Source organism: Methylobacterium sp. Leaf456 (genome assembly GCF_001425465.1).
Taxonomy (GTDB): domain Bacteria; phylum Pseudomonadota; class Alphaproteobacteria; order Rhizobiales; family Beijerinckiaceae; genus Methylobacterium.
Map to the genome: position 1 here is coordinate 112,612 of NZ_LMQV01000003.1, position 95,651 is coordinate 208,262.

Genomic DNA, 95,651 nt, shown 5'->3' on the forward strand with positions numbered 1-95,651 from the left:
CGCGCGCTCGGCATGGCCGTGCGCGCCCCAGGCGATCAGCCCCGCGGCGACGAACGCGGCCAGCAGGAAGCCGCGCTTGCGCGGGGGCGGCGGGATCTCGCCGGAGTGTTTGTCTTCGGTCGCGCTCACCGGACGATCCTGTCGTCGTGTCTGCCGTGGGACGCCCGCATCATGCCGCTTCCGAATGAATCGTCGGTCCTCAGCCGGGATTCCTCCTCTCCCCGCGTGCGGGGCGAGAGGATGCGCGGGCAGTCGATGCGTTCAACCCTTGAGCGCATCATACATAATCCTGAAGCGGCTTGACCTCGCCGCGGCGCAGCAAGGTGTAGAGGAGCGGCACGAACAGCAGCGTCGAGGGCGTGCCGAGCGCGATGCCGCCCATGACGGCCCGCGCGAGCGCCGCGTTCTGCTCGCCGCCCTCGCCGGTGCCGAGCGCCATCGGGATGAGCCCCAGGAACATCGCGCCCGCCGTCATCAGCACCGGGCGCAGGCGCGTCTCGCCCGCGGCAATCGCCGCCTCGAACGCCGAACAGCCGGTGGCCTCGCGGTGTTCCTTGGCGAAGGTGACGAGCAGGATCGAGTTCGCCGACGCGATGCCGACCGACATGATCGCGCCGAACAGCGAGGGGATCGAGAAGGCGGTGTTGGTGATGAACAGGGCCGCGACGATGCCGCAGAAGGCGATGGGCAGCGCGGCCAGCACCACCAGAGGATCGCCCCAGCTCTGATAGTTCACCGCCATCAGGAGGTAGACGGCGACGAGCGCGATGCCGAGCCCGATGCCGAGGCGGAAGAAGGCCGAGCGCATGTTCTCGATCTGGCCGCGCACGGTGATCTTGTCCGGCGCCGGCAGCGCCTTCTGCTCCTCGGCGACGATCCTGTCGATCTCGCGGGCGACCGAGCCGAGGTCACGGTCCTGCACCGCGGCGTAGACGTTGAAGGTCGGCTGGGTGTTGACGTGGTTGATCACCGTCTGGGTCGGCTGGCGGGTGATGGTGGCGACACTCGACAGCAGCGTCAGCGCGCCCGGCCCGAATCCGCCGGTCGCCGAGGCGCGGGCGAAGAGCGGGGTGTTCTGCAGGTCGGTGAGCGAGTCGTTGCGGTATTCGGGCGTCTGCACCCAGAGCTGATACGGGATGCCGGTCCTCGGGTCGGTCCAGAAGTTCGGCGTCACCTGGAAAGAGCCCGACAGCGAGACGTTGAGGTTCTGGGCCACCTGCTGCTGCGTCAGCCCGAGTTCGGAGGCCAGGCGCCGGTCCACGTCGATGTAGAATTGCGGCACGTCGACGATCTGGTGGAGATGGACGTCGACGAGGCCGGGCATCGCCTTCAGCCGGGCCTCGATCCGGCGGGCGGCGGCCAAGTCCTTCTCGGTGTTGCGGCCGGAGACCTGCACGTCGATCTGCGCGATCACCCCGAAATTGAGGATCTGGGTGATGATGTCCGAGGGCTGGAAGTAGACCGTCAGGTCGGGGAAGCGCTCGTGCAGCACTTCGCGCAGGCGGCGCGTGTACTCCGCCACGGGGCCGTGGCCCTCCTTCAGGTCGATCAGCATCTGCCCGTCGTTGTAGGAGACGAACGAACCGTCGGAGAAGGCGAAGTTGTAGTTGTTCGACGGCAGGCCGATATTGTCGAGGATCTGCCCGATTTCACCTTCGGGGATCACCTCGCGCACGACCTTCTGGACCTCGGCGAAGACCTGCTCGGCGGTCTCGATGCGCATGCCGGGGCGCGTGCGCAGGTGGAGCGTCATCTGACTCGATTCGACTTGCGGGAAGTAGTCCTGGCCGGTGTGGACGAACAGCACGCCGGTGCCGGCCAACAGCAGGCCGACCAGCGTCAGCGTCGCCAACCGGCGGCGCAGGACCACGTGCAGGAGCCCGACATAGCCGCGGTGGAAGCCCGCGAACCACGCCTCGAACCGGCGGCGGAAGCCGCCCGCGAGCCAGAACACCGGCCGCGTCAGCCACGTCGCGGCGCGCACGATGCGGCCCCGGCGCGGCGCCTCGTCGTCGCGCCCGTGATGCTGGAGGTATTCGCGCGCCACCAGCACGTCGATCATCACCGGGACCAGCGTGCGCGACAGCAGGTAGGAGGTCAGCATCGCGAACACGACCGCCAGCGCCTGGGGCGTGAACAGGTACTTCGGCGTGTCGGTGAGCGCGAAGACCGAGACGAAGGCGGCGCAGATCGACAGCGTCGAGATCAACGCCGGCTTGGCGATGCCGGCCGCGCCCTCGACCACGGCGTTGCGGAACGGGCGCCCCTCCTCGAACAGCCGGTAGGTGTTCTCGATCGCGACCGTCGCGTCGTCGACGAGGATGCCGACCGCGAGCGCCAGCCCGCCGAGCGTCATCACGTTGATGGTCTGGCCCAGCGCCGCCAGGATCGCCAGCGAGGTCATGATGCACAAGGGGATCGAGACCAGCACGATCAGCGTCGAGCGCCACGAGCCGAGGAACAGCAGGATCGTCAGGCCGGTGAGCGCCGCGGCGATGGCGGCTTCGTGCAGCACGCCCTCGATCGCCGCCGAGACGAAGACCGACTGGTCGAACAGCGGCTTGATCTCCATCCCCTCGGGGGCCGCCGCGCGGATGTCGGGGAGCGCCGCCTTGAGGTTGTTGACGACGTCGAGCGTCGAGGCGGTGCCGTTCTTGAGCACGCGCATCAGCACCGAGGCCTGCCCGTCGGCGCGCACGATGTTGACCTGCGGCGGGCCGCCGTCGCGGACATAGGCCACGTCGCGCACCAGCACCGGCTGGCCGCCGACGACCCGGATCGGCATCTCGTTGAGGCTCGCGATCGCGTCGGGCGTCGCGTTCATCTGCACCGGGTATTGCTGCTCGCCGATCTTGGTCAGCCCCGAGGGGATCGTTAGGTTCTGCTGGGTGACGGCGTTGGTCACGTCGAGCGGCGTCAGGCCGAGCGCGCGGAGCGCATGCAGGTCGAGATCGACCATGATCTGGCGCGGCGCGCCGCCGAACGGGGAAGGCAGCGTCGAGCCCGGCACCTGCGTGAGGCGCTGGCGGATGCGGTACTGCGCGTAGTCGTAGACCTTGTTGAGGCTGTCCTTGGTCGAGGTCAGCGCGAGCTGGATCACCGGCACCGAGGAGGCGGAGAAGCGCACGATCACCGGCGGCTGCACTCCGGGCGGCATCAAGGCGCGGATCGAGTTCGTGGACGAGACGATCTGGGCGATGGCGAGATCGATGCTGACCGAGGGGTCGAAGTAGATCTTCATGATCGACGTGCCTTGGAGGCTGGTCGATTCCATCCGGGCGATGTTGTTGACGTTGTTGGAGATTCCGAACTCGGAATAGGTCGTGATCCGCTTTTCCATCTCGGGCGCGGACAGGCCCGTATAGGTCCAGACCACGACGACGACGGGGATGTCGACGGTGGGCAGCACATCCTTCGGCGTGACGACGACCGCGCCCACGCCGCCGAGCATCATCAGCACGGCGAGCACGTAGGTCGTGATGCGGAACTTGAGCGCGTACTGAACGAGACCCATGCCGAACCTTGGGCCGATCCTTGCGAGCGGGCGAAGCCGGGCGGCACACAGAGCCCGGCGATGTTTCCGTTCTATGTCCGGATACGGAACGGAATAGCAGCGCGCCGCGATGCCGCAGCGGGGTTAAGCCTTCCGGTGTAGGCTGCCAAGCTCCGAGACGCATCCCAAGACTGTAGAGCGTCCGGCCTGTCACCGTCCGCATACCCCATTCGGGGTATTTTTATTGATTCCCCAAAACGTTGCCGAAATCCCACGCCGGCCGATTTCGTGCCGAAAACTTCGCCGTGCATGGACGGTGCGGCCGGGTCGGCCTATAGCGGTCAAGCTTCGCTCATCGGATTCGCCTCGATGGCTCTCTCACGCCCGGCACTGATCGTCCTGCTGGGTCTGGGCTCGGTCGCGCTTGTTTCTCCTTGCCCCGCGCAGACGCTGCCGCGGGCCGGCCTGTCGGGCTCCGAGGTCGGCATGGACTTTTCCGCCCGGCCCCTGCGCGGGGGCGGAGCCGGGCGCCCGGAGGCCGACGCGGTGATCCGCGCGCCCAAGGGCATCGGGCGCAGCCGCACCCTCGTCCTCGGCACGCCGGAAGACATCGAACGCCCGGTGGCGGAGACCGGAGAGGGCGGCTGGCCGGTCGATCTGCGCCGCTTCGCCCCGCCGCGCTCCGCCGCGGCCGAGCCCTGAGGCGGGAACCGCAATGCGCGCCGCCTCCCATCGCTCGCCCCGCGCACAGGCCGGCTTCACCCTGTTGGAGATGGTGCTGGCGCTGGCGCTGATCGGGCTCGTGGCGACGCTGGCGCTGCCCCGCTCGCCGCGCGACAGCGGCACCTCGCTGCGGATCAAGGCCTACGAGGTGATGGCGCTGCTGCGGGCCGACCGGGACGCGGCGCGCGCCGGCGGGGCTCCGGTGACCGCCCGGGTCGATCTCGTCGAGCGAACCTTACGCTCCGGCGCCTCGGAGCGCGCCGTGGCGCTGCCGCCGCGGATTTCCGTCCGCTTGTCGGAGGGGTTGGCCGGCGGCGTGCGCTTCTTCCCCGACGGCACCGCCACCGGCGGCGAGATCTTCTTGGCGCGTCCCGGCCTCGGCAGCCTGCTTGCCGTGCGGATCGACGGCCTGACCGCGGCGGTCGATCTCGACGAGGGCCGCTCGTGACGGCCGCCCGCATCCGGCGCGACCGGCGCGGCGGCTTCCTCATGGTCGAGGCGCTGGCGGTGCTGGCGATCAGTGCGGCGATCCTTCTGGCCCTCGGCTCGCTCACCCGGCTGATGCTGCACCAAGCCGATGCGGTGGCCGAGCGCACTACCCGGCTGGAGCGGGCCGAGCAGGGGCTGTCGGCGCTGTCGCGCGACATCGGCCGGATGGCGCGGGCCCGCTGGGACGGGCCGGAGCGGGAGCGCTTCGTCTTCGCGGGCGAGCCCTGGCGGATGCTCTTCGCCCTCGACCGGCCCGCCGCCGACGGCAGCGCGCTCGGCGAGACCGTGGCGGTGCTGCTGCGCAGCGATCGCAACGGGGCGGGCGGACGCCTGATCCGCGCCGAGGCGCCGCTCGTCCCAGGCCTCACCGGCGCGGACGCGCTGGCCTTCGGCCCGGAGCGGGTGCTGTACGAGGGCCCGGCCCGCATCCGCTTCGCCTACGTGGCGCCGCGCACCGACACCACGCCGGAGCTGATCGTCGATGCCTGGCCCCCGGTCGGCCCGCCGCCGGTCGCGGTGCGGGTGGGGCTGGCCGATCCCGCCGGCGGCGACGTCGCCTCCGCCCTGCGGGTGCCGGTGCGGGCCGAGGGTGAGCCCGGCTGCGTGCGGGCGCGCACGCATTACTGCAGCCGCACCGAGGAGGGCGGGGCCGACGACGACGCGGCGCTCGGCGCCATCCTCAACGCGGTGACTCAGGACCGCGCCGCCTCGCAGAGGCGCAATGGGCCATGAGGAGAACCGGAGGCACGCGCGACGGCTTCATCCTCGTGGCGGTGCTCGGCGTCATGGCCCTGCTGGCGAGCCTGCTCGGCGGCACAACCGTGCTGGTGCGGGCCGCGTTCGAGGGGGTGCAGGCGAAGTCCGACGACCTCGCGCTGGACGGGCTGGTGCGGGCCGGGCTCGATCTCGCGGCCTACGAACTCTACGGGTTGAAACTGCCCCCGGTCCTGATCGACGGCCAGGAAATCCGGTTGGACGCCGGCACGGTCACCCTCTCGGTCACCGACGAGGCCGGGCGGATCGACCTCAACGGCGCCGCCCCGGCGCTCCTCGCCGCCGCCTATCGCGCCGTCGGCGGCCGCAGCCTCCAACCGGAGGTTTTTGCCGCGCGGGTCGTGGCATGGCGCGACCGCTACGAACCGAAGGACGGGCAGGCCAACCTCGGCGCCGCGCTCCGCCAGCCCGACGGCAACGCCCGCCCGCATCGCCGCGAAGGGTTCCGCAGTATCGGTGAATTGCGCTGGCTCCCCGGCCTCACCGCCGCCGAGGCCGAGGCCCTGGCCGGGCTCGTCACCGTCAACAATCCCGGCGGCAAGGTCGATGTGACGAGCGCGCCGCTTCCCGTCCTGCTGGCGCTGCCCGGCATGCAGGCACCGCTCGCCCAACAGATCCTCGCCCTGCGCCGCCGCCCCGACGGGCCGGACCGCATCCTGCCGCTCCTGAAGGCGCAGGGGGATTTCGTCGCGACCAAGGGCGGGGCCGCCCACCGCATCCGCCTGGAGGCGCGCCGCGGTGCAGGCGCTTTGCGCCGGGCCGAGGCGGTGATCACCCGCGCGCCGTCCAAGCTCGCGCCGTACTTCGTGGTGGAGTGGTCGGGATAAGAGGCAAGGGCACGGCGACACGTTGAGCGACCCCAGCCGGCCCCTGATGGGGTCCGGACGAAGACGACGCATGTCCTGTCGCAACATCAATAATACCAAGAACTAGTCAGCGCAAGGCCGGTCATAAATCCGATGCGAACTCGAATTTTTAATCCTTTCTTGAGATGTATTATTTGCGAAACCACCTCGCCATGGTAGCCAATACATACTCCGCCTGATTCGATTCGCGGGGCCGGCTCCTCGGAGCCCAACAGAGGGTTGGGAAATGTCGTATTCGAAGCACATGCTCAGGGCCGCGGCCGTCCTGGGAGGCACGCTCCTGTCCGGAATGCTGACGTCGGGCGCAGCCCTTGCGGCGTCCGAAGGTCCCCCGGTCTGCCCGGCGACCTACGATCAGCTCAAGGCGGCGGTGACCCAGGCGGCGGCCGCCGATTCCACGGGGCTCAACAACGATTACTGGGCCGTGCTCGTCGGCCGCTCGGGCCGGGTCTGCGCCGTGGCGTATTCCGGCGCGAACGTCTACTCGCAGTGGCTCCTGAGCCGCCAGATCGCCGCCGCCAAGGCCTTCACGGCCAACGGCCTCAGCCTCGACGCGCCGAAGGGCCCGCTCTCGACCGCGCAGCTCTACGGCTTCGTCCAGCCGAGCCCGAGCGGCGGCAACCCGCTGTTCGGCCTCGACGCCGGCAACGTGATGAACTCCAGCGACATCTACGAGGGCGACATCTCGACCTTCGGCACGGCGCAGGACCCGATGATCGGCAAGCGCCTCGGCGGCACGATCACCTTCGGCGGCGGCCTCTCGGTCTATGTCGGGCGGCGGATGATCGGCGGCCTCGGCGTGTCGGGCGACACGGCCTGCGCCGACCACTCGGTGGCGTGGCGCATCCGCACCATCCTGAACCTCGTGCCCCCGTCCCAGACCGACACCATCACCCTGACCTCGGGCGCCACCCCGACCACCGGCGGCCATCCGCGCTGCCCGAACGATTCGGGCACCCAGGGCCAGACCGCGACGAACTAAGTTCGGCTCAAGCCCTCTCCCCGGTCCGCCGGGGGGAGGGCCTCCTCCTGCCGCGCGACCTGCGCCCGGCCGAGCCAGAGCGCGTTGGCGAGCCACGCCGCCGAGAGCGGCACGGCGACGATTGCCGCCGCATGGCCGCCGTAGCCGAGCGCCGAGAGGCCGGCATAGGACCACGCGCCGACCTGATCGCCGAGCCGGTAGACCACGGTGTCGATGAAGCTCTTGGCCTTGTAGCGGTCCTCCCGCGGGACCACGGTGAACAGCACCTCGCGGATCGGCCGGGCGATGGCGAAGTTGCCGGCCCGGCGCAGCACGTAGATCACGACGACCACGCCCACCGTCGGCGAGAGCGCGAGCGCCGCGAACCCGACGATGCTCGCGAAGGGCAGCAGCGCCAGGGTAACGCCGACGCCGAGCCGCTTCACGATGCGGCCGGTGAAGAACAGCTGCACCCCGAGCGTCAGGGCGTTCACCGCGAGATCGACGGTGGCGAAGAAGGAGGTCTGCGCGCCCTTGTCGGCGAAGCTCCGCTTGGCCACCGCCGCCTGCTCGAAATACAGGAACGTCGCGGTGATCGAGAACAGCATCAGGAACAGCGCGATGTTGAGGAGGTAGGGCGAGGCGACCGTCCGCCGGACGCCGGCCCACACGTCACCGCCAATGGTCTCGCCGGCCCGCGCCTCCTCCGGCACCGCGTGCAGCCGCCCGATGATGCCAGACAAGCCCCGCATGGCGAAGACCGCGGCCTCCAGCAGCACGGCCGCCGCGACCAGCAGCGCCCAGGTCGGCACGTCGCGGGCGAGCGTCGCCGTCACCGCCGAGCCGCAGATCGCGCCGAGCGTGGCGCCGGCGGCGATGAAGCCGAACAGTCTTTTGCCCTGTTCGGTGGTGAACACGTCGACGATCGTGGCCCAGAAGATCGACACCACGAACAGGTTGAAGATCGACAGCCAGACGAAGAAGGCCCGCCCCACCCACAGAGCCGCCTCGCCCTCGGTGAGCGCGATCAGGCCGGCGAAGATCAGGATGTTGAGGATGAAGAAGCGGTAGGTCAGCGGCACGAAGCGGGCACGCGGCAGGCGCTTGACCAGCCACGCGAAGGGCAGGTTGAGCGCCAGCATCCCGAGAAGCGTCGCCAGGAACAGCCAGGGCAGGTTCTCGAGCCCGCCCGCCACGCCCATCTGGTCGCGGATCGGGCGCAGCACGTAGTAGCTCGCCAGCAGCGCGAAGATGTAGGCCCAGGACCAAGCGAGCGCCGGCCCCTCGCCCGGCCGCACATCGACGAGGCGCGCGAGCCGGGCGGACAGGCTCAAGGCGCGACCCCGAGCTTCGCCTTCAGCTCCGGCGCCGACAGCTCATGGCCGAATCCGGGCGAGCCCATCGCGAACTTTCTGGCCGCATCCAGCTCGCCGACCACGACGGGATCGAAGCCCGCATCCGTCACCAGCGTCCGGGCTGTTTCCAGCGCCGTCAGATCGTCGCCCGCGATCGGCACCGCCATGCGCGGCTCGGGGCGCCCGGCATTCTTGAGGAAGAGCTTGTAGTTGGCCGCGTTGAAGGCCCGCACGATCCGCGCGCCGGGCAGGTACTTGGCCGAGACCGCGCCGATCCCGTTCTTCTCCACCTCGTCGTAGATCTCGCCGTCGCGCGCCTTCACGGCGTTGCCGGCATCGATCACCACCTTGCCCTTCAGCGCGGCGGCGTTCTCCTTCCCGAGTTCCGGATAGGCCTTGTAGGGCACAGCGATCAGCACGGCGTTGCCGAAGGCGATCGCTTCCGCCGGCGTCCCGGCCCGCGCCTTGGGGCCGAGCTCCTCGATCAGCGGCTTCAATTCCTCCGGATGGCGCGAAGAGAAGAACACCTCGTAGCCCGCCTTGAGCCACAACCGCCCGAGCGTGCTGCCGATGTTGCCCGCCCCGACGATCCCGATTTTTTTGGGATTTTCCGATTGTGCCAGAGCCGGATAGGCGAGAGTGCTCACCAGGAGCGCGAGCACCGCGCGGCGAACAAAAGAATCAAACCGCATCGATGAAGGCCTCCATCTTGCGCCGCTCGGCGGCGTCCGGCAGGCGCCCGCGGGCGGCCCCCATGTTGTCCTCGACGTATTGCGCCTTGGCCATGCCGGGGATCGGGCAGGTCACGGCCTCGTTGGCCAGCACGTATTTAAGAAAGAACTGCGCCCAGCTCGCGCAGCCGAATTCCTTGGCGAAGTCCGGCACCGGCTTGCCCTTCACGGCGGTGAACAGCCGGTCGCGGCCGAACGGCACGTTGACCATCACGGCCACACCCCGCTCTTGCGCCAGCGGCAGGACCCGCTCGGCGGCCTTGCGGCTGTCGAGCGCGTAATTGACCTGCAGGAAGTCGAGTTTCTCGCGCTTCAGGACCGTTTCCAGTTCCAAAAACTGGTCGTCGCGCCAGACCGTGACGCCCACGTACCGGATGCGGTCTTTCTCCTTGAGCCCGCGCAGGATCGCGAGGTTGCTCTCGGTGTCGATCAGGTTGTGGACCGCGATCAGGTCGATCCTGTCGGTGCGCAGGCGCTTGAACGAGCGCTCGGTCTCGGCTTCAGCCGCCGCACGCCCCGTCGCCGCGACCTTGGTGGCGAGAAAGATCTTGTCGCGTAAGCCTTCGAGGATCAGGCCGAGCACGTCCTCAGCGGTGCCGTAGCTCGGCGCGGTGTCGATGACTTTGCCGCCGAGCGCGACGAAGCGCTCCACCGCCTCGCGCAACGGTGCTGTGGCCTCAGACAACACCGCGACCTCGTAGCGGCGCGAGGTGCCGATCCCCATCGCCGGCAGCCGCTCGCCGGTGGACGGAATCGGCCGGACGATCAGCGGCTCCTCGGCGGCGCGGGCGGCGCCCGGCCCCTTGAGCGTAGCACCGGCGGCGGCGAGCGCCGCCCCATGCAGAAGCGTTCGGCGGGAGATCGACATGGGGCCTCCTTCGCGGGCGTGCCGGACGGAGATAGGGCGGCGAGCCGGGAAGGGGCACTCCGCAGGGCATCACGGGCCGGGGGGCCGATGTCGCGGGTGCCTTCGAGGATTGGAGGCGCGGCGCCTATCCCTCGAACCGCGCGAACGTCACCGCGGTCTCGCCGTAGGCCCGCCGCTCCAACTCACGGAAGGAACCTTCGGGCAGGACCGGGCCGGCGCTCGCCACCTCCTCGACGAGGACGAGGGCGCTCATGGCGAGCCAGCCGCCCCGGGCGGCGGCCGTGAGCGCGGCGGGGGCGAGACCCTTTCCGTAGGGCGGGTCGCAAAAGACCAGGGTCGCGGGCGGGTCGGCACTGGGGCCGAGGCGGGTCGCGTCGCGGCAGATCAGGCGGGCGCGGGCCCCGCCATCGAGCGCCGCGAGATTGTCGCGGATCAGGCCGCCGGCCTCGCGGCCGTCATCGACGAGGAGGGCCGAGGCCGCACCGCGCGACAGGGCCTCGAAGGCGAGCGCCCCGGTGCCCGCGAACAGGTCGAGCACCGCCGCGCCCTCGACCGCATCGTCGTAGGCGTGGGTCAGGACGTTGAACACGGCCTCGCGCAGGCGGTCGGAGGTCGGGCGGATGCCCCCGCGAATACCCTCGCCCCTGGGCCCGGCGAGCCGGCGCCCGCGCCACTGCCCGCCGACGATCCTCACGCCGTCTCAGCCGCGCCGCACATCAGGCGCCGCCGCGCGGCGGACGCCCACCACCCCGCGAGCCACCGGGCTTGCCGCCGGGACGACCGCCGCCGCCCGCGCCGCCGGGACGCGAGCCGCCGGGCCGCGCCCCGCCCCCCTTGAACCCACCGCCCGGACGGCCACCGCCGCCGCCGGCCTTGAATCCGCCACCCTTGAACCCGCCACCCTTGGCGCCGTCGCGCGCCTCGCCCTGGCGCGCGCCGCCCTTGAAGCCGGGCTTGCCGCCGCCGCCCGCGGGACGGCCGGCACCCTTGAAGCCGCCACCGCTGCGCTCGGGCCGACCCTCGGATCGGCTGTCCGGACGCCCCTCGCCGCGCGGGGCGCGGGTCGGGCGCTCGCCGTCGCCCGAGCGCTCGGGCCGGGGCCGGTCGCGCGGGGGACCACGGCGCTCGGGTGAGGCCCCATCGAACGACCGCTCGCGGCGGGGTGCAGCCTCGCTGCGCTCCCGGAACGGACGTCCCTCGCTCGGGCGCTCGCGCGGCGGGCCGCGGCGCTCGGCGCCCCCCTCGTCGTCGCGGCGGCGGGGGCGGGCATCGCCCGCGGGCGCCCGGCGCGGTCCGGCCGAGCGGGCGTCGCCTTGCTCCTGTCCCCGCGCCTGACCGTAGCCCTGGCCACGCTCCGGACGATCCTCGCGCGGCCGCCGCTCCTGCCGCTCGGCGCCCTCTTCGTTGGCGTTGCGGAAGCGGACGCGGCGATGCGGCTCGGGGGCCGGGGCCTCGGGGGTGGCCTGGAGCCGCTCGACCAGGACGCGACGCTCGCCGACCGCCGTGATGGCGCCGACGCGCTCGCGACCGCGCTCGGCCGCCGCCGCGCGGGCGGCCTTAGGGTCGCCGCCGCGGCGCGGCACTTTCGCGGCACGGGGCCGATCCTCGTCGTCCGCCCGCCAGACGGTGGGCGAGGCGGCGCGCTGGGGCTTGGCCGGGGCACCCGCGCCCCGCCCCGAGGCGGCGGGCCGGGCTGGATCGCGCGGCGGACGGGCGCCGGCGCTGCGCGGACGCGGGGCGGGGCGCTCGGAGTCCTGGGCGCGGGCGGCGGCCTGCCCCTGCCCCTTGGCGGCTTTCTTGGGGCTGCCGAACGGGGCGATCGCCTCGCGCACCGGGCTCTCGAAATCGACGCCGGCTTCCTCGGCGAGCGACTTGCCGAGTTGCTCCTTGAGCACCTTGGTACGGATTTCCTCGACAAGCCCGACTTCGAGGTCGCCGAGCTGGAACGGCCCGAACGAGAGCCGGATCAGCCGGTTCACCGACAGACCGAGATGTTCGAGGATGCGCTTGACCTCGCGGTTCTTGCCCTCGCGCAGGCCCAGCGTCAGCCAGACGTTGTCGCCCTGGGCCCGGTCCAGCGTCGCCTCGACGGGGCCGTACTCCATCCCCTCGATGGTCACGCCCTTCTTCAGCTTGTCGAGGTCGGCCTGGTTCACGTCGCCGAAGGCGCGCACGCGGTAGCGGCGCAGCCAGCCGGTGTCGGGATGGGCGATCACCTTGGCGAGCCCGCCGTCGTTGGTGAGCAGCAGCAGGCCTTCGGTGTTGATGTCGAGCCGGCCGATGGCGACGACGCGGGGCAGGTCGTCGGGCAGGCCGTCGAACACCGTGGCGCGCCCCTCCGGATCGCGGGCGGTGGTGACGACGCCGCGGGGCTTGTGCAGGATCCAGAGCCGGGTGCGCTCGCGCGCCGGCAGCGGCTCGCCATCGACGGTGATGCGGTCGGAATCCGTCACGTTCATCGCGGGCGAGGTCAGCACCTGCCCGTTCAGGGTAACGCGGCCGGCCTCGATCAGGGCCTCCGCATCACGGCGCGAGGCGATGCCAGCGCGGGCGATGGCCTTGGCGATGCGCTCGCCTTCCGGCGTGGCGGCGACTTCCGTGGGCTTGGCCTCCGCGGGCTTGGCGGCGGCTTGCGCGGGCGCGACGGCATCTTCCGCGGGCGCGGCCTGGGTGGGGTCGTTGTTGTCGGTCATCTCGGCCCCTTAGCAGAGCGAGGGGCCGGGCAAAAGGAAAAGGCGGCCCGAAGGCCGCCTCTCCTTACCGGGCGCTCAAGCCCGAACGTCCGTCGTGTTCGTCACAGCCGCGGCGAGCGACCGCGCACGGCGCCCATCACCGCCGAGATCAGGAACAGCGCGATGGCGACGAAGAAGACGATCTTGGCCGCTTCCATCGCGGTGCCGGCGATGCCGCCGAAGCCGAGCAGAGCGGCGACCAGAGCGACGACGAGGAAGGTAACTGCCCAACCGATCATGGTGTCCTCCTAGAGGGGTCCGTATCTGGCTTGGAGAATTGCCAAGCTGCCCGGTTCGTTCCGTCGATGGACCATAAAACGTGTTCGGGGCGAAACGGTTCGCCGGGCGGCGGGCCCGAAGGCCCCGCCCGGCGTCGAATTAAATCTTGCTCTTCACCTTATCGGCAGCGTCGCCCGCGGCCTGCTTGGCGTCGCCCTTGAGCTGCTGGCCCTCGCCCTTGACCTCCTGGGCCTTGCCGTCGGCCTGGAGCCGCTCGTTGTCGGTGGCCTTGCCGATGCCCTGCTTGACGTTGCCCGCAGCCTCGTTGGCGAGGCCCTTGATCTTGTCGGCGGTGCTGCTCATGGCGCGTCTCCCGGTCCGGGCCCGTCCCGACGGTGGCGTCGGGCTCGGTCGGACGGGGATTCCAACGAAAGCCGCGGCCGTCATGTTCCGCCGATTAACATTGGGGCTTGCGGGCGAATCACCCGAGGGCCGGTGATGGCACCGGCACCTCCGCCGTCATTGCGAGGCGAAACCGACGCGATCCGGAGCGCGACGCCTCCAGGGGAGGCGCGCGTGGGACCGCTTCATTCAGCGGCTCGCCCTCTTCGGGGAATGCGGAGCGCTGGATCGCTTCGGCTTCGCCGCGCGATGACGGGATGGGGCGGAAGCCGGTGCGCTCGACTTGAAGCCGCGCCAGGCCGGCCCCGGCCCGCTCACGCCGCGATCGTGGCGGCCTGCTCGTCCTGCGCGGCGAGCAGGGCCGCGGCCTCGGCGGCCGGGCGGGGTGGGCTGAATAGGAAGCCCTGGACCTCGCGGGCGCCCTCGGCGCGGACCGCGGCGAGTTGCGGCTCGGTCTCGACGCCCTCGACCAGAGTGGTGATGCCGAGGCTCGCCCCCAGCCCCACGATGGCGCGGATGATCGCGCCCGCATCGGGGCTCGCCGCGCAGTCGCGCACGAAGGAGCGGTCGATCTTGATCTTGTCGAAGGGGAAGCGGCGCAGGTAGCTGATCGAGGAGTAGCCGGTGCCGAAATCGTCCATGGAGATGCGCACGCCCAAGCCCCGCAGGCCGTGCAGGGTCTCCAGGTTAGCCTCAGTGTCGTCGAGCAGCACGCTCTCGGTGATCTCCAGTTCCAGCCGGGCCGCGGCGAGGCCGGTGGCGGCGAGCGCCGCGACCACGGTCTGGGCAAAGCCCCTGTGACGCAGTTGCAGCGGCGAGACGTTGACGGCGACGCTGGTGTCGCCGGGCCAGCCCGCGGCGTCGCGGCAGGCCTGGCGCAGCACCCACTCGCCGAGCGGCACGATCAGGCCGGTCTCCTCGGCCAGCGGAATGAACACCGCCGGGCTGACGAGGCCGCGCTCGGGATGGCGCCAGCGCACCAGCGCCTCCATGCCGGTGATGCGGTCGTCGGAGAGATCGACCAGCGGCTGGTAATGCACCTCGAACCGGCCGACCTGCAGCGCCTCGCGCAGCTCGCGTTCGAGGGCGATGCGCTCGCGCACGGTCTCGTCCATCTTCGGCTCGAACAGGCGGAAGGTGCCGCGGCCCGCGGCCTTGGCCTCGTAGAGGGCCATGTCGGCCTCCTTCAGCAGGCGCTCGATGTCGCCCGTCCCGCCGGCTTCGGGGAGGGCCAGCGCGATGCCGACGCTCATGCCGATCTCGGCGGTGACGCCGTCGAGCCGGTAGGGCGCGCTGACGGCCCCGATCAGGCGCTCGGCCACCGCCGTCGCGTCGTCGGCGTCGGCCACGGCGTAGAGCACGGCGAACTCGTCGCCGCCGAGCCGGGCGACCACGTCGCGCCCGCGCACCTGCGCGCGCAGCCGCGCCGACACCGCCTTGAGCAGGCCGTCGCCGACGGCGTGACCGAAGCTGTCGTTGACCGGCTTGAACCGGTCGAGGTCGAGGCAGAGCACGGCGAGCCCGGCGCCGGCCTCGCGCGCCTGGCCCAGCCGCTCGATGCCGATCTCGCGGAGCGCCGTGCGGTTGGGCAGGTCGGTCAGCCCGTCGTGGCGGGCCATGTGGACGATCCGGGCCTCGTTGCGGCGCCGCTCGGTCACGTCCTCGAAGGTCGAGACCCAGCCGCCGCCCGGCATCGCCCGGTGGGTCACGGCGATCACCCGCCCGTCGGCGAGTTCGCGCATCAGCGCCTTCGGGCCGTCGGCGGTGAGCGAGGTGCGGGTGCCCTCGCTGACGGAATCGACCGTCATCCCGGCGCGATAGCGCCCCAGCGCAACCAGTTGCTCGATGATCGCCTGCTGGCTCATGCCGACCTGCAGGGCGTCGGGCTCCAGCCCGAACATGTCGAGGTAGCGCCGGTTCCACACCTGCAAGCGATGCCGAGCGTCGAACAGGCACAGGCCCTGGCTCATGTTCTCCAGGGCGGCGTCGAAGCGCCGGTTCTGCTCGGTGAGTTCGGCATGAGCCTCCACCAGGGCGTCGCGGGTGCGACGCTGCTCGCTCACGTCGCAGCCGACGCCGCGATAGCCGGCGAAGGCGCCGTCGGCGGAGAAGCACGGGCGACCGCTGATCTCGAACCAGCGTGGGGCGCCGTCGGGATGGCTGTAGATGTAGGTCAGATCGCGGAACGCCCGCCGCGCGGCCAGCGCCGCGCGGTAGAGATGCAGGCCCCCCGCCTCGAACTCCCAGGCGAAGGCCGAGCGATCGACGCCGAGCAGCTCCGCGACCGGGCGGCCCAGAAAGGTCTCGGCCTCCGGCGAGAGCCGGGTGAAGCGGCCCGCTTCATCCGTCTCCCAGATCCAGTCGGAGGCGATATGGGTGAAGTCCTCGATCTGCGTATGGTTCATGGCGGGAGGCCCGTTGTCGTCCCGCGGCCTCACCGCGGTCTCAAGGCGCCGAGTCTTGCCGACAATTGTTAATTTTCGGCGTGCCCGCCGTTTGGGCATTTTGCTTAAGCCTTGACCGGACAATGGAATCCCGACGAGCGGGCCGGCCGGCCCCGGCGGGAGCCATCGCGGGCCGTCGCCGTTGTCCAGAACCTTTTTGGGACTTTGACAAGGAATCCTGCCGATGGCGGAGGGCGACGACCTGTTTCCGGGCTTCGACCCGCTCTGGATCGAGGGCCCGGCCGGGCGCTGGTTCGCCCGCGTCGGCGGTCGCGCGGACGCCCCCCCGCTGCTGCTGCTGCACGGCTTCCCCCAGAGCCATGCGATGTGGCACCGGCTGGCGCCCGGCTTGGCCCAGACGCACCGGGTGATCGCCCTCGATCTCAAGGGCTACGGCTGGTCGGCCGCACCCGATTCGGATCACGGCGAGGCCTACGCCAAACGGCGGGTCGCGGAGGAGATCGTCGCGGCGATGGAGCGGATCGGCCATATCCGCTTTCGGCTGGCCGGGCACGACCGCGGCGCGCGGGTCGCCTACCGGCTGGCGCTCGACACGCCGGGCCGGGTCGAGCGGCTCGCGCTGCTCGACATCGTGCCGACCCATGTCCAGTGGGAGCGGATCGAGGCGCAGCCGGGCATGAACGCGCATTGGCCGTCGCAGGCGCGGCCCGCGCCGGAGCCGGAGCGCGAGATCGCCCGCGACCCGGACGGCTATTTCGAGGGGTTGCTGCGCCGGTGGAGCAACCGGGACGACCTCTCGGCCTTCGACGCCCGAGCCCTGACCCTCTACCGGCAGGCCTGGAACGTGCCCGAGCGCATCCACGCGATGTGCGAGGATTACCGCGCGGGCGGCCCCGACGGGCCCGACCGCGCCGCCGACCGGGCCGACCTCGCGGAGGGGCGCACCCTGCCGATGCCGGTCTTGGTGCTCGCGAGCCGGCACTACCTCGATAAGGACAAGCCGGAGACGGCGCTCGACGCGTGGCGCCGGACCTTCGCGCCGAAGGCCGAGGAAGTCTCGATCGACAGCGGCCACTTCATGGCCGAGGAGGCACCGGAGGCGACGGGGGCGGCGCTGACGAAGTTCTTCGCGGGGTCATAAAAACCCTCACCGTCATCGCGAGGCGGAGCCGAAGCGATCCATGACGCCGCATCAACAGGAGGGGGCGCGTTCTTCGATGAAGCGCCCGCGACCGACTCGCCCCTCCTCGCACCGTCGCGCGCTGTTATTGTGGACGGCCCCTGACGGCATCGGTGTGCCATGATGAGGTTGTCGAAGACTTCATCGAGCGGGATCGTCCATGGAGCGGTGTATCCGCATCGGGGTGGACATTTCGAAGCAGTCGTTTCGGCTGCGCGCGGTGAACGCGGCCGAGCAGCCGGTGCTGTGGCGCCGGTTGCGGCGTGGCTGGGGATGATCACCCGGGGGGCGACCCCATGCTGCGCGGACTGCTCGTGGTGGGGCGGTCGCCGTCGTCTGGCGGGTGCAGGGTTCGAAGGCGAAGACCGGGCCGAAGACCGCGCAGAAGACCGGTGATGCGAGCGTGGGCGGGGACGAGCTGCGGCTGCAGGCCTGGATGCGGGCGCTGCTGACGCGCAAGCCGCCCAAGCTGGTGGCGCCGGCCAACAAGTTCGACCGCATCGCCTGGAGGCTGATGCAGAGCGGCTTCCCCTCTACCCGCGTGCTGGGAGAGGGGAAGCCGCGGCGCCGACGTGATCCATCCGAACGGGACTTTCGGCCGGTTGCGCTTGCGCCCGGTCTCGGCTCACATCCGGCCGGAAACGCCCGCCCAAGAAAGACGCGCCATGACCGATCTCAAAACGCTCCGCAGCCTGTCCGGCCTGCCGCCGGAGCCCGCCGCGCTCAAAGGTTCGGCCCTGCTGATGATCGATCTGCAGAACACCTATCGCGAAGGCGTCATGCAGCTCGAAGGTGTCGAGCCGGCGATCCGCGAGGCGGCGACGCTCTTGGAGCGGGCCCGCGCCGCCGGCATTCCGGTGATCCACGTCCGCCACGATGCCGGGCCGGGCTCGCCCTACGACGTCACCGCGCCGATTGGCCGGATCAGCGACGAGGTCGCCCCGCGGGACGGCGAGGCCGTCGTCACCAAGGCCTATCCGAGCGCCTTCGTCGGCACCGATCTCGAAGCGCAGTTGAAGGCGGCCGGCGTCGAGGACGTGATCGTGGCGGGCTTCATGACCCATATGTGCGTGAACTCGACCGCGCGCAGCGCCTTCAGCCTCGGCTTCCGCCCCACCGTCGTGGCGTCGGCCACCGCCACCCGCGCCTTGCCGGGGCCGGATGGGAGCACCGTCCCGGCCGCAGCGCTGCAGGCGGCGAGCCTTGCGGCGCTCGCCGACCTGTTTGCGGTCGTGGCTCCGGACGCGAACGCGATCCGGTAGGTTTTCCAGGGCTCTGCCCTGGACCCGCGAAAGGACTTGTCCTTTCGAAACCCTGACTAGGTGCGGCGCTGGGCTGGGCTGTCCCAGCCGTCGAGCACCTTGTCGAGGGTCAGCGGGTATTCGCGGATGCGCACGCCGGTGGCGTTGTAGACTGCGTTCGCCAGCGCCGCGCCCGCGCCGCAGATGCTGACCTCGCCGAGCCCCTTGCTCTTCAAGGGGTTCGCCTTGTCGTCGAGCTCGGGCAGGAACACCGCGTCGATCGCCGGCACGTCGGCATGCGCCGGCACGTGGTACTCGGCCAGATCGTGGTTCACGAAATGGCCGTACCGGGTGTCCACCTCGGCGGCTTCCATCAAGGCCGCGCCGATGCCGAAGATCATGCCGCCGAGGGCCTGCGAACGCGCGGTCTTCTGGTTGAGGATGCGCCCGCCGGTGAACACCCCGAGCATCCGCCGCAGCCGGATTTCGCCGGTGTCGGCATCGACCCCGACCTCGGCGAAATGCGCGCCGAAGGAATGCTGCGAGAATTTTTCCTTCATCGCGCCGGGCTTGATCTCGCCCTTGGCCTCGACGCCCTGCGCACCGGCCAAGTCCGTCAGCGCCTGCGAGCGGTCGCCCGAGACGACGCGCCCGTCGGCGAACGTCGCGCCCTCCGGATTCATGCCTGCTTGCGTCAGCAGCGCCTGACGGAGGTTGTCGCAGGCCACGTAGAGCGCCGAACCCGCCGAGCCGGCGCCGAACGAGCCGCCGGAGCCCGCGGCCTTCGGATAGGCCGTGTCGCCGATCTCGACGCGGATGCGCTCCACCGGGAGGCCCATCATCTCGCCCGCGATCTGCGCCAGGATCGTGTAGGTGCCGGTGCCGATATCGGTCATCGCCATCCGCACCGTCAGCGTGCCGTCGGGGTTGAGCCGCACGCTCGCCTGCGACGGCATCAGAGGGTTGAGACGCGCGGCCGCCGCCATGCCCATGCCGACGAGCCATTGCCCGTCCCGGCTCGCGCCGACGGCGCCGCGCTTGTCCCAGCCGAAGCGCTGGGCGCCTTCGCGCATGCAGGCGACGAGTTGGCGGGTCGAGAACGGGACCTTCTTCTCCGGGTCCTGCTCCGGCTCGTTGCGGATGCGCAGCTCGACGGGATCGAGCTTCAACTGCTCGGCCAGCTCGTCCATGGCGCACTCGAAGGCGAGTTGCCCCACGGCCTCGCCGGGCGCCCGCATCGCCGAGGCGACGGGCTTGTTGAGGTTGGCCAGCCGATGCCGGGTGACCCGGTTCTCCGCCGCGTAGAGCGCGCGGGTGACGTTGGCGGAGGTCTCGTAGAACCCGTCGCCGGGCGTGGCCGCCGACCACGATTCGTGGGCGATGGCCGTCAGCCGCCCGCTCGGATCGGCGCCCAGCCGGATGCGCTGGATCGTGTCCGAGCGGTGCGTCGCGACGTGGAATTCCTGCTGGCGCGTCAGCGCCACCTTCACCGGGCGCTTGAGGCTCTTGGAGGCGAGCGCGGCGAGCGTCGCCTCGGGCTGCGGCTGCAGCTTCGAACCGAAGCCGCCGCCGATGTAATGCGAGATCAGCCGCACGTTCTCAGGCTTGAGCTTCAACACCTGCGCGAGCGAGACTTGGCCGCGGTTGAGCATCTGGTTGGCGGTGTAGAGCGTCACCCGCTCGCCGTCCGGCCCGGTCTCCCAGTTCGCGAGGGTGGCGTGCGGCTCCATCTGCGCGTGGATCTGCACGGGCGTCGTGTATTCCACGTCGAGCTTCACTGGCGCGGCGGCAAAAGCCCCGTCGAAATCGCCGAGTTTCGAGTCCGGCGGCGTCTGCATCGCCTTCGGCTCGAACGCCGTCGGCTTGGCCTCCCGCAGCGACGCTTGGGGCTTTTCGACCGCGTAATCCGCCTTCACCAGGGCGGCGGCCGCGCGGGCCTGCTCGAAGGTCTCGGCCACCACGAAGGCGATCGGCTGGCCGTTGAAGCGGATGTCGGTGCCCTGCAATTGCGGGAACACCTGCTCCTTCTTCTCCCCCTGCTCCGGCACGGTCTCGTGGGTCATCACGAGGATCACACCCGGCGCGCGCTTGGCCGCGTCGATGTCGAGCCGCCGGATCGTGCCCTTGGCGATCGTCGCCTCGACGACGAAGCCGTAGGCCGGATTCTTGAGATCGCGCACTTCGTAGGCATAGGGCGCGCGGCCGGTCACCTTGAGGCGGCCGTCGATGCGGTCGATCGGGCGACCGACGAGGCCGTCGGCCCGGTCCAGCGGCGTCGTGCCGATCGGCTGGTTCATGTCCATGGTTCAGCCCCTTAGACGCGAAGAGCTTCGGCGACGGTCGCGCGCAGCGTCCGGCGGGTGAGCGGGATCTTGAAGTCGTTGGAGCCGTAGCCGCGGGCGCCCTCCAGCACTTGGCTAGACGCGGCATCCGCCGAGCCGGTCTCGACCAGCGCGGCCTCCGCCGCCTCGACTCGCCAGGGCTTGTGGGCGAGCCCGCCGAAGGCGAGTTTGGCGGACTTCACCCTACCACCTTCCCCTTTGGCGATGATCGCCGCGACCGACACCGTGGCGAAGGCGTAGGACACGCGGTCGCGGACCTTGCGGTAGAGGTGGACGCCCTCGACGGGCTTCGGCAGCGTCACCGCGGTGATGAGTTCGCCGAGCTTCAAGCTCGTCTCGATCTGCGGCGTGTCGCCGGGCAGGCGGTGAAACTCGGCCATCGGGATTTTTCGCGAGCCGCCTTGCGCATCCATCGTCTCGACGGTGGCGTCGAGCACCCGCATGGCGACGTTCATGTCGGACGGGTTCGTCGCGATGCAGGCCTCGCTCGTGCCCAGCACCGCCATGATGCGGTTGAACCCGCCGATGGCGGCGCAGCCCGAGCCGGGCTCGCGCTTGTTGCAGGGTTTTGACGTATCGTAGAAGTAGTAGCAGCGGGTGCGCTGCAACAGGTTGCCGGCGGTGGTGGCCTTGTTGCGCAACTGGCCCGAGGCGCCCGCGAGCAGGGCCTTGCCGAGCACCGCGTAGTCCTGGCGCACCCGCGGATGCGCCGCGAGGTCGGAATTGCGCACCAGTGCGCCGATCCGCAGGCCGCCGTCGGGCGTGTCGGCGACATCGGTGAGCGGCAGGCGGTTCACGTCGATCAGGGTGGCCGGCGTCTCGATCTGGAGCTTCATCAGGTCGAGCAGGTTGGTGCCCCCGGCGATGAAGCGGGCATTGGGGCGCTCGGATGCGAGGCGCGCCGCTTCCTGGACGGTGGCGGGGCGCTCGTAGGCGAAGGCTTTCATGTGCGTCGCCCTCAGATCTTGGTCGAGGCGTCGCGGATCGCCGCAACGATGTTGGGATAGGCCGAGCAGCGGCAGATATTACCGCTCATCCGCTCGCGGATTTCCGCGTCGGTGAGGGAGGCCTTCTGCGTCAGGTCGTCGGTGACGTGGCTCGGCCAGCCGGCCTCGATCTCCGAGAGCATGCCGGCGGCGGAGCAGATCTGGCCCGGCGTGCAGTAGCCGCACTGGAAGCCGTCGTGGTGCAGGAAGGCGGCTTGCAGCGGGTGCAGGGTCTCGCCTTGGGCCAGCCCCTCGATCGTTGTCACCTCGTCGCCCTCGTGCATGGCGGCGAGCGAGAGGCAGGCATTGATCCGCCGCCCGTTCACCAGCACGGTGCAGGCGCCGCACTGGCCGTGGTCGCAGCCCTTCTTCGAGCCGGTGAGGTCGAGGTGTTCGCGCAGCGCGTCGAGCAGGGTCGTGCGGGTGTCGAGCGTCAGGTCGTGGCGCTGGCCGTTGATCGTCAGCGAGACCGGCATGGTCTGCGGCTGCGGATCGCCCATTGCGGGGGCGGCGACCGCCTTGCCGCGCAGCGTCGCCCCGAGGGTCGCGAGCACGGCGCAGCCCTCCATGATCCCGCGGCGGGTCGGATCGAAGCGCGTGTCTCGCGTCGAGCGTTCTGTCATGCCTGCCGTCCCGCTCATCCGCTGGGCGGCACAGGCCCAGTCTGGAATGGATCGAAATCTGCAGGCGGAACGCGGCAAGCCGCCGGGTCGATCCGGCGACCCCCCGCGCCCCTATGGCGCAGTCGTCACCCGAGCCCGGTCAGGCGTTCGAGGAAGCGGCCCTTGGCGGCGTGCCGCTGGCGGATGTCGGCGAGGCGTGCGGCGAACTCGGTCGCGGTGCCGCGTTCGTCCGCGATCGCCTTGAGGTCGCCCAGCAGTTCCGCGGCGCGGTCGTAGCTCTTGGGTTTGCGCTGCTCGATCTCCTCCTCGACCGCGTGCCATGCCTTCTCGCCTTGCCGCGCCACGGCGGTGAGCCGGGCGCGGCGTGCCGTCTCGGCCTCCTCCGCCTTGCGCCGCCGCTCCGCCTCGCGCCGCTCGGCCGCTTCGTGCGCGCGGGCTTCGCGCAGTGCCGCAGCCCGCGCCCTCAGGGCGCCGACCGTCCGCAACGCGTCCGTGGACCGGTCCCGGCCTTCCGTCCGTCCGAGGCGGCGCAGCTCGGCTCCGATATGCGGGTCGCAGTCGAGAACCCGCAGCAGCAGGGCGGTCTTTTCCGCCGCGGGGAGGTGCTCCACCGCCGCCCGCGCCGCCTCGGACGAAGAACCCGGCCGCGCCGGCTTGGCCTCGGCCGCGGCGTCGACGAGGTCGGGATCGAGGCCGAAGAACTCGGCGAAGGCGGCGAGCGGGCCGGTCAGCGGACCGAGGCCGGGCAGCGGCTCGGGCTCGTCGTCGGGAAGCGTCCCGGCCTGCACGCCCAGCAGCCAGACGAGATAGAGCGCCCGCAGATCGCCCGCGAGGATGTCGGCCCGCAGGGGGCTGAGCTCCTCGATGCGGCCGGAGCCGTCGTCGAGCCATTCGTCGTCCGGCTCCTCGGGATCCACCGTGATGTCGAGGACGAGGTTGTCGCCCGAATCCCTGAGCCTCGCCTCCTCCACGTCGGCGACGATGCCCGCGATCGTCGTCCGCTCGACCAGCCGCGTCGGGAGCCGCAGCATCAGCCGCCGCGTCCCCCAGTTGGTGAGGTAGACGTGCACGTCGAACCAGCGATCCATGAAGTTGCCGGGATCGCCTTTGAGGTCGCCCCACTCGTAGTGATTCGTGAAACTGGTCGCGGTGATCTCGGCGCGGCTCGAAATCGCCCGGAGCGCCTTCCGGTCGGCCCCCGAGAGGGGGCGGTCGATCGCCAGGAAGGCGTAGAGTTGGAACTCGCTCATCCGGTATCCCCATCAACAATGGGGATACGGTGTCCCCATCGACAGTGGGGATACGGTATCCCCGTCAGCCATGGGGGTGCAGGACGCCATCGGTCTCGATGATGTGCAAGGCCTGCTCTAAGCTCAGGCTCTCGTAGACCGGCCACCATTGGCCCGTATGTCGCATCCAGTCGATGTCGAACCGGTCGTGGCCCGTCCGGACGAGGCGGGCGAAGGGCGCGTCGAACTCTTCCCCCGCATTCTCGCCCGACCCGACGCGGTAGCGCTGCATGAAGCGGTAGCGGCCCCCGGCCCAGGCGCCGCGGATGTCGATGACGTAATTCCATTCGCTCGGTCGGATCTCGGGCAGGAAGCGGGGCTTGAACACGTCGCGGACGAACGCGTCACAGGCCGCGACGATCTTCTGCTTCTCCCCCTCGTCGGGCAGGGCCGGCTTCGCCTTGGCCATCCTGCCCGGTATCCAGGTTCTCTCCGCCGCATCGTCCCGGCTCCGCGTGTTGGGCGGTCCCAGGATCGGGCGGGCGGCCCGCTTCGGCAACCCGCCCGCCGCGTCGACTCAGCTCCAGGCGTGGAAGGGCGGGTTCACGCCGTTGAGGGCGTGGTTGCCGACGATCGCCACCTTCCAGCGCACCGGATCGTGCAGCGTGTGGGTGCGGGCGTTGCGCCAATGTCGGTCGAGGTTGTGCTCGGCCAGCGTCGAGCGGGTGCCCGACAACTCGAACAGGGTGTTCGAGGCCGTGAGCGCGACTTCGGTGGTGAGCACCTTGGCCTCTGCGGTCGCGATCTGCGCCGCCGCGACGCTCTCCGCGGTCGGGTTCGCCACCGCCGCGTCGATGGCGAGGCCGGCACGGTCCAGCAGCGCCTCGGCGGCGTGCTGGCGGATCGTCAGGTCGCCCACGGCGCGGATGGTATAGGGGTCGTCGGAGGCGCGCTCCTGGCCGCTGTCGATCCAGGGGCGGGCCTTCTCGCGCACGAAGGCAATCGTCTCGTCGAGCGCCTCCCGGCCGATGCCGGCATCGACCGCCGCCTGGATGATCTGGAAGATCGCGCCGTCCGCGCTCGGATGCTCGTAGCCGCGCCAGGCCGGAACCAGGCGGTGCTTCTCCACGCGCACGTCGTCGATGATCACCGTGCCGCTCGCGGTGCCGCGCTGGCCGAAGCTCGACCAGTCGTCGATCACGGTGAGCCCCGGCGCGTCACGATCCGCGATGGCGTACCACGCGCGGCCCTCTTCATCGAGGGCGACGATCGGCACGAGATGGGCGAGTAGCGCCCCCGACGCATAGAATTTTTTCCCCCGCACGATGACATGGTCGCCGTGATCGGTGAAGCGGGTCTCGAACTCGGCGGCGCGCTTCGTGCCCTTCTCGGAGAAGGCGTTGCCGAAGCGGGTGCCGGCCAGCACCTCGGCGAACAGCTCGGCTTGCTGCGCCTCATCGGACACCGTGCGGATCGCCGCGACGATGCCGAGATGGTTCTGGGCGATCTGGGCGATGGACGGATCGGCCGCGGCGAGGATGGCGATGACCTGCGCCAACGTCCGGTAAGAGACTTCCGGCCCGCCATGGGCCTTGGGCACGTTGATCGACCACAGGCCGCTTTGCGAGAAGGCGTCGAGCTCGGCGAGCGGGCGGGCGTTGGTGCGGTCGCGCTCGGACGCGCCCTCGCGGAATTGTTTGGCGAGTTCGTGCGCGACCCGGATCGCCTCGGCGTCGTCGCGGATGACGTGGGCGGGGGCTTGCGGGCGGGCGGGGCCGGGCACGCCCTGCGGCCGGCTGCCGGCTTCGGCGGTGGTGGGGCTGACGGCGATGGTCATGAGGGGTCTCCGGCGTTGGGCAGAGGCTGCGATGTCCCACCCATCTCCTCATCCTGAGGTGCCCGCGTCAGCGGGCCTCGAAGGAGGGCTCCAGCGAAGCGCGCGATCCCTAGAGCCCTCCTTCGAGGCCTCCGCTGCGCTCCGGCACCTCAGGATGAGGGGGAATGGATGGGGGATGGGTTGGCTCAGGCGGCTTCCGCGCGCTCGGCCCGCGCCGCCTCCAGCGCCCGCACCCGCGGGATCACCTCGTCGCCGAAGTATTTCACCTCCTCCTGGAAGTGCAGGAACGCCAGCAGCGCGAGATCGACGCCCACTTCCTTCAGCGCGACGATGCGCTCGGCGATCTGGTCCGGCGTGCCGATCAGGTTGGTCTTGAAGCCGTCGTTGTACTGGACGAGGTCCTCGAAGGTGGATTTCGCCCAATTGCCCTCACCTTCCGGGCTCGCCTTGCCGGCGTTCTTCACCTCGTGGCCGAAGGCCTTCACGGCGTCCGGGTCGGCGTGGTCGACGATCTCTTGCAGGACGGCGCGGGCCTCCGCTTCCGTCTCGCGGGCGATGACAAAGGCGTTGACGCCGACCTTGACCGTGTGGCCGTTCTCGCGCGCCTTGGCCTGGAGGTCGGCGACCTGGGCCTTGATGCCCTCGGGCGTGTTGCCGTTGGTGAAGTACCAGTCGGAGACCCGGGCCGCCATGTCGCGCGCCGCCCGCGAGGAGCCGCCCTGGAAGATTTCCGGCAACCGGCCAGGCTTCGGCTTCAGGGTGTAGTCGCTGTAGCGGTAGAAATCGCCGCGGAAGGTGAAGTTGTCCTGGGTCCAGATTCCGCGAAGGGAACGGAGGAATTCCTCCGAGCGGCGGTAGCGCTCGTCGTGGTCGAGCCAGGGCTCGCCGATGGCGCGGAACTCGCCGGAGAACCAGCCCGAGACGAGGTTGATGGCGATGCGTCCCTCGGTTAGCTCGGAGATCGTGGCGATCTGCTTGGCGGCCAGCGTCGGGTTCCAGGGCCCTGGCAGGATCGCGGCGATGACGGTGAGCCGGGTGGTCGCGGCGGCGAGCGCGTGGCTGAAGGCGACCGATTCGTGCTGGTACTCGGCGCCGTAGCCCGCGGTGAAGCGAATCTGCGTCAGGGCGTAGTCGAAGCCGGCTTCCTCGGCGATCTGCGCAAGCTTGCGGTTGTAGGCGGCGTCCCAGCTGGTGCGTTGAGGGATCTTGCTGATGACGAGGCCGCCCGAGACGTTCGGCACCCAGTAGGCGAAGCGGATCGGCTCGGAAGGTGTACGGATGGACATGGGCGACTTCGCTCGGGTTCGGTGATTGTCGGAAGCATCGGAGCGCGGGATCGTGAGCTTTGCTCGATCACGTCTCGATCTTTCCAAATCATCGTCCTGCGATGTGGCTTCGTCAAAGGAAGGATCGGGCCTTTTTCGGCGACGATGGGAAAGGTCGTTCTTCGGAAATTCGTGCCGATGCGACAAACGTTTTCCTGAATACGATATGCCGCTCCGCTGCCGGCGAACGGTCGCCGAAACGAAAAAAGCCGCCCCGGCGGGGCGGCTCCTTCATCGCGAAAAAATCGCTCGGTTCAGTACACCCCGCCGGCCTGGGCGGCGGCGCCGGCGTCCGGCGGGACCGTGGCGGGTGGGCCGGACGGCGCGGCGACGTAGGCGTCGGGCGGGGCAGTGCCGGGCTTGAACGCCTCCAGGATGGTGCCGCCGCCCTCGCCCGAGCCGGCGCGGGTGCCGGACGACGCGTTGACGCGGATCAGCTTGATGCCCGGCGGCACGCGGAACGGCGTCGGCGGCTTGTCCTTGAGCGCGACCTTCAGGAAGTCGAGCACGATCGGGGCAGCCAGCCCGCCGCCGGTCGCCCGGTCGCCGAGCGAACGTGGCTTGTCGAAGCCGAGATAGACGCCCACCGCGAGATCGGGGGAGAAGCCGACGAACCACGCGTCCTTGGCGTCGTTGGTGGTGCCGGTCTTGCCGGCGAGCGGCTTGCCGATCTGCTTGAGCAGGGTGGCGGTGCCGCGCTGGACCACGCCCTCCATGATTGAGACCATCTGGTAGGCGGTCAGCGGGTCGAGCACCTGCTCGGACTCGTCCACGAGCTTAGGCTCGTCCTGACCCGACCACTTCTCCGCCTCGCAGCCGATGCACTTGCGGTTGTCGTGGCGGTAGATCGTCTCGCCGGTGCGGTCCTGGATGCGGTCGATCAGCGTCGGGCGGATGCGCCGCCCGCCATTGGCCAGCATCGAGTAGGCGGTGACCATGCGCATCACCGTGGTCTCGCCCGCGCCCAGCGACATCGGCAGCACGGGCAGCAGATCGTCGTAGACGCCGAAGCGGCGGGCGTATTCGGCGATGAGCGGCATGCCGATGTCCTTGGCGAGGCGCACCGTCATCAGGTTCTTCGAGTGCTCGATGCCGTAGCGGAGCGTGTGCGGGCCGCCGGACTTGCCGTCGTAGTTCGACGGCGACCACGCCTCCTGGCCGGGGCCGGCCTCGATGGTGATCGGCGAATCCTGCACCACCGAGGACGGGGTGTAGCCGTTGTCGAGCGCCGCCGAATAGACGAGCGGCTTGAACGAGGAGCCGGGCTGGCGCATCGCCTGGGTCGCGCGGTTGAACTCGGACTCGTCGTAGGAGAAGCCGCCGACCATGGCGTGGACGCGGCCCGTGTACGGGTCCATCGCCACGATGGCGCCGGACACCTCGGGCTTCTGCCGCAGGCGGTAGAGGGCGCGGCCGGTATCCAGCGGCTCGACGTAGACCACGTCGCCGACCTTCAGCGCGGTAGCGACGGCGCGGCCGGTCCACTTCACGCCTTCCGCAGTGATCGAGCCGGTCTCGCGGTCCTTTGAGACGGTACCGGAGGCCTCGCGCCGCGGCTGGAGGCCGATCTGTGCCACGCCGCCGGACGTGCTCAGCACCACGGCGAGCCGCCAGGGGGCGATATCCCCGAGCGACGGCATCTCGGAGACGGCGAGACCCCAGTCGCGGCCGACGAGATCGACCTGCCGCTCGGCCCCGCGCCAGCCGCGGCCCTGGTCGTAGCGCACGAGGCCGTCCACCAGCGCCTTGCGGGCCCAGGACTGCATCTTCGGGTCCAAGGTGGCGCGCACCGACAGGCCGCCCTCGTAGAGCTTGGTCTCGCCGTAGCGCTCGGAGATCTCGCGGCGCACTTCCTCGGTGAAGTAGTTGGCGTTGGCGGCATTGGGGAAGGCGACGCGCGGGTTGACGCCGAGTGTCTGCTTCTTGGCCTCCACCGCCTCGTCCTGGGTGATGTAGCCGTTCTGGGCCATCAGGCCGATGATTTCGTTGCGGCGCGAGAGCGCGGCCTGCGTCTTGCGGTAGGGGTGGTAGTTGTTGGGGCCCTTCGGGAGCGCGGCGAGATAGGCCGCCTCGTTGATGGTCAGCTCGTGGACCGATTTGCCGAAGTAATCCAGCGCGGCCGCGGCCACGCCGTGCAGGTTGCGGCCGGGCACGATGGTGCCCAAAAAGATTTCGTTCAGGTACAGCTCGAGGATCTTGTCTTTCGAGTACGTCGATTCGATCCGCAGCGCGATGAGCGCTTCCTTGATCTTGCGGTCGTAGGTCTGCTCGCTGGAGAGCAGGAAGTTCTTGGCGACCTGCTGGGTGATGGTCGAGGCGCCCTGCTTCTTGCCCGACTGGGCGTTGGTCAGGATCGCGCGGACGATGCCCTCGGGGTCGATGCCGCCGTGCTTGTAGAAATTCTTGTCTTCCGCCGAGAGGAAGGCGGCGACGATGATCTTGGGCATCGCCTGGATCGGCAGGTAGAGCCGCCGCTCGTGGGCGTATTCGGCCAAGAGCGAGCCGTCCGCGGCGTGGACGCGGGTCATCACCGGCGGCTCGTAGTTGGCGAGCGCGGCGTGGTCGGGCAGGTCCTGGCTGTACTTCCAGTAGAAGAACGCGCCCGCGGCGGCGGCGATGCAGAACATCACCGCGCCCGCCGAGAACAGGAAAGCGAAGAATCGCAGGATGAAACGCATCCGGTGTCCGTCCGTCGCTCGTCCGCTGCGCGCTTGAGGCTCGGGCTCGGCACAAGGGGCCAGCCCCGGCTCAGGGCTCGTATCGAGGCCCCGCGCGATCCGCGCGGCGTCTGGCGGACGGGGGCCTCTCGTGAAGGCCCCGTATCGACACCGGTTCTATGGTGAAACTGGGGCGATGGAGGCCGCCTTGCGCGGCGGGCTCGCGCCGGGGCGGGACAGCGTCGCCCGGCCGGCGAAGAACAGATCGATGGCTTTGGCCATCGAGCCCGTCACCTTGGTGCGCCATTCCTCCGAGAGCAGCTTCTCGAGGTCGCTCTTGCTCGACAGATAGCCGAGTTCGACCAGCACGGACGGCACGTCGGGCGAGCGCAGCACGCGGAAGCCCGCCTCGCGGTGGGGCTTCGCGCTCATCTCCATCACCGGCGAGAGCTGGCCCATGAGCTTGCCGGCGAAGCCCGCCGAGAAGCCGCGGGTCTCGCGCAGCGTCAGCTCCTGCAGGATGTCGGCGACGTCGCTGGCGCCCTCCCCCGCGTCGGAGCCGCCCGCGGCGTCGGCCTTGTTCTCGCGCTCGGCCAGCCGCGCCGATTCGCCGTCGGTCGCCTTTTCCGAGCCAGTATAGATCGTGGCGCCCTTCACCTGCGGGGCCGACGAGATCGAATCGGCGTGGATCGAGACGAACAGGTCGGCCTTGGCCTCGCGGGCGATGCGCACCCGCTCGGACAGCGCCACGAACACGTCGCGGTCGCGGGTCAGGGCGATGCGGTAGCGGCCGGTCGCCTCCAGGCGCTCGGACAGCGCACGGGCGAAGCCGAACACGATGTCCTTCTCGTAGACGCCGGTCGCCGCGATGGCGCCGGGATCGATGCCGCCGTGGCCCGCATCGATCACGATGAGGGGCCGCGTGTCGGCGGCCTCCCGCGGGGCGGGCGTCTTGGCGGCGGACGGGTTCGGATCGCCTGCCACCGAAGCCTTGCGGAAGGCGTCGCGCTCGACCCGACGGAACGGGATGGTGACGAGGGTCGCCCCGCCGCGCGTCGTCACCGTCTCGATCCCATCGACCACCGCGGGCCCGGCGAGATCGACGACGATGCGCGAGCGGCCGGGCGCGAACAGCCCGTAGCGGAACGAGGCGACGACGCCCTCGCGCTTGCGCCCGGCCTCCGCGCCGACCTGGAAGTTCACCTCCGGCAGGTCGATCACGGCGCGGTCGGGCCGCTCCATCACGAAGGCGCGGGCCTCGACCGGCTTGGACAGGGTGAGCACGAGCTTGGTCGTTCCGCCCTGGCTCGCGAGATCGGCCGCGATGGCGACCGCCGCGTTTCGGGCGGGCCCGTCCTGCGCCGGCGCCGGGCCGGAAAGGAGCAGGCTTCCGGCGAGAGCCAGCAGCCCCCCGGCGAGGGCCAGGGAGCGAAGAAGTCCGAAGCGAAAGGTGCGGGTGCGCGGCTGCATCGGTCGGCCAAGGTTCCGAAAGCCTCCGATACGGGATACGGCCGGGATGGTTAACCGTTCCTCACCCCGCGCGCGTCGGTTGCCGGGCCGTTGTTGTGCCGGCGCGACACCGGCCTCGTCGCCGGGGAACGCCTGGGCCGCGTCCAAAATCCGAGACCGGCCGGCCCGTTCGGCCGTTCCCGTCCCATGTCCCTCGCGATCCACCCGCCGCTAAGGTATGGTGGCGCCAAGCAGAAGGCGGTTCCGATGTCAGAGCGACGTGAGCTGTATCGCAGTCCGAGCGGCGACGCTTGGTATCTCGGGCGCGAGCCCGCCGACGGGAGAGCCTTCGTCATCCACGAGCCGAACGGGCCATCCGGCGGTCGGCACAGCCATATCGAATTGGGAAGCTTTCTGACGACGGCGTCCGGAAAGCCCGAACAACAAGCCTTGCTGCGTCTGATCGGAACCCTTGTCGACATCCCTCCCTATTCCAGCCGGCCCTGAAGGCCGGATGCGCCCCGTCGCTCCGACGTGAGGTCTGAAATAGTTCTACGAATGTCGTTTGTCCTGATGTGAATCATCGCTGATGTATTCGGCGTATCGTGTGTGTGGCTTGTGTTCCGGGCGCCTTATCTTGGTGGTCGGGGCGGGCATGATGTGAAGCCCGAGGCCGTTCTGTACGGCTTCGCGGTCCCACCATCGCGAGGCCGCGGAGTTGCCCTCGGCCGACGCGCGCGAAGACGGCGTCAACGCATGAGCCCCTTGCATTCATCCCGCGACACTCTGTAATGGTATCGACCCCATTCCCGAGCCGGCGCTTCGGCGGCCCTCGGGGGCGCCCGGGTCCCGTGACGGCGCCTGCCTCGCTCGAATTGCTTCAGCGTTCAGTCGGCGCCTCCCGGCATGCGGGCGGGTGTCACGGCGTTCGCGGTCTACTCGGGCTTATCCGGGGAACGCCGCGCCCACGAAATCTCAAAGGGCCGCTCGACGGTCCGCTCAGTTCGCGAGGCCGGTTCAAGGATGGTAGGACGCACAGCATCGGTTGCCGTTGCTCGTGCTCGTGGCGCGCGGGTTCCGCGTTGCCCCGCGTCTCCCGCCGTGCCGGCCCTGTTCAACCCCCAGCGCGCCGATGCCCGGCGCCGTACGGCGGTTGACGGCAATCCCCTCCCCGCAGCTTCCGCGACCTCGGCGACGAGGCCGGCACGCGCCACTCCCCCACCGGCCCTGAGGCCGAGGGCGGCGCCGCCGGGACCACGCGGCGCGAGCGCGAGGGAAACGACGTCGGCCGCCATGTCGAAAGTTCGTCATGGCCAACAACAAGATGCTCATCGATGCGACGCACCCGGAGGAGACCCGGGTCGTCACGGTCCACGGCTCTAGGGTCGAGGAATTCGACTTCGAGGCCGCCAACCGCCGGCCGCTGCGGGGCAACATCTACCTCGCCAAGGTGACCCGGGTGGAGCCCTCGCTCCAGGCGGCCTTCGTCGAGTACGGCGGCAACCGCCACGGCTTCCTTGCCTTCAACGAGATCCATCCGGACTATTACCAGATCCCGATGGCCGACCGCCTCGCGCTGCTGGAGGCCGAGGCGCGCGAGGAGGAGGAGCACCGCGAGCGCGAGGAGCGCCGCACGCGGGGCCGCCGCACGCGCGGGCGCCGGGCCGAGGCCCGCGGCGCGCGCGGCGACGAGACCGTCTCCGCCGAGGATGCGTCCGATACGGCCGTGAGCGCCGACGCGGCTGTTCCCGGCGAGGGCCCGTCCGCCGATTCCGACAGCCCCGAGGCGATCGAGGCCGTGCGCGCCGCGATCGTCGAGGAGGGCGGCGAGGCCGTGGCTTCCGAAGAGACGCCCGTGCCGGGCGGCGACGCCTCCGCGGCCCTGCCCGAATCGGCCCTGGAGCCGGGCGCCGAGGCGGCCGCCTCCGCCGAGCCTGAGGTCGAGCCCTCCGCCATCTCCGAGGCGCCGAATCCGCCGGTCGAGGCCGCGGAGCCCGCTGCCGACGAGGCTGCGCCGGAGCCCGTTGCCGCCTCCGCCCCCGTCACCGAGGAGGCCCGCGCCGTTTCCCCCGACGTCGACGAGGATTCGGACGAATCCGACGAGGACGACGACGATTCCGACGACGAAGACGATTCCGAGGAAGACGACGAGGATTCGGACGATTCCGACGAGGATGACGAGTCCGACGACGAGGACGGCGAGCCGCGGGTCGCCCAGGTCGGCGGTGCGGGCGACGCCCTGGCCGAGATCCCCGAGCGCCCCCGCGCCTACCGCCGCCAGTACAAGATCCAGGAGGTGATCAAGCGCCGCCAGATCATCCTGGTGCAGGTCGTCAAGGAGGAGCGCGGCACCAAGGGCGCGGCGCTCACCACCTACCTGTCGCTGGCCGGCCGTTACTCGGTGCTGATGCCCAACACCGGCCGCGGCGGCGGCATCTCGCGGAAAATCACCTCGGCCGCCGACCGCAAGCGCCTGAAGGAGGTCGTGTCCGACCTCGACGTGCCGGAGGGGATGGGGATCATCCTGCGCACGGCCGGCGCCTCGCGCACCAAGCCCGAGATCAAGCGCGACTTCGAATACCTGATGCGCATGTGGGAGAGCGTGCGCGAACTGACGCTGTCCTCGACCGCGCCGGCCCTGGTCTACGAGGAGGGCTCGCTGATCAAGCGGGCGATCCGCGACCTCTACAACAAGGATCTGGACGAGGTTCTGGTCTCGGGCGAGGACGCCTACCGCGAGGCCAAGGACTTCATGCGGATGCTGATGCCCGGCCAGTCCAAGGTCGTGAAGCCGTACCGCGAGGTCGCGCCGCTGTTCGCCCGCTACGGCGTGGAGCAGCAGCTCGACGCGATGTTCTCGACCCACGTGGCCCTGCGCTCGGGCGGCTACCTCGTCATCAACCCGACCGAGGCGCTGGTCTCGATCGACGTGAACTCCGGCCGCGCGACGCGCGAGCACGACATCGAGGACACCGCGCTCAAGACCAACCTCGAGGCGGCCGAAGAGGTCGCCCGTCAGGTGCGCCTGCGCGACCTCGCCGGCCTCGTCGTGATCGACTTCATCGACATGGAGGAGAAGCGCAACAACCGCGCGGTCGAGAAGCGGCTCAACGAGGCGCTCAAGAACGACCGCGCCCGCATCCAGGTCGGGCGCATCTCGCCGTTCGGCCTGCTGGAGATGAGCCGCCAGCGCATCCGCACCGGCGTGCTCGAATCCTCCTCGATTCCCTGCGCCCATTGCGGCGGCTCGGGCTTCGTGCGGGCGACCTCCTCGGTGGCTCTGCACATCGTGCGCTCGCTGGAGGAGGCGCTGCTCAAGTCCGCCTCGCACAACCTGATCCTGCGCACCCATGCCGAGGTGGCGCTCTACATCCTCAACCAGAAGCGGGCGCACCTCTACGATCTGGAGCAGCGCTTCTCCGTCACGATCACGGTCGTGGCCGACCAGCATCTTGCCGCGACCTCGCCGTTCGGGCTCGACCGCGGCGACCTCGCGGTGAAGAACGCCGCGCCGGTCAGCGGCATTCGGGCGACGGCGATCTCGCCGGCCTACGATGCCGACGATTTCGAGGATGAGGTCGTCGAGGAGGAGGCCGTCGAGGCCGAGGCCGAGGAGGCCCCCGCCGCCGAAAGCCGCCCGGCGCCGGAGGCGAACGAGGAGGGCGGCGGGCGCCGCCGTCGCCGTCGCCGCCGTCGTGGCGGACGCGGCGGCGAGGGTGAATCCCGCGCCGACGGCGACGAGAACGGCCAGGACGGCGACGAGGGCCAGGAGGGCTCCGAGGAGTCCGACGAGGGCGAGGGCGCCGAGGAAGCCGGCGAGGCCGTGACCGGTGAGGCCGTGCAGGCCGCCGAGCCGACCGAGGCCGCCTCCGACGAGGACGAGGGCAACGGCCGCCGCCGCCGCCGGGGTCGCCGGGGTGGTCGCGGCCGCGCCCGCACCCGCGACGAGGCGCAGGACGGCGTTCAGGACGAGGCGGAGGGCGACGCCGACGCGGCGCAGGTCGATGAGGGCCGGGCCGAGGCGCATGCCGAGGAGACTGCCGTCGACACCCTTCCGGTCGGCCCAGAGGAGCCCGTCAGCGCCGCCGACGTGACCACGGTCTCGGTCGATGCCCGCGATGGCGCCACCGCCGCGCCGCCGCCGGTCGTCCCCGCCCCCGAGGCCGAGCCGGTCGCCGCGGAATCGCTGCCGCAGCCCGTCCCGGCCCCTGAGCCCGCCCCCGAGCCGGTGGCTGTGGTCCTCACCCCCGCCGACCCGAACCGCCCGAAGCGCGCCGGCTGGTGGTCGCGCACGAAGGCCGCGATCAGCGGGGAGTAAGTGGAAGGATGGGGCCGGGATCGTTTTCCGGCCCCTGTCGGCAAGCCGGCTTCTGGCCTAACAGACCGGCTTTAATCCTCATTTCCCGCCGTCATTCTGGGGCGCCGAAGGCGAACCCGGAATCCACGGCGGGCCGCGACGCCCTCCAAAGCCGCGCATTACGGGTGGATTCCGGGTTCCGCTGCGCGGCCCCGGAATGACGGTGGTGAGTAAGAACGCGAGGTTGAGACTCTGCCTCAGCCCGCGTTGAACCTTCCGCTACCGCCCCAACCACCCCCTGATCCGCACCACCGCCTCGCGGCACGCCTCCTCCGAGCCGGCGAAGGAGAAGCGGACGTGGTGGCCGCCCTCCCCCGGATCGAAATCGAGGCCCGGGGTTGCCGCGACGCCGGTCTCGGCGAGCATGCGGCGGCAGAAGTTGGTGGCGTCACCCGAAAGTTTGGCGATGTCGGCGTAGAGGTAGAAGGCGCCGTCCACCGGGTGGATGCCGGTGAAGCCTAAGCCCGGCAGCGTGTCGAGGAGCAGGGCGCGGTTGCGACTGTAACCGTCGCGCACGGTGCCGATCTCGTCGAGCGCGTCGAAGGCCGCCAGCGCCGCGACCTGTGAGAGGTAGGGCGCCGAGATGTAGAGGTTCTGGGCCAGCCGCTCGATCGGCCGCACCAGCCGCTCCGGCACCACCATCCAGCCGATGCGCCAGCCGGTCATGCAATAGAACTTCGAGAACGAATTGATGACGATGGCATCCGCATCGAACTCGAGCGCGGTCGCGGTCGGCACGCCGTAGCTGAGGCCGTGATAGATCTCGTCGGAGATGAACGGCAGGCGCAAGTCCCGCGCGGTGGCGGAGAGGTCGGCGAGGCGGGCCGGCTCGATCACCGTGCCGGACGGGTTGGCCGGGCTCATCACCAGAACCCCCGAGAGAGTTTGCGCCGCGTGGACCTCCCGCACGAGGGCGCTGGTCGGGGCGAAGCGGTCCTCGGCCCGCAGGATCATCGGCTGCGGGATCAGGTCGAGGGCCCGCAGGATGCCGTGATAGGCCGGATAGCCGGGGCACGGCACGCCGACCCGTGCGCCCGCATCGAACAGGGCGAGGAAGGCGAGGACGAAGCCGGCGGACGAGCCCGTCGTCACCACGACCCGCTCCGGCGCGATCCGCACGCCGTAGGTCTCGGCGTAGTGGCGCACGATGCGCTCGCGCAGCCGCGGCATCCCGAGCGCCTCGGTGTAGGGGATGCGCCCATCGGCCAGCGCGGCTTGCGCCGCCGCGATCACCGCCCGCGGCGCCGGGGCCGAGGGCTGGCCGACCTCCATGTGGATCACGCCCTCCCCGCGCCGCTCCCGCGCGCCGGCCTCGGCCATCACGTCCATGGCGAGGAAGGGCGCGACGGCCTCGGCCCGGCGCGAGAGCGAGAGGCTGGACTCGGTCGGCATTAAGCGGGCTCCGGGTTCGCGGGGAGCGCCGCCCATAGCAGATCGCGGCGGGTACACCCTACGGTGCGCTCTCGACCGCCCGGCCGAAGGCCTGGACCAGGCCGCCTTCGAGCTTGTTGTCCATCGCCGCGAGGATCGCGAGGGCGTCGCGGGTCGCCATCGGCTTCTTGTAGGGGCGGCGCTCGATCAGGGCGGCGTAGATGTCGCAGATCGTCAGCAGGCGCACCGGGTCGGCGATCTGCGCGGCGCTGAGGCCGTCGGGATAGCCGGAGCCGTCGAGCATCTCGTGGTGGTGGCGCGTGACCGCGAGCGTGACCGGATCGCAGCCGCCCGAAGCACTGAGAATCTCGTGGCCGATCGGCGCGTGGGTCTGCATCACCGCCCGCTCGTCGTCGTCGAGGCGGCCCGGCTTGTTCAGGATGGCGTGGGGGATGCGCGACTTGCCGACATCGTGGACGAGGGCGGCGCGGGTGAGGAGTTGGCGGTCGGTCTGCGCCAGGCCGAGGCTGAGGGCGAACGCCGCGACCGTTCCGGAGACCAGCAGGCAGTGCTGGAAGGTCACGTCGTCGTAGGCCCAGACCTCGTCGAGCCAGCGCGACAGGCCGCCGTCGTGGATCGCGTCGAGCACCGGATCGATGCCGCCGTCGACCGCCTTCATGTCGATCGGGCCGGTCTCGGCGCTCTTGAGCAGGGTCGTCATCGTCGCGCCCGCGCGCTTGATCTCGCGGGTGACCACGAGGTCGGCCACCGACTTCTCCGGCCAGATCTCGCGCACGAGCGAGCCGACCACCATCCGGGGTTCGACATGGGCCGACAGGCAGATCGTGGCGCCGAGGTTGCGCGCTTCGGTGAAGGCCGACTGGCTTTCGCTGCGGGTCAGGTAGATCAGCGGCGCGCGGGAGCGGCCGGGCCGGCTGGCCAGCCGCCGCAGGCAGCTCTTGGCCTCCGGGCGGCTCAGGGTGATGTCGGCGACGACGCCGCCGAACGGGCCGATCCGGTCCCAGGTCTCGTCGGTGCCCACGACCCGGCACTCGGCCACCGCGTTGATCGCATCGACCAGCGGCTTGCTCCGGTCGGGTCGGTCGCTGAGGACGACGATCACGCCGCGATTCATCCCATCCGCCCTATGACCGATTCTGTCCCGAACTTGTGACGGGTGGAACTTATCATTCCGCTAATCCGATCTCATAGAGCGGCCGGAAACACATCATCCTTCGACTTCGCCGCTTCCACCGTGCGGTGCCGCGAAAACGCCGCACCGCGACGGCAGGACTCGAAACCGGTGTCCCGCGGAGCCGGCCGAAAAGAGTCGCATCGGCGAAGTCGCCCGCGCGTGTCATAACGCGGCGTGTCATAACCCCGCCTGCCGTTCCCCGGCCGCCTCCGTCGCCGGAGGCCGGCCCTCAATCGTTCGAGGTATCGATGCAGCCCTTCCGCTCCGTTCCGGCCCTCGCGCTCGCCGGCACTCTCCTGCTCGGTGCGGTCCCGGCGGCCTTCGCGGAAGAGCCAGCAGCCTTCACCGACGCCCAGCGCAAGGCGATCGAGGGCATCGTCAAGGACTACCTCGTCAAGAACCCGGACGTGCTGCAGGAGGCCATCGCCGAGGGCGAGCGCCGCGCCCAGGAGACGCAGAAGCTCGCCCAGGCCGCCGCGCTGAAGGAGTCGCGCGAGGCGCTGGTCAACTCGCCCCACGGCATCGTGGCCGGCAACCCCGCGGGCGACATCACCGTGGTCGAGTTCTTCGATTACAATTGTGGCTATTGCCGCAAGGCGTTCTCCGACGTGCAGGCGCTGATCAAGTCCGATCCGAAGCTGCGGGTGGTGCTCAAGGACTTCCCCGTGCTGGGCGCCGAGTCGCTCGAGGCCAGCAAGGTGGCGCTCGCGGCCAAGCTCCAGCTCAAGCCCGAGAAGATGTTCGACTTCCACGCCAAGCTCTTGGAGACCAAGGGCCGCATCAACGCCGAGCGGGCGCTGGCCGTCGGCAAGGAACTCGGCGCCGACGTCGAGCGGCTGAAGAAGGACGCGCAAGGGCCCGAGGTGAAGGCGGCGCTCGCCGAGAACGTGGGGCTCGGCGACAAGCTCAGCCTGTCGGGCACCCCGGCCTTCGTCATCGGCGACGAGATCCTGCCCGGCGCCGTCGGCGTGGACGCCATGCGCAAGACCATCCAGGACGTGCGCCAGTGCGGCCACGCGAGCTGCTGAGGTGACATCTGCCCGCGCCGTCGGCGGCGCGGGCTCGGCCGAGGTCAGTTCCGCGTGGCGAAAACGATCTTGACCTGTCCGGTCATGGCGTAGCCGCTGAGGCGTAGGGTGCTGATCCTCCGCGAGCCGACGGTCAAATCGATGGCGATGCGTAATTCGGTGGGCGAGTTCCATCGGATGCTTTCTCCCCGCTCGCCGACGAGGACGCCGCAGGCGCCGTTCAGAACGAGATTGGCGTCGTCCCAGGCCTGCTCGTCCGGGCGATCACCCTTCGAAACGTAGACCGAGTCGAAGCAGTAGGGTGAGATTGCCCCTCCCCCATTCTGATTGAAGACGACCGCTTTGAAGCGTCCATCCGGAGCAGAATAGCTCTCGACGACCCAGGCGTCGGCCCGCTGCGCTCCGCTCGGTGCATCGGATCGGCCCAGCATCCAAGCTGCGCCTGAGACGACGATCACGATCAGGCCGAGCGCCGCCAGGGCCGTTCGGCAGAAGCGGAACGTCGCGGCGAGCCACGTTCCGAGAACCGTCAAACCTTTCCCGATCACGGCGGCGTTCAAACCGTCGGTGCGTCCCGCAACGCCCGTCGCAGCACCTTGCCGACATTGGTCTTGGGCAGCGCTTCGTGGACCACGACCCTGCGCGGCACCTTGTAGCCGGTGAGACTCGTGCGGGCGTGGGCCCGCAGCGCGTCCGCCGTGCAGGCGGGGTCGCGCAGGACCACGTGGGCCACCACCATCTCGCCGCTGTCCTCGCAGGGCGCGCCGACGACGGCGCATTCCACCACCGCCGGATGGGTGGCGAGCACGTCCTCGACCTCGTTCGGGTAGACGTTGAAGCCGGAGACGAGGATCATGTCCTTCATCCGGTCGACGATGCGGATCTGCCCGTCCGGGGTCATCACCGCCACGTCGCCGGTGCGGAAGAAGCCGTCCTCGGTGGTCGCCCCGCGGGTCTCCTCCGGCCGGTTCCAGTAGCCGGCCATCACCTGGGGGCCGCGCACGCAGAGTTCGCCCGGCAGGCCGAAGGGCAGGACCGCGCCGTCGGCCCCGCGGATCGACACCTCGGTCGAGGGCAGCGGATAGCCGATGGTGCCGGTCCAGTCGGTCAGCCCGAGCGGGTTGGCGGTCACCACAGGCGAGGTCTCGGACAGGCCGTAGCCCTCCAGGATGGTCTGGCCGGTGATCGCCTTCCAGCGGGCGGCGACCGAAGACTGTACCGCCATGCCGCCACCGACGACGTAGCGGATGTGGGACCAGTCCACGCTGCCGATCCTGGGGTGGTTGTTCAGCGCGTTGAACAGCGTGTTGACGCCCGCGAAGTCGGTGAACCGCGTGCCGGCCAGCGTCTTGACGAAGCCGTCGATGTCGCGCGGGTTCGGGATCAGCAGGCAGCAGCCGCCGAGCCGGAAGAAGAACAGGAAGCAGGCGGTGAGCGCGAAGATGTGGTAGAGCGGCAGCGCCGTCACCGCGACCCTCGCGGACGGGTCGTCCTCCGAGGCGCGGAACCAGATCCGGCTCTGCTCGACGTTGGCGACGATGTTGCCATGCGTCAGCATCGCGGCCTTGGCCACCCCCGTGGTGCCGCCGGTATATTGCAGGAAGGCGAGGTCGCCTGGGGCGACCGTCACCGTCGGCGGCTTCATTCCGCGCCCGGCCTTCACCACCGCTTCGAAGCGCTGGGTCTTGGCGGGCGGCAGCCGGAACGGCGGCACCGCCCGCTTCACCCGCCGCGACACCGCGTTGACGACGTGGCCCTTGAGGCGGAGCAGATCGCCCGGCGCCGCCACGACGATCCGCTCCAGGGCCGGGACGTGCGGCAGCGCCTTCTCGACCGTGTGGCCGAAATTCTCGAGCACGAAGAGCGCGCGGGCACCGGAATCGTTGAGTTGCGCGGCGAGCTCCCGCGGGGTGTAGAGCGGGTTGACGTTGACCACGGTGCAGCCCGCCGCCAGCACGCCGAGCAGGCTCACCGGGCCGGCCGGGACGTTGGGCATCATCACCGCCACGCGGTCGCCCTTGCCGAACCCCTGGGCGGACAGCCACGCGGCGACCGCGCGGGCCGCCGCGCCGACCTCGCGGAAGCGCAGGCTCGTCCCGAAGCAGGTCAGCGCCGGCCGCTCGGCGAAAAGCTGGATGCTCCGCTCGAACAGGTCGACGACCGTGCCGAGCGCCTGGGTCTCGATCTCGTGGGGGATGCCCGGCGGGTAGGCGGACAGCCAGGGCCGTTCCGCGCTCCGGTTCTCGGCCATCCTCGTCCTCCCGGCCCGCGACTGTCGGGCGTTGCCCCCGGCGGCCGGACTCGCGCCGGCTCGGCCTGTTTCCTGAGAAGGCTTAAGCGTTCCGGACGGGTCCGATCAACCCGCGGCCCCTAGCCCGTCACCCCGCTCCGCCCCGGCCGCAGGCGCAAGCCCACCAGCAGGACGTGCGGCAGGGCCGCCGCCGTGATCAGGCCCGCCGCCAGCGTGAGGTCGCGCCCATCGAGCGGGCGGCGCGGCCAGGGGCCGAGGCCGAGATCGCGCGCCGCACCGATCAGCGCCGCGCCGAGCCACAGGGCGAGGAAGGCCGCGAGCATGCCGACGAGGCCGCGTCCCAGCGCCCGCCAGCGGCCCCGCGGCGCCGAGCGCCCCGGCCGGCCGGTCAGGGTGACGCCGAGGCCCATGGCGAACCCGAACACGCCCGCCCCCGCGGCGGCGCCGAGCGCGTAGGCGATCGCCATCGGCGTGCCGTTGAGGAAGGCGCCGCTGCCGGTGCCGAAGCCCGCCCGCAGGATGAGGCCGCCGAAGGTCGGATGCAGGCTCGCGCCCGCCATCAGCGCGAGGCCGAGGATCGCCCCGATCAGCCGCCGGACCATCCCCGCGCGCCCCGGCGCCAGGGTGGCGACGAGGATGCGGGCCAGCCCGTAGACGAGCACGAAGGCGAAGAGCGGGTAGCGGTCGAGGAAGAAGCCGTAGAAGCGGTTCGCCACGTCCGGCGGCATCGCCGCACGTTGGTCGAAGCCCGTCGCGTAGGTCGCGACGAGCGCCAGCAGCGCCGCCGCCAGCGGCGCGGCGGCAACGGTCCAGGCGGCGGGCGCGGACAAGGCCGGACCGCTCAGCGCTCGTAGTTGTCGCGCACCAGCCGGTCGAGCAGGCGCACGCCCCAGCCCGCGCCCCAGCTGCGGTTGATCTCGGACGGAGTCGAGGACATGGCCACGCCCGCGATGTCGAGATGCGCCCACGGCACGTCGTTGACGTAGCGCTTGAGGAAGGCCGCCGCCGTCGCCGCGCCGCCGTGGCGCCCGCCGGTGTTCTTCATGTCGGCGAACTTCGAGTCGATCGCCTTGTCGAAGGCCGGGATCAGCGGCATCCGCCATACCTTCTCGTTCGCCGCTTCGCCCGCGGCCGTGATCTTGGCCGAGAGGTCGTCGTCGTTGGAGAACAGGCCGGCGATGTCCTGGCCGAGCGCGACGATGATCGCGCCCGTCAGCGTGGCCAGATCGATCATCGCCTTGGGCTTGTAGGTCGCCTGGATGTGCCAGAGCACGTCGGCGAGCACGAGGCGGCCCTCCGCGTCGGTGTTGATGATCTCGATGGTCTGGCCCGAGAGCGAGGTGACGATGTCGGACGGGCGGTAGGAATTGCCGTCGGGCATGTTCTCGACGATGCCGATGGCGCCGATCACGTTGGCCTTGGCCTTGCGCGAGGCGAGCGCGTGCAGGGTGCCGACCACGGCGGCCGAGCCGCCCATGTCGCCCTTCATGTCCTCCATGCCGCCGGCCGACTTGATCGACACGCCGCCGGAATCGAACACCACGCCCTTGCCGATCAGCGCCAGCGGCGCCTCGCCCGCCTCGCCGCCGTTCCAGCGCATGATGACGAGCCGCGGCTCGCGGGCCGAGCCCTGCGCCACCGCGATCAGCGCGCCCATGCCGAGCTGCTTCATCCGTGCGAGATCGAGAACCTCGACCTCGACGCCGAGCTTGGTCAGCTCGGAGACGCGTTTGGCGTATTCCTCCGGGTAGAGCACGTTCGGCGGCTCGTTCACGAGGTTGCGCGCCAGTACCACGCCCTCGGCGACCCCGGCGGCGTCCTTCGCGGCGGTCTCGGCGGCGGCCGGGTCGGCAGTCAGCAGGGTGAGCGAGGCCGAGGCCTCGTCCTCATCCTTCTTCTTGGTCTTGTAGCGGTCGAAGCTGTAGCTGCGCAGGCGCGCGCCGAGGCTGAAATCGGCGACATCCCGGGCGCTGCCGGCGAATCCCTGCCAGTCGAGCACGACGCGGGCCTTGCGCATCCCGACCTTGCCCGCGGTGAAGCCGCCGAGCAGGGTCCAGTCGAGCTTGGCCCGGTCCTTCTCGGAGCCGAGCCCGATCACTACGAGCCGGTCGGCCTCGACGTTGGCGGGGGAGGGCAGAGACAGCGCCGACTGTGCCTTGCCCTTGAAGCGTTCGCTGGCAGAGGCGCGGGCGACCAGTTCGGCGCCCTGGCGCCCCAAAATTTCGCTCGCCGCCCCCGACAGGGCGAGGTCGTCGCCGACGAACACCACGAGGTCGCCCCCGGATCCGCGCGACGTCAGCGGCTCAAAGGCGATTTCGATCCCACCGGCCATGTGCTCTTCGCTTTCCACCCGTCGTTCCGGCGGCTTTTCGCGCGCCGCGCGTGAAGCCGGCGACCTGTGTAGCCGCTGATGCGGAGAACGCAACGCGGCGCGGGGTGCGGCGATGAGGCTGCTCAATCGGCCGGAAACAGGATCGCCTCGTAATCCTGTGCCCCGTTCAGCACTCGCAGCACTTCGATCGTCTCGCTGACGAGGCGGTAGAAAATCAGGTCGTCGCCATAGACCCTTCGGCGGATGCCCGAAGCCTCGCGGCCCGGCAGCAGCGGGAAGGCGCGCGGCATCGCGGTAAGCCCGAGGCAGCGCTGTTCGAGTTCGGACACGAAGCTGGCCGCCCGCGTCCGGTTGTCGAGACCGATGAAGCGGCCGATTCGAACGAGGTCGCCGACCGCCGCTTCGGTGAGGACGACGATCACGGCTTCCCGGCGTCTTCGTCGAGGCCGAGTTCGGCCCGGATGCGGGCGAAGGCCTCTCCGACCGGCATGACGCGACCGGCCTCGGCGTCGGCGATCCCCTCTGCGAGCGCTGCGTCGAGGGTGCGCAGGCGCGCCTCGCGCTCCTTCTCTGCGAGATAGCGAGTGCGAACGAGGTCGCGGATATACTCGCTGGTCGTCGCGAACGCGCCCTCGCGCACCTTGTCGCGCACGAACTGCTCCAACTCGCGCGTCAGCGTGACGGTCATCTGACCGGTCGGCGTCGGCATTCCAGCCTCCTGGCTTACTGCAGTGGAGATTACAGTGAAAATCACTGGCGCATAGCCCGGCAGACGCTATCGGCCTCCAGCCCCTCGCCCCGAAACAGCCGCATTCCGGGCGCCCCGAACCGTCCGGGTGACACGGCTTGGCTTGGCCGCGCCGAGGGGCGAGAATACAGGGCGGGGACGGCGCGAGGGCGCGGCAAGAGGCGCAGGATGAGCCAGATCGAGCGCTACATATTCAGGATCGCGCTCGGGGCCTTCCTCGCCTGCCTGATCGGGCTCACCGGCACGATCTGGGTGACGCAGGCGCTGCGCGAACTCGACCTCGTGACCGCCAAGGGCCAGACGCTCCTCGTCTTCCTGTTCATCACCGGGCTGTCGCTGCCGACGCTGATCACCGTGATCGCCCCGGTCGCGCTGTTCATCGCCTGCGTCTACGCGTTGAACAAGCTCAACGGCGATTCCGAGCTGATCGTGATGTCGGCGGCCGGCATGGCGCCGCGGCGCATCCTCAAGCCGTTCCTGACGCTGGCGCTCACGGTGAGCGTCGTGACCGCCTTCCTGACGATCCAGGTGATGCCCTCCTCCTTTCAGGAGTTGCGCGACGTGCTGACCCGCGTGCGCGGGGATTTCGTCGCCAACGTCGTCAAGGAGGGGCAGTTCACGCAGCTCGACAGCGGCATCACCTTCCATTTCCGCGAGCGCGGGGCCGACGGCTCGCTCCAGGGCCTGTTCATTCAGGACAAGCGCGATCCGGGCAAGGCGGTGGTCTATCTGGCCGAGCGCGGTCGCGTCGCCGAGGCCGACGGGCAGACCTACCTCGTCTTGGAGAAGGGCAGCATCCACCGCCAGCAGAAGGACAGCCGCGATTCCTCGATCGTGAGCTACGAGCGCTACGCCGTCGATCTCGCCGCCTTCACGCCGCCCGACGCGGAGGTGGTCTACAAGCCGCGCGAGCGCTCGACCACGGCCCTGCTCTTCCCCGACCGTTCGGAAGCCTACTACCAGATGCAGAAGGGCCGCTTCCGCGCCGAGCTGCACGACCGGCTCTCGGCGTGGCTCTATCCGCTCGCGCTCACCTTCATCGCCTTCGCCGCGCTCGGCGATCCGCGCACCACGCGCCAGGGCCGCGGGCTCGCGGTGGCGGGCGCGGTGGTCGGCGTCGTCGCCTTGCGCATCGTCGGGTTCGCCGCGAGCAGCGCCGCCGTGCGCAGCCCCGGCGCCGTGGTGGCGATCTACGCCGCGCCGCTCGGGGCCATCGTCCTCTCCGCCCTGCTGATCTTCGGCGGCGCACAGGTCCGCGCCTTGAGCGAGCGCCTCGCCCGGAGTCGGCGGGCGCTCCTCGCCTCCCTGCGGCGACGCCCGCAGGCCGGCTCCGCCTGAGGAGGGCGCCATGCTGATCGGGCCGACGCTCGGGCGCTACTTCGCGTGGCGCTTCGTACGCACCATCCTCGGCGTGTTCGTCACGGTGTTCGCGCTCGTCTACACCCTCGATTTCGTCGAACTGCTGCGCCGCGCGGGCGACACGCAGGGGGCGTCCGCCGGGTTGATGGCCCAGCTCGCGCTCTACCGCACCCCTGCGGTCGCCGAGAGCGTGCTGCCCTTCGCGATCCTGTTCGGCTCCATGGCCGCCCTGCTCCAGCTCTCGCGCAAGCTCGAACTGGTGGTGGCGCGCGCCGCCGGCATCTCGGCCTGGCAGTTCCTCCAGCCCGGCGCGCTGGTGGCCCTCGCCATCGGCGTGGTGGCCATCGGCGCCTACAACCCGCTCTCGGCGGCGCTCAAGCAGCGTTCCAGCGAGATCGAGGCCAAGATCTTCGCCAAGTCCCCCAAGGCGGGCAGCGGCAAGGATCTCTGGATCCGCCAGCGCAGCATCGACGGGCAGGCGATCCTGCGGGCCGAGACCGCCATCGAGGGCACGACACGGCTCGCCGGCGTCTCCGCCTTCCTGTTCGACGATTCGGGCGTGTTCACCGCCCAGGTCGAGGCGGCGCGTGCGATTCTGCACGACGGCTGGTGGGAGCTGCAGGACGTGCGCGTCCTCACCAAGGATTCGCCCCCTGAGAGCCACGACAGCTACCTGATCGCCTCGACGCTCGATCTCAGCCAGATCCGGCAGCGCTTCACCCCCCCGGAATCTGTGCCCTTCTGGCAACTCCCGGAGACCATCGCGCGCCACGAGCGGGCGGGGCTGGATGCCACGCGCTACCGGCTCCAGTACGATGTCTTGCTGGCGACACCCCTGCTCTACCTTGCGATGGTTCTCGTGGCGGCAACGGTTTCCTTAAGGTTCTTCCGGTTTGGTGGGGTCGGCAAGCTGGTGCTCGGTGGGGTGGCGGCGGGCTTCGTTCTGTACGTCGCGCGGCAGGTCATGGAGGGCCTGGGCGCATCGGGGATGGTCGCGCCGACAGTGGCGGCGTGGTTCCCCGCCGTGGTAGGGAGTCTCCTCGGTACGCTCACGCTTCTTTATCAGGAGGACGGCTGATGCGCGGTTCTCCGGTGAGGGAGGCGTCGGGTGGACGGGGGCGTCGTGCAGGGGGCTGCACAGGGGACGGGTGGCGCGTTGCGTAAGGTCGCCGACATCGCCGTGACGGTCTCGATGGCTGCGCTCATGACGGCGGGCCTCGGGCTCGCCGCACCGCGCGCGCTCGCCCAGGCCGGGCTGGAGCGGCTCGCCGGGTCCCCGCAGGACCCGAAGGGCCAGCGCCTGCTCGTCGAGGCCGACGAGCTGATCTACGACAACGATCGCAACACGGTGACGGCCCGCGGCAACGCGCAGCTGAGCTACGGCTCGCGCACGCTCCAGGCCGAACGGGTCCGCTACGACCGGGGTACCTCGCGGGTCTTCGCCGAGGGCAACGTGCGCCTGACCGACGAGACCGGCGCGCTCGTCACCGGCGACCGGATGGAGCTGACCGACGACTTCAAGAACGGCTTCGTCGACGCGCTGCGCATCCAGCAGACGGTCGAGCTGAAGGGCGAGACCGTGCGCACCCGCATCTCCGCCCCGCGCGGAGAGCGGATCGCGGGCGAGGTGTCGAGCTTCGACTACGCCACCTACACCGCCTGCGAGCCGTGCAAGGACAACCCCGCCAAGCCCCCGCTGTGGCAGATCAAGGCCGGCAAGATCATCCACGACAACGAGACCCACACGATCTCGTACGAGGATGCCAGCCTCGAACTCGGCGGCATCCCGGTCGCCTACCTGCCCTATTTCGAGTCGGCCGACCCGACGGTGAAGCGCAAGACCGGCTTCCTGACGCCGCGCTTCATCACCACGACGGCGCTCGGCTCCGGCCTGTCCACACCGTTCTTCATCAATCTCGATCCGAGCTACGACCTGACGCTCTCGCCCGCCTTCCTGACCCGCCAGGGCGTGCTCGGACAGGCCGAGTACCGCCAGCGGCTCGACAGCGGCGCCTACAACGTGCGCCTGTCGGGAATCTTCCAATCGACCCCCTCGGCCTTCCTGCCGGGGCCGCTGGGCGCGGCCGACCGCGAGTTCCGCGGCTCGATCGAATCGCGCGGGCGCTTCCACGTCAACGAGCGCTGGCGCACCGGCTGGGATCTCGTCGGCGTCACCGACAAGTGGTTCCTCGACAACTACCGCATCCGCAACCAGAACATCACCACCGACTATTTCCGCGAGGCGGTCTCGACCGGCTACCTGATCGGCCAGGGCGACCGCTCGTGGTTCGAGGCGCGGGGCTACTACTTCAAGGCGCTGTCGAGCTTCGACTGGCAGAAGGAGCAGCCGATCGTCGCCCCGGTGATCGACTACGACAAGCGCATCGACGGGCCGGGCAAGATCGGCGGCGAGGTGCGGTTCGAGGCCAACGTCACCAGCCTGACCCGCGACGCGACCGACTTCCAGGGCATCCCGCGCACCGGCAGCTATCTGTTCACCCCGACCGTCAACGGGGTGACCTACCCGCTCTACGACACCTGCACGGTTTTCGAGCGCGGGAGCTGCATCGTGCGGGGCCTCGGCGGCACCACCACGCGGCTCTCGGCGCAGGCCTCGTGGCGGCGCAGCTTCATCGACGATGCCGGCCAGGTCATCACGCCGTTCGCGTATCTGCGCACCGACCTGTTCTCGCTCAACCCGAGCCGCACCGGCTTCCAGAACGAGTTCGTCGGCAACATCGCCAACGTCGACGACGGCCTGACCGGCCGCGTCATGCCGGCGATCGGCATCGACTACCGCTACCCGTTCGTGGCCGATTTCGGCGGGCTTGGCGTCCACACCCTCGAACCGATCGCCCAGGTGATCGCCCGGCCCTCCGAGACCCGGATCGGGCGCCTGCCCAACGAGGACGCGCAGAGCCTCGTCTTCGACGACACCTCCCTGTTCGCCTGGGACAAGTTCTCCGGCTACGACCGGGTCGAGGGCGGCGTGCGGGCCAATCTCGGCGGCCAGTATTCCGTCGTCACCCCGTCCGGCTGGTACGCGAACGTGATGTTCGGCGAGTCGATCCAGATCGCGGGCGTCAACTCGTTCCGCCGGGGTGATCTCGCCAATGTCGGCCTCGATTCCGGCCTGGAGGACCGCCGCTCCGACTTCGTCGGCCGCGCGCAGCTCTCGCCCAACCAGAACATCAGCTTCATCAGCCGCTTCCGGCTCGGCCAGGGCGATCTCGGCGTCAACCGCTTCGAGACCGGCGTCACCGCGCGCTTCGCGCCGTTCCTGCCGCTCGAGACCTCGCTGTTCTACTCCTACTATCAGGCCCAGCCCGCGCTCGGCTTCTCCCACCGCCGCGAGGGCGTGACGGCGTCGGCGACCTACCGGATCACCCCGAACTGGTTCCTCACCGGCTCGGCGCTGGTCGACCTGACCCACTACCTCGATGTCCGTGATACCTACGACAATCTCTTCCTCGCCAACCCGGCCACCGCACCGGCCTACAAGAACCCCGGCGCGGTCTACCTCTCCGGCATGAGCCTGGGCGGCGGCTATCAGGACGAGTGCACCACGATCTCGGTCAACTACATCGTCTCGCCCATCGCCACCGCGATCGGCGTGCGCGAGCGCAACCAGACCTTCCTGCTGCGCCTCGAACTGAAGACGCTGGGTGAGGCGGACCTGCGCCAGAACGTCGGCACCGTGACCACGGCGGACGGCATCTCGGCGGTGCGGTAGGGCCTCGGGCCGAACGGTGAACGACGGCGTCCGGAGCCGTCGTCCCGATACAGGCCGCGCGGCGCGACCGCCCCGGGGTCAGGGCGCCCGCTTGAGCATCGTGCCGAATATCGTATCCAGCACGATGCTCTCTATCTTTGTGCCGCAACATCTTTTTCTGAAAGCCGGTTCCCACCTTTCGGGCCGATGCTCCTAGGGGGCGTCGTTCGGTGGCGCATCGGCGAATTCCGTCGGCGCGACACCGGTTTCCGCTTTGAAGACGCAACTGAAATGGGAGAGGCTGAGGAAGCCGACGCTGGAGGCGATATCCTTCACCGTCGCGCGATTCGCCTGGCGGAGAGCCAGCAGGCGGCGCGCCTCGGCGATCCTGCGGCGGCAGATGACGTCGCCGACCGTCTCGTTGTCGGCGGCGAAGACCGCCTGGATGTAGCGCTTCGAGAGTCTGAGCGTCGCCGCGATGGCGTCGATGCCGAAGGCGGGGTTCGGATACCCCTGCTCGATCACCTGCAGGATGCGTCGGCGATGGGCGAAGCGGACCGGCGCCGCGCCGGACGTATAGTCGCCCCCGTCCAGCACCAGTCCCAGCAACTCGACGATATGTCGCCCGGCCGCCGCCCGCGCGCTCGGGTCCAGTTCGTGGAGCCCCTTGGCGAAGGAGTTGGCGAAGCCGGTGAACATCCGGACCAGGGCACCGTCCTGCGATGCCTGGGCCACGATGTCGTCGATCTGCGGAGCGTATTGCCGCACGACCGCGCCGGGGACGATCAGGTTGTTGAACTGGGTGTACGTGTCCTGAACGTAGGAATAGGTGTCCGACGTACTGACGAGCGCGAACTGGTTGCCTCGGACGGCCGCCTCGCGACCGCGCTGTCCCAACAGGATGGGATCGCCCAAGGGCAGCAGGACGAAATAGGCATCGAGCGCATCGCGCGAGATGTGGCTCGGCGTGCGTTGCACCGTCATCGCATCGGATTCGACGCGCGCGATGCTGAGATCGCCGACATAACATCCTTCGATCTCTCCGTTCGCGAAATCGGACGGAAGATCGAAGTCGTATTCGTAGAAGAAGGCGTTGAGCGTATCCTTCCAGACCTTCTGTCTGCTCGTATGCGGGACATCCGTCAGGTCGAACCACACATGGTCGAGGGAGGGGGTGACGCTCATGGCACGCGATCCCGGATGTCGATCACGGAGCTTCGGCAAACCGACCAAAACTGAGATCGATGTCGTGTCTGGACGGCTTTCTGCAGCTTGAAGGTGTTCGGGGCATGAAATGAATCGGTTTCGTTGTGGTTTCGCAGATGTCGAACATGGATCTGCGAGAGGTGTGTTCGTTTGATAGTCTTTGTCAATGCGGGGCCGCGCGGTGTTATGACCGGGTGGCGTGGAACGCCGGTCCGGCGTCGGCAAGCGGATCGGATCGCGGTATAGCTCCCGCCCATGCCTGCCACCGAACGCCCCCTCGCCCTCACCCTCGGCGATCCCTCCGGGATCGGCCCCGAACTCGCGCTCAGTGCGTGGCGGCTGCGGGCGGAGCGGGGTGTGCCGCCGTTTCAGCTGATCGGCGATCCCGACTTCCTGGAGCGCACCGCCCACCGCCTCGGCCTGTTCGTGCCGGTCGCCGAGGTCGAACCGGATGACGCCGTCGAGGTGTTTCCCCGCGCCCTCCCCGTCCTGCCGCTGCCGAGCGGCGCGCGCGTGGAGGCCGTGCCCGGCGCGCCGGATTCGGCCAATGCCGGCGCCATCGTCGAATCGATCACCGCGGCCGTCGATCTGGTGCGGACGGGCCGCGCCTCCGCGGTGGTGACCAACCCGATCGCCAAGTTCGTGCTGACCAAGGTGGGCTTTGCCCATCCCGGTCATACCGAGTTCCTGGCCGCGCTGGCCGCGAGCCCCGGCCGCGAGCCGCCGCTGCCGGTGATGCTGCTGTGGAGCGAGACGCTCAGCGTCGTCCCGGTGACGATCCACGTGGCGCTGCGCCGGGTGCCGGAACTGCTGACCCAAGCGCTGGTCGAGCGCACCGCCCGCATCGTCGAGGCGGACCTGCGGGCCCGCTTCGGTTTTGACAAACCCCGCCTCGTCCTGTCGGGCCTCAACCCGCATGCCGGCGAGGCCGGCACCATGGGCACCGAGGACCGCGACGTGCTGGCGCCCGCCGTTGCGGCGCTCCGCTCCGAGGGCATCGACATCCGGGGCCCGCTGCCGGCCGACACGCTGTTCCACGAGCGGGCGCGGGCGACCTACGACGTGGCGCTCTGCCCGACCCACGATCAGGCGCTGATCCCGATCAAGACGCTCGCCTTCGACGAGGGCGTGAACGTCACGCTGGGGCTGCCGTTCGTGCGCACTTCGCCCGACCACGGCACCGCCTTCGACATCGCCGGCCAAGGCGTCGCCCGGCCCGACAGCCTGATCGCGGCACTCAAGCTGGCGCGGCGGCTGGCGTCGAGCAACGTCACCCCCTTCCCCGTCCGTTCGTAGAAAACCCCGCTCATGACGACCGAACCCGTCAGCTCGGACGGCTTGCCGCCGCTCCGCGAAGTGGTGCGCCGCCACGGCCTGGAGCCGAAGAAGGCGCTCGGCCAGAATTTTCTGTTCGATCTCAACCTGACCGGACGGATTGCCCGCGGCGCCGGTTCGCTCGACGGCGTCACCGTGGTCGAGGTCGGCCCCGGCCCCGGCGGCCTGACTCGCGCCCTGCTGGCGGCGGGCGCCAAGCGCGTCATCGCCATCGAGCGCGACCCGCGGGCACTGCCGGCGCTCGCCGAGATCGCCGCGCATTATCCCGGCCGCCTCGACGTGGTCGATGCGGACGCGTTGGACTTCGATCCGCGCCCGATGATCGGCGACGGGCCGGCGCGCATCGTCGCCAACCTCCCCTACAACGTCGCGACGCCGCTTCTCACCGGCTGGCTCGGAGCCGACGACCACGACGCGACAGATGTCGAGGCTTGGCCGCCGTGGTGGGACTGCGCGGTGCTGATGTTCCAGCGCGAGGTCGCCGAGCGCATCGTCGCCGACGAAGAGGACCGCGCCAATTACGGGCGCCTCGGCGTGCTGTGCGGCTGGCGCACGCAGGCCACCATCCTGTTCGACGTGGCCCCCACCGCCTTCGTGCCCCCGCCGAAGGTGACCTCCAGCGTCGTCCACCTGCGCCCGCGGCAAGAGCCCCTGCCCTGCCGCATCGCCGACCTGGAGCGGGTGACTCGCGCGGCCTTCGGCCAGCGGCGCAAGATGCTGCGCCAGAGCCTCAAGGCGGCGACGCCCGATCCGGCCGGGTTGCTCGCCGCCGCCGGCCTGCCCGACACGGCGCGGGCTGAGGAGATCCCGGTCGAAGGTTTCGTGGCGCTCGCCCGTGCGCTCGCCGAGCAGCGATAGCTTCGGCCCGATTTCTGCAAGGTCAGAGGCGCACGGCGGCGACGCCGTCACCAGACTCCGTGCCCGGCGGCGTGTTTTCGCTTGAACGCCCGCGCGGTTTCGGACGATGGTCGGGCGAGGACGCATCAGACGTCCATCGATTCTGTGGGGCCGGCATCATGATCAACAAAGGTTTCGTGTCCGATCTTCTTGTGGGCAATTCGGTTGCCGAATTGCCCATGTCTTAATCATCCCGTGTTCGCCCGGTGACCGGGCGCACCCCCGCGCAGACGCTTTCGCTCTAGCACCCGAGACGTGTTGATGAGAGGCGCCTGTCCGAACGGGACGTGATCGGCCGTGAGAGTTTTCGACGATATCCTGGCGCCGGCGCCCGGCCCGTCCTATGGCGGGCTGTTCTCCACGCGCGTCTACGAGGCCGAATCGGGCGGCACGATCCGCCTCGAGGACGCCGCCCTGCTGTTCCGCGGCGAGTTCGCCCGCGTCGGCGCCGACCTCGTCGTCAGTGACGCGTTCCACCGCGTCGTGATCCAGGATTACTTCCGGGTCGAGACGCGCCCGCGGCTGGAGGCGCCCAACGGCGCCGCGCTGAGCGAGACCGCGATCGAGGCGCTGAGCCTGCACCCGCACGGGGAGCAGGTCGCGCAGGCCGGCGCGCCCCAGGCCAACGATCCGGTCGGCCGCGTCCAGACCCTGACCGGCACGGCAAACGTCATCCGCAACGGCACCAGCGTGACGCTTCAGGTCGGCGACCTCGTCTACAAGAACGACGCGCTCCAGACCGGCCGCGATTCCGCGCTCGCCGTCTCCTTCCTCGACGGCACCCTGTTCAGCCTCGCCTCCGACGCCCGGATGGTGGTGAACGGCATGGTCTACGCCGAGGGCGGGTCGGGCAACTCAGCGCTGTTCGACCTCGTCCAGGGCACGATCTCGTTCGTGGCCGGCAAGGTCGCCAAGACCGGCGACATGAAGGTCGGCACGCCGGTCGCCACCATGGGCATCCGCGGCACCGCGGTCCACATCCAGATCGAGGCCGATGGCGGCAACACCCGCTTCTCGGTGATGACCGAGCCTGACGGCACGGTGGGCCGCTTCGACGTCTACGACCGCAACGATCCCACGAAGCTCCTGTTCACGGTCTCCGACCCGAACGTCGCGACCGTCGTCATCCCCGAGGACGGGCGCGAGCCGCGGGTCGAGACCGCGCAGAAGACGCCGACTGAACTCGCCAAGGAGAACGGCCTCGTCCAGTCGCTGTTCAAGACCATCGCGGAGGCGCCGCGCCTGCCCGTGGTCCCTGGGCCGGGCGGCGGGCCGGGCTCGGGCGTGCCGCCGAACGTCTTTCCCGGCGGCCCCGATGGTGGCGGTCCGGACTCGACCGGCCCGCGCCTGCCCCCCGACACGCTCCAGCCGCCGGGCCCGGTGACGCCTGCACCCGGCGGCAACGACACGCCCCGCGACGACGGCCCCGGCGTGCCGCCGACGGAGCCCGACCGCGACGCGCCGCCGCTCGCGGTCGCGCCCCAGACCGTGCCGGTGGTGCAGGACGCCGCCCTCGTCACCACCGATCCGGCCCGCGGCCTGCTCGGCACCGGTGCGGTGACGGGATCGGCCGCGCTCAGCGTGCTCGCCGCCCGTGCCGGCACGGTGCTGGGCGGGGCCGAAACGGCGCTCTCCGACGGCAGCGTGACGCTCCGCGGCAGCTACGGCGACCTCGTGCTGCACGCCGACGGCACCTATGCCTACACCGCCGACCGTGCCGCCTTCCTCGCCGAGGGCCGGGTCGGCACCGACGCCTTCAGCGTGACGCTCGGCGGCCCGAACGGGGCGCTCCTGCACACGGTCTTCACGATCGACGTGACCGGCCTCAACGACGCCCCGACGGTCGCGCGGGCCGTCACGCTCGCCGAGAGCCGGGCGGGCGAGGCCCGGACGATGAGCGCGGCCGACCTCTGCGCGGGCGCCGCCGACATCGACGGCGACAGCCTCGGGGTGACCGACCTCGCGGTGGCGAGCGGCGGCGGCCGGATCGTCGATCTCGGCGAGGGGCGCTTCCGCTACGAGCCCGGCTCACCGTCGCACGGCACCGTGACGCTGAGCTACCGCGTCAGCGACGGCCATGGCGGCTCCTGCCTCCAGACCGCGACCTTCGACCTGATCGAGACCGAGGCCGCGCCGGTCCTGACCCTGCCGGGCGAGGGCGCGAGCTACCGCGAGGACGGCGCTCCGACCCGGCTCGCCGAAGGACTGACGATCCGCGACGCCGACGGCGCGAGCTTGAGCCGCGCCACCGTGCGGATCGCCGAGCATTTCCAGAAGGGCGCCGACGCGCTCGCCGTGGACCTGCCCGAGGGCAGCCCGATCCGTGCCCATTACGACGCCCGCACTGGGGTTCTGACCCTGTCCGGCGAGGCGAGCCTGTCGGATTACCGGAAGATCCTGGCCTCCCTCACCTACGCCAACGGGAGCGACGCGCCGTCCGAGGCGCCGCGCACGGTCTCGATCGTGGTGGTCGATACCGACGGGCTGGCGAGCGCGCCGGTCCTGCGCGACGTCGCGGTGATCGCGACGCCCGACGCGCCGGAGGCGCGCGACGACAACGCCTTCGTCGAGGTGGGCAACGCGGTCACGGTCGCGGTGCTGGCCAACGATGCGGACCCCGACGGCGGCGCGGTGCGCATCGACGGCCTCGGCGAGCCCGGCCACGGCAGCGTCGTGCTCAACCGCGACGGCACGATCACCTACACGCCCAAACCCGGCTTCACCGGCCCCGACAGCTTCACCTACACGATCCGCAACGCCGACGGCCTGACGGCGCAGGCCACCGTCGACGTGATCGTCGGGCGGGCCGGCCACCAGACGGTCGGCGGCGACGTGTTTCTCCAGGGCGCCTACATGGAGATCGGTGTCGCCGAGCACGGCTCGCTCGGTTCGGAATCTGATGCGCCGGAAGGCTTCCACCCGCAGGCGGGCGGCTCCAAGCAATTGTCCTTCGTCATCGACGACGACGGCTGGGACACCGGCCAGGAGACCACCTCCAACGACGTGACGATCCCCGGCACGCCGGAGGACGCCATCGTCATCGCGCACGACGGCAAGAGCTTCGCCAACTCCGAGCGCACCGGCACGATCGGATTCGAGGCCACCACCACGGACACGTCGAGCGGCGGGCGGCTCCAGGCGACGACGATCGGGACGACATCCGACGGCCTCAAGATAACACAGGTGATCGACCTCGATCCGAACGCCACCTACTTCCGCACCACGGTCACGCTGACGAACACCACCGACGCGACGATGACGGACGCCCGCTTCCTGCGCAGCTTCGACCCCGACCAGGACGCGATCCGCTACGGTGATTTCGCCACGGACAACGACGTGCTGGCCAACCCCACGGCCAAGGGCGGCGTCGCGGTGGTGCAGGCCTACGGCACCCAGTCCGGCGTGTCGGTCAACCTCATCGCCTTCGATGGGGCGGCGCGCGCCTCGAGCGACGGCTTCTATAATCACGACGCCTACCTGCCGAACGTCTACGATACGCCGAAGGACCCGGACGGCGCACATATCGACACCGGCATCTCGCTCAACATCCGATTCGGCGACCTGCGCCCCGGTGAGAGCGCCACCCACACCTTCTACACCTCGCTCAACGGCAGCCAGGGCGCCAACGACCTCGTGGTCGGGTCGTCGCGGCCTGAGACGCTGGACGGGCGCGGCGGCGACGACATCCTCCTCGGGCTCGGCGGCGGCGACACGTTGACCGGCGGCACCGGAAGCGACACCTTCGTGTTCGACACCGCGGCCTTCGGCAGGACCACGATCACCGACTTCACCGCGGGCGCCGACACCCTCGAATTCGACCGTTCGGTGTTTTCCAGCGCCGAGGCGGTGCTGGGGCGGGCGGTGCAGTCGGGCGACGACGTCACCATCGCCTACGACCGGACGCACGTGCTGACGCTGAAGAACCTGCTGCTGGACCACCTCCAGGCCAGCGACATCCATATCCTGTGAGGGGTCGGCCGAACGTGACGACGAGCCGGTCATGACCTCCCACCCTCCCCCTCATCCTGAGGTGCCGCGCAGCGGCCTCGAAGGAGGGCTCCAGAAGTCGCGCGCCTTCTGGAGCCCTCCTTCGAGGCTGCGCTTCGCTGCGCACCTCAGGATGAGGGCGCGGGAGGGAAAGCCTGTCTTCCCCGTTGCGAAGCGGGCCTGAGCACCGCCCTTGCCACTCCCCCGCCCCTTCCGCCGCGCCGCCGCGCCGGTTCCACGCCCCCAAACCACCAAAAGAATCGGCCTCGACCGGGCGCTCGCCCTCCTCGTGCTCCTCGCCCTGGTGGCCGTGCGGGTCTGGGACCCGGCGCCGGTCGAGACCCTGCGGCTGCGCACCTTCGACGCGCTGCAGGCTCTCTATCCCCGCCCCGTGACGCTGCGGCCGGTCACCATCGTGGACATCGACGAGGACAGCATCCGCGCCTACGGGCAATGGCCCTGGGCCCGCACCCGCGTCGCCGAGATGGTGCGGCGGCTGACCGAGGCCGGCGCCGCGGTGATCGCCTTCGACATGGTATTTCCCGAGCCCGATCGGCTCTCGCCGGCCCGCGTCGCCGAGAGCCTCGACGGGCTCGACGCGAGCGCCCGCGACGCGCTGGCGCGCCTGCCCGACAACGACGTGGTGCTGGCCGAGGCGATCCGGGCCGGTCGGGTGATTTTGGGGCAATCGGCCTTGGAGCAGGCGTCCATGGAGGCGCCCGACCTGCCGCGCACGGGCTTCGCCACGCTGGGGCCCGACCCTGGCGCCCATCTCGCGCGCTTTCCCGGCCTGCTGCACAACATCCCCGAACTGGAGCGGGCCGCCGCGGGGCGGGGCCTGTTCACCATCGTGCCTGAGCGCGACGGCATCGTCCGGCGGGTGCCGCTCGCAGTCGAGGCCGGCGGGCGGCTGGTGCCGGGGCTGGGGCTCGAAATCCTGCGGGTGCTCACCGGCGCCGGCACTGTGCTGCTTCGCGCCGACGCCGCCGGGGCGCAGGCGCTGGCGCTGCCGGGCTTCGAGATCCCCACCGACGCCACGGCTAGCGTCTGGCTCCACTTCTCGGGCCGCGACCCCGCCCGCTCCCTCCCGGCCCGCACCGTCCTCGACGGCAGCCTCGATCCCGAGCGCGTGGCGCAGAAGATCGTGCTGGTCGGCACCTCGGCGCTCGGTCTTCTCGACAACAAGACCACGCCGGTCGAGCGGGTGATGCCCGGCGTCGAGGTGCAGGCGCAGCTCCTCGAGAGCGTGCTGTCGCGGACCACCCTCTCCTATCCGAACGATGCCATCGTCGCGGAGATCGCGCTGACGCTGGGCGTCGGCCTGATCGTCGTCGTGTGCGCGCCGCTGTTCGGCGCCGTGCGGCTACTGCTGCTCGGGGCCGTCATCGCCCTGTTCCTGGCCGCGACGGCGTGGTTCCGCTTCAAGGAACTCGGCATCCTGCTCGACGCCACCTTCCCGCTGGGGGCGAGCCTCACGGTCTACGCGGTGCTGGTCTTCACCAACTACACCCGCGAGCAGACCGGGCGGCAGCGCATCCGCGCGGCCTTCGGCCAGTACCTCTCGCCGGCGCTCGTCGAGCAGCTCGCCGCTCATCCCGAGACCCTGCGGCTCGGCGGCGAGGAGCGGCCGCTCACCATCATGTTCTCGGACGTGCGCGGCTTCACCGGCATCGCCGAGTTCTACCGCGACGATCCGGCGGGGCTCACTGCGCTGATGAACCGGTTCCTGTCGCCGCTCACCGACGCGATCATCGAGCGCCGCGGCACCATCGACAAGTATATGGGCGACGCCATCATGGCGTTCTGGAACGCGCCGCTGGACGATGCCGACCAGGAGGCCAACGCCTGCCATGCGGCGCTCGCCATGATCGCCCGGATGGAGGCGCTCAATGCCCTGCGCAAGGCGGAGGCCGAGGCCGGCGGCCATCCGGTTCTGCCGATCGACATCGGCATCGGCCTCAACACCGGCCGCTGCGTCGTCGGCAACATGGGCTCGAACTTGCGCTTCGACTACTCGGTGCTGGGCGACCCCGTGAACGTCGCCTCGCGGCTGGAGGGGCAGTCCAAGGCCTACCGGGTCAAGACGATCCTGGGTGCGGCCACCGCGGCGGCGGTGGCCGACCGCTTCGCGGTTCTGGAGATCGACCTCGTCCGGGTGAAGGGGAAGAGCGAGGCCGAGGCGATCTCGACGCTGGTCGGCGATGCGACCGTCCGCGATTCCCTCGCCTTCCGCCGGCTCGCGGCGCGGCACGCCGAGATGCTCGTCGCCTATCGCCGCCGCGACTGGGCCAGCGCCCGCGGCCGCGTCAGCACCTGCCGCTCCGAGGGCGCGGCCTTCGGCCTGTCCGGCCTCTACGACCTCTATCTGGAGCGCGTCGCCGCCTTCGAGTGCGTCCCGCCCCCGGCCGACTGGTCGGGGGTGCATGTCGCGCTCACCAAGTAGCCGCCTCCCGCTCAGTGCGCGGAGAGCGAGGCGCCCGGCTTGTCGTGCCGGCCGAAGCGCTCGACCAGGGTGGCGCTGGCCTCGTCGAGGCCGACCACCTCGACCGCGCGGCCCTGGCGGCGGGCCTTCTCGACGACGCGGTCGAGGGCGCCCACCGCCGAGATGTCCCAGAAATGCGCGGCGTGCAGGTCGATGACGAGGCGTTCCGCCGGTTCGCGGGCATCGAGCGCCTCGGCAAAGGCGCCGGCCGAGGCGAAGAACACCTGACCGCTCACCCGAACGGTGCGGGTGCGCCCATCCTCTGACAGCTCGGAGGCCACGCGAACCATCCGCGAGACTTTTCCCGCAAAAAACACCCCCGACAGCAGCACGCCGACGAGGACGCCGATGGCAAGATCCTTCGTGGCGACGACGACCGCGACGGTGGCGAGCATCACCACCGAGGACGGCAGCGGGTTGGTGCGCAGTTCCAGAAGCGAGCGCCACGAGAAGGTGTTGAGCGAGACCATGATCATCACCGCCGTCAGCGCCGCCACCGGCACGACGGCGAGGAGATCCTGCAACGCCACCAGCAGCACCAGCAGCGCCGCGCCCGCCACCAGCGTCGAGAGCCGGCCGCGGGCCCCCGACGAGACGTTGATGACCGACTGCCCGATCATGGCGCAGCCGCCCATGCCGCCGAACACGGCCGAACTCATGTTCGCGACCCCCTGGCCGACGCATTCGCGGTTCTTCGAGCTGCCGGTGTCGGTCATGTCGTCGACGATCTGCGCGGTGAGCAGGCTCTCCAGTAGGCCCACCGCGGCGAGCGTCGCCGCATAGGGCAGGACGATCCGCAGTGTCTCGAAGGTCAGCGGCACGTCGGGGAGCGCGAAGGACGGCAGCGTCGTCGGCAGCGCCCCGAGATGGGCGACGGTCCGCACGTCGAGCCCGAGCCAGGCGGTGAGCGCGGTCAGCGCTGCGATGGCGATCAGCGGCGAGGGCACCGCGCGGGTGAGGCGGGGAAAGCCGTAGATGATGGCGAGCCCGAGCGCGATCAGCCCGTAGGTGGCCGGCGTGACCCCCGTGAGTTCGGGCAATTGCGCCAAGAAAATCAGGATCGCCAGGGCGTTGACGAAGCCGGTCATCACCGAGCGCGAGACGAAGCGCATGAGGCGCCCGAGGCGCATCAGCCCGGCGGCGATCTGGATCACGCCCATCAGGATGGTGGCGGCGAACAGGTACTGCACCCCGTGATCGCGCACGAGATCGACCATGACCACGGCGGTCGCGGCGGTGGCCGCCGAGATCATGGCGGGCCGCCCGCCCGCGAACGCGATGACGATGGCGATGACGACGGAGGCGTAGAGCCCGACCTTGGGATCGACCCCGGCGATGACCGAGAAGCCGATGGCTTCCGGGATCAGCGCCAGCGCGACGACGAGGCCCGACAGCGTGTCGGCCCAGGGCGAGCCGAGCCACGCACGGGCGGCGTTTTTGACGGAGGACATCTTTTGAAATTTCCGCAAGGACGCAGGCCCGCGCAGGAGGCGGGGCGATGGGGGCGTCTCGAATGCGTGATCCGGCGGATCGGCGGCCGGAAGAGCCACCCGGGCTTGCACCGGGTCCAGGCGAATGCCCTCGCTCCTACAATGTGGGGTGATGCGGCGCAACACGGCAGAACGGCCCCGCCATGGGCGGGGCCGTTGCCGGTCTTCGTCGGGAAGGCGCCGCCGGCTCGGACGACGGCACGGGGCTCAGGCGGTGAGCCGGCGCGGGGCGGTCTCGACCCGAGCGGACGGGCCGACCCAGCGCGGCAGGGCGGGGCCGGCGAGGCGGACTTCCAGCGAGACCGGGCCGTCGCACGCGGCGAAGAGCGAGGCCGGCAGCAGAGCCGCGCCGTCGGTCCAGCGCCAGGACGCTCCGTTGCCGTCGCCGTCCACCGCGTGGAAGCCGGCCTCCAGACGCGGATCGTCGACCGCGATCGGGGTGCCGTCGATCGAGAGCCCGGCCACCGGCAGGCCCAGCCGCCGGTCGTCCGAAGTTCCCGCGATCACGTGGGCGGGGACGCTCGTCTCCGAGACGAGGCGCACGTCGCGGGCCTCGGCCGGCAGCGTGAAGCGGGCGCTCAGACCCTCGACCTCGGGGAGGATCGCGGCGCCGTCGGCGACGAGGTGCAGCCCGGCCAGCGGCGACGCGTCGAGGCGCCAGCCCAGCGCCCGCGCCCGCGTCTCCAACCGTGCCCGCACCGCCTCGACCTCCGGGCCGTCCTCGTGGAACGGGCGGCAGAACGGCTGCGGACCTTCCGGCCAAGCGTCCGGCACGGCGTGCAGGCGCGTGACCGCGGCGTTGGCAAAGGCATCGCGGTTGCCGCATTCGAGGTAGCTCTCGGCGGGCAGGCCTTCGGCGAGCAGGATGTCGTGGCTGTCGAGTTCGACGTGCCAGTAGCTCACGCTCTCGACCTCGACCTGCGCGACGGTGGTGCCGTTGACGAGGCGAATCGCCGGGATCAGCACCTCGCCGCCCTCCTCGACGCAGATCGCGTGGGCCGGGGAGACGAGGAGGTCGCGGCTCGGGCGGCCGGGGCCGAAGGCGTTCGCGGCGATCCGCACCGGCATGACGAGGCTCGGCTGCGGATGGCGGCGGCACTCGAACGTGCGGTGGCCGAGCCACTGGATCGGCCGCATCGCGCCGGAGCCGGTGACGACGAAGTCGCCGACCGCGAGGCTCTCCACCGCCCGCTCGCCGAGCGCCGTGCGGATGCGCGTGCCGGCGGCGAAGCAGACCACGACCACCGTGCCGCCGTTGCCGTCGTCCCGCGCCTCGTAAGCCGTCGAGGTCGGATTTTCGAGGGTGAAGCTCTGGCTGAAGTTGCTGCCGCCGCGCAGGCCCGTCACGGTCAGCAGGCTGCTGGTGCTGTTGAAGCTGACGCTGGCATTGGTCAGCCCGGCGAGGTCGAGTTCGCTGCTGCCGTTGAAGTTCGCGATGGTGTTGCCGAAGGTGACGCCGTTGACCTGCGCCGCCGTGTCGAGGGTGAGGCGGGCCGTGGCATTGCCCGTCAGCGTCGAGAAGGTGATGTCGCCCGTGCCGGCCGCGCTCGTGTTGCCGAGCACGAGGTTGCCGCCGGACAGCGTGGTGCCGCCCGCATAGGTGTTGGCGCCGGTGAGCGTCCAGGTGCCGCCGCCGGTCTTGATCAGGGCGCCGCTGTTCGTCTCGGTGTTCTGGTCGATGATGGTGCCGCTGACGACGCCGTTGCCGGCACCGCCGAGGGTGAGCTCGAAGGAATCGGCAGCACCCGTGTTCTGGCTCGCGCGGATCGCGACGCCGCCCGGGGTACCCGCGGCGCCGGTGAGCGTGACGGTCGTGCCCGCGACGTCGTTGACGATCGCGTTGCCCTCGTCCTCGACGCTGACCGTGCCGGTATAGGTGGTGTCGACCGAGCGGTTGAACTCGATGACGCCGCCGTCGTCGACGCGAATGTTGCCCGCGATCCCGCCGGCGGTCCCGCCGTTGCCGATCTGCAGCGTCAGCGGCCCGATGGTGAAGCTCGGCTGGTCGGTCCCGACCGTCGTGTCGCTGATGTTGAGCGAATCGACGACGGTCAGCCGGTAGTTGATCGGGTTGGCCGGTGCCCCCGTCGCCGGGTAGTTGGCCGGCGTGCCGCCGCGGAAGCGCAGCGTTCCGGCCGTCGTGGGCGAATTGAGGTTGGGAAACTGGCCGCTGGTGAGCGTGATGTCGTTCTGCAGGTAAATGCTGTCGTTGGCCGGCGTGCCGTTGGCCGTATTGGTCTCACTGACGATGTCGGCGCCGGTCGTCGCGAAGTAATTGGCCATTTTCGACCCTCTTTTGGTTATGAATCTCCCGCTCGGTCTGTCTTCGGCGTGGCGGCCGACACGATGGGCGCTGTTTGTCAGGACAGGGCGCCGTTTCGGTAATGAGACTGACTTCGCTCCCGATCTCTGGGGCCGGGTGCCTGCACGAGTCGAGGGAGGTGCACGTCCAAAGACGGTCATGACTCCGTCATTTCACCGTTTTACACATTATTAACTAATAATAGTGTTTTATATGCAACATAGCTTTGCCATTTTGTTGATTATGACAGTGATGAATAGGAAAAGTCGTTGGGATTATCCGGCAAAGCGCTTTGGCTTTCTTGCCCGGCCCTCGGATGCGATGTCCGGCACACGAATCGTTGGTCCGAGCACGAGCCGGCTCGGTGATGGAGGCTCGAATCAGATGTCGGATCGGCCGTCGCCGCGTCAGCGCAAAAAGCTTACCGCCACCGGCACCAGCACGGCGGTCAGGAACGCGTTCAGCCCCATGGCGATGCCGGCGAACGTGCCGGCGACCTCGCTGACCTGAAACGCGCGGGCCGTGCCGAGCCCGTGGGCGGCGAGGCCCGCCGCGAAGCCGCGGGCGCGCATGTCCTCGACGCGCAGCAGGCGCATCAGCGGCGTGACGATGACGGCGCCGGCCATGCCGGTCAGCATCACCAGCACGGCGGCCAGCGTCGGGTCGCCGCCGAGCGCCTCGACGATGCCCATGGCCACACCCGTGGTCACGGATTTCGGGGCCATGGCGAGCATCACGTCGAAGGGGATGCCGGCGAGCTTCGCGAAGACCAGTGCCGAGCCCATGGCGGTGAGGCAGCCGACGACGAGCGCCGCGCCCATCGGCAGGAGGGCGCGCATCACCGTCTCGCGGCGCTCGTAGAGCGGCACGGCGAGCGCCACGGTGGCGGGGCCGAGCAGGAAGTGGACGAACTGCGCGCCCTGGAAGTAGGTCGGATAGGGCGTGCCGGTGGCGAGCAGCACCAGCGCGATCATCCACACCGCGTGGATCACCGGGTTGGCGATGGGGTGACGCCCAGCGGCCTGGAAGAACCGGTCGGCGACCGCGTAGGCCAGCAGCGTCACGGTCAGCCACAGCAGCGGCGTGCGGCTGAGATAGACCCAGAGGGCGAAGTCGCCGGTCATGGCCGCTCAGCGCCCCGCCGGGCCATCAGCCGCGAGACCGCGACGAAGGTCAGCACGGTCGCGGCCAGCGTCAGCGTCACCGAGAGGCACAGCACGATGGCGAGCGCGATCCCGTGGCTCGCCAGCACGTCGAGCCGGCCGACGATGCCGACGGCGGCCGGTACGAACATGATCGAGAGATGGGCCAGCAGCCCCTTGGCCGTGGTCTCCACCCCGCCATCGACCAGCGGCGGCGGCAGGAAGCGGGTGGAGGCCGGGCGCCAGCGGTCGCGCAGCGCCAGGAAGGCGAGGAACAGGGCCATGCCGATCACCGGCCCCGGCACCGGCAGGCCGACGGCGCGGGCGAGAGCCTCGCCCAGGAGCTGCGCCAGCAGGATCGCGGTGAGGCTGACGATCATCGGGGCGCTCAGGCGAGGGGTGTGGCGCCGCCCTGGGCCCGGCGCCGGGCGGCGTGGATGCCGGCCTCGTCGAACCCCAACAGCTTGCCGAGCCGCCAGACCAGCGCGTCCTCGAATTCGTGGACCGCCCCGTCGGCGCCCGCGACCGACCACGCCATGGCGAGCAGCTTCTCGCGCTGCTCCGGCGCGCCGTCCTCGCCGATCCGCTCGACCAGGCTCGCGAGGTCGCGGGTCTGGGTGTCGAAGGCGGCGGCGCGCTCGATCAGGGCCGCGGCCTCCGCATCGGTCCCGGCGTAGCGCCCGCGCACCAGCCGGACCAGCCGCTCGGACTCAGTCGTGTCGAGCACCCCGTCGGCGCGGGCGACGTGGACGAGCAGCGCGGTCGCGGCGAGGTGCTCCTCGCTGCCGTCGGGCAGCGGTTCGGCCTCCGGCGGCAGGCCGAAGGCGGCGGAGGCGTAGGCGAAGAGGCGGGACAGCAGGGCCATGGCGGGAACGCTCGTAACCCATCCGGGCGCGGGGTGGGAGAGTCGCGGCGCATATCCATTCCAAGTGCGCCGATCCCGCCCTGCGGTCGAGATCGGCGCGTCCAGCGGACGACCGCCGCCGCGCGGTCGTGCGGGCAGAGAACGATGAGACGAACGCATCGCTCTCTGGATCAGATCTCGATCCGCCCGCCGGGCGCCAGCCCCGCATCGAGCGCGACGCTCTTGACGATGGCGTGGACGGGGGAGCCTTCCGCGAGTCCGAGGTCGCGGGCCGAGGCGCGGGTGAGGCGGGCGAGCAGGATCGCCTGGCCGCAGGCGACCTCCACGAGGCAGGCGGCCCCCTCCTCGCGCAGGGCCGCAACCCGGCCGGGCAGGATGTTGCGGGCGGAGAGCCCCCGCGGCGCCTCGGTCGCCAGCAGCACGTCGCGGGCGGGCAGGCGCAGGTTCAGCCGCCGACCGACCGGCAGTGACAGCAGCGGCACGGTGAGGCGCAGATCACGTCCCTCTCCGGGGCCGGCGAGCAGGGTCAGGCCCACGCCCTCGTCGTGGCCCTCGACCGTCATGGCGAGCACGCTGCCGACCTCCGCCCCGTCCGGGATCAGGTCGGCCCGGCGGAGCACCGCATCGACCGGGCCCTGACCTGCGACGCGGCCCCCTTCCAGCACCACCACCGTCGAGGCGAGGCGCGCGACCTCGGCGACCGAGTGGCTGACATAGACGATCGGCAGCCCGGCTTCGTCGCGCAGCCGCTCGACATAGGGCAGGATCTCGCGCTTGCGCGCCTCGTCCAGCGCCGAGAGCGGCTCGTCCATCAGGAGCAGGCGCGGGCGCGCCAGCAGCGCTCGGCCGATGGCGACGCGCTGACGCTCGCCCCCCGACAGGCCCGCCGGGCGCCGCTCCAGCAGCGCACCGATGCCGAGGAGTTCGGCGACCGCATCGAGACTCGGACCGCCGCCGCCGCGGGAGAAGAGGCGGCCGAAGCGCAGGTTCTGCCGCACCGAGAGATGCGGCAGGAGCCGCGCTTCCTGGAACACGCAGCCGATCCGGCGCCGATGCACCGGCACCCGCACGCCCCTGGCGGTATCGAGCAGCACGGTGCCGTCCACCACGATGCGCCCGCGCTGCGGTTGGGCGAGGCCCGCGATCAGGTCGATCACCGTGGTCTTGCCCGAGCCGGAGCGCCCGAACAGCGCGGTGAGCCCGGCGCCCGCCGTGAAGGCGACTTCCAGCGAAAACGTGTCGCGGCGCAGCGCGACGTCGATCTCGATCGTCACCGGGGCGGGCTCCACCGCAGGTTTGATGCGTTGTCGGCGGCAAGCCAGGAGCGCCGATGATCACCGTCCACCATCTGGAGAACAGCCGCTCGCAGCGGGTGCTGTGGCTGCTCGAGGAACTCGGGTTCGCCTACACGGTGAAGCGCTACGAACGCGACCCCGCCACGATGCTGGCCCCGCGGGAGCTGCGCGCCGTGCATCCGCTCGGCAAGTCGCCGGTGATCGAGGCGGACGGCCAGGTGGTGGCCGAGACCGGCGCCATCGTCGAGTTTCTGACCACCCGCGCGGGCGGCGCCCTGGTGCCGCCGGCCGGCAGCGCCGAGGGAGCGCGCTACACCTACTTCCTGCACTACGCCGAGGGCTCGGCGATGCCGCCGCTGCTGCTGAAGCTCGTTTTTTCGCGGTTGGCCCCCGGCAGCCCCGCCCTGCTGCGGCCGCTGGTGCGGGCAATCGCGAACAAAGTCACCGGCGGCTTCGTCGATCCGGAATTGCGCCGCCACGCCGCCTACTGGGAGGCGGAGTTGGCCGAACGCCCGTTCTTCTGCGGCGAGGATTTCACCGCCGCCGACATCATGATGAGCTTTCCGCTCGAAGCTTTTTTCGCCCGCGGGACCGGTGCGGGGCCGCGGGTGACGGACTGGCTCGCCCGCATCCACGCCCGGCCGGCCTATGGCCGCGCTCTGGAGCGGGGCGGCGCCTACGCCTATGCCTGAGGCGGCCCGCATCACGCCACCCCCAGCCGCCGCTGCATGCGCCGGGCCAGCACCTCGGAGGCGACGAGCGCCAGCATCGAGACCGCCACCGAGACCAGCGTCAGCCGGAGCGCCGCCCCCTCCCCGCCCGGCACCTGGGTCAGGGTGTAGATCGCGGACGGCAGGGTCTGGGTCTCACCGGGGATGTTCGAGACGAAGGTGATCGTCGCGCCGAACTCGCCCATCGCCTTGGCGAAGGCCAGCACGGCCCCGGCGAGGCAGCCGGGCAGGCTCAGCGGCAGCGTCACGAGCAGGAACACCAGCGGCGGGGCCGCGCCTAGCGTGCCCGCCGCCTGCTCCAGCTTGCGGTCGACCGCCTCGATCGACAGCCGCATCGCCCGCACCATCAGCGGAAACCCCATCACCGCGCAGGCGAGCGCCGCCCCGGTCCAGCGGAACGAGAGCACGATCCCGATCTCGGCGAGCCAGCCGCCGAACACGCCGCGGCGGCCGAAACCGAGCAGCAGTAGGTAGCCGGTCACCACCGGCGGCAGGATCAGGGGCAGATGCACCAGCCCGTCGAGCAGCGCGTGGCCGGGGAAGCGTTTTCGCGCGAGCAGCCACGCCACGGCGAGGCCCAGCGGCAGGCTGCACAGGGTCGCGACGCTTGCGACCTTCACCGAGAGCAGGAGCGCCGTCACCTCGTCGGGGGTGAGGCCGAGCCCGCTCAGCACGGCGCGCTGAGACCTTCGGCGCTCAGGAGCGCTTCTCCGTGCCGATCACCACGAAGCCCTGGCGCTCGAAGAACGGCCGGGCGGCGGGGCTGCGCAGATAGGTCAGGAAGGCCGCGCCGTCGGCATTCCGAGACTCCTTGATCAGCGCCGCCGGGTAGACGATCGGCGGATGGCTGCCCTCGGGGAAGATCGCCACCACCTCGACGCCCGGCTCGCTCGCCGCATCCGTGGCGTAGACGATGCCGAGCGGGGCCTCGCCGCGGGCAACGAGGAGCAGCGCGGCCCGCACGTTCTCGGCCTGCGCCACCTGTCCCTTGACGCCGTCCCAGGCGCCGAGCTTTTCCAGCGCCGCCTTGCCGTACTTGCCGGCCGGCACCGCCTCGACATTGCCCATGGCGAGCCGCCCGCCGCCGAGTGCCTTGCTGAGCTCCTTGGCGAGATCGACGCCGGGCTCCAGCGCGATTCTCTGCGAAGCACCCTTCGGCGCCACCATCACGATGGCGTTGCGCAGGAGGTTGACGCGGGTGTCCGAGCGGATCGTGCCGTTCTTCTCGGCATAGTCCATCCAGGCGAGGTCGGCGGAGACGAACAGGTCGGCGGGCGCGCCGGCCTCGATCTGCTTGGCCAGCGCGTTCGAGCCCGCATACGAGATCCGCGTCGTCTTCGCGGTCGCCTTGGTCCAGGCCGCGCTCGCCTCGTCCAGTGCATTCTTCAGGCTCGCGGCGGCCAAGACCGTCACCGGCTCCTCGGCGCGGGCCGGCGCGAGGCCCCCCGCGGACAGCGCGAGGAGCAGTCCGGCGATCCAGACGCGGCGGGATGCGAGCATGACACGAGCCTCCGGCGCCGCCGTTGCGACGGCCCGGAAGCGTTATAACTGAGCGGGAACGACGCTGCCAGGGGCGGCGCCTTTCCTTTCAAGCCTCAGCTGTTGTCCGGCCCGGTCGCCGACGGCTCCGGCTCGCCCGCCGTAAAACCTTCGAGCCAGTCGAGGCTCTGCTGCGAGCCGACCTCGTAGGGGTTGGCGGAATCCGGCTGCCCCTGCGCCTTGGCGGCCCGGCCCTCGTCGTAGATCGCACGCGACACAACAGCCATCGGGTCATCCTCTCCAAACATTCGTCCCGCCGACAAGACGGCCGGCGCTTAGAGGTTCCTCACCCCTGCGGGGGCGGCTCCTCGCCCGGCCGTGTCTCGGCGCGGTGGAGGCGGCTCAGCAGCACGAGCAGCGACCCCGGCAGCGGCGCCTCGAGGGCGCCCGCGTCGAGAATCGGCGGGCGGCCGGGGCGGCGGCGGTCGGGCCGCGGTTCCTGCTTGACGACGATGGGCGGGCGGCAACGGGCAGATCTGGGTGTCATGACGACCGGAACTCGGGGACGCCTGTGGTGAACGAAGTGCGGGTGTGAACGCGGGTTTTCGGCGCCGGTTCCGCGGATTTCGTCCAAAAATTAAACATCTTGCCTGCGGATTAGGCGGGTTCGGGCTTGCGTGTGGCGCGCCCGTGACATCCGGCGCCGCGATTGCGCACCTAGCAAAACCCGTGGCCGGACGGGTCGGCGGATGGTAGAGGGCGCTCCATGCTCGAAGGCCTGCCGCCGCACCGTCCCACGCACGTCCTGCGCCTGATCACGGACGAACCGTCCGCGCGCGCCATGACGGAACTTTTGGGCGAGATGTTCGATCCGATGGAGACGGCGGTGGCCGCCTTCGAGGTCGAGGAGACCGGCGTGGAGACCGGGACTTGGCGCCTCGAGGCCTATTTCTCGGAAGAGCCCGACGCGGAGATGATCCGCGACCTGATCCGCCCGCTCGTGGGCGATCAGGCCGACGCGGTCTCGTTCGACACCATCGATCAGCAGGACTGGGTGCGGGCCTCGCTCGAGGGCCTGAAGCCGGTGCGGGCCGGGCGCTTCCTCGTCCACGGCTCGCACGACCGCGAGCACGTGCGCCCCAACGACCTCGCCATTGAGATCGAGGCGGCGCTCGCCTTCGGCACGGGGCACCACGGCACGACGCTCGGCTGCCTGCGGGCGCTGGTGGCCGAGTTGAAGCGCCGCCGCCCGGCCCGCGTGCTCGACGTCGGCACCGGCACCGGCATTTTGGGATTTGCCGCCGCCCGTGCGCTTCATACGCCGGTCGTCGCCGGGGACCTCGACCCGGAAGCCGTCCTGACCGCCCGCGAGAACGCCCGCCTCAACGGGCTCGGGCCCCTGATGCGGCTTTACCAGGGGCCGGGCGTGCGCCACGCGCTTGCGAACCGTCCCCGCGGCTTCGACGTGGTGTTCGCCAACATCCTGGCACGGCCGCTGAAGCGCCTCGCCCCCACGCTCACCGCGGTGGTGGCCGACGACGGCGTGCTGATCCTGTCGGGCCTGATCGAGCGCGACGTGCCCGGCGTCCTCTCGACCTACCGCCACCGCGGCTTCCACCTCGCCCGCTCCGGCCTGATCGAGGGCTGGGCCACCCTGGTCCTGCGCCGGGGCGGCGCGGCGGCCAGACCGCGGTAGATATTTGCCGCGCTGAGATTCTTCGGGGCGGGCCTCGGCTCGACCGCTCGCCGCCGCCCACTTCATCGTTCGAAGTCTTCATTCGAAGTCTTGGTCAAACACCCGCCGCGACGCCGGCTGCGGCTTTGGGCTCGGTGTCGCGGCGGGTGTCGTTCCAACGCCCGTCGAGGGGCCGGGATCGCTTCGGTGAGCGTCCCGGCCAAACCGCCGATCACACGACGAAGAAGTCGGCGTGGGTCAGGGTGGCCTTCGTGTCGATGACGGCGAACTGAATCGCCGCCTTCGCGCCGCTGCCGTCGGAATCGTAGGACAAGGCCCCCGTATCCTTGTCGTAGAGGATCCTGTCGTCCGCATCGACATGGCCCAGCGACAAGTCCTTGAACGCTGTCTCGGCCAGTTCGCCCCGCGTCAGGGAGGAGAAGATGCTCCGGGCCAAATGGATCGTGTCGGCTGCGGCAGAGAAATCCCTGAGGTGATCGACGTTGGTCGGCCCCAGGTCCGTCGCGAACACGAACGTGTCCGAGCCTGCCCCGCCGATCAGGATGTCGGCACCGCCCCGGCCGTCCAGGACGTTGGCGCCGCTGTTGCCGGTCAGCGTGTTGGCGATGGAGTTGCCAGTGCCCTTGAGGTTGCTCGCGCCGGTGAGCGTGAGATTCTCCAGTTCCGAGCCGCCGAGCGAGTAGGAGACCGAGGCGTAGACCAGATCGGTGCCGGCGGCGCCGTTGGCCTCGACGCAGCGGTCGCCGACGTTGTCGACGTGGTAGGTGTCCGAGCCCGCCCCGCCGATCATCCGGTCGGCGCCGCCCTTGCCGTCGAGGACGTTGGCGCCGCCGTTGCCGATCAGGATGTTGGCGATGGAATTACCGGTGCCGTTGAGGTTGCCCGTGCCGGTCAGCGTGAGGTTTTCCAGTTCCGAGCCGCCGAGCGCGTAGGAGACGGAGGCGTAGACGTGGTCGGTGCCGGCGGCACCGTTGGCCTCGACGCAGCGGTCGCCGACGTTGTCGACGTAGTAGGCGTCCGAACCGGCTCCGCCGATCATCGTGTCGGCGCCGCCCTTGCCGTCGAGGACGTTGGCGCCGCCGTTGCCGGTCAGCGTGTTGGCGATGGAGTTGCCTCTGCCGAACAGGTTGCCCGTGCCGGTGAGCGTGAGGTTTTCCAGTTCCGAGCCGCCGAGCGCGTAGGAGACGGAGGCGTAGACGTGGTCGGTGCCGGCGGCGCCGTTGGCCTCGACGCAGCGGTCGCCGACGTTGTCGACGTAGTAGGTGTCCGAGCCGGCTCCGCCGATCATCGTGTCGGCGCCGCCCTTGCCGTCGAGGGCGTTGGCGCCGCCGTTGCCGATCAGGATGTTGGCGATGGAGTTGCCTCTGCCGTACAGGTTGCCCGCGCCGGTGAGCGTGAGGTTTTCCAGCTCCGAGCCGCCGAGCGCGTAGGAGACGGAGGCGTAGACCAGATCGGTGCCTGCGGCGCCGTTCGCCTCGACGGCCCGATCGCCGACGTTGTCGACATAGTAGGTGTCCGAGCCGGCTCCGCCGATCATCGTGTCGGCGCCGCCCTTGCCGTCGAGGACGTTGGCGCCGCCGTTGCCGATCAGGATGTTGGCGATGGAGTTGCCCCTGCCGTTGAGGTTGCCCGTGCCGGTGAGCGTGAGGTTTTCCAGCTCCGAGCCGCCGAGCGCGTAGGAGACGGAGGCGTAGACCAGATCGGTGCCGGCGGCACCGTTCGCCTCGACGGCCCGGTCGCCGACATTGTCGACATAGTAGGTATCGGACCCCGCCCCGCCGACCATCCTGTCGGCACCGGCGCCGCCGTCGATGCTGTCGTTGCCTTTCCCGCCGTAGAACGTGTTGGCGCGACCGTCCCCAACGATGGTCTCCGGATTGACGTCGGCGATGCCGATCGAGAGGGCGCGGTCCGTGCTGGCCCCGCTCGTGTCGGTGGCCCGGACCGTGACGGTGTGCGAGGCGGCCTGTTCGAAGTCGAGCAGGAGGCCGTCGGCGATCCGGATGTGTCCGCTGTCGTCGATCGAGAAGCGACCGCCCGCATCGTCCGTGAGGGACCAAGTCAGGGAATCGCCGACATCCGGATCGGAGGCGGACAGGCTGGCCACCAGGGTGCCGTTCGCACCGTTCTCCGACGCGACCGGAGGGGCGCCCACGACGACGATGTCGGACGGCGCGTCGTTGAGGCCGGTAATCGAGACATTGAGGCCTGTATTGAGCGTAATGAGTCCGCCGATCAGTTTGACGGTGGCAGTGAGCGGGAAGTTGCCCGAAAAGTTCTCCGGGAGATTGAGCATCAGGCCGTCGAGCAGGCCGGAGGCGATGTTCTGTGGATCGAGATCGAGGTTGATCCCCGACGACAGGGTGGCGCCCGTCGGCAGACCGCTGATGCTGACGGAGGCGATGCTGCCGAGATTGAGGCCCAGAAGCGTTCCGCCGATGGCGACGCCCGAATCTTCCGTTCCCGTGATTTCGACGATATTGGCGAGTAGCGCAGGCATGGCTGTATCCCGTATCGATATCAGGCGACGCTGAAGACCGTTCGGTCCAGTGCTGAGGCTAAGCTGTTTTTCCAGATTAGCCTTGTGCCTATACGCTGCTGAGCAGTCTAATAGTTTGTTGTGGAGATATGAATGATTTTACGCATGATATTTCTGGACATTTGAAGGAGAGCGATTTTTGAATATAGGTTATTTAGATTGCGCAATCTGAAATAGAAAAGCCGCGTATCTGCTGTGGATGCAACACAGGATTGCCTTCGCGAGCTCTCTTGGCAAACGTTTCTGAAAAGGTGTTTCGCCTCTCGGGACGGTCCATTGCCATGGGCTGATCATTCAGGCTTGGAAAACGTCGGCTTCCGTGTCGTCCGGCGCAGGGCCGGCAGCGGCACCGCCGCTCCACCCCGGCATTGTCCCCGCCCCGCCCCCAGCGTAACCCTTCCCCCATGACCCGCGCCCGCTTCCAGACCTTCGACGATCCGAGCCACGCCAAGGGGCCCGAGCGGATCGAGGCCCTGCGGGCGGCGTTGCGCGAGGTCGGGGCCGACGGGTTCGTGGTGCCGCGGGCCGACGAGCATCAGTCGGAATACGTGCCGGCGGAGGCCGAGCGGCTGGCGTGGCTCACCGGCTTCACCGGCTCGGCCGGCACCGCCATCGTCCTGCAGGAGGGGGCCGCCCTGTTCGTCGATGGGCGCTACACCGTGCAGGCGCCGGCCCAGGTCGACACCGCCGCCATGACCGTGGTGCCGGTCGCCGAGACGACGCCGGAGGCGTGGCTCGGCGCGCATCTGACAGCCGGCCAGACGCTCGCCTACGATCCGTGGCTGCACACGCCGGACGGGGTCGCGCGGCTGGAGCGGGCCGCTGCCAAGGCCGGGGCGAGCCTGCGCGCGGTCGAACAAAATCTCGTCGATGCGGTCTGGGCCGGGCGTCCGCGCCCGCCCGCGGGCCGGGTCGCGGCCCATCCCGAGGCTCTGGCCGGCGAGGCGGTCTGCGAAAAACTCGCCCGCCTCCGCGCGGCGCTCGGTGAGGGCGGGCTCGACGGGCTCGTGATGTCCGATCCGCACAACCTCGCCTGGACGTTCAACCTGCGCGGAGCCGATCTCGCCCACACGCCGCTGGCGCTCGGCTACGCCCTCGTGCCGGTCGAGGGCCGGGCCGCGCTCTATCTCGGCTCGCCCGACATCGACCCGGCCCTGCGCGCGGCGCTCGAACCGCTGGCCGACCTGCATCCGCGCGCCGGCTTCCCCGAGGCGCTGGCGGCGGCCTGCGCCGGGGCCGCGCGGTTGCGGCTCGATGCGGCGACCGCCTCGGCGGCGCTCAAGGGGCGGGTCGAGGCGGCCGGCGGCGTGGCCGATGTCGGGCCCGATCCGGTCACCGCCATGAAGGCGGTCAAGAACACCGCCGAGATCGCGGGCGCCCGCGCCGCCCACCACCGCGACGGGCTCGCCGTGACGCGCTTCCTCGCCTGGCTCGACCGGACCGGGCCGGTGAGCGAGATCGCGGCGGTGGAGGCGCTGGAGGATTTCCGCGCCGCGAGCGGCGAGTTGCGCGACGTGTCGTTCCCGACGATCTCGGGCTCGGGCGCCAACGGTGCCATCGTGCATTACCGCGTCACCCGCGCCACCGACCGGTCCTCGCAACCCGGCGAGCTTTTTCTGATCGATTCCGGCGCGCAATACGCCGACGGCACCACCGACATCACCCGCACCGTCGCGGTGGGCGCGCCCTCGCCCGAGATGCGGGCGCGCTTCACCCGCGTGCTCAAGGGCCACATCGCGATTGCCCGCGCGGTCTTCCCCGAGGGGACGACGGGGGCGCAGATCGACGCGCTGGCCCGGCTCAGCCTGTGGGAGGTCGGGCTCGACTACGACCACGGCACCGGACACGGCGTCGGCGCCTTCCTCTCGGTCCACGAAGGGCCGCAGCGCCTCGCCAAGACCGGCACGGTGGCCCTGAAGCCCGGCATGATCCTCTCGAACGAGCCGGGCTACTACAAGCAAGGCGCCTACGGCATCCGCATCGAGACCCTCGTCCTCGTCGAGGCGCGGGCGATCGAGGGCGCGGAACGCACGATGCTGGGCTTCGAGACGCTGACGCTCGCCCCCCTCGACCGGCGCCTGATCGACTTGGACCTGCTCGGCGAATCCGATGCCGCCTGGGTCGATGCCTACCACGCGCGGGTGCGCGACAGCCTCGCGCCCGATCTCGACGGGGCGACGCGGGACTGGCTGGCGGCGGCGACGCGGCCGCTCGCCGAGGGCGTCAGCGCCGCGTGAGCGGCACCGCGGTGACGAGGCGCCACGCCTCGCCCTCTTCCCGCTGCCAGACGCTGCGCACCTGCGGGTCGCGGCCGTCCGGCGTGTGCATCGGTCCTTCCACGACCTGGCGCTCGGGCGTCACGGGCGTGGAAGGCACGAGCGTACCCGGATTGAGGAGGAAGTGCCCGATCAGGGCATCGGCCATGATGCCGGGCTCGGCGGGATCGAACCCGAAGCCCAGAAAGAAGCGTGCCTTCGGCCCGCCCTTCGGATGGTCGATGTTCAGGAGATACGAGACGATCTTGTCGTTGGGGATGCGCAGCGGGCCGAACCCGCTCACGGCACGGGTCGCCCGGTGAAGACCACATCACCGGCCGCAACCGTCGCGAGCGCGCCCATCGGCTCGGGAAACTCGACCTCGTAGGCCACGCCGTCGCCCCAGACCGCGACCACGGTGCCCTCGGTCCCCGCCGCGATCGCGTCCCCGTCCATCGTCGTCACGGCGATCAGCACGCGCACGTCGTCGAGTTCCCGAAGCGCCGCCTCGGGACGATCCGCGCGCCACTGATGGACGACCTCGACCGACATCCGCGAGAGAGTGCGAGGCCCGCCGCGGGCCGTCAACTCCCCGGTGGCGCCGGCCGTCGTTTCGAGGGGGGATCCGCGAAGGCATGTGCGTGATAGACCGGCCTCCATGACCGCCGTCCTCTTCGTCTGCCTCGGCAACATCTGTCGCTCGCCGCTGGCCGAGGCCGCGTTCCGGCTGGAGGCCGAGCGGGCCGGGCTCGCCGTCACCGTTGATTCCGCCGGTACGAGCGACTGGCATGTCGGCGAGCCGCCGGACCCGCGCGCCATCGCGGTGGCCCGCGCCCACGGCCTCGACATCGCGGGGCTTCGCGGCCGGCAGGTGAGCGGCCGGGATTTCGAGGCCTTCGACCATGTCGTGGCGCTCGACCACGCCAACCTGTCCAAGCTGCGCGCCCTGCGGCCGGAGGGCGCGCGGGCGGAATTGAGCCTCCTCCTCGACCACGTGCCGGGCCGGGCGGGCGAGCCGGTCGCCGACCCGTATTACGGCGGGCCGGAGGGGTTCGAGACCACCTGGGCCGACGTGACGAGCGGCGCCCGGGCGCTGGTGCGCCGGATTGCGGAAGGGCCGTGAGCGCGGCGCTCGCCGGCCGTGCCGCCGCGCTGCTCGGCGGGGCGCTGGCGCAGGTCCGGACGCTGCCCGGCGGCGACCTTTCGGAGTGCGTCCTGATCCGCCTCGCCGACGGGCGCGAGGCGGTGGCGAAGTCGGGCCCCGCCCCGCGGGTCGAGGCCGCGATGCTGGCGGCGATTCATGCGAGCGGCGCCCCTGCCCCGACGGTGCTCGCCGTGGACGACACGGTCCTCGTGCTGGAGCGCCTGCCCGACGCCGGCGCGCCCATGCCGGCCGAACTCGGGCGCGCGGTGGCCCGCCTGCACGCGGTGTCGGGCGAGCGCTACGGCTGGGACGCCGACTACGCCTTCGGCCCGGTGACCATCGCCAACGGCTGGAGCGACGACTGGCCGGCCTTCTGGGGGGAGCGGCGCCTGCTCTGCCATGCGGGCCACGTGCCGGGCCCGCTGATGCGGCGCCTCGAAACGCTCGCCGCCGATTTGGAGAACCGCCTGCCGGCCCGGCCCCGTCCGGCCCTGCTCCACGGCGACCTGTGGGGCGGCAACGTGCTGTCCGAGGCGGGCCGCGTCACGGGGCTGATCGACCCGGCCTCCTATTACGGCCATGTCGAGGTCGATCTCGCCATGCTGGCCCTGTTCGGTCGCCCCGGCCCCGGTTTTCGCGAGGCCTACGGGGCGCCGGTGCCGGGCGAGGCGGAGCGTGTCGCGCTCTACCAGCTGTGGCCGGCGCTGGTGCATCTGCGGCTGTTCGGGGCTGGGTATCGCGGCATGGTCGAGGGGCTTTTGGCGGCGGCGGGCGTCTGACGACGCGTCCCCCACCCGCGCCCTCATCCTGAGGTGCCGGAGCGAAGCGGAGGCCTCGAAGGAGGGCTCCAGTTCGCGCGTGGTCCCTGGAGCCCTCCTTCGAGGCTCAGCCTTCGGCCGAGCACCTCAGGATGAGGGTGTTGGATAGGAGAGAACGCCTTCTCCCAAAAACCCCTACTCCGCGGGCGCCGCCAGCGGTGCCCCGGCGCGGGGCTCGAACCGGCCCTCGCCCGTCGTCACCATCTCGATGCGGTTCTCGTGGTGCTGGTGCAGGGTCGAGCGGTGGCCGATCGAGACGATGGTGGTGCCGGGCAGTTTTTCGCGCAGCGTCCGGTAGATCGTCGCCTCGCTCGCCTCGTCCAGGGCGGCGGTGGATTCGTCGAGGAAGAGCCAGTCGGGCTTGGCCAGGATCGCACGGGCGATGGCGAGCCGCTGCTGCTCGCCGCCCGACAGGCGCCGCTCCCAGGTGTCGATCTCGTCGAGCCGGTCGGCCAGCGCGGGCAGTTGCGCCGCGATCAGCGCGTCGCGGATCGCCGCGTCGGAATGCTGGTCGGTGGTGTCGGGATAGACCACTGCGCCGCGGAGCGTGCCGAGCGGGATGTAGGGCCGCTGCGGCAGCACCATCGCCAACTGGCCCTCCGGCACGTCCACCCGGCCCTTGCCGAACGGCCAGATGCCGGCGATCGCCCGGAACAGGGTCGACTTGCCCGAGCCCGAGGGGCCGGTCACCAGCGTCGCGCCGCCCTTCGGAAGAGTGAGGGAGGGCGCCCGCAAGATCTCGCGCCCGTCGGGGAGCGCCAGCGTCAGGTCGCGGCCGGTGACGTCGCCCGAGCGGTCGTGGCCCTGCGCGAGGCCGTAGCCGGCGCCCGCCAGCGCCTCGGCCTTGGTCATCGCCCGCTTGAACGCACCGAGACGGATGGTGTTGGCCTTGTAGGCGGCGAGCGTGGTGTAGGCGGTGATGAAGAACGACAGCGAGTTCTGGACGTTGCCGAACGCGTTCGAGGTCTGCTGCAGCGTCCCCAGCGTGATTTTCTTCGCAAAGAACGACGGGGCGGCGATGACGAGCGGGAAGATCGTGCTCGCCTGCCGGTAGCTGAAGGTGAAAGCGATCAGCTTGATGCGCCGGTAGATGATGCCGACGTAGTTGTCGATGATGGCGTGGAACAGGCTCGTCAGCCGCGAGGCCTCGGCCCGCTCGCCCCGCAGCAGCGCGATCTGCTCCGAGTAGATGCGGTTGCGCGCCAGCGCGAAGCGGAAGTCCGCCTCCACCTGCTCCTGGCGGAAATCGAGGCCGATCAGCGGCTTGCCGATGATGTGGGTGAGCCACGTGCCCACCACCGCGTAGGCGATCACCAGCCAGACGAGGAAGCCCGGCACGATCGTGTCGGTGAACGGCAGCACGAAGTCGCGCGAGAGCGTCCACAGGATGACGATAAAGGAGACAAGCTGCGCCGCCTGCGACAGGAGCCGGATCGACAGGCCCGCGGTCTGCTGGATGAAGGCGTTGACGTCCGACTGGATGCGCTGGTCCGGGTTGTCCGCCTCCTCGTCGGTGAAGGGGATGCGGTAGTGGGTGCCCTGGCCGAGCCAGCGTTCGTAGAGGCTGTGCGTCAGCCACGTGCGCCAGCGGACCTGCAGCGCCGAATCGACGTAGAGGTCGAACATGCCGATGACGATGTTCAGCGCCGCCAGCGGCACGAAGATCCAGACGATCTGATACCAGAACGCCGCCGCGTCGAGCGCCTGCAGCGAGTTGTACATGTCGCGGTAGAAGAAGTTGAAGCCGAGCGTCAGCGCCACGTCGGCGAAGTTCACGAAGATCGACAGGCCGACGAGATTGCGGCCGATCTCGCCTTCCGTGCGGCCGAACCAGCGGAACAGGCCGATCTCCTTCGTCGGCGCGTCGCGGTTGGCGAAATAGGGGTCGGCGATGAGGGTGATGTCGCGGATCGGGCGCCAGTGGGAAATCGCCAGCACGATCCCGGCGAACACGACCGCGCCGGTGGCGGCGAAGTCCGGCGGCAGCAGGGCCGCGACGACGCCGGGCAGTGCGCCCATCGCCGCGAGCGTCTTCGAGAGCGCCAGCAGCAGGTAGCCGAGACCGTAGACCGAGACGAAGATCTTCAGATAGGCCGAGATGTCGCGTGAGGCGTAGAGCAGCCCCGCCATGGCGAAGCCCGCGAGCGAGACGTAGAACGGCGGCGAGGGCAGGCCCGGCATCGCAAGCAGCAGGAGCGCGACGAGCGCCGTGAGCGCGGCCTGTAGGCCGAGCCCGCTCTTGAATGCGGCCACGCTTGTGTCTCCCTCTCGCTCTGGCGGCCCGGCCTGCGGGAGGCGCGGGACTGTCCCGCCGGGGGACATCGCCGAATTCGACGGCCCTGGCTATCCGTCTTGGCGAGATCGTGGCGCGGGGGCGCCGCTGTCACGTGAATTTTCGGTCATGTCGGGGGGCTTCAGAGCGCGGCGGGGTCGGTCTGCGACACCGTGGACCGATGCCGGCAGCTCCACTCAGGCCGCCCGGGCCGGCTCGTGCGCCTGCGTCGGCACGGCGGCGGCCAGCACGGTCTCGCGGAGATCGGGCAGGGTCTGCGCCGGGACGGGCGCGGCGTCGAGGAAGGCGTTCAACTCGGCCTCGGACACGTGACCGAAGGCTTCCACCAGATAGGCCAGAGCGTCGTCGGACATCGCCGGTCCTCCCGTTGCCGCGTCGGCGCCTGGGACGACCCGCCTGCGAGCCGCGCGCCTTGCTGATTGGTATTTGGTATACCAGATGGCGCGGAAGTCAAGTTCCGAGAGTGTGAGCTGGTGGCGGTATCGTGCGGATGTCGGTGGTTATGACGCGTTGGCGAAGCCCGCGCCTCGGGGCGTCTTCGACGGATTGTCCGACCCAATCCCCTCATCCTGGCGGGCCGCGAAGCCGCTTTGAAGGAAGGTTCCAGAAATCACTGCGATCCCCGAAGCCCTCCTTCGAGGGCGACGCTGCGCGCCGCCGCCTCAGGATGAAGGCATGGATAGGAGAAGGGTCGCTCAGTTCGCCGTATTCGGCGCGCCCGTGCGGAAGCGGCGCGGGGCGGGCTTCGCCTTGGGCTGGGGATCGCTCTTGCCGACCAGGGTGCGCTTGACGCGCTCGTTGAAATCTTCGGTCGTAACCGAGCGCGCCGCGCCGTTGTTGTTGGTCTGGGCCATGAGAGCCTCCGCTGTTTCTGCCTGAATACGGGCTCGGGTTGTTCGCCCGAAACACCAGCCCAAGGCACCGGATTGCGCGGAGGGTCTTCACTAATATGGAGCGCGGGGTCGCGAATACGACCCCACGGCCTCGCTATTCCGCGGCGATGCGGTGGATCGTGCCCACCGCGCCCGACCCGAGGATCTCGCCGATCTCGGCGTCCGAGCAGCCCAGCACCTCGCGCAGGATCTCGTCGGTGTGCTCGCCGAGCAGCGGCGCGCGGGTCACCTCGGTCGGGCTCGCCGAGAGCTTGATCGGGTTGCCGACGGTGAGATGGCGCCCGCGGGTCGGGTGCTCGACCTCGACCACGGTGCCGTTGGCCCGCAGGGCCTCGTCCTCGGCGATCTCGCGCATCGACAGGATCGGCCCGCACGGGATGTCGTAGGCGTTCAGGATCTCCATCGCCTCGAACTTGTCGTGCTTCATCGTCCAGGCTTCGATGCGGGTGAAGATCTCGTTGAGATGCGGCAGCCGCGCCTTGGGCGTCGCGTAGGCCGGATCGGTCTTCCAGTCCGGTTCGCCGATGATGTCGCAGATCGGGCCCCAGACCGCCCCTTGGGTGATGAAGTAGATGTAGGCGTTGGGGTCCTGCTCCCAGCCCTTGCACTTGAGGATGCGCCCCGGCTGGCCGCCGCCGGAATCGTTGCCGGCCCGCGGCACGGCATCGCCGAAGGGCACGCCCTCGCCGTACTGGCTGTATTCCATCAGCGGCCCCTCGCCGAGGCGCTGCTGGTCGCGCAGCTTGACCCGGCACAGGTTGAGCACCCCGTCCTGCATCGCGCAATCGACCCGCTGGCCGAGGCCGGTCATGGTGCGCTGGTAAAGGGCGGTGACGATGCCGAGCGCCAGATGCAGGCCGGTGCCGGAATCGCCGATCTGCGCGCCCGAGACCATCGGCAGCCCGTCGCGGAAGCCGGTGGTGGAGGCCGCGCCGCCCGCGCACTGGGCGACGTTCTCGTAGACCTTGCAATCCTGGTAGCGGCCGGGCCCGAAGCCCTTCACCGAGGCGAGGATCAGTCCCGGATTGGCCGCCTGCAGCTTGTCCCAGGTCAGGCCCATCCGGTCGAGCGCGCCGGGGGCGAAGTTCTCCACCAGCACGTCGCACTCGCGGATCAGCCGCCACAGGATCTCGTTGCCCTTCGCCGTCTTGGCATCGAGCGTGATCGAACGCTTGTTGTGGTTCAGCATCGTGAAGTAGAGGCTGTCCACGCCGGGGATGTCTTGAAGTTGCTGGCGCGTCGCGTCGCCCGCGCCCGGCCGCTCGACCTTGATCACGTCGGCACCGAACCACGCGAGCAACTGCGTGCAGGTCGGACCGGACTGGACATGCGTGAAGTCGAGGATACGCACGCCGTCGAGAGCCTTGCCCATCGCGAGGTCCCCTCCCAGATTCTTTTTTCGGTATCGGCGCGGGAGGCGATGGCGTCGCCCCGCGTGCCGCTTTACGCGAAGTCCGGTCCCGAGGCCCACCGGTTGAGCAGGGCCCGCCCTGCCTCCGATGAGTGCGACGGCTGTCGACTTCGTCTCTGGTTTCTGGCATACCAGATGCCAGACGTCAACAAACCGGGGATGGGGGCTGCGTGGCGCGCAACGCTGCACACAAGCCTGAACCCTCCCCAACTCGTGACAATCGTCTGCTTGTGTTCCACACATGGCGACGCCACGCTTGGCCTGCGCGGACTGAACCACCCCGGACAGGCATCCCCTCGGACGCGAAGGTCGAATCGGACGCGATGGAAAATCTCTCGATCAAGCCGATCGTGCCGGCCACCAGCCTGCGGACGCTGGCCTACGAGGCGCTGAAGTCGGCCATCACCAACATGGACATCTACGGCGCGGTCGGCGACGTCCGCCTCGACGAGCGCGGCCTGTCGCAGACGCTCGGCGTCTCGCGCACGCCGATCCGCGAGGCGCTCACCGTGCTGGAGCAGGAAGGCTTCGTGCGCAACGAGCCGCGCCGGGGCGTGTTCGTCGTCAAGAAGACGAAGCGCGAGATCGTCGGCATGATCCAGGCCTGGGCGGCCCTGGAGAGCATGGCGGCGCGGCTCGCCTGCGCCAACGCCCCCGAAGAGGACTTGGCCTGCCTGCGCCGTTCCTTCCCCGAATTCTTCGAGGGCCGCCCGTCGGACCATCTCGACGAGTATTCGGAAGCCAACATCCGCTTCCACCAGAAGATCATCCGCCTCGGCGGCTGCGCCGTGATCCAGGACCTGTGCGGCAACCTGCTGGTCCATGTCCGCGGCATCCGCAACACGGCGCTCCGCCAGGGCGACCGCGCCTCGGAATCGATCCGCGAGCACGTGCGCATCATCGAGGCGTTGGAGGCCCGCGACGCCGACCTCGCCGAGCGCCTCGTGCGCGAGCACGGCCTGGGGCTGGCCGCCCATGTCGAGCGCTACGGCAACCACTTGGATTGATGAGGCGGGAGGCGTTCGCTTGACCGGCGGCGGCTCCTGTGGCTCCTGAGCCTCGGCACCCCGACTCCGTAGCTCAGCTGGATAGAGCAGCCGCCTTCTAAGCGGCAGGTCGTAGGTTCGAGCCCTACCGGGGTCGCCACCCTTCAAAACCGCCGTTGATTTTACTGCGGTTTCTCCGTTGAAAGTCCCACTGGCTCTGGCGGCCGGAAAAAGTGGGACACTCCCCTCCCCCGTTCGGTCGAAGTCGATCAGGTGCATGGCACCCCCGGCGAGCCGCTTCTGCTCGGCCTTGCGGGTGTAGTGCTCGGCCATCTTCGCCGTCCGCCAGCCGAACATCGCCATGAGCTGCCGCTCGGTGGCGCCGTTCTCGGCGGCGAGCGTCGCTCCGGCCTTTCGAAGGCCGTGGGCCGAGCAATGCGGCAGGCCGGCCTCGCGGCAGCGATCCTTGAACCAGTTCCCGAAACCGTTCGACGTGAACGGCTTGCCGCGCTCGGTGATGAGGAAGGTGAGGTTCTGGCTCGGGCATGCATCGATCGCGGCGCGCAGGGCTGGCAGCATCGGCACCTCCAGCGTCATCGGCTTGGTGTTGCGGCCCTTGTGCTGGGTGTAGCGCAGCCACGCGCCCTGAAGGTGCTGGCGCCCGAACACCACGGCGTCGGAACGGCGCCCGCCGGCGAAGAGCAGCAGGCACAGGGCGAGATGGGCCCGGCTTCCGAGCGGATGGCGCTCGATGAAACGCGTGACCTCGTCCACGCTCCAGGTGTGGAAGCCTTCAGATGTGGTCGAGAGATAAGCCACGTCACGGGCCGGGTTGTGCGAGGCGAGCGCGACTTCTGGCTGGACGGCCCATTTGAAAGTCGCCCGAATCGCCTTGATCGTATTGTTCGCCCCGTCCGGCACGTTGGCCTTGCGGTCGCGCAGGATGCGAAGCGCGGCGGGCGTCAGACGGGCCAGCGGGAAATCGCCGAAGACGGTTTTCGCCCCCGGCTTGGTCGGCTCGTCGTAGGTCGCCTCGAGCAGGGCACGGCGGCGGCGCTGCGTCACCGGATCGAACGTCCTGAACTTGGCCGACGCAACGTATTGCTGGCAGAGCCACTTCCACGTGTCGGGCAGCATCGCGTGCCTGTCGCGCGGCTTTTCCTCGGGCGTGCCGTCGAGGGCGGCCCGGTAGGCCTCCATGAAGGGCTCGGTCCATGGCACGTCGGGCAGGCGGATCTTCGGCCAGCCCTTGCGGCGCAGGTAGACCCGGACGTTGCCGTGCCGATCCACGTCCTCGACACAGTACCGCGGCAGCCGGCCCGGCATCTCGGCCTCTTTGCTCATACCGCAAGGTCTCCCCACTCATCGTTCCGCGGAGCGCCCTCGCCTTCCGCGTCATCGGGCAGCGCGGCGAAGGCCGCGTCAAGCCTGAGCCGATCCCACACGGTGCGGGCGTTGATCCGCTTCGGCGGCGGCATGCGGCCGTCGTTCACCATCACATCGAACAGCGAAGCCGAAACGCCGACATAGGCTGCCGACTCGACACGTGAGAGGCCACGCGGCGGCAACGAGATGGGCAGCAAATCGACCGGACGGCGGTCGCGCGGCGTCATGCGGGCTCCCTGAGTCATGTCTGCTTGCGAAAAGTCTGATTAGTGCCGCGCTTGTCGATCGCTGCATCGATTCTGGAGTAGGATGCAGGTGCCTGCATGTGCGCAGTCACAAGCCTCAATTTGACTTCGGCAAAAGATACGGCGCATTCGGGCCGCTTGTTGGTGGGCTGATGGTGCTGGTAATGCTATTTACTGCGAGAAATAGATCGGATAACGAAGAATCTAGCGCTGCCGTCGCTAAATTTAAATTGCTTCGTCAGTGTGTCTGAGCGCAACTCTGTGATAAGACGGCCCTGCTGTTTTAGCTGTCGCATTGCTCCGCTGATCTCATTTTTGTCCATGCTCAACTGTTGCATCAAGGTGCTTGGCAAAACCAGTGCGAATGGATGTTGCTGGCCTTTCCATTGCAGATGCGTAGCGAGACAGTCCACAGTAGGAAGTTGCGCCTTTGTCAAAGCCGTGCTGAGGTTCCGTTTTGTCCTGGCCGGATCAGAAAGCCAAAGGAAGATACGTCGGACGTTCTCCTGATCCCGTCGCGCTCGGTCAGGTGATAATTCGAGGGCATCGCGTGCGCACGAGCGCACGGCGTCGAGCAACTCAGCCTCGCCCCAAGGCAGGATGCCTGCCTCGACAGCAAGCCTACCCGCCGCATAGCAGGCAGCAAACTGATCCAATGCGCGACGCTCTGCGTTCGCGTAGGCGTTGTCATCGAATCCGCTCCGGAACATGTTGCGATAAGTGACCAGCGCAGCGGTGACCGTTGCACGGTTTTCAATGAGGTACGAAATAAATGCAGGCATGACGCTGCCGTAGTGTGTCGCGGCGGCTTCATTAAGCTGCCTCGCCAACGCTTCTGTTGCACTAGATAGCCGCTCAGTCGGAGTATCGTCGGGTAAGCGGTCAAAGATGCCGACTGGGTCGTCCAGGTTGGCGTTGACTGGTACGTACATCAGCCGAACAGCCGCTCCTGTCCGCCGTGCACGGGGGCGCGCCGTTTCGGCAGTCGAAAGCAACACCGTGCGGAACGTCCGCGTATCTGCCCCAGCCTTGAGCGACCATTCCCGCGCACGCGCCCTGGGACGGCCCTCAGCGAGTTGGTAGGCGACCGCATCAGTGACTTTGGCAGGTGCCTCGCCAGAAACCGCCTCCATACCATCGACCGTGATTGGCAAGTCCCCGCACTCTTGTGCAATTTCCTGAAAGGCTAGCGGCGTACCATCCCATGACCCAAGAAAGGTGCTCGACATTAGAGAGGCCCCGACCCGCAGGGCTGTGCTTTTGCCGCGTGATGATGGTCCAAACAGGTTGACACCAAAGCCGCCTGCCTGAACGCCTTGAAAAATGAGTGTTGGTGCTGCCAACGCGGCGACAATCATCAGCATTGCGCGAGTCGAGCAGCGCACTGGTTGGCCAATCCGCTCTTGCCAACTTTTTAGTGTTCCGGCGGTTGAGCCCGGTGCACCCTCACGCGTCGCGTGCGTACGGGGAAGGCGCTGCCCCGAGGGTAGTTCAACGTTGCCGTATACAAACCTCGCACAGTCCTCGCCCCATCCTCCCGGCAAATCGGCGCGAAAGGTGGCACTCTGTCCGGCTGGAGAGGATGCGTATTGGCTAGCCATAAAATCGAGTTGAATGGCTTGTTTACGCGTAAGTGGGATACCGATATATCCACCGTTGCGCAGCTTGCGATTTATTGCGCGTGCTTCACTTAATTCACCGAAATCAACGAGTACTGCAGCACTGTTTCCGGCAGCATCGAAAAATTTTAGCTCAATCGCCCTTGTACTGTCGGATTTGACGACGATCCGTCCGGGCATGATCCGTGGCTGGTTGCTTTTGTCGAGAGGCATTTGTTTTACCTTCTATATGCAGTCGTTGAGCAGCATCATCCTGAGATACTGAGATAACTCGCTCAGTATCTCAGTAGAAAAATTAGGAGCGGACACGCGCAGATTCGCGTGAATTAAGTGCTGCAGTATTACGGATTGTCATAATAAAGATTGGCCGTATCTTGCAAATCTGAAGCCCATCCTGGGCCCTTTCGGACTGTTCCATTGTTCTTTGTCGATACCACTTCAATGCTTGTATGAAATGAACTTGTTCCGTGATCCAGTCAGTACTAAGACCCTGTTGATGCCCGGTCATTGGAAGCCGGGAGTAGGCGCCCGTGCACACGTCTAAAATTTTTCATGCCGATGAGGTCGGCAGGGCGTAGATTTGTGCTCGTGACATAAGCTCGCATGAGTCCCGTCCAACGGTTGCGGCAGAGCTGAGTACGTCGAGGCACTGGGGCAACCTTAAGGGGATTGCACCAGTCTTTGATCGAGTAGTTCAGCCAGCCTTCCGCGCCGCCGGCCTCCTCAGAAATGGGCTGAAAGTGGAGGGAGCGTGGACCCGGTGCCCAGTCAGCGAGGCGTTCGCGCAGCAGCGCTTGGGTCCCTTTGTCTTTTGGATGTACGCCCGTTAGAGTGTGGAAATGTAGCTGTGTTCCGAACGCGCCTTCGCTTTGTCCAAATGGCGGGGCGAAAACGATGTCGAGGGCCCAGATCAGGGGGATGTGGTCAAGACCGGGCTTGCTAAACTGACGAGTAAGGGCTCGATGAGCGCCTGGAACTGAGAAACTGAGCGGTTCAGTGACGGGGCGCCAAAGGCGCGCTGGTACAATCGTGAGGGCCGAGAATTGAGCGCGTTCCTCCGGTGAGAGGCTATCCCAGTAGGTGAGGACCGGTATCGTTGCGGTCGCACGGGCGTCAACGTTCCAATATTTGATACAATTGGCGTATTCGGGCATAGTTCAGATCCTAAGATGCGGGCATGCGTCAGCCTCTGCTACGAAGCAGATTGTTGCCCGATGAATTTTGTGATTGGCCGTCGAAAAAGGGTGTGAATATTTGGTAATCGCGTTCCTAGTGAGCTTGGCCTGATTCGGTTTCAAGTCCGCACTGCATTAATAATTCCAAGTTGATAGGTTTGGGGGCAACAACAAATGGAATGGCTTTCCGAAGCTGGCGCGTCGCGCTTTGTATCGAATTCCAGCTGTGGCTGCCCGATGCGGGTTCGCTGAGTAGGGCTACAAACCAGTCTGCACCCCGCTCCACGATGAAATCCCCGACTGTTAATGCCGGAAGCGCGGTCTTAAGTTCTGCCCAAAGTGCCGGATCGCGGCCCCGGGCGCTAAGCTGAAGCTTTTCAAGGGTCGGTTCGATAAGATCGATGGGTCCCTTCAAAGATGGATCTCGCCGGTCTCTATTGGCGGAATAGAATCGAACGACATCGACGTAGGGGCCCTTTTGCATGAATACTTTGAATAGCGTTTTCATGCGACGATCGCGAGGCTCAATGCGAATCAAGCCGTGGACCCTGTAGGTCCAGCCGCTTATGTCATCGGGTAAAGTAAAGCCCCGATGCTTCCAGGGTATCAGTGTGATGATGCCAATAAATGGTATGGTCCGTATCGGTGACGCGTTAAGGCATGCGTACAGGTCACGCCTGACGTTGTTAATCATGGAAGGTCCCAATCTTAAAACCGGGCCGCTATTGAAGGGCGTGATGACCACGCGAGACCACATCCCCCGCTCGTCGTCAGGGAGGGCGAAAGCAAGGTCTTGGACGCTCTTAATCATACGCGAACGCAGCTCGGTTCGCAGAGCGGGGGGGATTCCTGAGGCAATGGGCGGCGCTCGTCGTGACATCGATCTCTCGTCTCAGCTTCTCAGAGTGGTGCTGTCCGGCAGTCCGGAACGAGAGGGAAGAAACCAAGTCCGGGCGTCAAATTCCATTGAGTGCGTGGGGCTGCCAGCGCTGGGAGTGAGCATCCAGCGTTCATTTGACAAGGCGAATAAATTATGTCTGCGAAGCTATCGCCGGATCAGCAATGACGTCTCACAAGACAGGCGCGGATCGCGTTCTGTGGCGCCGGTTGGTACTTAAGCGCTTGGTGGCGCTTCATATTCTCCTCCGCCGATCGTGCGCGCATCTTGCACCTTTTATGCGAGGGCATGTCGATCCGCGCGGTGGTGCGGACGACGGGCGCCAGCAAAAACACGATCGCGAAGCTGCTGGTGGACGCCGGCAAGGCGTGCGCTGCCTACCACGATGAGCACGTCCGCAACGTCCAAGCGCGGCGGGTGCAGGTCGATGAGATTTGGTCGTTCACTTACGCCAAGCAGAGGAACGTAGCGGACGCGAAGGCGGCGCCGGATGGTGCGGGCGACACGTGGACTTGGACTGCGATCGACGCGGATACGAAGCTTGTCCTCTCCTACTTCGTCGGCGGCCGGGACGGCGAATGCGCCAGCTGGTTCATCGACGATCTTAAGGCTCGGCTCGCCACGCGCGTCCAGCTCACGTCTGACGGGCATAAGGCGTATCTAGAGGCCGTCGAGAGCGCCTTCGGTGCCGATGTCGATTACGCGCAGCTTGTGAAGCTCTACGGCACCCCGCCGGGCGCGGAGAAGGGCCGCTATAGTCCTGGCGAATGCACTGGCACCCGCAAGACCACGGTCGAGGGCAAGCCCGAAGCTGCGCACGTTTCCACGTCCTACGTCGAGCGTCAGAACCTCACGATGCGGATGCACATGCGCCGCTTCACCCGGCTCACGAACGCATTCCCGAAGAAGGTCGAGAACCACGCCTACGCCGTGACGCTGCATTTCATGTACTACAACTTTGTGCGGCTACATGCGAAACTGCGGATGAGCCCGGCGATGGCGGCGGGCGTGACGGATCAGCTATGGGAAATTGCAGACATAGTCGCGCTGGTTGAGGCCGCCGATGCCAAGCCTAATAAACGTGGGCCGTACAAGCGGCATCTTGGCGCGATTGAGGCAAGCGTTTAAGTTACGCCGATTCAGTGCTCATTGGAAAGATGTCAATTGTGAATTTTGGGCTTCATAGGCGCGCTGAGATAGCGCTAGATAATCTTGATAAACGTGACCGCAGCTCTGTCGAGCGCGCTATATTAAGTATCGCAAATACAAATCATGCAGATTTGCTAACAAAACATGACGTGAAGAAGTTAGGTGGGGCTGCCAGCGGCAGAACCCTATACACAAAAAGAGCGGGAATAAAATACAGAATTGTATTTTCTATAGACCAAGGACAGGTTTTAATTGAAGACATCGTAGCGCGCGAACAATTAGGGCGCGCTTCTGGAGCCAGAAAATGAGGCGCCTGGCTCGACACAACCTTGACCCCGCCGCCGCTCGCGTCCAGTTGACTGAACTATCCAATCTAATCGCAACACGTAGCGTGCTCAGAGAGCGCGATGATGTTCTTCCATTTTTTCGAACTCGGCCAGACATATGTCTGATGTTTTCTTATTATCTCCCTGATATTAAAGAGCCTGATTGGTTTGCAATTGAATTTGTGATCTACGGGGACTTCCGAGCTGATCTTATCGTTGGGGATTTTAACGCCAAGCGCTACATGCTTATTGAGTTCGAGGACGGGTCGCCTAACAGTATTTTCTCTAAGAAACCAAAAACAGCCCCGGCATGGGCGTCTCGCATGGAAGGCGCCTTTTCTCAAATAGTGGATTGGTACTATAAGTTGGATGATATGAAAGCCACCAACGACTTTGCAAATACGTTTGGAGATCGCGATGCAGTTTTCGAAGGACTGATTGTTACTGGCAAAGATATGAAGCTGGCACCTCAGGAGAAGGCCCGCCTAAAATGGCGCATTGAAAACGTAAGAGTGGCCTCCAAAAAGATAAACACTATATCTTTTGATGAATTTGTGGAGGATGCCGATTTTAGGCTCAGAAGGTATCACAATGTGTGAGCCCAGCCCCCAGGCTGGGTGGCATGAAGAAAATTCAAACTGACCCACTGCCGATCCGACCAGCGACTGGCGCTGGACACGCTGACCCCAAACCGGGCTGTGGCCTGATGACAGGAGGCGCCCGTGGCTGCGGCCGACACGACCCGCTCACGTAAATCCACGGACAAGGGTGAAGGCATCGGCATCCTCCTTCACCCCTCAACGTCCCGATCCTCCAGCCATCCCAACCCGCTCGGGCACGGCTCTAGTACTACAGCTGGGTTTGTGCGTTGTCATGGCGGAGGTGGGCCATGCCGAGGATAACAGGAGTGGACGCGGCGCGCTGGGCGCGAGGCTTCGATGAGGTGCTGGAGCGGATCGGCGGCCGGTTCGGACCGGCTGAGCCCCGCAGGCGGGTCGAGGCCTACCTGCGGGGCCTTCTGGCGCCAGTGGAGCGCAAGAACGGCTGGCAACTGGCGGAAGCCGCTGGCGATGCCACGGCCGATGGGGTCCAAGAGTTCCTGAGCCGGGTGCGCTGGGACGCGGACGCCATGCGCGACGACCTGCAGGCATATGTCGCCGAGCATCTGGGCGATCCGAACGCGGTGCTGGTGCTCGACGAGACGGGCTTCCTGAAGAAGGGGGGCAAGTCGGCTGGGGTACAGCGCCAGTACACCGGCACGGCCGGGCGGATCGAGAACGCGCAGGTCGGGGTGTTCCTGGGCTATTCCGGATGCCACGGCCATGCGCTGATCGACCGATCGCTCTACCTGCCCAAGTCTTGGACGGACGATCGCGCCCGCTGCCGGGCCGCGCATGTTCTCGATGACGTGCCCTTCGCGACCAAGCCGGCACTGGGCCTTGCCATGTTCGAGCGGGCGCGCGTGGCCAAGCTGCCATTTGCCTGGATCGCGGGCGACAGCGTCTACGGGGGCGACCGCGCCATCCGCCGCTGGGCGGAAGATCACCGGATCGGCTACGTGCTGACGCTCACGTCTGGCCAACGGCTGGCCATGCGCCCGGTCGCGGAGTGGTTTGCCGATCAGGTCGAGGCGCGGCCCGAGGACGCCCCGTCCGTCTGGCAGCGTCTGACCGCGGGTGACGGTGCCAAAGGACCGCGCCTCTACGACTGGGCCTGTGTCCCCTATCGCGGCGCGGTGCCCGGCTTCCAGTGCGCGCTTCTGGTCCGTCGCTCGCTGGCCGATCCGGACGAGCCGACCTTCTACCTGACCCACGCACCGACCGGCACGCCGCTGTGCGACCTTGTACGGATCGCAGGCAAACGCTGGACCATCGAGAGCAACTTCGAGCAGGCCAAGGGCGAGGTCGGGCTCGACCAGTACGAAGTGCGTTCCTTCATCGGTTGGCACCGCCACGTCACCCTGGCCATGCTCGCCCACGCCTACCTCGCCGCCCTGCGCCGGGCGGCTATCGGGGGGCGTGGTCACCACCGACCTCGCCGCGGACCTGCTGCCGCTGACCGTGCCCGAGATCCGGCGCCTGCTGGCTGCCATCGTCGGCCTGCCTCCGCCCAAACCCGCCGCGATCCTGCGCTGGTCCGTCTGGCGACGACGCCATCAGCAACGGGCCAGACGCGCTCATTGGCAACGACGGACCCAAAACGCCAAACGACCCATCAAAAAGCGTAAACCGACCAAAACCCGGCTGTAGTACTAGCCGGCGGTCACCGGCTGCCGGCCGAAGCCGGTGCGGACCTAACGCTGCTGAAGGGCGTGATCGCAGCCTGTCGCGACTGCGGGGTCTTCCCTGACATCGCTCAAAGCGGCATGGATAGAAGATGGAAGCTCGGCCATACTGCTGGGGTGTCGAGCATACCCATGCCTGGTCTAATCGCTTCCGCCGCCTGCCCATCCACTACGAACGCCACGCTGATACTCTAAACTTCAACAAGCTCTCAACCAGCTTCATCGCTCTCAACATGATCATACAGTTCTGTTAGGTTCTCCTGTTCGGAGTAGTATGAGGCGCATGGATCCCAAGAACGCTTGATTGGTCTCGTGCGCCATCTTTGAAATTGCGGCCGAGATGGTGGAGGGGTATGTGTAAGGTGAGTACCTCGAAATCAACTCAAATTCAAGGAAATCAAACAATGTCTAATGAAGTGCCGCAAAACAGACATCAGTCGGCTGTAAGGCCTCGGCGGGTGGCCGTAAAAAATCTGCCGCCACAGCCAATTTTGAATTTTGCGCAGAGTTTGGCTCAATTGCTGATTCCGCAGTGGAAAGAGATCGACGATAAGTACTTTGATCAAGGTCGTGTAACAAAGAAAGCTGACGATTTAGAAAAACGAGAACAGGCGCGCGCAGTGATTGAGGCGGTTGTTGAGGCTCTGGATAATGGACGGATCAATGCGGAGATCAGATTTAGCGCTGCGCATAGACACCAGCTTGACGTTTGGGCAAGTAGAAAGGCGAAAGAAATGGAGGTACGTCTGACATCATCAGGCGATAGTGATCAAGCATTTGGTTTATATCTATCGGGCGAGTATGAGATTCATGAGATTGATTTTCCTTTATTTATAAAAAACTTCGAGCCTTATTTCTGGAGAAGTGTTGAGATAAATTGGAATAATGGAACTATTTCGTATGATTGGTTCGATCTGACACTAAATAATGTGCCTGTTGCAATTTGCCTGCCCTCTGAAGCCCTGAAAGCATTTTGCAGCATTGAGCCTGCAGTAGATATCGTCGATTTGCGCATGGGATCTCATCGTAATATTGCACTGCGATTATCGCTTACCGCATGCGCGTGGCGATATATTGCGCACCGTACCCGTATATCAAAGTTGGTTGAATTGCCAGAACTGAAGAATTATTTAATTGATTTCGCAAGAATGCGGAAATGGGTCGTATTGCAGTCTGATGATGTCACGTCGGACAATGACTGTGCAGCTGATGTATTTGCGGTAACGCCTGATACAATAAGGAAATATGCTGAGCAAGTGCTATCGCAGTTTGAGGAAGATAAATTAGATGCGTCCATTATTTCTCCGCTAAAGTAAGATGTCGCCGTGCATCTTGCTTGCGCCGCTCGTGCGTGCTCAGTTGGGGTCGCTGCTGTCAATGAATCTGCTATCATTTTATTGTTGTGGGTAGCCTAGTGTCGTATGCCGCGGTTGGACGCTGCGAATCGTGGAGACGGTTTGCAGTTCAGCATGCTGGGGGCGGGAGCTATGGTCGGTTCCGATGGCGGCGATGGGCGACGGGATGCATCACATCTGCCCACGGGCGCGTTTCCATAATGGCCATAGATAGGTGCTTGCTCCTTCTGTCAGCGTAGGATGGAGGGCGAGGTTAACGCGGTTCCGTTGTGGGTGGACAATCTTTGAACTTTGCTCGACCCTAACGCTTCCTGGTACCCGACGACCTAATAGTGGAGAATCGACTTGGCCTGGCCGCAGTTCAGCAGCAGCACGGATGGGATGCTGGTCTTAGCCGGCGTCTATGGCACACGACAGACGGAATCCCTAATCTTAAGGCGTTCGACGACAATGACCGCACCCCAGCGGTTTTCGCGCGTCACTTAGCGGAGGCGATAGGCCAACAGTGGCAGCCGGTCGCCGCCTGAGGCAAGCGATCAGATTCACACCGCGTCGAAGCAAATCTAGGGTTGCCAGAGCTTCGGATTCCGCCAGAGTCGTCTCCGGAGGACGGCTGATATGGATGAGCGGCTCGCGCGCAACATTGCAAATATCCCATCTTTGGAAGGGCTAGCGCAGTTCGAGGCCAACGCGCGGACACGCCAGGCTCTGACCCTCGAAATGAGCGCGGCCATCCATGCGCGGACGGGCGAACTTGGCCGCAAGCTGATCGCTGACCGGACGGGACTGGACCTCAGCGAGCTGTCACCCGCCGAGGAAAAAATCGTCCAGGCCATCAGCGTCTACGCGGGCATGAAGAAGCGTGAAGGCAGCAACGCCAACCGCGCCATCGGGCAGATCGAGCGGCAGGGCTTGCTCGGCGCGGCCGAGATTTCGGTTATGAGCGGCAAGCCGACGATGGGCTACGAGGCTCTCGCCGCGGCCAATCACGCTGAACTCACCTACGAGCAGATCGTCGTCGATCATCCGGAAGAATTTTCGCCGCGCGCCCTGTGGTTTGCGCGCCGGACGCTCAAGCTGCCCAATGACAACGCCAAGCCGCCGGCGAAGGCGATCACGCCGGTCCAAGCGCGGACCGAGACGCTGCTGCGCTGGCTGCGCGAACGAAGCGAAGCCAATTCGGGCCAGCTGCCAACGCATACCAATGCCGAAGCAGCCACCGCGCTGGGTATGGACGAGATGCATCGGCACGGCCGTGTGTTCGGCAACATCCAGTCGCGCATCGACTTCGCCTGCTATCTGAGGGGATTGCCGCCGCTAGGGTTGACTGCCGACGCGCCTTTCGGCCGGGCGTGGCAGCGCGATGAGCGCTCATGGGGATTTCCGGTTACCGCCATGCAGGTGGCCGCGCAGGGCCGGGCGTGGCGGGCTCAGGACTTCGATGCCGTTTTGCAGGAAACCGAGCGGCTTCCGGGCCAGGCGCATCTGCCGTGGCGCAAGGAGCTTAGCGAGTATGAGGATCGCGTTCGCCACTGGGCGTTCGGCTTGCAGGCGTCCGCAGCCACGGAGTCGAACCAAGAATCAACCGCGCCCGAGCCGGCGCGCCGTAATCCTATCTGGTCGCGTGACGAATTGATCCTCGCGCTCGACCTCTATCTTCGCCACCGCGATGCGCCGCCAGGAAAGGAAAGCGCGGAGGTCGCCGAACTCTCGTACTTCCTCGGCCAGCTAAGAGCGCCTAACAGAACCGTTTGATCTGGTTGAGGGTGATGAGACTTGCCGCGAGGCTGGTGAAGGCCTGGTAGATGTCGGCGCGTCGCTCGTAGCGGNGGTTGAGCGTGTCGAAGGTGTCGAAGGCCTGGCTAAGAGCGCCTAACAGAACCGTTTGATCTGGTTGAGGGTGATGAGACTTGCCGCGAGGCTGGTGAAGGCCTGGTAGATGTCGGCGCGTCGCTCGTAGCGGATGGGCAGGCGGCGGAAGCGGTTGAACCAGGCATGGGTGCGTTCCACGACCCAGCGGTGGCGGCCGAGCTTTTCACTGCTCTCGATGCCCTTGCGGGCGATGCGCGGGACGATCCCGCGCGCCCGGCATTCCTGGCGACGCGCCTTGGCATCGTAGGCCTTGTCGGCATGCAGTTTGTCGGGGCGGCGACGCGGTCGGCCACGCCGGCCCGTGCTCAGCGGCGGGATGGCATCGAGGGTCGGCGCCATCTGCGGGCTATCGTGTCGGTTGGCCTCGGTCAGCCTCAAGCCGAGCAGCGTACCGCGGGCGTCGGTGACGATGTGGCGCTTCGTGCCAGGCTTGCCCCGGTCCGTCGGGTTCGGGCCGGTGGCAGCCCCCCCTTTTTGGCCGGAACAGAGGCACTGTCCAGGCTCGCTCGACGCCAGTCGATCTCACCAGCTGCGTGCAGGCGCTCCAAGAGAACTTGATGCAGCCGCGCCCACACGCCGGCTGCCTGCCAGTCGCGCAGGCGCCGCCAGCAACTCATCCCGCTCCCGCAGCCCATCTCGGCCGGCAGCATCTCCCAGGGAATGCCCGAGCGCAGCACGAACACGATGCCGGTCAGCGCCGCCCGATTGTCGATCGGAGGCCGTCCGCCCTTCGGGCGCGGCCGAGGCGGCGGCAGGAGTGGAGCGATCTCGGTCCAGAGATCGTCGGGAAGCAGAGGGCGAGCCATACCCAACCAACGCCTCACCGACCAAAGCGTGCCGTTCTGTTAGGCGCTCT

The 95,651-nt window shown here is 68.7% G+C and carries 76 protein-coding genes, 1 tRNA gene, 3 pseudogenes and 1 other annotated feature (1 of these 81 running past the window's edge); of the genes and pseudogenes, 30 read left to right on the forward strand and 50 right to left on the reverse strand.

Annotated features, from left to right (window positions below; all coding sequences use genetic code 11):
• Both ASG52_RS04805 and ASG52_RS04810 read right to left on the reverse strand, forming a co-directional pair.
• On the reverse strand, nt 1-129 hold the beginning of the coding sequence (locus ASG52_RS04805) for an efflux RND transporter periplasmic adaptor subunit (RefSeq protein ID WP_056239811.1). 1,146 nt of this gene lie to the left of the window's left edge; the window shows 129 of its 1,275 coding nt (coding positions 1-129); the start codon lies at nt 127-129; its stop codon lies off the left edge, out of view.
• 148 nt (nt 130-277) lie between these two features.
• On the reverse strand, nt 278-3,514 hold the full coding sequence (locus tag ASG52_RS04810; protein ID WP_056239814.1) for an efflux RND transporter permease subunit: 3,237 nt from the start codon (nt 3,512-3,514) through the stop codon (nt 278-280).
• Nucleotides 3,515-3,862: 348 nt separating this feature from the next.
• On the opposite strand from ASG52_RS04810, the gene ASG52_RS04815 reads away from it, so the two are divergent.
• The 5 genes from ASG52_RS04815 to ASG52_RS04835 all read left to right on the forward strand — a co-directional run bounded on the left by ASG52_RS04815 (nt 3,863) and on the right by ASG52_RS04835 (nt 7,327).
• Nucleotides 3,863-4,195, forward strand: a complete 333-nt coding sequence (locus ASG52_RS04815) for a hypothetical protein (protein WP_156383788.1) — start codon at nt 3,863-3,865, stop codon at nt 4,193-4,195.
• Between the two features lie 13 nt (nt 4,196-4,208).
• On the forward strand, nt 4,209-4,664 hold the full coding sequence (locus ASG52_RS04820) for a prepilin-type N-terminal cleavage/methylation domain-containing protein (RefSeq protein WP_056239820.1): 456 nt from the start codon (nt 4,209-4,211) through the stop codon (nt 4,662-4,664).
• A complete protein-coding gene (locus tag ASG52_RS04825; RefSeq protein ID WP_056239823.1) occupies nt 4,661-5,437 on the forward strand; it encodes a PulJ/GspJ family protein in 777 nt (258 codons plus the stop codon). Before ASG52_RS04820 ends, ASG52_RS04825 begins: the two co-directional genes overlap by 4 nt.
• Nucleotides 5,434-6,306, forward strand: a complete 873-nt coding sequence (locus tag ASG52_RS04830; protein WP_056239826.1) for a type II secretion system protein GspK — start codon at nt 5,434-5,436, stop codon at nt 6,304-6,306. The genes ASG52_RS04825 and ASG52_RS04830 overlap by 4 nt, the downstream gene beginning before the upstream one ends.
• A 283-nt stretch (nt 6,307-6,589) precedes the next feature.
• Nucleotides 6,590-7,327 (forward strand): heme-binding protein, encoded by a 738-nt coding sequence (locus tag ASG52_RS04835; protein WP_082552358.1) that lies wholly within the window; start codon nt 6,590-6,592, stop codon nt 7,325-7,327.
• Here the strand turns inward: ASG52_RS04835 and ASG52_RS04840 are convergent.
• The 8 genes from ASG52_RS04840 to ASG52_RS04870 form a co-directional block, all read right to left on the reverse strand.
• Nucleotides 7,324-8,640, reverse strand: a complete 1,317-nt coding sequence (locus tag ASG52_RS04840) for an NTP/NDP exchange transporter (RefSeq protein ID WP_056239831.1) — start codon at nt 8,638-8,640, stop codon at nt 7,324-7,326. The two genes, ASG52_RS04835 and ASG52_RS04840, sit on opposite strands and share 4 nt — an antisense overlap.
• Complete coding sequence (locus tag ASG52_RS04845) at nt 8,637-9,353, reverse strand: NADPH-dependent F420 reductase (RefSeq protein WP_056239833.1); 717 nt, start codon at nt 9,351-9,353, stop codon at nt 8,637-8,639. Before ASG52_RS04845 ends, ASG52_RS04840 begins: the two co-directional genes overlap by 4 nt.
• A complete protein-coding gene (locus tag ASG52_RS04850; RefSeq protein WP_056239836.1) occupies nt 9,343-10,260 on the reverse strand; it encodes an aldo/keto reductase in 918 nt (305 codons plus the stop codon). Before ASG52_RS04850 ends, ASG52_RS04845 begins: the two co-directional genes overlap by 11 nt.
• Nucleotides 10,261-10,384: 124 nt before the next feature.
• Nucleotides 10,385-10,954, reverse strand: a complete 570-nt coding sequence (rsmD, locus tag ASG52_RS04855; protein ID WP_056239838.1) for a 16S rRNA (guanine(966)-N(2))-methyltransferase RsmD — start codon at nt 10,952-10,954, stop codon at nt 10,385-10,387.
• Between the two features lie 22 nt (nt 10,955-10,976).
• On the reverse strand, nt 10,977-12,953 hold the full coding sequence (locus tag ASG52_RS04860; protein WP_056239841.1) for a pseudouridine synthase: 1,977 nt from the start codon (nt 12,951-12,953) through the stop codon (nt 10,977-10,979).
• Nucleotides 12,954-13,054: 101 nt separating this feature from the next.
• Nucleotides 13,055-13,231: a DUF1328 domain-containing protein gene (locus ASG52_RS25940; protein ID WP_082552349.1), complete on the reverse strand. Its 177-nt coding sequence runs from the start codon at nt 13,229-13,231 to the stop codon at nt 13,055-13,057.
• A gap of 139 nt (nt 13,232-13,370) precedes the next feature.
• Nucleotides 13,371-13,574, reverse strand: a complete 204-nt coding sequence (locus ASG52_RS04865; RefSeq protein WP_056239845.1) for a CsbD family protein — start codon at nt 13,572-13,574, stop codon at nt 13,371-13,373.
• Nucleotides 13,575-13,927: 353 nt separating this feature from the next.
• Nucleotides 13,928-16,018: a putative bifunctional diguanylate cyclase/phosphodiesterase gene (locus ASG52_RS04870; RefSeq protein WP_056239848.1), complete on the reverse strand. Its 2,091-nt coding sequence runs from the start codon at nt 16,016-16,018 to the stop codon at nt 13,928-13,930.
• Nucleotides 16,019-16,241: 223 nt separating this feature from the next.
• Here ASG52_RS04870 and ASG52_RS04875 point away from each other — a divergent pair, with 223 nt between their 5' ends.
• From ASG52_RS04875 to ASG52_RS04880, 3 genes and pseudogenes are all read left to right on the forward strand, one after another.
• Nucleotides 16,242-17,159, forward strand: a complete 918-nt coding sequence (locus ASG52_RS04875; RefSeq protein WP_056239851.1) for an alpha/beta fold hydrolase — start codon at nt 16,242-16,244, stop codon at nt 17,157-17,159.
• Nucleotides 17,160-17,358: 199 nt separating this feature from the next.
• Nucleotides 17,359-17,463, forward strand: a pseudogene (locus ASG52_RS28195) (IS110 family transposase); the annotation flags it as partial.
• A 400-nt stretch (nt 17,464-17,863) separates the two neighbouring features.
• Complete coding sequence (locus ASG52_RS04880) at nt 17,864-18,460, forward strand: cysteine hydrolase family protein (protein ID WP_056239853.1); 597 nt, start codon at nt 17,864-17,866, stop codon at nt 18,458-18,460.
• A gap of 56 nt (nt 18,461-18,516) precedes the next feature.
• Here ASG52_RS04880 and ASG52_RS04885 read toward each other — a convergent pair whose 3' ends face one another.
• The 9 genes from ASG52_RS04885 to ASG52_RS04925 all read right to left on the reverse strand — a co-directional run bounded on the left by ASG52_RS04885 (nt 18,517) and on the right by ASG52_RS04925 (nt 30,908).
• The gene (locus ASG52_RS04885) at nt 18,517-20,742 is read right to left on the reverse strand and encodes a xanthine dehydrogenase family protein molybdopterin-binding subunit (RefSeq protein ID WP_056239856.1); all 2,226 of its coding nucleotides are present in this window, start codon (nt 20,740-20,742) and stop codon (nt 18,517-18,519) included.
• An 11-nt stretch (nt 20,743-20,753) separates the two neighbouring features.
• Nucleotides 20,754-21,728, reverse strand: a complete 975-nt coding sequence (locus tag ASG52_RS04890; RefSeq protein ID WP_056239859.1) for an FAD binding domain-containing protein — start codon at nt 21,726-21,728, stop codon at nt 20,754-20,756.
• 11 nt (nt 21,729-21,739) lie between these two features.
• Nucleotides 21,740-22,390 carry an aldehyde dehydrogenase iron-sulfur subunit PaoA gene (paoA, locus tag ASG52_RS04895; protein ID WP_056239862.1) on the reverse strand — a complete coding sequence of 217 codons (651 nt, stop codon included), beginning with the start codon at nt 22,388-22,390 and terminating at the stop codon, nt 21,740-21,742.
• A gap of 125 nt (nt 22,391-22,515) precedes the next feature.
• Nucleotides 22,516-23,640: a hypothetical protein gene (locus ASG52_RS04900; protein WP_056239866.1), complete on the reverse strand. Its 1,125-nt coding sequence runs from the start codon at nt 23,638-23,640 to the stop codon at nt 22,516-22,518.
• A gap of 64 nt (nt 23,641-23,704) precedes the next feature.
• Nucleotides 23,705-24,088, reverse strand: a complete 384-nt coding sequence (locus ASG52_RS04905; RefSeq protein WP_056239867.1) for a DUF3024 domain-containing protein — start codon at nt 24,086-24,088, stop codon at nt 23,705-23,707.
• 108 nt (nt 24,089-24,196) lie between these two features.
• On the reverse strand, nt 24,197-25,456 hold the full coding sequence (locus ASG52_RS04910; RefSeq protein WP_056239870.1) for an SfnB family sulfur acquisition oxidoreductase: 1,260 nt from the start codon (nt 25,454-25,456) through the stop codon (nt 24,197-24,199).
• A gap of 185 nt (nt 25,457-25,641) precedes the next feature.
• On the reverse strand, nt 25,642-26,742 hold the full coding sequence (sfnG, locus tag ASG52_RS04915) for a dimethylsulfone monooxygenase SfnG (RefSeq protein ID WP_056239873.1): 1,101 nt from the start codon (nt 26,740-26,742) through the stop codon (nt 25,642-25,644).
• Between the two features lie 293 nt (nt 26,743-27,035).
• Nucleotides 27,036-29,459 carry a penicillin-binding protein 1A gene (locus ASG52_RS04920; RefSeq protein ID WP_056239874.1) on the reverse strand — a complete coding sequence of 808 codons (2,424 nt, stop codon included), beginning with the start codon at nt 29,457-29,459 and terminating at the stop codon, nt 27,036-27,038.
• Nucleotides 29,460-29,615: 156 nt separating this feature from the next.
• Complete coding sequence (locus ASG52_RS04925) at nt 29,616-30,908, reverse strand: N-acetylmuramoyl-L-alanine amidase (protein WP_056239876.1); 1,293 nt, start codon at nt 30,906-30,908, stop codon at nt 29,616-29,618.
• 186 nt (nt 30,909-31,094) lie between these two features.
• Between ASG52_RS04925 and ASG52_RS25945 the strand changes: the two genes are divergently transcribed.
• Nucleotides 31,095-31,394, forward strand: coding sequence for a hypothetical protein (locus ASG52_RS25945; RefSeq protein ID WP_286158944.1), 300 nt, complete (start codon nt 31,095-31,097; stop codon nt 31,392-31,394).
• An 802-nt stretch (nt 31,395-32,196) separates the two neighbouring features.
• Nucleotides 32,197-35,205, forward strand: coding sequence for an Rne/Rng family ribonuclease (locus ASG52_RS04930; protein ID WP_056239878.1), 3,009 nt, complete (start codon nt 32,197-32,199; stop codon nt 35,203-35,205).
• A 258-nt stretch (nt 35,206-35,463) separates the two neighbouring features.
• Here the strand turns inward: ASG52_RS04930 and ASG52_RS04935 are convergent, their stop codons facing one another.
• Nucleotides 35,464-36,636: a pyridoxal phosphate-dependent aminotransferase gene (locus tag ASG52_RS04935; protein WP_056239880.1), complete on the reverse strand. Its 1,173-nt coding sequence runs from the start codon at nt 36,634-36,636 to the stop codon at nt 35,464-35,466.
• Between the two features lie 58 nt (nt 36,637-36,694).
• Nucleotides 36,695-37,738, reverse strand: a complete 1,044-nt coding sequence (locus tag ASG52_RS04940; protein WP_082552360.1) for an HD-GYP domain-containing protein — start codon at nt 37,736-37,738, stop codon at nt 36,695-36,697.
• A 320-nt stretch (nt 37,739-38,058) separates the two neighbouring features.
• Here ASG52_RS04940 and ASG52_RS04945 point away from each other — a divergent pair, with 320 nt between their 5' ends.
• Complete coding sequence (locus tag ASG52_RS04945; RefSeq protein ID WP_056239887.1) at nt 38,059-38,838, forward strand: DsbA family protein; 780 nt, start codon at nt 38,059-38,061, stop codon at nt 38,836-38,838.
• A gap of 44 nt (nt 38,839-38,882) precedes the next feature.
• Here the strand turns inward: ASG52_RS04945 and ASG52_RS04950 are convergent, their stop codons facing one another.
• The 6 genes from ASG52_RS04950 to ASG52_RS04975 all read right to left on the reverse strand — a co-directional run bounded on the left by ASG52_RS04950 (nt 38,883) and on the right by ASG52_RS04975 (nt 44,130).
• Nucleotides 38,883-39,398, reverse strand: a complete 516-nt coding sequence (locus ASG52_RS04950; RefSeq protein WP_056239890.1) for a hypothetical protein — start codon at nt 39,396-39,398, stop codon at nt 38,883-38,885.
• Nucleotides 39,395-41,089, reverse strand: a complete 1,695-nt coding sequence (locus ASG52_RS04955) for an AMP-binding protein (protein ID WP_056239893.1) — start codon at nt 41,087-41,089, stop codon at nt 39,395-39,397. The genes ASG52_RS04950 and ASG52_RS04955 overlap by 4 nt, the downstream gene beginning before the upstream one ends.
• A gap of 119 nt (nt 41,090-41,208) precedes the next feature.
• Complete coding sequence (locus ASG52_RS04960) at nt 41,209-41,919, reverse strand: hypothetical protein (protein WP_286158945.1); 711 nt, start codon at nt 41,917-41,919, stop codon at nt 41,209-41,211.
• A gap of 11 nt (nt 41,920-41,930) precedes the next feature.
• Complete coding sequence (locus ASG52_RS04965; protein ID WP_056239896.1) at nt 41,931-43,421, reverse strand: leucyl aminopeptidase; 1,491 nt, start codon at nt 43,419-43,421, stop codon at nt 41,931-41,933.
• A 122-nt stretch (nt 43,422-43,543) separates the two neighbouring features.
• Nucleotides 43,544-43,843: a type II toxin-antitoxin system RelE/ParE family toxin gene (locus ASG52_RS04970; RefSeq protein WP_056239898.1), complete on the reverse strand. Its 300-nt coding sequence runs from the start codon at nt 43,841-43,843 to the stop codon at nt 43,544-43,546.
• Nucleotides 43,840-44,130, reverse strand: a complete 291-nt coding sequence (locus ASG52_RS04975) for a type II toxin-antitoxin system ParD family antitoxin (protein WP_286158946.1) — start codon at nt 44,128-44,130, stop codon at nt 43,840-43,842. Before ASG52_RS04975 ends, ASG52_RS04970 begins: the two co-directional genes overlap by 4 nt.
• Before the next feature lie 207 nt (nt 44,131-44,337).
• Between ASG52_RS04975 and lptF the strand changes: the two genes are divergently transcribed.
• The 3 genes from lptF (at nt 44,338) to ASG52_RS04990 (ending at nt 49,261) form a co-directional block, all read left to right on the forward strand.
• Complete coding sequence (gene lptF / locus ASG52_RS04980) at nt 44,338-45,507, forward strand: LPS export ABC transporter permease LptF (protein WP_056239900.1); 1,170 nt, start codon at nt 44,338-44,340, stop codon at nt 45,505-45,507.
• A 10-nt stretch (nt 45,508-45,517) separates the two neighbouring features.
• On the forward strand, nt 45,518-46,606 hold the full coding sequence (gene lptG, locus ASG52_RS04985) for an LPS export ABC transporter permease LptG (protein ID WP_056239903.1): 1,089 nt from the start codon (nt 45,518-45,520) through the stop codon (nt 46,604-46,606).
• A gap of 78 nt (nt 46,607-46,684) precedes the next feature.
• On the forward strand, nt 46,685-49,261 hold the full coding sequence (locus ASG52_RS04990) for an LPS-assembly protein LptD (protein ID WP_200945573.1): 2,577 nt from the start codon (nt 46,685-46,687) through the stop codon (nt 49,259-49,261).
• Nucleotides 49,262-49,453: 192 nt separating this feature from the next.
• On the opposite strand, the gene ASG52_RS04995 is transcribed toward ASG52_RS04990, so the two are convergent.
• Nucleotides 49,454-50,425 carry an AraC family transcriptional regulator gene (locus ASG52_RS04995; RefSeq protein ID WP_056239909.1) on the reverse strand — a complete coding sequence of 324 codons (972 nt, stop codon included), beginning with the start codon at nt 50,423-50,425 and terminating at the stop codon, nt 49,454-49,456.
• Between the two features lie 276 nt (nt 50,426-50,701).
• Between ASG52_RS04995 and pdxA the strand changes: the two genes are divergently transcribed.
• The 4 genes from pdxA (at nt 50,702) to ASG52_RS05015 (ending at nt 59,108) form a co-directional block, all read left to right on the forward strand.
• Nucleotides 50,702-51,742: a 4-hydroxythreonine-4-phosphate dehydrogenase PdxA gene (gene pdxA / locus ASG52_RS05000; RefSeq protein ID WP_056239912.1), complete on the forward strand. Its 1,041-nt coding sequence runs from the start codon at nt 50,702-50,704 to the stop codon at nt 51,740-51,742.
• Nucleotides 51,743-51,754: 12 nt separating this feature from the next.
• Nucleotides 51,755-52,639 carry a 16S rRNA (adenine(1518)-N(6)/adenine(1519)-N(6))-dimethyltransferase RsmA gene (gene rsmA / locus ASG52_RS05005; RefSeq protein ID WP_056239914.1) on the forward strand — a complete coding sequence of 295 codons (885 nt, stop codon included), beginning with the start codon at nt 51,755-51,757 and terminating at the stop codon, nt 52,637-52,639.
• 336 nt (nt 52,640-52,975) lie between these two features.
• Nucleotides 52,976-56,647, forward strand: coding sequence for a cadherin-like domain-containing protein (locus tag ASG52_RS05010; RefSeq protein ID WP_056239917.1), 3,672 nt, complete (start codon nt 52,976-52,978; stop codon nt 56,645-56,647).
• 211 nt (nt 56,648-56,858) lie between these two features.
• Nucleotides 56,859-59,108 carry a CHASE2 domain-containing protein gene (locus tag ASG52_RS05015; RefSeq protein ID WP_056239920.1) on the forward strand — a complete coding sequence of 750 codons (2,250 nt, stop codon included), beginning with the start codon at nt 56,859-56,861 and terminating at the stop codon, nt 59,106-59,108.
• 11 nt (nt 59,109-59,119) lie between these two features.
• Here the strand turns inward: ASG52_RS05015 and ASG52_RS05020 are convergent, their stop codons facing one another.
• The 6 genes from ASG52_RS05020 to modC all read right to left on the reverse strand — a co-directional run bounded on the left by ASG52_RS05020 (nt 59,120) and on the right by modC (nt 66,220).
• Complete coding sequence (locus ASG52_RS05020) at nt 59,120-60,598, reverse strand: SulP family inorganic anion transporter (RefSeq protein ID WP_056239922.1); 1,479 nt, start codon at nt 60,596-60,598, stop codon at nt 59,120-59,122.
• A 65-nt stretch (nt 60,599-60,663) separates the two neighbouring features.
• Nucleotides 60,664-60,719: a sequence feature (sul1 is cis-regulatory element that is thought to sense ions involved in sulfur or methionine metabolism; They are found in Alphaproteobacteria), on the reverse strand.
• A 125-nt stretch (nt 60,720-60,844) separates the two neighbouring features.
• Complete coding sequence (locus ASG52_RS05025; protein WP_056239925.1) at nt 60,845-62,920, reverse strand: Hint domain-containing protein; 2,076 nt, start codon at nt 62,918-62,920, stop codon at nt 60,845-60,847.
• A 426-nt stretch (nt 62,921-63,346) separates the two neighbouring features.
• A complete protein-coding gene (locus ASG52_RS05030) occupies nt 63,347-64,063 on the reverse strand; it encodes an LrgB family protein (protein WP_056239929.1) in 717 nt (238 codons plus the stop codon).
• On the reverse strand, nt 64,060-64,461 hold the full coding sequence (locus ASG52_RS05035) for a CidA/LrgA family protein (RefSeq protein WP_056239932.1): 402 nt from the start codon (nt 64,459-64,461) through the stop codon (nt 64,060-64,062). Before ASG52_RS05035 ends, ASG52_RS05030 begins: the two co-directional genes overlap by 4 nt.
• Nucleotides 64,462-64,469: 8 nt before the next feature.
• On the reverse strand, nt 64,470-64,946 hold the full coding sequence (locus ASG52_RS05040) for a tellurite resistance TerB family protein (protein ID WP_056239935.1): 477 nt from the start codon (nt 64,944-64,946) through the stop codon (nt 64,470-64,472).
• 170 nt (nt 64,947-65,116) lie between these two features.
• A complete protein-coding gene (gene modC / locus ASG52_RS05045; protein ID WP_056240010.1) occupies nt 65,117-66,220 on the reverse strand; it encodes a molybdenum ABC transporter ATP-binding protein in 1,104 nt (367 codons plus the stop codon).
• Between the two features lie 56 nt (nt 66,221-66,276).
• Between modC and ASG52_RS05050 the strand changes: the two genes are divergently transcribed.
• On the forward strand, nt 66,277-66,933 hold the full coding sequence (locus tag ASG52_RS05050; RefSeq protein ID WP_056239937.1) for a glutathione S-transferase: 657 nt from the start codon (nt 66,277-66,279) through the stop codon (nt 66,931-66,933).
• Nucleotides 66,934-66,944: 11 nt separating this feature from the next.
• Here ASG52_RS05050 and modB read toward each other — a convergent pair whose 3' ends face one another.
• The 4 genes from modB to ASG52_RS05065 all read right to left on the reverse strand — a co-directional run bounded on the left by modB (nt 66,945) and on the right by ASG52_RS05065 (nt 68,998).
• Complete coding sequence (gene modB / locus ASG52_RS05055; protein ID WP_200945570.1) at nt 66,945-67,646, reverse strand: molybdate ABC transporter permease subunit; 702 nt, start codon at nt 67,644-67,646, stop codon at nt 66,945-66,947.
• 22 nt (nt 67,647-67,668) lie between these two features.
• Nucleotides 67,669-68,472: a molybdate ABC transporter substrate-binding protein gene (modA, locus tag ASG52_RS05060; RefSeq protein ID WP_056239940.1), complete on the reverse strand. Its 804-nt coding sequence runs from the start codon at nt 68,470-68,472 to the stop codon at nt 67,669-67,671.
• Between the two features lie 95 nt (nt 68,473-68,567).
• On the reverse strand, nt 68,568-68,738 hold the full coding sequence (locus ASG52_RS27790; protein ID WP_200945571.1) for a hypothetical protein: 171 nt from the start codon (nt 68,736-68,738) through the stop codon (nt 68,568-68,570).
• Between the two features lie 59 nt (nt 68,739-68,797).
• Nucleotides 68,798-68,998 (reverse strand): hypothetical protein, encoded by a 201-nt coding sequence (locus ASG52_RS05065; protein WP_056239943.1) that lies wholly within the window; start codon nt 68,996-68,998, stop codon nt 68,798-68,800.
• Between the two features lie 219 nt (nt 68,999-69,217).
• Between ASG52_RS05065 and ASG52_RS05070 the strand changes: the two genes are divergently transcribed.
• Complete coding sequence (locus ASG52_RS05070) at nt 69,218-70,147, forward strand: 50S ribosomal protein L11 methyltransferase (RefSeq protein ID WP_056239946.1); 930 nt, start codon at nt 69,218-69,220, stop codon at nt 70,145-70,147.
• 211 nt (nt 70,148-70,358) lie between these two features.
• Here the strand turns inward: ASG52_RS05070 and ASG52_RS05075 are convergent, their stop codons facing one another.
• Nucleotides 70,359-72,647, reverse strand: coding sequence for a hypothetical protein (locus ASG52_RS05075; RefSeq protein ID WP_082552351.1), 2,289 nt, complete (start codon nt 72,645-72,647; stop codon nt 70,359-70,361).
• 443 nt (nt 72,648-73,090) lie between these two features.
• On the opposite strand from ASG52_RS05075, the gene ASG52_RS05080 reads away from it, so the two are divergent.
• On the forward strand, nt 73,091-74,923 hold the full coding sequence (locus ASG52_RS05080; RefSeq protein WP_056239949.1) for an aminopeptidase P family protein: 1,833 nt from the start codon (nt 73,091-73,093) through the stop codon (nt 74,921-74,923).
• On the opposite strand, the gene ASG52_RS05085 is transcribed toward ASG52_RS05080, so the two are convergent.
• A complete protein-coding gene (locus ASG52_RS05085; protein WP_056239952.1) occupies nt 74,910-75,245 on the reverse strand; it encodes a DUF6883 domain-containing protein in 336 nt (111 codons plus the stop codon). The genes ASG52_RS05080 and ASG52_RS05085 overlap by 14 nt on opposite strands.
• Nucleotides 75,242-75,493 (reverse strand): hypothetical protein, encoded by a 252-nt coding sequence (locus ASG52_RS05090; protein WP_056239955.1) that lies wholly within the window; start codon nt 75,491-75,493, stop codon nt 75,242-75,244. The genes ASG52_RS05085 and ASG52_RS05090 overlap by 4 nt, the downstream gene beginning before the upstream one ends.
• A 106-nt stretch (nt 75,494-75,599) precedes the next feature.
• Here ASG52_RS05090 and ASG52_RS05095 point away from each other — a divergent pair, with 106 nt between their 5' ends.
• A complete protein-coding gene (locus ASG52_RS05095) occupies nt 75,600-76,064 on the forward strand; it encodes a low molecular weight protein-tyrosine-phosphatase (protein WP_056239958.1) in 465 nt (154 codons plus the stop codon).
• The gene (locus ASG52_RS05100) at nt 76,061-76,864 is read left to right on the forward strand and encodes a fructosamine kinase family protein (protein ID WP_056239961.1); all 804 of its coding nucleotides are present in this window, start codon (nt 76,061-76,063) and stop codon (nt 76,862-76,864) included. The genes ASG52_RS05095 and ASG52_RS05100 overlap by 4 nt, the downstream gene beginning before the upstream one ends.
• 174 nt (nt 76,865-77,038) lie before the next feature.
• Here ASG52_RS05100 and ASG52_RS05105 read toward each other — a convergent pair whose 3' ends face one another.
• From ASG52_RS05105 to frc, 4 genes are all read right to left on the reverse strand, one after another.
• Entirely contained in the window at nt 77,039-79,156 is a 2,118-nt protein-coding gene (locus ASG52_RS05105; RefSeq protein ID WP_056239964.1) for an ABC transporter ATP-binding protein/permease, read from the reverse strand.
• Nucleotides 79,157-79,372: 216 nt separating this feature from the next.
• Nucleotides 79,373-79,549, reverse strand: coding sequence for a hypothetical protein (locus ASG52_RS26880; protein WP_156383789.1), 177 nt, complete (start codon nt 79,547-79,549; stop codon nt 79,373-79,375).
• Between the two features lie 342 nt (nt 79,550-79,891).
• A complete protein-coding gene (locus tag ASG52_RS27795) occupies nt 79,892-80,050 on the reverse strand; it encodes a hypothetical protein (protein WP_200945572.1) in 159 nt (52 codons plus the stop codon).
• Nucleotides 80,051-80,183: 133 nt separating this feature from the next.
• Nucleotides 80,184-81,461 carry a formyl-CoA transferase gene (frc, locus tag ASG52_RS05110; protein ID WP_056239966.1) on the reverse strand — a complete coding sequence of 426 codons (1,278 nt, stop codon included), beginning with the start codon at nt 81,459-81,461 and terminating at the stop codon, nt 80,184-80,186.
• A 362-nt stretch (nt 81,462-81,823) separates the two neighbouring features.
• Between frc and ASG52_RS05115 the strand changes: the two genes are divergently transcribed.
• Both ASG52_RS05115 and ASG52_RS05120 read left to right on the forward strand, forming a co-directional pair.
• Nucleotides 81,824-82,507 carry a GntR family transcriptional regulator gene (locus ASG52_RS05115; RefSeq protein ID WP_056239970.1) on the forward strand — a complete coding sequence of 228 codons (684 nt, stop codon included), beginning with the start codon at nt 81,824-81,826 and terminating at the stop codon, nt 82,505-82,507.
• A gap of 62 nt (nt 82,508-82,569) precedes the next feature.
• Nucleotides 82,570-82,646 (forward strand) — tRNA-Arg (locus ASG52_RS05120).
• Nucleotides 82,647-82,846: 200 nt separating this feature from the next.
• Here ASG52_RS05120 and ASG52_RS25950 read toward each other — a convergent pair.
• The 3 genes and pseudogenes from ASG52_RS25950 to ASG52_RS26885 form a co-directional block, all read right to left on the reverse strand.
• Nucleotides 82,847-83,830: pseudogene (locus ASG52_RS25950) on the reverse strand (tyrosine-type recombinase/integrase); the annotation flags it as partial.
• Between the two features lie 454 nt (nt 83,831-84,284).
• Nucleotides 84,285-85,949 (reverse strand): DUF927 domain-containing protein, encoded by a 1,665-nt coding sequence (locus ASG52_RS25955; RefSeq protein WP_082552352.1) that lies wholly within the window; start codon nt 85,947-85,949, stop codon nt 84,285-84,287.
• 1,056 nt (nt 85,950-87,005) lie between these two features.
• Nucleotides 87,006-87,419 carry a hypothetical protein gene (locus ASG52_RS26885; RefSeq protein WP_156383790.1) on the reverse strand — a complete coding sequence of 138 codons (414 nt, stop codon included), beginning with the start codon at nt 87,417-87,419 and terminating at the stop codon, nt 87,006-87,008.
• A gap of 678 nt (nt 87,420-88,097) precedes the next feature.
• Between ASG52_RS26885 and ASG52_RS05135 the strand changes: the two genes are divergently transcribed.
• Nucleotides 88,098-88,937 carry an IS1 family transposase gene (locus ASG52_RS05135; RefSeq protein WP_156383791.1) on the forward strand — a complete coding sequence of 280 codons (840 nt, stop codon included), beginning with the start codon at nt 88,098-88,100 and terminating at the stop codon, nt 88,935-88,937.
• A 325-nt stretch (nt 88,938-89,262) separates the two neighbouring features.
• Complete coding sequence (locus tag ASG52_RS25960) at nt 89,263-89,883, forward strand: Shedu immune nuclease family protein (RefSeq protein ID WP_082552353.1); 621 nt, start codon at nt 89,263-89,265, stop codon at nt 89,881-89,883.
• 47 nt (nt 89,884-89,930) lie between these two features.
• Here the strand turns inward: ASG52_RS25960 and ASG52_RS25965 are convergent.
• A pseudogene (locus ASG52_RS25965) lies at nt 89,931-90,062 on the reverse strand (helix-turn-helix domain-containing protein); the annotation flags it as partial.
• A gap of 90 nt (nt 90,063-90,152) precedes the next feature.
• Here ASG52_RS25965 and ASG52_RS05140 point away from each other — a divergent pair.
• The 3 genes from ASG52_RS05140 to ASG52_RS05145 all read left to right on the forward strand — a co-directional run bounded on the left by ASG52_RS05140 (nt 90,153) and on the right by ASG52_RS05145 (nt 94,678).
• On the forward strand, nt 90,153-91,511 hold the full coding sequence (locus tag ASG52_RS05140; RefSeq protein WP_082552354.1) for an IS701 family transposase: 1,359 nt from the start codon (nt 90,153-90,155) through the stop codon (nt 91,509-91,511).
• 419 nt (nt 91,512-91,930) lie between these two features.
• Nucleotides 91,931-92,884, forward strand: a complete 954-nt coding sequence (locus ASG52_RS26890) for a hypothetical protein (RefSeq protein WP_156383792.1) — start codon at nt 91,931-91,933, stop codon at nt 92,882-92,884.
• A gap of 657 nt (nt 92,885-93,541) precedes the next feature.
• Entirely contained in the window at nt 93,542-94,678 is a 1,137-nt protein-coding gene (locus ASG52_RS05145; RefSeq protein WP_156383793.1) for a hypothetical protein, read from the forward strand.
• Nucleotides 94,679-94,795: 117 nt separating this feature from the next.
• Here the strand turns inward: ASG52_RS05145 and ASG52_RS25970 are convergent.
• Nucleotides 94,796-95,601 (reverse strand): IS5 family transposase gene (locus ASG52_RS25970; RefSeq protein WP_156383797.1). Its coding sequence is split into 2 segments (ribosomal slippage): nt 94,796-95,259 and nt 95,259-95,601, totalling 807 coding nucleotides; the frame shifts between segments, so codons are not numbered across the junction.
• Between the last annotated feature and the right edge of the window lie 50 nt (nt 95,602-95,651).

Coding starts and splice junctions, on each gene's coding strand:
- ASG52_RS04810 (WP_056239814.1), bottom strand. CDS start 3,514: ATGGGTCTCGTTCAGTACGCGCTCAAGTTCCGCATCACGACCTACGTG.
- ASG52_RS04815 (WP_156383788.1), top strand. CDS start 3,863: ATGGCTCTCTCACGCCCGGCACTGATCGTCCTGCTGGGTCTGGGCTCG.
- ASG52_RS04820 (WP_056239820.1), top strand. CDS start 4,209: ATGCGCGCCGCCTCCCATCGCTCGCCCCGCGCACAGGCCGGCTTCACC.
- ASG52_RS04830 (WP_056239826.1), top strand. CDS start 5,434: ATGAGGAGAACCGGAGGCACGCGCGACGGCTTCATCCTCGTGGCGGTG.
- ASG52_RS04835 (WP_082552358.1), top strand. CDS start 6,590: ATGCTCAGGGCCGCGGCCGTCCTGGGAGGCACGCTCCTGTCCGGAATG.
- ASG52_RS04845 (WP_056239833.1), bottom strand. CDS start 9,353: ATGCGGTTTGATTCTTTTGTTCGCCGCGCGGTGCTCGCGCTCCTGGTG.
- ASG52_RS04850 (WP_056239836.1), bottom strand. CDS start 10,260: ATGTCGATCTCCCGCCGAACGCTTCTGCATGGGGCGGCGCTCGCCGCC.
- ASG52_RS04860 (WP_056239841.1), bottom strand. CDS start 12,953: ATGACCGACAACAACGACCCCACCCAGGCCGCGCCCGCGGAAGATGCC.
- ASG52_RS25940 (WP_082552349.1), bottom strand. CDS start 13,231: ATGATCGGTTGGGCAGTTACCTTCCTCGTCGTCGCTCTGGTCGCCGCT.
- ASG52_RS04865 (WP_056239845.1), bottom strand. CDS start 13,574: ATGAGCAGCACCGCCGACAAGATCAAGGGCCTCGCCAACGAGGCTGCG.
- ASG52_RS04870 (WP_056239848.1), bottom strand. CDS start 16,018: ATGAACCATACGCAGATCGAGGACTTCACCCATATCGCCTCCGACTGG.
- ASG52_RS04875 (WP_056239851.1), top strand. CDS start 16,242: ATGGCGGAGGGCGACGACCTGTTTCCGGGCTTCGACCCGCTCTGGATC.
- ASG52_RS04880 (WP_056239853.1), top strand. CDS start 17,864: ATGACCGATCTCAAAACGCTCCGCAGCCTGTCCGGCCTGCCGCCGGAG.
- ASG52_RS04885 (WP_056239856.1), bottom strand. CDS start 20,742: ATGGACATGAACCAGCCGATCGGCACGACGCCGCTGGACCGGGCCGAC.
- ASG52_RS04890 (WP_056239859.1), bottom strand. CDS start 21,728: ATGAAAGCCTTCGCCTACGAGCGCCCCGCCACCGTCCAGGAAGCGGCG.
- paoA (WP_056239862.1), bottom strand. CDS start 22,390: ATGACAGAACGCTCGACGCGAGACACGCGCTTCGATCCGACCCGCCGC.
- ASG52_RS04900 (WP_056239866.1), bottom strand. CDS start 23,640: ATGAGCGAGTTCCAACTCTACGCCTTCCTGGCGATCGACCGCCCCCTC.
- ASG52_RS04905 (WP_056239867.1), bottom strand. CDS start 24,088: ATGGCCAAGGCGAAGCCGGCCCTGCCCGACGAGGGGGAGAAGCAGAAG.
- ASG52_RS04910 (WP_056239870.1), bottom strand. CDS start 25,456: ATGACCATCGCCGTCAGCCCCACCACCGCCGAAGCCGGCAGCCGGCCG.
- sfnG (WP_056239873.1), bottom strand. CDS start 26,742: ATGTCCATCCGTACACCTTCCGAGCCGATCCGCTTCGCCTACTGGGTG.
- ASG52_RS04920 (WP_056239874.1), bottom strand. CDS start 29,459: ATGCGTTTCATCCTGCGATTCTTCGCTTTCCTGTTCTCGGCGGGCGCG.
- ASG52_RS04925 (WP_056239876.1), bottom strand. CDS start 30,908: ATGCAGCCGCGCACCCGCACCTTTCGCTTCGGACTTCTTCGCTCCCTG.
- ASG52_RS25945 (WP_286158944.1), top strand. CDS start 31,095: ATGTCCCTCGCGATCCACCCGCCGCTAAGGTATGGTGGCGCCAAGCAG.
- ASG52_RS04930 (WP_056239878.1), top strand. CDS start 32,197: ATGGCCAACAACAAGATGCTCATCGATGCGACGCACCCGGAGGAGACC.
- ASG52_RS04935 (WP_056239880.1), bottom strand. CDS start 36,636: ATGCCGACCGAGTCCAGCCTCTCGCTCTCGCGCCGGGCCGAGGCCGTC.
- ASG52_RS04945 (WP_056239887.1), top strand. CDS start 38,059: ATGCAGCCCTTCCGCTCCGTTCCGGCCCTCGCGCTCGCCGGCACTCTC.
- ASG52_RS04955 (WP_056239893.1), bottom strand. CDS start 41,089: ATGGCCGAGAACCGGAGCGCGGAACGGCCCTGGCTGTCCGCCTACCCG.
- ASG52_RS04965 (WP_056239896.1), bottom strand. CDS start 43,421: ATGGCCGGTGGGATCGAAATCGCCTTTGAGCCGCTGACGTCGCGCGGA.
- ASG52_RS04975 (WP_286158946.1), bottom strand. CDS start 44,130: ATGCCGACGCCGACCGGTCAGATGACCGTCACGCTGACGCGCGAGTTG.
- lptF (WP_056239900.1), top strand. CDS start 44,338: ATGAGCCAGATCGAGCGCTACATATTCAGGATCGCGCTCGGGGCCTTC.
- lptG (WP_056239903.1), top strand. CDS start 45,518: ATGCTGATCGGGCCGACGCTCGGGCGCTACTTCGCGTGGCGCTTCGTA.
- ASG52_RS04995 (WP_056239909.1), bottom strand. CDS start 50,425: ATGAGCGTCACCCCCTCCCTCGACCATGTGTGGTTCGACCTGACGGAT.
- pdxA (WP_056239912.1), top strand. CDS start 50,702: ATGCCTGCCACCGAACGCCCCCTCGCCCTCACCCTCGGCGATCCCTCC.
- rsmA (WP_056239914.1), top strand. CDS start 51,755: ATGACGACCGAACCCGTCAGCTCGGACGGCTTGCCGCCGCTCCGCGAA.
- ASG52_RS05020 (WP_056239922.1), bottom strand. CDS start 60,598: ATGTCCTCCGTCAAAAACGCCGCCCGTGCGTGGCTCGGCTCGCCCTGG.
- ASG52_RS05025 (WP_056239925.1), bottom strand. CDS start 62,920: ATGGCCAATTACTTCGCGACGACCGGCGCCGACATCGTCAGTGAGACC.
- ASG52_RS05030 (WP_056239929.1), bottom strand. CDS start 64,063: ATGACCGGCGACTTCGCCCTCTGGGTCTATCTCAGCCGCACGCCGCTG.
- ASG52_RS05035 (WP_056239932.1), bottom strand. CDS start 64,461: ATGATCGTCAGCCTCACCGCGATCCTGCTGGCGCAGCTCCTGGGCGAG.
- ASG52_RS05040 (WP_056239935.1), bottom strand. CDS start 64,946: ATGGCCCTGCTGTCCCGCCTCTTCGCCTACGCCTCCGCCGCCTTCGGC.
- ASG52_RS05050 (WP_056239937.1), top strand. CDS start 66,277: ATGATCACCGTCCACCATCTGGAGAACAGCCGCTCGCAGCGGGTGCTG.
- modA (WP_056239940.1), bottom strand. CDS start 68,472: ATGCTCGCATCCCGCCGCGTCTGGATCGCCGGACTGCTCCTCGCGCTG.
- ASG52_RS27790 (WP_200945571.1), bottom strand. CDS start 68,738: ATGGCTGTTGTGTCGCGTGCGATCTACGACGAGGGCCGGGCCGCCAAG.
- ASG52_RS05065 (WP_056239943.1), bottom strand. CDS start 68,998: ATGACACCCAGATCTGCCCGTTGCCGCCCGCCCATCGTCGTCAAGCAG.
- ASG52_RS05070 (WP_056239946.1), top strand. CDS start 69,218: ATGCTCGAAGGCCTGCCGCCGCACCGTCCCACGCACGTCCTGCGCCTG.
- ASG52_RS05075 (WP_082552351.1), bottom strand. CDS start 72,647: ATGCCTGCGCTACTCGCCAATATCGTCGAAATCACGGGAACGGAAGAT.
- ASG52_RS05080 (WP_056239949.1), top strand. CDS start 73,091: ATGACCCGCGCCCGCTTCCAGACCTTCGACGATCCGAGCCACGCCAAG.
- ASG52_RS05090 (WP_056239955.1), bottom strand. CDS start 75,493: ATGTCGGTCGAGGTCGTCCATCAGTGGCGCGCGGATCGTCCCGAGGCG.
- ASG52_RS05095 (WP_056239958.1), top strand. CDS start 75,600: ATGACCGCCGTCCTCTTCGTCTGCCTCGGCAACATCTGTCGCTCGCCG.
- ASG52_RS26880 (WP_156383789.1), bottom strand. CDS start 79,549: ATGTCCGACGACGCTCTGGCCTATCTGGTGGAAGCCTTCGGTCACGTG.
- ASG52_RS27795 (WP_200945572.1), bottom strand. CDS start 80,050: ATGGCCCAGACCAACAACAACGGCGCGGCGCGCTCGGTTACGACCGAA.
- frc (WP_056239966.1), bottom strand. CDS start 81,461: ATGGGCAAGGCTCTCGACGGCGTGCGTATCCTCGACTTCACGCATGTC.
- ASG52_RS05115 (WP_056239970.1), top strand. CDS start 81,824: ATGGAAAATCTCTCGATCAAGCCGATCGTGCCGGCCACCAGCCTGCGG.
- ASG52_RS25955 (WP_082552352.1), bottom strand. CDS start 85,949: ATGCCTCTCGACAAAAGCAACCAGCCACGGATCATGCCCGGACGGATC.
- ASG52_RS26885 (WP_156383790.1), bottom strand. CDS start 87,419: ATGAAAACGCTATTCAAAGTATTCATGCAAAAGGGCCCCTACGTCGAT.
- ASG52_RS05135 (WP_156383791.1), top strand. CDS start 88,098: ATGTCGATCCGCGCGGTGGTGCGGACGACGGGCGCCAGCAAAAACACG.
- ASG52_RS25960 (WP_082552353.1), top strand. CDS start 89,263: ATGAGGCGCCTGGCTCGACACAACCTTGACCCCGCCGCCGCTCGCGTC.
- ASG52_RS05145 (WP_156383793.1), top strand. CDS start 93,542: ATGGATGAGCGGCTCGCGCGCAACATTGCAAATATCCCATCTTTGGAA.